The sequence below is a fragment of the Pseudarthrobacter sp. AG30 genome, assembly GCF_003116525.1.
GTDB lineage: Bacteria > Actinomycetota > Actinomycetes > Actinomycetales > Micrococcaceae > Arthrobacter.
This window is the reverse complement of record NZ_QEHL01000012.1, coordinates 287431-401508: the sequence shown is the minus strand read 5'-3', so window position 1 is coordinate 401508 and position 114078 is coordinate 287431. Positions and strand designations below refer to the sequence as shown.

Sequence of the window (114078 nt, the reverse complement as noted above, 5' to 3'; positions counted from 1 at the left end):
TCGCCCGTCATGTTCACCGTCCTGGTGGGGGCCGCGCTCTGCACGGGTATCTCCGTGTTCCGGCCGTCCGTCTTCGGCATCACCGTCACCGCCTGGCTCTGGCTCACGGTCCTGTTCGGAACCCTCTCCGAAGCCATCGCCGAGGGCCGCGGCAAGGCGCAGGCTGACAGCCTCCGCGCCGGCCGCAAGGGAGTCCAGGCCCGGCTGAGGCTGCCGGACGGAACCACCAAGGAAGTACCGGGCACGGAACTGCGCCTGAACGACGTGGTGGTGTGCGAGGCCGGTGATGTGATCCCCTCCGACGGCGAGATCATCGAAGGCCTGGCCAGCGTGGACGAGTCCACCATCACCGGTGAATCCGCGCCGGTGATCAGGGAATCAGGCGGGGACCGTTCCTCGGTCACCGGCGGAACCCGCGTGCTCTCCGACCGGATCGTGGTCCGGATCACGGCCGAACCGGGCCAGACCTTCATCGACAGGATGATCCAGCTCGTCGAGGGCGCTGTCCGGCAGAAGACACCCAATGAGATCGCGCTGCACGTGCTGCTGGTGTCGCTGACCATCGTCTTCCTGGTCGTCACCATGACGCTGGCCCCGTTTGCCGCCCTCGCCGGCGCAGCGCCGTCGCCCATTGTCCTGGTGGCACTGCTGGTGTGCCTGATCCCCACCACCATCGGCGCGCTGGTCCCGGCCATCGGCATCGCGGGCATGGACCGGCTGGTCCAGCACAACGTCCTGGCCACGTCCGGGCGTGCCGTGGAGACGGCAGGTGACATCACGTCCTTGCTGCTGGACAAGACAGGAACCATCACGTTCGGCAACCGCCGTGCCGTCCACTTCCACCCGGCAGCGGGCGTGGACCGGGCCGAACTGATTGAAGCCGCGCGGCTCTCCAGCCTGGCGGACGAAACCCCGGAAGGCCGGTCCATTGTGGACCTCGCGGCCGAACACGGCGTGCTGGGCCCGGACCTGGCCGCCCTGGAATCGGGCGCAGAGCCGTTGGCGGTGGTCCCTTTTTCGGCCACGACGCGCATGAGCGGGCTGGACCTTGGGGGCCGGATGATCAGGAAGGGCGCGGCCTCCACCGTTGGCAGCTTCGCCGCCGATCTGGGCGCCCGCATGCCCGGGGAGGTGGAACGCCAGGTGCAGGATATTTCGTCGCAGGGTGGCACTCCCCTGCTGGTTGCCACGGCCGATGCCGCCGGCGCACGGGTCCTGGGGACCATCCATTTGGCGGACGTGGTGAAACCGGGCATGCAGGCCAGGTTCGCGGAGCTGCGCAAAATGGGGATCCGGACCGTGATGGTCACCGGCGACAATCCGGTCACCGCCAAGGCGATCGCCGCCGAGGCCGGGGTGGACGACTACCTGGCCGAGGCCACCCCGGAGGACAAGCTGGCGGTGATCAAGAAGGAACAGGCCGCGGGCCGCCTGGTGGCGATGACCGGGGATGGCACCAACGATGCCCCTGCGCTGGCGGCGGCGGACGTGGGCGTGGCCATGAACTCCGGCACGCCGGCAGCCAAGGAAGCCGCGAATATGGTGGACCTCGATTCGGACCCCACCAAGCTGATCAACATCGTGGGAATCGGCAAGCAACTGCTGATCACCCGCGGCGCGCTCACCACCTTCTCGGTGGCCAACGACGTCGCCAAGTACTTCGCGATCGTCCCGGCGCTGTTCACGGCGACGTTCCCCGGGCTTGGGCTGCTGAACATCATGGGCCTGGCCACGCCGTCCTCCGCCATCCTGTCGGCCGTGATCTTCAACGCGTTGATCATCATCGCCTTGGTGCCGCTCGCGCTGCGCGGGGTCAAGTACCGCGCCATCTCGGCCAGCCAGGCCCTGGGCCGGAACCTGCTGGTGTACGGACTCGGCGGCCTTATTGCCCCGTTTATCGGCATCAAAATCATCGACCTCCTCATCTCCCTCATCCCCGGCATCGGCTAGGAATCCCCATGAATGCGCTCACCGGTTATCTCCGACAGTCGGGAACGGCCATCCGTTTCCTGTTCCTCGCCACCGTGGTGCTTGGCCTCGCCTACCCGGCCGCCGTCTTTGGCGTCGGGCAGCTGGTTGCCCCGTACCAGGCGAATGGCTCCATCCTCCGCGACGGTGCCGGCGCGCCCGCGGCATCGGCGCTGATCGCCCAGGTGAAGGACGACGACGGCACGCAGGACCCCGCCTGGTTCCACGCCCGTCCCTCCGCCGTCGGCTGGGACCCGGCGTCGTCGTCGGCCTCCAACCTGGGCCCCAACGACGCCAAGCTGACCGATGCCGTCAACGCCAACCGTGCCGCCGTGGCGGAGGCCGAGGGCGTGCAGCCGTCCGACGTCCCCGCGGACGCCGTCACCGCCAGCGGGTCGGGGCTGGATCCCGGCATCTCCCCCGAGTACGCCCGGCTCCAGGTACCGCGGGTTGCCGCCGCCCACCAGTTGGGCACCGAGGCGGTCCAGGCCTTGGTGGACAAGAACACCAGCAGTGGCCTTGCAGCGTTCCTGGGCCAGCCCACCGTCAACGTCACGGCGCTCAACCTCGACGTGGCGGCGGCCGGATCGCCGCGGTCCTGAGCGGCGTTGCCGGAGTGGAAGAATAACTGCATGGCACGTGGAACGCTGCGGATCTTCCTCGGGGCGGCGCCCGGGGTCGGCAAGACCTACGAGATGCTCGAGGAGGCCCACCGGCTGGCCAACCGGGGCGAGGACGTGGTTATCGCGTTCGCCCTTGACCACGGCCGGGCCGAAACCCGCGCCCTCATGGCAGGCCTGGAAACCATCCCGCCCCGGCGGCTGCCCTACCGCGGCACCGAGTTCGAGGAAATGGACCTGGACGGGGTCCTGCACCGCGCCCCGGCCACTGCGGTGGTGGACGAATATGCCCACTCAAATGTTCCGGGAAGCCGGCACGGTAAACGCTGGGAGGACGTTGACGAGCTCCTCAACGCGGGCATCAACGTCCTCTCCACCGTCAACATCCAGCACCTGGCCTCGCTGGGCGACGTGGTGGGCACCATCACGGAGGTCCGGCAGGCCGAGACGGTGCCCGACGAGGTGGTGCGCCGCGCAGACCAGATCCACCTGGTGGACATCTCCCCCGAACTGCTGCGCCAGCGCCTGGGTGAGGGAAAGATCTACGCCCCGGACAAGGTAGACGCCGCCCTGGCCAACTATTTCCGGCTGGGAAACCTGACCGCGTTGCGGGAACTGGCCCTGTTGTGGCTGGCGGACAGGGTTGATGAGGGCCTGGCCCGGTACCGGGCGGACAACGACATCCAGGCGACCTGGCCGGCGCGGGAGCGGGTGGTGATTGGCCTGACCGGCGGACCGGAGGGCGAGATCCTGATCCGGCGCGGGGCCAGGATCCTTAACCGGGTCAACGGCGGGGATCTGCTGGCGGTCCATGTCCGTGCGGCGGACGGGGTGGTCCATGAGTCCCCGCAGTCCCTGGAAGCCCAGCGCCGCTTAATCCAGGACCTGGGCGGCAGTTACCACATTGTGGCCGGTGAGGATCCGGCCGCTGCCCTGCTCGATTTTGCGCGCAGCGTCAACGCCACACAGATCGTGGTGGGCATTTCGCGGCGGGGCAAGTTCGCGGGCACGGTGGGCGGCCTGTTGGGCGGGGGCATCGGCACGCGGGTGGTCCGCGATTCCGGGGACATCGACGTGCACATGGTGTCCCATCCCCTGGGCGGCCGGGGAGCCGGTCCACGGCGAGAACGGGACCTGGGCCGAGTCCGCGTCACGGTGGGCTTCATCCTCGCCGCGGTGCTGCCGGTGGTCCTGCAGCTCCTGCTGGCATTGGACCCGGACCCCGGTGTGTCCACCGCCATCCTGGTGCAGCTGACCGGATCGGTCACGGTGGCCCTGGTGGGCGGTCTGTGGCCGGCGGTGCTCGCCGCCCTGTGGAGCAGCCTGCTGGTCAACTACTTCTCGACGCCTCCCGTGGGCACCCTGACCATCAGCGATCCCCACAACTTCTTCTCCCTGCTGGTCTTCGTCGGGGTTTCCGCCGCCGTCGCCGTGGTGGTGGACCTCTCCGCGCGGCGCTCCAAGGAGGCCTCACGCGCCCGCGCCGAGGCCACCACGCTCTCCGACCTCACCCGCGGCGCCGTCCGGTCCGAGGATGGCGTGAAGGACCTGCTCCAGCAGGCCCTCGACGTCTTCAGCGTCCGCGGGGCAGCTTTGTACGGCAGCGGCCCGGACGGCAATGAGCGGACGACGGCGGGCTGGCGGCTGGTTGCCGGCGCCGGCGAGGTGCCAGGACCGGGCGAGACCGGAATCCCGGATTTTGGCAGCGGGAATGCTGGCACCCGAGGTTCCGGCGCAGGGAATTCCGGGGCCGCGGATTTTGGCACCGAAACGACGGAGAACATCGATCCCGCCACACGGCTGGTGTTGTTCGGCCGTGCGCTTCCCGCGGGAGACCGGCGCCTGCTGGCGGCGTTCGGCGTCCACCTTGCCGCCCAACTGGAGCGGCAGCAACTGGCGGACAGCCGCCGTGAAGTGTTGCGCCTGGCCGAGGGCAACACCATGCGCACGTCCATCCTCCGCGCGGTTTCCCACGACCTCCGCACTCCCCTGGCCGGCATCAAGCTTTCGGTGGGCATGTTGTTGCAGAAGGACCGGCACTACGCCCCGGAGCAGGAGCACGAGCTGTTGCAGACCATTGATGAATGTTCGGACCGGCTGGACCTGCTGGTGGGGAACCTGCTGGATATGTCCCGGCTCAGCTCCCCCGGGGCCGAGCCACTCCTGCGGCCCGTGCGCTGGTCCGAGGTCATCCCCAGCGCCCTCCGGTCCGTCCCCGCGGGCAGGGTTCGGGTGGAACTGCCGCCGAATATGCCTGAGATCGAGGCGGACCCCGGGATGCTGGAGCGGGTGATCGCCAATGTGGTGGAGAACGCGGTCAAGTATGCGCCGGGTTCCGATATTGCCGTGGTGGGCGGCGCCGGCGGCCTGAGCAACACAACGCTGAAGGGGCAGCCGGCCGGAGAGATCAGTATCATCGACCACGGCCAAGGCGTTCCGGCAGAGAGAGTGGTGGAGATGTTCCGTCCGTTCCAGCGGCTGGATGACATTCCGCAGACCACCGGCGTGGGCCTGGGCCTGGCCGTAGCCAAGGGATTTACCGAGGCGATGGGCGGCACGCTGACCGCGGAGGAGACCCCGGGTGGAGGACTGACCATGGTGATCAGGCTGCCGCTTTCCACCGGTTTTCCCGACGACGGACCCCGCGGACAGGCGCCCGTGGTGCCCCAGTCGTTCCTGGCCCGGCGGATCCACCAGGCCCCCTTCCAGGCATCAACGGCGGATCAGCAGTGACGGGCGTCCTGGTAGTGGATGATGACCCGCACCTGCTGCGGATCCTGAAGCTTGCCCTCGAAACCAGCGGCTATGCGGTCACCACTGCCGTTGACGGGAGGTCAGCGCTGCTGGCCGCCACCCAGAATCCGTTGGCCCTGGTGATCCTGGACCTTGGGCTGCCGGACATCGACGGCGTCACCGTGATCAAGGAACTGCGGGAATGGAGCCGTGTCCCGGTCCTGGTGCTCTCGGCCCGGCATACCTCGGAGGACAAGGTTGAAGCCCTGGATGCCGGCGCCGACGACTACCTGACCAAGCCGTTCGGACCGGACGAACTGCTGGCCCGGCTGCGGGCGCTGCTGCGCCGGTCCGCGGACCTGCAGGCACCGGAGCCGGTGGTGGTCACGGAGAACTTCACGGTGGACCTGGCCAAGCACCGGGTGAGCCGGGAGGGAGCGGATGTCCGGCTGACGCCCATCGAGTGGAAGATCCTGGAGATCCTGGTGCGGAACCCGGAAAAGTTGATCACCCACCGGCAGCTCCTGACCGATGTGTGGGGCCCGGCCTATGCCAAGGACTCAAACTACCTGCGCGTCTTTATGGCCCAGCTGCGCCGCAAACTCGAGCCGGACACCGGAAACCCCCGCCACCTGCTGACCGAGGCGGGCATCGGCTACCGGTTCCAGCCCTGAAACGCCGCTGGGGGGTGCCACCCGACCTGCGTGGTGCCACCCGACCTGCGTGGAGTCACCCCAGCAACGTACTGTCACCCCAGGAACGTCCGGTGGACCTCACTGCCGTAGCGGCCGATGATGCTGCGCTTGGCTTTCCGGAAGGCGTCAAGGTCGCCGGCGTGGCCGCTCTGCTCCACCCGGCGCCGCGCCAGTTCCTCCGCGATCACGTCGAGGAACAACTCGGCCAGCAACAGCCGGGCGGAGTCACGGAACCGGCCGCGGCCATCGACGTACAGCTGCACGGTGGGCGCGGCGGTGTTGATGATGACTTTGCGCTCCGCCTCGCTGTAAACGGCCCGGTCGGTGGTGTTGTGGAGGTTGCGGAAGTCGTAGCCGGTGAAGAGGTCAACGCCATGGTCCCGGCCGGGACGGTGGGCCTGCTGGCGCGCGCCCGGCGGGGTACCGGAACCGGGGACTGCAGGGTGCGGCGGCTGGTCCGCGCTTCGACGTGAGGCGTGTTCGGCGATGACGATTTCGCTGAGCGCCCAGTAGTCCCCGGCACGCACGGTGATTTCCCCTTGGTCTCCGGGCCGGTCCCCGGTAGCCGTCCATTCAAGCCGGGTTGTGTCCTGCACACCGGAAACGGGAAGGGACACCGGAACCGGGACCAGGCGGATCGATGGCGGCAGGTCCACATCGAATTCCAGGGTCCCGCCGGCGGGGAGCTGGCCGGGATCCAGCAGCAGGGCCACGTGGAACGGATGCCCCGGCGGGCGGTAGTAGAACGGCGTGGTGAACCGCAGCGCCGCGGACGCCGGTTCCCCGGTCCCGGCGTCGCGGACTGGTCCGGTGTCCAGGCCCAGGTCCAGGACGGCGGCAGCGCTCATGTGCTGCAGCAGGCGTTCGATCATTTCGGCAGTGCGTCCGGAGGTGGTGGCGCGTTCCAGGTGGGTGAGTTTTTCCTTCTCTGCCTGCACGGCCCCGGCGATCATCCGGCTCACGGCGGCGGAGAAGGCGGCAACGAACGGATCTTTGGGGTTCAGCCCCTCGCGTTCGTCGCTGATGATTGCTTTGCCCCGGCCCAGCATTTCAGTCAGCGCCGGGCACCTGACTGTGCCGAAAAGGTACTCCGTGCCTACCTGGTTTTCGTAGTCGAACATCTGGCAGTCCAGGACGGCCATACCGGATTCCACCACCAGGCCGGCGGTGCGCTCGTCGCCCTTCATGGCCAGTTCAACGCCGTTGGCCCGCTTGAGCGTGACGGTGAAGGCATATTCGACGCCGTCAACGGTGAAGGTTCCGGGACGGTCCGGGCCGATGAGCGTGGCAGCCGGGGGTTCTTCGAAGCGGATGGCGTCCCTGCTGTAGCCGTCGGTGCCCGCAGTCCCGCGCACCAGTTCCACGTTGCGGCGGCCCAGCACGTCGCGCAGGTAGATGTTGTCCGCGAGCAACTGCAGCAGGGTCGCCTGCTGAGTGATCGTGGCACGGGGGTTGTCGACGACGATGGTCACCTTGGTGCCGTTCCGTACGTCGGCAGGGATCCCGCCGTCGTCTATTCCCAGCCGGGCGTAATCCGCAGGGAAGGCCTCGCGGTCGGCGCCGTCGTCGTCGTAGAGGTAGCCGCCGTTTTCGCCACGGAAGACGTCGATGCGGGTGAACCTGCCGCCCTGGATGGTTTCGATCCAGCCGTGGCCCAGTCCGAAGATGGCCTGTTTCAGTCCGCGCCCGAAGTACCCGCGACCGGCGCCCTCGCCGCGGGCCAGGGGGCTGTGTGCGCCGCCGTAGCTAAGGATCCGGCCGGCCTGCTCGAAGGACATTCCTTCCGCCTGGTCGCTGACCGTCAGGACCGCGCCGGCGTGGTGGCGCTCATAGCCCACCACGATCCTGCCGGCGACCTGGCCGCCGGCCTTTTCCAGGCGCGCGTAGCTGTCGTCGCTGTTGGTGATCAGCTCCACCAGCGCCTTCTCCACCGAGGCGAACCGCCGGGAGTCGATTCCGATCACGCGCTGGTCCACCTGGATTTCCGCGACGGCCATGCTGGATACCCCGCTTACACGTGAATCTGCTGGTGGCTGGTGGCCGCCTGAAGGCTCATCGACGGGCCAACTACGTGGAGCGTAGCAGGTATGCGCCGATCTCAGGAGACCTCGGCGAGCAGCCCGTCAATCCTTGCCAGCAGGCCCGGCCAGCCATTGCCCATGCCTTCGATCGCATGGCGGCCCATGGGGGTATCGAGGCGGAAGCCGGCGTGCTCGAAATGGAGGATCGTGCCGCCGTCAATGGGCTCCAGGCGCCAGGTGATGGTGGTGTCCAGCTGGCCTTCGGCGAAAAGGAAGCTGATGGACGTGCCCGGGTCCACGGCGAGTACCTCGCACTGCTGCCGGCCCCAGGAGTCCATGTCCATGGTGAAGCGGTGGCCCACGGCGGGTGCGATGTTGCCCGGCGCCCACCACCGTGCCAGCAATTCGGGGGTAGTCAGTGCGGCCCAGACCGCCGCTGCGGGATGCGGGAAGCGGCGTTCGAGCCGGATGGCGTTATCTGTCATGACGGTTTCTCCTCGTCCAGAAGGTCGGCCAGCGCATCCAGCCGCTGGTTCCAGTAGTGCTCAAAGCGCTTCACCCAGCCGCCGATCTCGGCGAGGGCGGCAGGCTGCAGGTGGTACACCCTGTTCCTGCCCTGGCGTTCTTCCCGGACAAGGCCTGCCTCGCGCAGGACTGCCAGGTGCTCGGAGGCGGCGGGGCGGCTGAGGTCCAGCAGCCCCGTGAGTTCACCCGCCGTTCGGGGTCCTTGCCGGAGCTCGTCGAGGATGACGCGCCGCGCCGGGTTGGAGACGGCGGCAAAAACATCAGGAAGCACAACGGCAGTATATGTCGGACTTATCCGACATATCACCGGATGCTGGCTGAACAGGGGGAACAATTATCCCGCGCACCTGCCCGGCCGTGTCCTACTCTTGAGTAACCATTCGAGAGGACCCCAACTTTGGCATGCGACGGCTGCACCACATCTTCACGGCTTGATTTCGACTTCAGCATGGCTTTCCAACCGATCTATGACGCTGTTGCCGGCAGGGTGTGGGGCTATGAGGCGCTGGTCCGGGGCGTGGCGGGCGAAGGCGCGTACGAGGTCCTGCGGAGGGTTTCCCCGGAGCAGAAGTACCGCTTCGACCAGGACTGCCGCGTCAAGGCCATCGAACTGGCGGCGCGCCTCTTCCCGGCCGGCGAGGACCTGATGCTCTCCATCAATTTCATGCCCAACGCGGTCTACGAACCGGCGGCCTGCCTCCGCGCGACACTGCTTGCGGCTGCGAAAGCCGACTTCCCGTTGTCCTCGATCATGTTCGAGTTCACGGAGAACGAAGAAGTCACTGACACCGCCCACCTGACCAATATCATCACCGAATACCGCAAGCACGGCTTCATCACGGCGATCGACGACTTCGGGGCCGGCCATGCAGGCCTGGGACTCTTGGTCGACTTCCAGCCGGACCTGATCAAGATCGACATGAAGCTCATCCGCGGCATCGACGGCAGTCCCGCACGGCAGGCAGTGGTCGCCGGCATCGTGGCCATCGCCGGGGACCTCAACATCACCGTGCTCGCCGAGGGCATCGAAACGGAGGCGGAATACCGGGTTTTGCAGGCAGCCGGTGTCCGCCTGCTCCAGGGCTATTGGTTCGCCAAACCGGCGTTCGAGCAACTTCCCGAGATCCATGTCCCCGTTGCCGCCGCTGGCGGCGTGCAGGGCCTGGCGGTCTTCCCCCGCTAGCGGCGGACGGAGCCAGCCCGACGGCCCGCAACCATGCCTGCCCAGAAAGAGAGCACCAGCAGTCCCACGCCGGCAACAGCCAGGCCCGCCTGCGTGCCTTGCGTGATGAACGCAGCCCCGTTGGCGCTGAAAGGCTGGTTGCTCAAGGGAGCGTAGGCAACCCAGCCCGTGAAGTCGCGATTAAGGTACGCGACGAGGCAGCCGACCAGCACTGCCGCCAGACCGAGGCAGGGCACGACGACGGCGGGCAGTTTGGCGCGTTTGGATGGTCGTTCTTCCCCGGATGTGTTGTTTTCCCCCATGCAGGCGAGTCTAGCCGGACCTGCCCCGGCCGGTTTAGGCTGGGCGGATGTTGACCATCGGCACCATCGTCCTCGGCGTCAACGACGTCGCCGCCGCTACCACCTTCTGGCATGAAGCCCTCGGCTATGTCCCCCGGGAACCTGGTGACGACACCTGGGTGACCCTCGAACCGCCGTCGGGCCCCGGCGCCCACCTGTCCCTCATGCTCAGCGAAACATCTGTCCAGGCTTACCCGCGGATCCATCTGGACCTGTACGCGGACGATCAGGCCGCGGAGGTGGAGCGGCTGCTCTCCCTCGGCGCCAAGCGCGTGGACTGGGATATGTACCCGGAGGACCCGGACTTCGTGGTGCTTGAGGATCCGGACGGAAACCGGTTCTGCGTCATCGACAAGGGTCCGGAGTAGCGTCCCTGGCGGCCTACAGGCAGCCAGCCGGGCTAGGAGTCCTGGCCGGCAGCCCGGTCAACGGTGGTTCTTGCGCTGCTTTATAACGTGAAGCTCACTGCTTTCGGTTTTCGCCTTTTTTTCGGCACGTTTCTCAAGGATCGACTTGCCGACCTTTTTGGCCGCTCCGCCTTTTGATTTTCCAGACACCGGAACCACGCCCTTCTCTCGCGTTAACGGCCACCATACGCTCTTTTGCTTTTTTAGCCAGTCCCGCCGTCCTGCCCGGCCTGGGGCTTGGATTGGCGGCAGAATCGGGACCAATGACGTGACCTCGCCAGTTATGGCGACTTCATAATTTTGACCGCCTCCGACATTCTTTGCTCCTTTTGTCATCCCCGCGGAGAAGTGCCAAAGGCTCATGCGCCAAAAACTTCCGGGACGTTGGGCCCTACGCCACGGACCGGGAATTCGGCAAGGTAATACAGGACCCGATCCGGACACCGCCAGGAGGCCAACGATGGGCAGCATCTACATCCCGTACGGGACCACCGAGGGCCAGACGGCCAGGATCGCCGAGTTCATTGGGGACGTCATCCAGGCGCATGGGCACCAGGCCCGCGTTGCGGACATCAAGCAGGCAGGCGACTCGATCCCGCCCGGGTGTGACGCGGTCCTGGTGGGGGCATCGGTGCACATGGGCACGCACGAGGAGTACGTCCAGGACTTTGTCCGGAAGAACCGGGAAACCCTGGAGCGGCTCCCATCCGCCCTGTTCTCCGTCAGCCTGGCCGCGCACGGGGATGCCGAAAACGCCGAGAGCTACGTCCGGGAGTTCGAGGAGCAAACCGGTTGGCGGCCGGCCCATGTGGCGCTGTTCGGGGGCGCCCTGCTGTACACGCACTACGGGTTCATCAAGCGCCTCATCATGAAGAAGATCGCCGGCGACAAGGGCTCCCTGGACACCGATACGTCCCGGGACTACGTCTACACCGAATGGGACGGCGTGAAGAGGTTCGCGGAGGATTTCCTGGCCACGCTGTAGCGGGGAACGTTCGACGGCGGGCGCCCACCCGCCGTCGAACGCGCACCCGCCGTCGAACGCGTCCCCGGAGGCGTCAGCTCCAGAAGGCGGCAAGCCGCCCGGCAAGGGCCGTTCCTTGGGTGTAGCCAGCCTGGGCGGCTGCGGGGCGCAGCCGCAGGTCCATGGCGTTGGCACCGAACATGTGTTCCGAGCCGACGTCCGGGAAGACCGTTTCCACCACGCTGCCGGTGGCCTGCAGCTCATCGGCCTGCGCTGCGAGCTGCATGTTCCACCCCAGCGGCATCCGTGTCCTGCCCCCGAAGGGCGAGAGGACCAGCACCCGCCCGCACCCGGCCGCCAGGTCGGCGTTCTCGTTGCGCCGGTAGCCGCCGTCGATATAGCTGCTGTTCCCGATCCCGAACGCGAAGCCGCTGGCGCAGCTGGCGGCCACGGCGTCCACCAGGTCCACGCCGCTGTGCCGGTGGAACACCACCGGTTCGCCACTGTGGGCATCAACCGCGGTCATCAGCAGCTCGTGCTGCGGCCATTCGAGCGTGGGGAGCCGCGTTGCAACCGTTGCGCGCCACTGCTCCCGGAGGGAACCGCCCTGGGCTGAACTCTCTTGGGCAGAACTGTCCTGCACCGGAGCGGTCGCCGTGGAAGGGTTCCGGGCAGCCGCCATTTCCAGGGCAACCGCACCCATCCGGCGGCGCATGTCGGCCGCATCCTCGGCGGCGGCAATGATCCTGCCGGTCCGCTCCAGGTGGTCGGACACCGGCCTGGCAGGGGCGTGGCCGGCTGGAGGGCGGCGTTGTGGCGGCAAAGGCGCGCCCAGGATGGCGGCATATAGTTCGGCCGGGGGTGCCCCGGCGATTTGGGCTGCGGCCGTGGATCCGGCGGAGGTACCGATGACCCGGTCGGCCCGGGTCACGTCCAATCCGGCATCGGCGAGGCCCGCCAGGACGCCGATCAGCCAGGCATTGCCCGTTGATCCGCCCCCGCCAAGGACCAGTGCGCGGCCGGGAAGTGAACCCTGGGAGGGGCGTGGTTGGGAGGAAGGTGTTGTATTCATGGGAGTCGCCTTTCGCGAATAGCCTGTGCGGCGCTCCCGGTGGCGGCTAGTTCAGCCGCGCGATCGTGGACTGCGAGGGAGCACCCATTGCGGATACTGCATTCATGGGTCTCACCTCCTGCGTTCGGATCACGATCCCCCGAATAGTCGCACACCGCGGCGCCGCAGGCAACCGGTACCTTTGAAGTGATGATTTCCATAGAGCGGGACAGCCCCGAGCGCGACGACGTCCACCGGCTCCTGAGCGAGCACCTGGCGGACATGTTCGCCACCTCGCCTCCAGAAAGCGTGCATGCGCTGGACCATTCCGCGCTCTCCGCCCCATCCATCACGTTCTGGACCGCCCGCGAGCAGGGTGCACTGCTGGGCTGCGGGGCACTCAAGCTCCTGGGCTCCACACCGGGCGCAGCCGGGAAGGGCGAGATCAAGTCCATGCGCACCACCACATCGGCTCGGGGACGAGGCGTCGCCAGCCTCATGCTTCGGCACATCCTCGCCGACGCGCGGTCCCGGAACCTGGAGCGCGTCTACCTGGAAACCGGGACCGAGGACTACTTCGCCCCGGCCCGACGCCTCTATGCCCGCCACGGATTCACCGAGTGCGCACCATTCGCCGGCTATGTGCTGGATCCCCACAGCGTGTTCATGGCGCTCCGGCTCTAGGACGGCCGGTTTCCGGCACACAGGAAAGCGGACGACGGCGGGTGGGCGCCCGCCGTCGTCCGCTTCAGTGTGGTGCTACCCGCTGTACGGGACCTTTTCCCAGCTCAGGACGTCTGCACCCTTGGCGTTGTTGCCTGACACGGTGACGCGGAGGTAGTCGACGGCGTTGTTGGCGCCGTCCACGGTGATGCGCTGCAGGTTGTCCGCGGCCGGCGCACCATAGATATCCAGCCAGGGCGAGCCGGCGGCGAGGGGCTTGTTCTGGGCGAAGACGTGGCTGTCGCCGTTGACGAGGTAGACAGGGGCGTCGAAGCGGTTCGTTTCGTCCACGATTGCCTGCACGACCTCCCGAAAGCCGGACACGGTCTCGGGGTCGGCGGCGGCGTCGGCGAGCAGCGCGGGATCGAACATGTCCGCCTGCTGCATGAGTACCACGGCCCGGTCGTTGCTGCGCTTGGCATCGGCGAAGGTCTGGTGGATCTGGGCCAGGACGGCGTCCGTGCGGTGTTCCACCTCGGCGAGCTGTTCCGGCGTGGGAGCGGTCTTGCCCAACCCCGTCCACGGCAGGAGCGAGTTGTTGCTGCCTTGGACGTTCAGAACGGAGAAAGCCACCCGGTTCTTGGTGAAGCGGACGTCCTCGGGCAGCCCCAGGTTCGCCTGGCTCTTGACGGGCATGGTGGCGCCAAGCGTCTTGCCAGGTTCGTTGAAGAACACCTCCCTGATCTTGTCCAAGCGCTCCAGCGGGTTGTAGGCGCCGTTGTTGGTTCGGTGGCAGTCCACCCATTCGTTGTCGCCCGGCGTGTAGACCAGCGGGTGGGTGAAGGTGTCGAACTGGGAGCGGATGTAGGAGAAGTACTCGTTGGAGCAGATGGAGGAGCCGTTCTTGATGTCGCCCACGTGTGCTACAAACTTCAGGTCCTCATCGGCGTTGAGGTCCCGGATGTGCGACGGGAACTTTGCGATCTCGGCCGCACCATAGGGAATGTCGCCGATAACGCCGAAGGTGAAGGCCTGGCTGCTGTCGCTTGTGTTGTCGGCTGCTTGGGCGGGAGCTGCGGCTGCTCCGGCGAGGGTGGCGAGGACGGCAAGCGTGGCCAGGGTGGATCTTACGAACACGGGGTACTCCTTGGACGGTGGGCCTTCCGCCCTTTGTATCGCGAGCCGCCGGGCAGTGGGTGCCTGCCAAGGCTTGTCCGCCCGAAAGAACGGAGGTGGACGTGGTGGTTGCGTAGGGATGAACTGGCCGGGACATCGCTGGGGCACGGTCATGGGCCGGGCACGGAACGGACGACGACCCGACGACGGCGGGGCACCCGGACAGACCCCGGCCAGGCACCGACCCGAGCAACCCCACGACGACGGCACGCATCCGCCGTCGCCCCCCTTCGCTGCATCGGCCGCTGCGTCGGCGCGGCAGTTTCGCCGCAGCAGTGTTCTAACTCTGTGCCGTGGCGTCACGAGGCGAGGTACGCCACGATGATTTCCTCGAAGGGGCTGGCCCCACCCGGTGGGCAGCCCGGCGGAACGATCCATTCCGCTGCCGGGAATCCGGGCGGCCATTGCGGTTTCTGCCAGTCGGGTTGTTCGGCCGGATAGTGACGGCCGGCAGGGGAAGTCCATCCGGGTGGCTCGTTCATGGTTGCCGGGGTGGGCGTCCACGTGGAGCCGTGTTTCAGGCGGTGGTGCTTGGGGCACAGCTGCCCCAGGTTGCTGATTCCAGTGGTTCCACCGTGTTGCCAGGCGGTGAGGTGGTCTGTTTCGTTGTCCTGGGTGTGGTTGCTGCAGCCGGGGAAGGTGCACCTGCCGTCACGCATCCGGATCCACCGCTTCATGCTTTCCGGCAGTCGGTAGCTGGTGCGTCCGATTTCCAGCGGCGCCCCGTCCCGCGGGTCCACCAGCACCCGGTAGAACGAACCAGCCCCGTCCGTAACGAGCCTGCGCGCCATGGACGCCGGAATGGGACCGAACCCGTCAAGGTCGGCCGGTTCATCCGTGAGCCCCAGCAGGGAAAAGACGGGCACGGTGACCAGGACGTCTGCTTTTGGTGTGGGAATCCTGCTCAGGTCAACGGCGTAAGGGTTGCCGTCCTCGGTATGGGGGCCGTTGCCGGCATCGAACGAGCGGGCATCGTGGCCGTCGTCGCCAGCCCCGGGGTTCGAGGCGGCATTACGCTTCGAGGCAGCCCCGGGGTTCGAGGCGGCCCCGGGAATCGAGGCGGCACCAACCGCGCCACCAGCCCTGGCACCCATCAGGAGTGCGGCTGCGATATCGGCGCGCAACTGGGTCAGGGTGCGGTCCTCCCCGGGGCCCTGCAACCCGCGGGCCACGGCGGACGCCTTGTTCCACACCGCACAGGCCGTGTCGCCGGGAAGGTACAGGGAAAGCCACGCCATGCCATCCACGTCCGGCCGGTATTCCATCCGCCGGTCCGCCACGCCAATAGCGTGCCGCTGTTCCAACGAGTCCGGATAGGTGCGCTCCCGCCAGGCCCGGGCCTTCCGCCGGAAGCGCGACGGCACGAGGTCGCCGGGCGCTGCGCCGCGGGCAGGGTTCGGGTCCCCTGGGTCGAAGAAATGGGCCACCAAAGCCGCAGCACGGGCGGGTTCGAGCCCGGTGGTTTCGTCGACCACGGCACGGGCGTGCTGCCACGAAATGGTGCCTGCCTGCAACGCATCCAGAGCCGCCGGCAACGTGGTGGTCAGCGCGTGGGCCTGCCCCAGCAAGGCCGATGCGGCGCGTTCGCCGATGGTGAGTACGCAGGCGATCTCCGCCACCATTGTCATTTCCTGGGCTGATTCCCTGTATGCGCCGACCGGGGGTGCCTCCAACAGGGTTGCCGCCTCAGCGTGGACGGCGATCATCCTGACCTTGGCCGCGGCTGTTGCCGCCTCAATCCGGGCCAGCACTTCCAGTCCCTCAAGGGCGGCGTCGGACAGCTCCCGCAACGGATCGGGCCCTGCGCCAGCCGGGCTGCCTCCGGCCACGACCCGCTCCAATTCATGGACCAGCCCGGCCACAGAGGCGACCGCAGAGGCGATTGCCGCCCTGCCTCCCGCACCTGCCACCACACCGGCTTCCATAACCAAAATCTTCGCAGCAGGGTCTGACATTTTGGGGTGACGCCAACAACCTGCACCCCGGCTGGAACAGACAGCCCGCGAGGTACCAAAGCAGCCGCGCAGCACGGAGGCGTACGACGGCGGGTGCCCACCCGCCGTCGTACGCCTCGCCAGGGTGCTGAAGGGAGCCTGCCCCATCCGGGTTCTGGGCCGTAGGCTGGGATTTCAGCTTTCTGTAGGGGGAACAGAAATGAAGCACATCATTACCGTCGGCACGGCCGTTGCAGCCCTTTTCGCGCTGGCGGCCTGTTCAGCGCAGGATCCCGCGCAACCGGCTGCCGCGAGTCCCGCTCCGGCGGTCCAGCAGGAGCTCACCACCAAGCTGCTCGTCTCGGATGGGGGCACCAAGGCACTCACGGTCGAGAGTGCACCGTCAGGGCCGCGGGTGGAAGCCACGGTGGCGGGGCAGGTGTCCAGGGATGGCGCCGGCTGCCTCATCCTGCTCGGGAAGGACGGCACCGACTGGACCTTGATCTTTCCGGCGGGCACCAGCCTGGACGGGGAGGCTGCGGTTTTGCCGGACGGCTCCGTCTTGACCCACGGGGACCACGTAAGCGTGGACGGGAACAGGGTTCCGGCCAACGAGGGCGCGAGCATGTGCTTGAACTACGCGAGGCTCTTGTCGGTTGAAAGGGCCGCAACAGGCTAGGTTTTACATTCCCGAAACGCAAAACACTGTTCGCAAACGAAATTGCAGAGTACATTAGATGCAATTGAACTTGCAGAGTGATCTGCGTTACAGGACGGGCACCAGCGTGAACCCCAGCGCTTCCACAGAGCAGGCAGAAGAGCAGGCACCAGGGCAGGCAACCCAGCCGGCAGCAGTGTCAGCAGCAGAGCCGGCACCCGGGCGCGCCGCCGACATTGACGGCAACGGCTCCGGCATCAGCTCCCACGCGTGGCTTGGTGATGCCCTGCCGGACGTTGCGCTGACCAAGGCCCAGAGCCGCGTGGTGGAGGTCATCGGCCGCAACCCGCAGCTGTCCTCCTACGCGGACATCGCCGAGATTGCCCAGCGCGCGGACGTGAACAGCTCCTCCGTGGTCCGCACGGCACAACACCTGGGCTACCGCGGCTGGCCTGACCTGCAGCGGGAACTCCGGTCCCGCTACCTGGTGATGATCTCCACCGAGGACACCCTTACCGAGCACGGCGAAACCCGCAGCCCGCTGTACGAAGCCATCACCCACGACATCGAAAACCTCCGCCTGACGCTGGACTCGAACACCCCCGAGGAAGCCGAGGCGGCCATCGCCGCGCTGGCGTCAGCGAAGTCCATCACCGTCGTCGGCATCGGCTCCTTTGCCGGCCCCGCCAGCGTCATGGCCCACCTGGGTTCCACCATGGGTTACCCGATCAGCCTGGAAAACCGTGCCGGCCCCCACTTGGCGTCCAGCACCAACAGCCTTGGGCCCGGTGATGTCCTGGTGGTGATCAACATGTGGCGCTCCGTCAAGCAGATCATCATCGCCGCCGAAGCCGCGAAAGAGGCAGGCGCAACGGTTGTTGCCATCAGCGACCTGCGCCGCGGCCGCCTGGCCACCGCCGCGGACCACCTCCTGGTGGTCGCTTCCGAAGGCATCTCCTTCTTCCAGTCCGTCACCGCCGCAAACTCACTGGTCTACGGTCTGCTCGCGGGCATGGAGGCAGCACATCCGGAGCGCAGCCGGGCCACCATCCGCCGCACCCAGCAGCTCTGGAAAGACCTGGACATCTACCTCGACTAGCTGCGCCGCAAATACAAAACCGCGGCACGCAGAACCACCAACAGCCACCAGGAGTACCTCTATGAACGAGCCACAAAACAACCGCGTCGCCGTCATCGGCCTCGGCGCCATGGGCGGAGCCATGGCCGCCACCCTGCACAAGGCGGGCTGGGACGTCACCGGCTTCGACCCCTCGGAAGCCGCCCGCCAAGCAGCCGCAGAAACCGGCATCGGCACCACGGACACCCTGTCCAGCCTGGCCGGAACACCTTACGCAGTCCTTTCACTGCCCGCTGCCGGCATCGTCGAAACCACCGTGCCGCAGCTTCTGGCCAGCCCGGGAACGGTCGCCATCATTGACACCACCACCTCCGAGCCCGCCACCAGCAAGCACATGGCCCAGCTCGCGGAGGCCGCCGGTGCGGCATTCATCGACGCCCCCGTTTCCGGTGGCCGCGACGGCGCCGCAACGGGAACGCTCAGCGCCTTCGTGGGGGCCACGGACGCCGCGCTGAAAGCCGCCGAACCAGTTCTGCTGGCGCTCACCGGCGGCAACTACAGCCACATCGGCGGCCCCGGCAGCGGCAACGTGGTCAAGCTCCTCAACAACGTCCTGGCCGCTGCGAACCTCGCCTCCGTGGGCGAGGCGCTGGGCGTGGCCAAGGCCTACGGCATCGACCCCGCCACGGCAGCGGCCAGCATCAGCGGAGCCTCCGGCGGCAGCAAAGTCTCGGCCGCCATGTACCCCAACTGGGTCCTCACCGGCACGCACGATTCCGGCTTCTCCATGGGCCTGATGGCCCGGGACGCCGCCCTTGCCGTGGACGTTGCCGCCCAGATCGGCGAGAAGCCCGCGCTCCTGGCCGCCGTCGCCAACCAGTGGCAGGACGCCCTGGCAGTCCTTGGCCCGCGGGCTGACTTCACCGAGATCGCCCGAACGGTGGCCCCCGCCATCACCCCGGCCGGCGCCCCGGCCTCCACCTCCGCCGCCTAGAGCCAGCAGCGACAACAGCCCCCAAAGGAAACAAGAACTTGAGTATCACCACAGCACCCACCTCCTCCTCCACGGCCACCGCCAGGTCGGTCCTGGACGCCGCCTTCCCGGGCGGCCTCGGCGCGTTCGTTGACGGCCGCGTCGCCACCGGAAGCGGAGACAGCATCACGCTCACCGCAGCGGCCACCGGCGAGCCGTTCGCCACCTACGCGGACCCCGGCGCCGAGGGTGCCAACGCCATCCTGGAAAGTTCGACGGCGGGCGCCCGGATTTGGGGCGCGCTGAACGGTTTCGAGCGGGCCGCCATCCTCCGGAACGTCAGCCGCGCCGTGGAGCAGCACGCCGAGGAACTGGCCATCCTCGAGTCCGCCACCACCGGCAAGCCCATCCGGGACGCCCGGGCAGAGGCGGCCAAGGTGGCCGAAATGTTCGGGTACTACGCCGGGTGGGCGGACAAGCTCACCGGGCAGACCATCCCCGTTCCGGGCAACTGGCACACGTACACCGAGCGCGTGCCGTGGGGCGTCGTCGTCGCCATCACGCCCTGGAACGCACCGCTGTTCACCGCCGGCTGGAACTCTGCCGCCCCATTGGCCGCTGGCAACGCGGTGATCATCAAGCCCAGCGAATTCACCCCGGCTTCCTCGGTCAGGCTGGCCCAGATCGCCCGTGAAGCGGGCTTGCCGGCGGGCGTCTTCAACGTTGCCGCGGGCCTGGGCCAGACCGTGGGCGCGGCACTCACCACCGACCCGCGGGTGGGCAAAGTCAGCTTCATCGGTTCCGTCCCCACCGGCCGACGGGTCGCCGTGGCCGCCGCCGAGGCCGGCATCCCGGCCCTGCTGGAGCTCGGCGGCAAGAGCGCCAATATCGTCTTCGCCGACGCCGACCTGGACCGCGCCGCGGACGGCGCCATCTCCGCCATCTTCTCGGGTGCGGGCCAGTCCTGCGTGGCCGGGTCCCGGCTCCTGGTGGAGCGCAGAGTGCACGCCCAGTTCGTGGAGATGGTTGCCGCCAAGGCCGCCCTGCTGCGGGTGGGTGATCCGCTCAGCGCAGACACCGAGGTGGGCCCCATCATCACCGCGCAGCAATTTGCCACCGTTACCGGCCTGATCGAGGCGGGAATGGACGACGGCGGCCGTCGCCTCACCGGGTCAGCGTTGCCGGAGGCGTTGAGCGGCTCGGCGCTGAAAGGCGGCCACTGGGTCATGCCCACGCTGCTGGACGGCGTCACCCCGGCGAACCGGCTGGAAACCACCGAAGTGTTCGGCCCCGTGGTGGGCGCGGACGCATTCGATACCGAGGCAGAGGCCATCGCCCGCGCCAACAACACCAGCTTTGGCCTGGCCGGAGCGGTGTGGACCTCGGATGTGTCCCGCGCCCACCACGTGGCCCGCGAGGTCAAGGCCGGCACGTTCTGGATCAACTCCTACAAGACCATCCACGTGGCGGTGCCGTTCGGCGGGTTCGGGGATTCCGGCCACGGCCGTTCTTCCGGCCCGGGCGTGCTGGACGAGTACACCCAGACCAAGGCCGTGTGGGTGCCAACGCGCGCCGCCGGATCCCCCTTCCCATCCATGTCCTACTAGGAGACCCGTGCACACGACTGACACCACCCCCGCCGCAGGTGCGCTGCGCACTGCCCTGGCGGACGGCGTCGAACGCTGGAAACCCCGCGTGGAGGCGCTGGCCAAGGACATCCACGGCTTCAAGGAACTCTCCTTCGAGGAAGTGAAGTCTGCCGAGGCCATCACCACGCTGCTGGCTGAGGGCGGCTTCGAGGTGGAGCACGGCAGCGCCGGGCTGCCCACCGCCTTCACGGCGACCGCCGGCAGCGGCGACCTGACCGTGGCGCTCTGCGTGGAATACGACGCGCTGCCGGGAATCGGGCACGCCTGCGGGCACAACCTGATCGCCGGCGCGTCGGTGGCCGCGGCCCTTGCGCTGCAGCCGTACGTGGATGAGCTGGGCATCACGCTCAAGGCCATCGGCACCCCCGCGGAGGAGCACGGCGGCGGCAAGGCGCTGATGCTGGAGCAGGGAGCGTTGGACGGCGTGGGGCTGGCTTTGATGGTCCACCCGGTCCAGGACGGGGTCACCTACAACCCGGCCGGGACCAGCGCCCAAGCCGTGGGCCGTTACAAGGCGACGTTCACCGGCAAGGCCGCTCACGCGGCTGCGGCCCCGCACCTGGGCGTGAACGCCGCCGATGCGGCGGTGCTGAGCCAAGTGGCGATCGGGCTGCTGCGCCAACAGATCCCGTCCGACCACCGGATCGCCTGTTTTGTGGCGGAGGCCGGCCACGTCACCAACATCATTCCGGAGAAAGCCGTGGTGGAGTTCGAGTGCCGGGCCTTCACCCTGCCCGAGTTCGAGGCGCTGCTGGTGCGGGTGCGGCGCTGCTTCGAAGGGGCGGCGCTGGCCACCGGCACCACGCTGGCGTTCGAGGACACCGAACCGCTGTACGAACCGCTGATCCAGGATGACGACCTCGCCGCGCACTGGACGGCGGCGATGGACGCGTTCGGCAAGGACACCTCCCCTGCGGCAGGCCTGAGCGGCGGTTCCACGGACATGGGCAACATCTCCCAGGTCATCCCGTCCCTGCACCCGTGGCTGAGCATTCCCGGTGCGGACGTTCCCATCCATTCGCACGCGTTCGCCGCCCTGGCGGACACTCCGCAGGCGTACGGGGTGATGTTCGAGGCCGGCACCGCGCTGGCCTGGACCGTTGCCGCGGCTGCCTCAACCCCCTCCCAACGTCAACGCTTCACCCAAGCGGCGTACCGCCGTCGTACTTTCACCCAGGAAGGCGCATCATGAGCACTGTCACAACAGCCCGGACCGATAAGGCCGGCACCAGGCTGACCATCCCCATTGCCGCTTTGGCGTTCGTGATTGCCCTCGCCGTCCAGTTCATCGGGCAGGCGAAGATCGACCTGGGCATCGGCGCCATCATCATTTTCCCCATGGTGTGGGGCCTGATCCTGGGCCTGCTGGTGTCCATCCAGAAGTTCAAGCCGCTGGGCATCGACCTGCAGCGGGTGGCGGCGGCGCTGGTGGGCGTGGCCGTGCTGCTGCTGGTGGCGCGGCTGGCGTTCAACATCGGCCCCAGCCTGCCCACCCTGTTGAAGGCGGGCCCGGCGCTGCTGCTGCAGGAGGTGGGCCACCTGCTGGGCACCATCGTGCTGGCGCTGCCGCTGGCTGTGCTGCTGCGGATGGGCAAGGCGACGGTGGGTGCCACGTTCTCGCTGGACCGTGAGCCGTCCTTCGCCATGGTGTCCGAGAAGTACGGGCCGGACTCTGACCAGTACCGCGGCGTGCTGGCCATGTATGTGTTCGGGACGCTGTTCGGTGCCGTTTTCATCACGCTGCTGACTTCGCTGGTGGCCAACTGGAAGATCTTCGATCCGCTGGCGCTGGCCATGGGTGCCGGCGTGGGGTCCGGTTCCATGATGGCTGCGTCCGTTGCGAGCATCACCGCGGCGTACCCGGGCGACCAGGACGCTGTCCTTGGCATGGCCGCCGTGTCCAACCTGATCACCACGGTGCTGGGTGTGTATGTGGGCATCTACATTGCACTGCCGCTGGCGGACAAGTTCTACCGGGTGCTGACGCGGAAGCAGGCGAGCCGTGAGGTGGTTGCTGCCGGTGCTGGTGCTCCCGCTGTATCTGCTGCCGACGCCGAGCGCGAGGCCGCCCAGGCTGAGGAGAACCGGCTGTTCCGTGAGCGGGTGGCGGAGTCCTCGGCCGAGATGAAGCTGCCGCTGTGGCTCTCCCTGTCCGTGCTGACGGTGCTGGGTGTTGGAACTGCTTCCGTTGCGGCGAAGGGGTTGTCGCTCTCGATCGTGCTGGGGTACGTGATCCTGCTGGCGCTGGTCCTGGTGAGCATTGGGCTGGCCAAGGTCACCCGTAAGATCTCGGCGATCGTGTTCATCACGACCATCGGCGCGTACATCTCCAGCCCGTGGTTCTTCGGGGCCGAGGCGCTGAACGCGGCGGTCAAGACCGTGGACTTCCTCTCCATCGCCACCGTGATGCTGACCCTGGCCGGCCTGTCCCTCGGCAAGGACATCCCGCTGCTGAAGAACATCGGCTGGAAGATCATTCCGGTGGGACTGGTGGCCATCACGGCGTCGTTCCTGCTGTCCACGGTGATCGCAGAGTTCGCGCTGGGGTTGTGGCACTGAGGTAGTTTCATGGGCCGCCTTTTGGGGGCTTGGGCGGAGCGGACGACGGCGGGTGGGCACCCGTCGTCGTCCGCTTTTGTTTTGGCCAATGGAAAGGATAGTGGCGCTGCGCATTTGGTCCAGATTGATTCCCGAACACGAAAGTCGCACGGTCTGCTACGTCATACCCCAACCCTATTTAGCTTCTCCTCCATAAGACTCCGAGCCCTCGCAAACTCCGCTCGAAGAAGCTCGATGATGCCGGCGGTATCAAGCACCGATACAGTGGTTTCCTGGACTGCCGTACTCAGAGTCCTTTCCATGTTGGGCAAGCCGAGAAGAACTTCAGCGAACGCGGTAACGCTCGCATGTGCTCCGGCAAATTGCGCCTCGGCGTTAGTCAGCGAATCAATCTCATCGCGAAGTCGCTTCACTTCCTCTTCCGATGTCGCATTTCGGAGCCGCGCTAAAGAGTTAGTGAGATGACCAATTTTAGTCCCCGACTCCCTCAATAACTCGTTTTGCGGCACAAGCCGCTCATTAAAATCTTGGAAGTCCTTGGCCGTCTCCTTCATCAACTGGCGTAGGACTGGCGCGGCTTTAGCGCCAAGGTTCTTATTAGTCTTTTCGATTTGCGCGGATCTCGCGGCAACGGTCTCACCTATTTTGACAGTGGCTTCAGATATCGCTTGGGTACTACCCTGCAGCAGATCGCCCTCTTCAGACAGTTCAACGATGATATCCAACAAACCTGCGGGCGGAGGTTCGGCTACAGCCTCTGAGCTTCCCCGCCCCGCCTTGAGGGGTAGCGATACAGGGGCAACCGAAACCTGTTCGGATTTGCCGAGAACTTCCGGAGCAAAGTCTTGTACTGGGTTGCTAAATTCAGCAGAGCCGTCCAATACACCTCGAGCCACAGACTCTATAAGTTCCATCAGCTTCGGAGCTTCATCAAACTCGGTTGAGTATTGAGTTGCACGGTAAGCACGTAGATCAAAGGGCAACGACTCTATATCGCGGGTAATCATAACCGTACGGCGTCCCATAGCATGCGCCAGTCCAAGCTCGTACATCACGTTTCCGTTCAAGTCGGTCACGTCGGCAATCACTATATCTGCTTTAGCAATGCCGACCACGATGTCTTTAAGTATCTGGTGCTGGTTGATAGTAAGGTCGGCTCGGCTGACTTCAAAACCCGCGTTAACAAGAGGGGGCGAAATAAGCTTCATGAAGACAGGATCGAAACGAGCACCAAAGGGCATTATGACAAAAGCAGTAGGCACAGTCTTCCCCCGTAATGTAAGTTCTGCAGTCAGTCTAAAGCACAGCTTTGGTTCATGACGTGCTGATATCAGCTAAACCCAGCATTTATTTCTGCCGCTGGTACTGAGCCGCAACTCCCGTCCTGAAGGCTAAGACTTGGCTGTCGCCGCCATCCTTCGTTGACGAGGCCGACTCAGGAAGGTTCAAGTAATTGTTAAGCCGTTCCCATAACCAAGGACCGACCGCCATAGTCCTTGGGCCTTAAACCTCCGCCACCGGCGCCGCGAACTGGGCCTCGTACAGCCGCGCGTAAGCCCCGCCGGCGGCGAGCAGTGACGCATGGTTCCCCTGCTCCACGATCTGCCCGGCCTCCATCACCAGGATGAGGTCGGCGTCGCGGATGGTGGACAGGCGGTGCGCGATCACGAAGGACGTACGGTCGGACCGCAGGGCACTCATGGCCTTCTGCACCAGCACCTCGGTCCGGGTATCCACCGAGGACGTCGCCTCATCCAGGATCAGCACCGACGGCCGGGCCAGGAACGCCCGGGCAATGGTCAACAGCTGCTTCTCGCCCGCGGACACGTTCGCGCCCTCGTCGTCCAGCACGGTGTCGTACCCCTCGGGCAGCGACCTCACGAACCGGTCCACGTATGTGGCCCGGGCCGCCTCCAGGATCTCGTCCGAGGAAGCGGTGGGCCGGCCGTACGCGATGTTGTCCCGGATGGTCCCGCCGAACAGCCACGTATCCTGCAAAACCATTCCCATCCGCGAGCGCAGATCGTCCCGGGTCATGGTGGTGATGTCCACGCCATCCAGCGTGATCCGCCCGGCGTCCAGCTCGTAGAAGCGCATCATCAGGTTCACCAGCGTGGTCTTGCCCGCCCCGGTCGGCCCCACAATCGCCACCGTCTGCCCCGGCTCCGCCACCAAGGACAACCCCGAAATCAGTGGCTTGTCCGGCGAGTAGGAGAAGGACACGTCCTCGAACACCAGCCGCCCGCGCCCGGCACCATCCGGACTCTGCAGCGAAGAACCAGAAGGATCAGCAGACTGCTCGTCCGTATCCAGCAGCTCGAACACCCGCTCGGCAGAGGCCACACCGGACTGGAGAAGGTTGGCCATGGACCCCAGCTGCGCCAGCGGCTGCGTGAACTGCCGCGAGTACTGGATGAAGGCCTGCACATCGCCCAGCTGCATGGCACCGGACGCCACCTGCAGGCCGCCCACCACGGCGATTCCCACGTACACCAGGTTCCCAATGAACGTCATGGCCGGCATGATCAGCCCGGAAATGAACTGCGCACCGAAGCTCGCCTCATACAGCTCCGCGTTCTTCTGCCGGAACCGCTCCCCCACCTCGCGCTGCCGGCCGAACACCTTCACCAGCGCATGCCCGGTGTAGGTCTCCTCGATCTGGCCGTTCAGCTCGCCCGTATTCTTCCACTGCTGTACGAACAGCTTCTGCGAGCGCTTGGCAATCAGCGCTGTGATCCCCAACGTCAAAGGAATGGTCACCAGCGCAATCAGCGCCAGCGTGGGCGAGAGGATGAACATCATCACCAGTACGCCCACCACGGACAGCACGGAGGTCACCGCCTGGCTGATGGACTGCTGCAGGCTCTGCGAGATGTTGTCCACATCGTTGGTGACCCGGCTCAGCAGCTCACCGCGCTGGATCGAGTCGAAATAACGCAGCGGCAGCCGGTTGATCTTCGCCTCGATCTTCTCGCGCAGCCCGAACACCGTCCGCTGCACCACGCCGTTGAGCACATACGCCTGCCCCCACATGAACGCCGACGCCAGCACATACAGCACCAGCGCCCAGGTCAGCACGCTGCCCAGCGCCGCAAAATCGATCCCGGCACCCGGCGTCAGCGTCATGGCGCTGAGCATGTCCGCCTTCTGGTTCTCCCCCGCCGCCCTCAGTTGCGCAATCAGCTGCGCCTGCGTCACGCCCGGCGGCAGCTGCTTGGACACCACGCCGGAAAAGATCAGGTTGGTGCCCTCACCCAGCAGCCGCGGACCAATCACCTGCAGCACCACGCCCGCCACGGCCATGACCAGCACCAGCATCAGCCACAGCCGCTCGGGCCGCAGGGTGGCCAGCAGCCGCTTGGCCGAGCCGCTGAAGTTCATCGCCTTCTCCGCCGGCACATTCATCCCGGCGAACGGTCCGCCACGTCCGGGTCCGCCGGCCGGTCGCGGGATGCGTACGACGGCGTCCTGGCCGCCTTTCCCGCCACCTGCGGTTCCAGCAGGCGTACCTCCGCCCGGGCCGGCTCCGGCGGGGCGGGTTCCTGCACGGTGCGTGCTCATACCGTCTCCTCCGCTGCCAGCTGGGACGAGACAATCTCGCGGTACGTCTCCGACGTCTCCAGCAACTCGTGGTGCGTGCCGTGCGCAACGATCCTGCCGTCGTCGAGCACCAGGATCTGGTCCGCCTCCACGATGCTGGACACGCGCTGGGCGATGATCACCATGGTGGCCCCCGCGGTGTTGCGCTTGAGCGCCTGGCGCAGCCGGGCGTCCGTGCCGGTGTCCAGGGACGAGAACGAATCGTCAAAGATGTAAAGCTCGGGCCGTTTCACCAGGGCCCGGGCGATGGCCAGCCGCTGCCGCTGCCCGCCGGACACGTTGGTGCCGCCCTGCGAGATGGCCGCGTCCAGGCCCTCCTCCATCTGCTCCACGAAGTCGCGCGCCTGGGCGATCTCCAGCGCGGTCCAGAGCTCGTCCTCGGTGGCGTCCGGGTTGCCGTACAGCAGGTTGCTGCGCACAGTCCCGGAGAACAGGTACGGCCGCTGCGGCACCAGGCCGATGTGCCCCCAGAGCAGGTCCGGATCCAGGTCCCTGACGTTGACGCCGTCCATCAGGACCGCCCCGGAAGTAACGTCGAACAGCCGCGGCATCAGGTTCACCAGGGTGGTCTTGCCCGAGCCCGTGCTGCCAATAATTGCCGTGGTCTCCCCCGCGCGGGCGGTGAAGCTGATCCCGGACAGGACCGGCTGGTCGGCACCCGGGTAGGCGAACCCGACGTCGCGCATTTCCAGCTCGCCGCGCCGCGGCTTGCCGGCGAACGCCGCGCTGGTGACCGGGTTCTCCGGCGGCAGGACGCTGGAACTGGTGCCCAGCACCTCGCCAATCCGGTCTGCTGACACCGACGCACGCGGGATCATCACGGCCATAAAGGTGGCCATCATGACTGACATCAGGATCTGCATCAGGTAGCTCAGGAACGCGATCAAGGTGCCCACCTGCATGGACCCGTCCTCGATCCGGAACGAACCGAACCAGATCACCGCCACGCTGGAAATATTCAGGACCAGCATTACCACAGGGAACATCAGCGCCATCAGCCGGCCGGCACGCAACGCGACCTCCGTGACGTCCCTGTTGGCACCGGCAAACCGTTCCGTCTCCATGTCCTCGCGCACGAACGCCCGCACCACCCGGATACCGGTGAGCTGCTCGCGCAGCACCCGGTTCACGGTGTCGATCCGGGCCTGCATCTTGCGGAACAGCGGCACCATCCGCGTGACAATGAGCCCGACGGCGATCAGCAGCACCGGGACGCACACCGCAATGAGCCACGACAGTTGGGCATCCTGCCGGATGGCCATGATCACCCCGCCGATGCTGAGCATAGGCGCGGCAACCATCAGCGTGGCGGACATCAGCACTAGCTGCTGGACCTGCTGGACGTCGTTGGTGGAGCGGGTGATGAGGCTGGGAGCCCCGAACTTGGTGACTTCCTGCTCGGAGAACTCACCCACCCGTTCGAAGATGGCGCCGCGCAGGTCCCGGCCCAGGCCCATGGCCGCCTTGGCGCCAAAGTACACGGCGATGACGGCACACACGATCTGCGCGAGCGTGATCAGCAGCATGAAGCTGCCGGTGGACAGGATGTAGCCGGTATCGCCCCGGGCCACGCCCTGGTCAATGATGTCCGCGTTCAGCGTGGGCAGGTACAGGGATGCGATGGACTGCGCCAGCTGGAAAACCACGACGGCGGCCAGCAGCGGCCGGTGCGGCCGGAGGTATTCAACGAGTAGCTTCCAGAGCATGGGCGGCTCCAACCTGACGGTGTGTCCACAAACGTGGTGCGACAGTCAGTGTACGTCCGGAAACTGGGACTTGGCCGGGGGTTTCCGCCAGAACTTTCAGGGTTCACTGACGGCGTACGGCAGGCCGTTTTGTGAGGCCTTTCGTCCCCCTCAGGGAATCAGGTTGTCGGCGCGGTAACGGTCAAACAATGCCGTGAAGGAATCCAGCGTCCGACGGTATCCCGTGAAGCCGGCGTCCCTGCTCTTGCCCATATCCGTGACCACTTCGATGCCGCGCCCCAGGTCGCCGTCCGTGTGCCACCAGGACGCCACCCGGTCCAGTTCCGGTTCGCTGAGGTTGTGGTCCGCGGCAATTTTCCGCCATTGGTCCGCCCGCCCCGCCATGGACTGTTCGAGGGGACGGGGCGCATCCTGGTAGCCCTCCCACTCCACGCCAAAGTAGGCCGAAAGTTTCGGCCACATCCAGCGCCAGCGGAACACATCGCCGTTCACGATGTTGAAGGCCTCGTTGGCCGCCGCCGGCGTGGTGGAAGCCCACAGCATGTGCTCGGCAAGCAGCCCTGAGTCCGTCATGTCGGTCAGGCCGTTCCACTGCGTCTCGGAGCCCGGGAAGACAAACGGCTCCCCGCTGTCCCGGCATAAGGTGGCCTGCGCCGCCAGGGTGAGGCCCATGTTCATGGCGTTGCCCACCGCGTGCCCGATCACCGTATGCGCGCGGTGCACGGACCAGGTGAATCCCTGCCGGGCCGCTGCCGCCCAGAGCTCATCCTCCTGGGCGTAGTAGAAGTTCCGTACCGGAAGGCGCGGTTCCTCCTCGTGGAAGGGCGTGTCCGGCATTTCCCCTGCGGCATACGCTTCGAACGGTCCCAGGTAGTGCTTGAGTCCGGTCATCAGGGCGACGTGGGCCACGTCCTTTCCCCGGAGTGCGGCGAGGAGGTCACGCACCATGCCCGCGTTGACGGCGATGTTCTCTTCCTCGGTGGCCCGCCGCGACCAGGCGGTGAAGTAGACGTGGGACGGATTCTCCGGACCAAGCACAGCGGCCAGCGACGAAGCCGAGGTCAGGTCTGCGGAGAGCCACCGGACGCCGGGGCGCTCGGCTCCGGGCCTGCGGGACAAGGCAAGGACTGCCCAGCCTCCGCCCACCAAGGTATCCACCAGGGCGGATCCTGCGATGCCGGTGGCACCCACCACCAAAGCGGTCCGTCCGTTGCCTGCTGTTGTTCCTGATCCGATGGTCATGGTGCTCCTTCTCTAGGTGCCGGGGGTCTCCGCGCGCCGACGCGGCCTTCCGCTGTGGCGGAAGGCCCGCGCGCTGCTTCGCGCCGGGAGGTTGGGCCGCCTGCTGGTGCCGATGACGGCCCTCTTGCGACAAGCCGCAGCCTCCGGCAGATATTCCGTCCCTAGCCGGCAGCCGTTCCAGGCGCATCGGGCCGGACCCGTTCGGCGAGCGCGATGACCGGCGCCAGGGCCGGGTTGCCGGGGCCTCGGGCCAGGCAGAGGTGCAGGGCTTAGAAGGTGCCCGTGGTGTCAGGCTCGATCGCCCAGGCAAGCCGGTGGAGCGCACTCGCCAGCCGGCCGCGCAGGACGGACCAACGGCTCCGAAATGCGGGCTTACGCCGGTTGACCAACTGTTACAGATACTCCGGGACGGGACCATGGGCCATCAAATTGGGGGCCTCCCCCCGTGCCTCTATGTTCCAATGGGAGGGTTGCACCGGCTGCCCGAGTCCAACCGCGGCCTCGGCCCAACGGAAGGAAGAAGCACATGACCGAACGCCCAGACCATCCCCCGGTACCCGCTCCCGGAAGCGCACAAAGCCCGGAGCAGAATGCCGGGGACGGGTGCCCGGTGGCCCATGGAAGCGCCACGGCCCAGGGCAGCGAGAGTGAAAACCCGGCCATCGATACACCCCAGCCCAAGGGAAACCGGCCGCGGACCAACCAGGACTGGTGGCCCAACCAGCTGGACCTTTCCGTTCTCCACGCCCACGGGCGGTCCAGCAACCCGCTGGGACCTTCGTTCAGCTACCGCAAGGAATTCGAAAAGCTCGACGTCGAGGCCCTCAAGCGGGACATCACGGAGGTCCTGACCACCTCGCAGGATTGGTGGCCGGCGGACTTCGGCCATTACGGCGGCCTGATGATCCGGATGAGCTGGCACGCCGCCGGCACCTACCGCGTCCACGACGGCCGCGGCGGAGCAGGCGACGGCGGCCAGCGGTTCGCGCCGCTGAACAGCTGGCCGGACAACGCCAACCTGGACAAGGCCCGGCGGTTGCTGTGGCCGGTCAAGCAGAAGTACGGCCAGAAGGTGTCCTGGGCGGACCTGCTGGTTCTGGCAGGGAACGTTGCCCTCGAGTCCATGGGTTTCACGACGTTCGGCTTCGCCTTCGGCCGGGAGGACGTGTGGGAACCCGAGCAGATCTTCTGGGGGCCCGAGGACGCCTGGCTGGGCGATGAGCGGTACACCGGTGACGCGACGATGGCCGAGGACGTGGGCTCCACCGAGATGGGATTGATCTACGTCAACCCCGAAGGTCCCAGGGGCAACCCGGACCCCGTGGCCGCCGCAGCGTTCATCCGCGAAACATTCAAGCGGATGGCGATGAACGATGAGGAGACGTTCGCGCTGATCGCCGGGGGCCACACGTTCGGAAAGACGCACGGCGCCGGTCCCGCCGACGCCCATGTGGGCCCCGAGCCGGAAGCTGCCGACCTGGAGTCACAGGGCCTGGGCTGGCTCAGCACCTACGGCAGCGGCAAGGGTGGCGACACCATTACCTCAGGACTGGAGGTCACCTGGACGGACCAGCCCACGCAGTGGAGCAACCGCTTCCTCGAGATCCTGTTCGAATACGAGTGGGAGCTGGTCAAGAGCCCGGGCGGCGCCCACCAGTGGGTTGCCAAGGACGCGCCGGAGATCATCCCGGATGCGCACGATCCGCACAGGAAGCACCGCCCCACCATGCTGACCACGGACCTGTCGCTTCGTTTCGACCCCGCTTATGAGCAGATCGGCCGGCGCTTCCTGGCGAACCCGGACGAGTTCGCCCTGGCGTTCGCCAAGGCCTGGTACAAGCTGCTGCACCGCGACATGGGACCGGTGGGTCCGCACATGCTCGGGCCGTGGGTTCCGGAGGCGCAGCTGTGGCAGGATCCTGTTCCCGCCGTCGACCATGAACTGGTCACCGAACAGGACATCGCCCAGCTCAAGGCCAAGCTCCTGGATTCGGGCCTGACCATTCCGCAGCTGGCCGGGACGGCATGGTCCTCAGCCGCGACGTTCCGGAAGACTGACAAGCGCGGCGGCGCCAACGGCGCCCGCATCCGGCTGGAACCGCAGCGCAGTTGGGAAGCCGGCGCGCCGGAGCAGCTGGCCACCGTCCTGCCCGTGCTGGAGCGCGTCCAGGAGGAGTTCAACGCGGCACAAACCGGCGGCAAGAAGGTATCGCTCGCCGACCTGATCGTCCTCGGCGGGGCCGCCGCCGTGGAAAAAGCAGCCGCCGACGCCGGGTTCCCCGTCACGGTGCCGTTCCGGCCCGGCCGCACCGACGCCGCCCAGGAGCAAACCGACGTCGAATCCTTCCAATACCTGCAGCCCAGGGCAGACGGCTTCCGCAACTACCTGCGTGCCGGCGTCAAGCTCCAGCCGGAGACGCTCCTGCTGGACAAGGCGTACATGCTGGACCTCTCCGCGCCGGAGATGACGGTCCTGGTGGGCGGCATGCGTGCCTTGGGGACCAACGTGGGCGGCTCCAGCCACGGCGTGCTGACCGACAGGCCTCAGGTTCTCACCAATGACTTCTTCGTCAACCTGCTCTCGCCCGGCACCAAGTGGAAGGCCTCTGAATCGGAGGAAAATGCCTACGAGATCACGGATGCCGCAACCGGTGAGCTGAAATGGACCGCCACCGCGGTGGACCTGGTTTTCGGTTCCAACTCGCAATTGCGCGCCCTGGCCGAGGTTTATGCGAGCGAGGACGCCGGGGAGAAGTTCGTCAATGATTTCGTTGCCGCCTGGGCGAAGGTCATGGAGCTGGACCGCTTCGACCTGAACTGATTGGCCCGTGTTCCGGGCCGGCCGCCTGTGCGGCCGGCCCGGTAGACGGCATCAGGGGTGAACAGCCCCTTGAGGGTTTCCACGTCGCCCGTATTGATGGCTTCGTAACCGCGCCGCACTACTGCCGCGTCTTCTTCAATTCCCATCTCGAACCCTTTCCGTCATCTTTCCCGGGGGTCCCGGCGATCGATTTCAAGTTCGGCCGTGTTCCGTTGTCCACGGTGAATGCAAGCGGGCCCGGCCCGTTGCTCCGGGCCCACCGCTCCCGCCCCTGCGGCTCGGCTACGATCGTTGAATGGCCCATCTCACCAGCCCTGACACCGCCCTGCACGCTTCCTGGCTGGAGGCCGCCACGGAATTCGACGGAGCCCGCATGGATGGCGCCGGCCTTGACGGCTGGGAGCTGGAGGACTTCAAGGACCCCACCGTTTTTGCGCAGCTGGTCCAAGCACTGGCAAACGACGCCAAACCGGAAACAGTGCGTAGACCCGGGTACGTCCCGTGCACCTACCTGTGGATCGTGGAGGGCACCACCGTCCTCGGCTCACTGGCCATCCGGCACCACCTCAACGAGTTCCTCCTCAACGAGGGCGGCCACATTGGCTACAGCGTCCGGCCGTCGGCAAGGCGCCGCGGGCACGCTGCGAAGGCGTTGGCTGATGCGCTCCCGGTGGCCCGGGCGCTCGGAATCGAACGGGTTCTCCTGACCTGCGACGAGGACAACTCCGGGTCACGGGCAACGATCGAAAAGAATGGCGGCCGCTACGAGGACACCCGCAACGGCAAGCGGCGGTACTGGATCGGCGTCGGGAAAACTGCAGGGCCTGCCAGGTGATTACCGAACACGCCCTGCTCCCGGTGCTGCCGGGCCGGGAAACGGATTTCGAGGCGGCCTTCAACCAGGCCCGGACGATCATCGCTTCAATGCCGGGTTTCCGAGCGTTGTCGCTTTCCAGATCGGTGGAGTCGCCGGGCACCTACCTGCTCCTCGTCGAGTGGGAGACCCTGGAGGACCATACCATCGGCTTCCGCGGATCCCCCGAGTACCAGCAGTGGCGCCAGCTGCTGCACCACTTCTACGAGCCGTTTCCGGTGGTGGAACACTTCGAGGCGGTGTCCTCCGCAGGACACTGAGTTAAGCAATATTGGGACAGCCCCCGCGCGAGTCTCGCTCCAGCGCGGGGGCTTCCAGTACTTCCTGCCGGGGAACTGGCCTGGAAGCACTTAAGAATTACCGGCCGGCGTGCGGCACCAACCCGTGTCCCGGACTTCTTTGGCCAATCTTGATCCAACCTTGAGCGCTAGCTGCCGGAGGAAGCGGCCCGCTGCTGCCGCAGGATGTAGCGCTGCAGCTTTCCGGACGGCGTCTTTGGCAGGTCCTCGACGAAGTGGATACGGCGCGGATATGCGTGTGCGGCGAATTGCGTCTTGACCAGGGCCTGGAGTTCAGCGACCAGGGCGTCGCTTCCGGTGGTCCCGCCGGCCAGGACAACGTAGGCTTCCAGGACTTCTCCGCGCAGTTCGTCGGGGGCGCCCACCACGGCGCTTTCCGCCACCGCCGGATGCGTGGACAGGACGCTCTCCACCTCGAACGGACCAATCCGGTATCCGGCCATGATGATCACGTCGTCATCCCGGGAGGAGAAAAAATAGAAGCCGTCCTCGTCCACCATGCCCGCATCACCGGTCAGGTACCACTTGCCGTCCGCGCTGAACCTCCCGGCCGTCTTCTCCGGCGCATCCTGATACCCCCGGAACCACATCATGGGGCTCCCCGCCACGTCTACGGCAACGCGGCCCAGCTCACCCGGCGCGGCCGGTTCGTCAGCATTGTCCTTGAGGACCGCGCAGCTCCACCCCGGCAGGGGCCGGCCCATGGAACCGGGCCGCAGCTCCGTCCTGACGTCGTCGTGCCAGGCGTTGATGATCATCATCCCGTGTTCGGTCTGTCCATAGTGGTCCCGCACCGGAACCCCAAGCATTTCCCGGGCCCAGCTGATCACCTCCGGGGTCAACGGTTCGCCGGCGGACGAGGCGCGCCGAAGGTGGAAAGGACCTGTTCCGGCGCCGGCTTTCGCGCGCATGGTGCGGTACACCGTGGGAGCAGCGGCGAAGTTGGTGACGGAAAAAGCCTCCAGCACCTTGAAGCTGAGTTCCGGGGAGAAACCCGGTCGCAGCAGCAGGTTCCGCCGCCCCGCCGCCATCGGGCCGAGGATCCCGTAGTACAGGCCGTAGGCCCAGCCGGGGTCTGCGGCATTCCAGAACACATCCTCCTCGCTGACGTCCAGGCCCAGTTCGACGTACTGGCGGAAAGCGGCCAACGCCCGGAGCGGCACCGGCACACCCTTGGGAGCGCCGGTGGTTCCGGACGAGAAGATCAGCACCAGGGCACCGTCACCGCCCACGGCTTCGGCCGCGATGCCCGGTTGTTGCCTGGCCAGGAGCGGGCCGAGCGCCACGTCGGGAAGGGAGGCCTCCGCACCGGCCACCACCACGGCGGCCCCGGTTTCCTGGATCTTCGTCCGCTGGTCGGCGTCGGTGATCACTGCCTTGGCGCCGGAAGCCCGGAGGCGAAGTTCGATGGCGGGCCACGCGAAGGCCGTGAACAGCGGGACATGGACTGCCCCGCGCCGCCAGATGGCCAGGAGCATGACCACCAGGTCTGCCGACTTTCCCATCAGGGTGGCCACGGCATCCCCGGGCCCGATCCCCAGTTCCGCCAATGCTGCCGCACCCCGCTCCGAGCGCTCCCGGAGCTCCCCGTAGGTGATGTCCTCCGCGGAGAGGTCCGCTGCAACCACCGTAAAGGCAACGGCGCCCGGATCGTGGCTGTCGCACAGGAGCTCCGCTGCGCAGGCATCGGCCGCGCCGTAAGTGGCAAGAAGGGCATCAACGGCGGGAACCGGACGGGACATTCGTTCTCCTTTGAACAGCGTGGCACGGGGGCAGTGGAATAAACCTACTGCACAGTAGGGCCACCGGGCGTCCCCCGGCACTGTGTGGCAGGCACGCGGCAAGGTCCCGTGGCCCGACACGTCGCTGCATCAAAACTCAGCCCCTGGCGCCCGGCGGCCGGATGATGCGCCGCTGGGTGGCTGCGGCGATGGCGGCCGTGCGGTTGTCCACGCCGAGCTTGCCGTAGATGTGCACCAGGTGGGTCTTGACCGTGGCCTCCGAGATGAAGACCTGCCTGGCGATGCCCCGGTTGGACAGGCCGGTGGCCAACAGTTCCAGCAGCTGGACTTCCCGCGGTGTCAGCGAGGTTCCGGGGTTGCTGATCCGGTCCATCAGCAGTGCTGCCGCCCGCGGCGCCAGGGCCGTGCCGCCGGCCGCGGCCTGCAGCACCGCCTGCCGCAGCTGTTCCGGGGGTGCGTCCTTCAGCATGTACCCGCTGGCACCGGCCTCGACAGCGGCAAGGATGTCCGCGTCGGTGTCGTAGGTGGTGAGGATGAGCACCGGCGGAGCCGGGTGGAGCTTCCGGATCTCGGCAGTGGCGGTGACGCCGTCCATCCCCTCCCCCATCTGCAGGTCCATGAGCACCACATCCGGCATCCTGTCCAGCGCTGCCAGCCGCGCCAGTTCGTGCAGCGCAGCCCTGCCGTCGGAGGCTTCAGCGGCAATGGAAATGCCGTCGAACCCCGTCAGCATGGCCCGCAGGCCGGCACGCACCACGGGATGGTCGTCCACCAGCAGGACCCGGACCTCACCCATCGCTTCGTCCTTCCAGCGGGGCAGCACCGTCCGAAACGGGACTCTCCACCGGCAGCCGGATGGCCACCACCGTTCCCTCCCCGGGTGCGGACTCCACCGCCAGCGAGCCGTTAAGGCCGGCAACGCGCTCCCGCAGCGAACGCAGCCCGAACCCGCTGCCGTCCGCAGCGTCCGGGGCACCGGCCGCTCGGGACGGCTCAAAGCCCGTGCCGTCGTCGTATATGTCCATGGTCACCTCCGTGCCAAGGAAGGCAAGGGTGACGACGGCGTTCGCGGCCCGGGCGTGGTCGCGGACATTGGCGAGGCTCGCCTGCGCCGCCCGCAGCAGGGCCACGCGCACGGGCTGGGGCAGATCCTGCGGCTCACCGTCCACCTCCAGCCGGCACCGCAGCGCAAGCCCGGCGGCTGCGGCGCCGGTCTCCGTGGTCCCGCACAGCCGGCGCAGGGCCTCCACCAGCGTGGTCCCCTCAAGGTGCGGCGACGACAGCCCGCGCACAAAGCTCCGCGCCTCGGCAAGGTTGTCCGCTGCGGCCTGCTGCACCAGCGCCAGCCGGGCGGCCGCCGTCGGTTCGTCACCGTCGGCCAGCGACTGTTCGGCGGCCCTCCCCAGGAGCACGATGCTGGACAGCCCCTGCGCCAAGGTGTCGTGGATCTCCCGGGCCAGGCGCTCCCGCTCCGCCAGCACCCCGGACTGGTGCTGGGACCGGGACAGTTCCTCGCGCGTGCGCCGCAGTTCGTCCGCCGCACGCCGCTGGTTCTCTGCCTCCCGGTAGAGGGCCGCGTAGGCGAGGCCGGTGATCACGGAGAACACCGCGCCCAGCACGGGCCCCACCACGGCGGCCGCAGGCGGGACCGGCGCGCCGCTCGCTGCCCACTGGGAGACGATCACCGCCGCGGTCATCAGGGCGATCGTCAGCAGCGCCGCGCGCCGCGGCAGCAGGTGCAGATGCAGGAAGAAGATGGGGAAGGCCAGCCAGGCGAAGTCCGCACTCCCGGCAAGCAGCACCGCCCACAGGGCCGTGACCAGGCCCAGCCACAGGAGGCCGTAGCGGCGGGGGTTGAAGCCGATCCTGGCTTCGGCGTGCCGCTTTTCCAGGACGGTCCCAGCCAGGTAGATGACGGCCAGGACGACGGCGGCTGCCTCCCACAGCCAGCGCAGCGGACCGCCGTCAAGGAACAACCGGACCAGGGCGACGGCCAACAGGACGGCGAACCCAGCGTGCAAGGTGACGCGCAGGACCCGGAGGATCGCGGCCGATGACGCATTTTCCAGGGCGGCCAGCGGCCCCTTGGCCGGGGCGCCGCCGGTTTTTTGCGGTGACGGCGGCAGGGGCGTGGCAGGCATTTCATCAGCTTATGCCGGGCCCGCCGGGACGGGATCAACCAAAAGGTTGACTGCGGGCTCAACCTTTCCATTCCCGCGGATCAACCGTCCCCGCGATGCCGCCGCAGGCTTCCGCCGGGAGAGTGGAAGGACAAGAGAATCCACCCTGCTGAGAGAAGAAACAACGTGTTCCTGGCAATCCGCGATATCCGCTTCGCCAAAGGCCGGTTCGCCATGATGGGCGGCGTCGTAGCCCTGATTACCCTCCTGCTGGTCATGCTGTCCGGCCTGACGGCGGGACTCGCCGAGCAGTCGACGTCGGCAATCGGCAAGCTCGGTGCGTCCGCCGCCCGGCCGGTGGACGTCATCGCGTTCGGCGCTCCCGGGGCCGGCACGCCCAAGGCGTCCTACACGGAAAGCTCCGTGACGGCCGGGCAGGTGGCCCGGTGGAGGAACCAGCCCGGCGTCCAGTCCGCCGAACCGCTGGGCATCACCCAGACCCGGGCGCAGGCGGCCGGGGGCGCGGGGACCGCCAACGTCGCCGTGTTCGGGGTCTCGCCGGGCAGCCCGCTGGCACCGGTGGAGGTATCCGCCGGGACCGCGGTGCTGGGCGCCTCGACGGCGGAAGCGCTGTCCGCAGGCCAGGGCGACAAGATCTCTGTTGGCGGCATCGAGTTGGGCGTAGCCGCCGTGGTGCCGGACCAGTGGTACGCGCACACCAGCGTGGTGTGGACTGCGTTGCCCGCATGGGCAAAGGTGGCGCACGTGTCCGACGGCGACCAGCTGGCCACGGTCATCGCCGTCACTTCCGTGCCCGGGGCCGCGGTGGACGGGGCCGAGGCCAATGCGGCCGCAGGCACGGTCAGCGAATCCCGGACCGGATCATTCCAGGCCCTGGGCTCCTTCAAGAGCGAGAACGGGTCCCTGACCCTGATGCAGGCCTTCCTGTACGGGATCTCGTCATTGGTGATCGTTGCCTTCCTGACGGTCTGGACCATCCAGCGCACCCGCGACATCGCCGTCCTGAAGGCCATGGGCGCCTCCGGCTCCTACATCCTTAAGGACGCCATGACCCAGGCCGCGATCGTCCTCGTGGCCGGGGCCGCCATCGGTGGAGCAGTGGGCGTCGCCGCCGGTGCGCTGGCGGCCCAGGCTGCCCCGTTCCTGCTGAACGCCGGCACCACGGTGCTTCCCGTCGTCGGGATTGTTGCCCTGGGCCTGGCCGGCGCCGCACTGGCGGTCCGCCGCGTCACCAAGGTCGATGCGCTGCTGGCGCTCGGCGGCAACTGATCCACCCTTACGAAAGGAACGCCATCATGTCCTCCCCCACCCCTGCTCCCCTGAGCCTGGTCGACGTCACCCTCGAATACCCCGATGGCGGCGGGACCACCACGGCCCTGGACCGGGTCAGCCTCACGGCCCGGGCCGGTCAGCTGGTCTCGCTGGTGGGCCCGTCCGGCTCGGGCAAGTCCAGCCTCCTGGCCACCGCCGCCACCCTGGTCCGCCCCACCCGCGGGCAGGTCCTCATTGACGGCACGGGCACAGCCGGCCTCAAGGACAAGGAACTCACCGCCCTGCGCCGGGACAAGGTGGGCATCATCTTCCAACAGCCCAACCTGCTGGCATCGCTCACGGCCGCCGAGCAACTCATCATCAGCGACCACCTGCGGGGCAGGTCCGCCAAGGCGGCCCGGGCGAAGGCTGCGGAACTGCTGGACGTCGTCGGGCTCGGTGGCAGCGCCCGAAAACTGCCGCACCAGCTCTCCGGTGGCCAGCGCCAGCGGGTGAACATTGCCCGGGCACTCATGGGCAATCCCAAACTGCTGCTGGTGGACGAGCCAACCGCCGCCCTGGACCACGAACGCAGCGCCTCGATCATCGGGCTGCTGCGCCAGGTGACCACCGAGTTCGGGGTTGCCACTGTGATGGTCACCCACGACACCGAGTTCGTGCCGCTGACGGACCTGGTGGCCACCATGCGCGACGGCAGGCTCACCGCGCCTGTGCTGGCGGGAGCCTGAACACGGGCCTCACCCCGGATGGCCCCGGCGGGATCACCGCCGGGGCCATCCTCATCGATGCTGTCCGCTGGGCAGCCGGGCTAACCTTTCGGGGTCACCTGGAGCCGGTCGAACGAGACCTGCTTGCCGTCCTTGTCCAGCACCACCACGTCATCGCGGCCGTTTTGCACGCCGGCGGGCAGGATGAATTCCACCGTGTTGTCCGTGGTGGGGAAGATCCAGCCGATCCGGTAGCTGCGCTTGTTCAGGTACACGTAATACCACTGGCCGTAGTCGAGCCCCGCGAGGACCACTTTTTGGCCGTTGCGGTATTTGTCCGCGGTGCCGAGGTCGAACGGTGCCACCTGTCCGTCCAGGTCCTGCACCGCAAGCGCGGGAACCAGGTCCGGCTGGGCAGGCTGCACATTCAACTGGATGGCACCGCCGGTCACCGTGGCGGACACGCCTTTGGCACCGTTGTTTGCCGTGGCAGCGAACGTGACCGGTCCAAGCTTCCCGGCCGCGACGTCCGCGGCGGTCAGGCTGTACGACCGGGTGGCCGCCAGGGTGCCGCCCGCCGCCAGGTGCGGTGCCTCGATGCCGGCATCCGGGGCGACCACATTGTCCAGGGATACGTTTCCGGCGTTGCCCAAGGTGTAGGTGTACGTGATGGCGTCGCCTGCGGAGGCATAGCGGTCGCCGTCCCGGTCCGTCCACTCGGCCGCAACGGTGCCGTCAAGCCTGGCGTCCCGGACTTTCACGTCGGTTTCGCCGCCGTTCACCGCGTAGGTCCGGGTAGTCTGGCCGGCCGCACTGAACTCCCAGGTGGAGTCCGGGACAAAGAATCCCTGGTCCGCTTCCGCGGCCGTCACGGTGTGGCGGGGCGTGGCACATGTGTACCCCTGTCCGGCGGGGAGGACGCTGTAACGGCAGTTGCCCGGCCCCTCGGGAAGGAACGGGCTGAAGTTGCCGGCGGTGGGGACCACCTTTTCCACCAGCGGGCTGCTGTTGGTCACATCAAATTTGTACGGGAACGCTTCGCCCGCCGTGTACGGCTGGGTGGCGAGGTCGCGGCCGGCGTCGTTGCGGCTGCCTGCGATGCCGGCGGACACCAGCCCGTCCCGCAGCGGCACCGCGGCCCCGCTGAAGGCAACGGTCTTGGTGAGCGTCGGCGTCGCGCTGGCCGTGATGCTGAAGGTTGCCTCGGGGACGAAGTAGCCGCGGTCGATGTCCTGCGCGGTGAGCGTGTGCTTGGCAGTGGTGCAGTTGTAGGAGGCGCCGGCGGCCAGGTTGTTGTACCGGCAGTTTGGCGCCGACGGCGGCAGGAAACCTGCATCGAAGTTCCCCGAGACCGGCACCGAGTTGGCCGTCACGTTCGCCGTGCTTTTGACGGCGAAGGTGTACCCCAGCACGTCGCCGGCTTTGTAGGGGTTGGCCGCCACGTCCCGGGCGGGTGCAGCTCCCGTGATGCTGAGGCCCACCTGCGGCGCCACCGGCACGGTGGCGGTGAACGTGGACTGCGAGACCCGGCCGTCCGCCGTCGTTAGCGCTGCGTTGAGGTTCTGCGGCCCGCTGGCCGTGGCCGCCGCAGTCAGGGCGACGTTGACGGCAACCGAGGCGCCGGGGGCGACGTCGGGCACGGGCACCGTGGTGGCGGACCAGCCCGTGGGGGTAAAGACGGTGGCGGTGGCCCCTGACAGGGTGGCGGCTTCCTGGTTGGTCACGGTGACCGCCACCTGCTGGGTGGCACCGGGCGCCGTGGTGACGGCGGGGACGGACAGCGGTGCGCAGGCGTAGTTGAGCCAGGCGTCGTCGAAGGTGGAGAACTGCATGTTGTCCGTGTAGTTCCCCTCGTAGAGGACGCCGAACCTGCCATCCTCCAGCCGGGTCACGGTGGAGTAGGCGGAGAACCCGGGACGGATGGTGCGCACCCCGGGCCAGGTGGCGCCGTCGTCGCACGAGACCCGGGCGGAGACGTTCTCGCGCGCGGTCTTGGAATTGGCGTTGGTGAAGACCAGTTTCCTGGCGTCCGCCGTGCCCGGGGCAGCGTTGGGGAACATGCGGGCGATGGAACCGTTGTTGGCCGGATCCGGCAGCTCCGTGTCCTGCGTGACGGGACCGTAGGTGGCCCCGCCGTCGCTGGAAACAGCAACCTTCCGGTAGCCCTGGTTGGCGTTGTCCCGGGAGTTCAGCAGGACCCTGCCGTCGGAGAGCTCAACGGTCTTGTTCTCATCCATCCGGTCACCCACGTTGGCGCCCTTGTGCCAGGTGGCACCGTGGTCGTCCGAATAGACGCTGTACGCCTGGATTTTGTTCGTTCCATCGGCCTGGCGGACGTCACCGGCATACTGCTGGATCAGCCGGCCCTTGTAGGGGCCGTACTTGAGCTGGATGCCTTCGCCGGAGGATGCGAAGTTGGACCGGACATCGCCCGCAACCGGGCTGGTGCTGCTGGCGCCCGGCTTGGTGACGTTGGTGATGAGCCGCGGCCCGGTCCACGTGAGGCCGCCGTCGGAGGATTCGATCACGGCGGAGGAAATGACGTTGCGGTCCGCGTCATCATTGCCGAACTGGCTGCCGCCGAATCCTTGGTCCTTTGAGTAGACGAAGAACGCAAAGACCTTGCCTGCCTCCGCGTCGTAGACGTAGGAGGGATCGCTGTAGCCGTATTTCGGCGCCACGGCATCGGCCACGTGGCCTGCGGCAATCACCTGCACCGGCCCCCACGTGCGCCCGCCGTCCGTGCTGCGCCGCTGGACGATCGAGTTGGGGTTGGGCGCGTCCGCGGAGCTGCCCGGCCGCCCGTCCCAGGCCGCCAGGACCACACCGTTGCCAAGGTAGGTCAGCGCGGGGATGCGGTAGAAGAAGTTGTCCGCGGTGCGGTCGGACCCCAGGTTGGTTTCCTGGAAGGTTCCGGGCGGGTTGGTGGGGCTGTTGCCAGGAATGGGCGCCGCCTGCGCCGCAACACCTCCGGCAAGCAGTGCCAGGGCCAGGGCGGCTGATCCGGCGGTTCTGCACAGTGTCAGGGGTGTGCGGTGTCTTTGGGAATGTGGCAAAGGGACTGACCTTTCTGGATGCCGCGGCGATGCGGCTCTCGGCAGGGCGTCGTCGTTCAGGACCTTCAAATGTTGTTCCTACTACGTACGACGTCCTACCAATGTAATGTGCCGACAGTCACAAAGCCAGAGGTGGCTATGCTGTAGATGTGACATCCCATCTCCTTCCCGCCACCCGCGCCGCACGCCCCGCCATCCCCGCCGCGCGGCCCGCCGTCGAGCATGTCCTGGCGGCCCGCGGCCGCGGCGGCTACCGTCAGTACCGGATCCCCGCCCTCGCCGTCACCGTCAGGGGGACACTGCTCGCGGCCTATGACGGCCGGCCCAACCTGGACGATCTCCCAAGTCCCATCGACCTGCTGATCCGGCGCAGTACGGACAGCGGGCGCACCTGGAGTGGCCAGGAAGTGGTGCGGACCGGAACCGGGCTGGAAGGATTCGGGGACCCCAGCCTGCTGGTTGACGCCGACTCCGGACGGATCTTCCTCTTCCACGCCGCCGGGACGCATGCCGGCTTCTTCGAGGCCACAGCGGGGATGGACCACCACGACCACCAAGTCCAGCATTGCGATCTCAGCATGTCCGACGACGACGGCCTGACCTGGCAGCACCGGCGCATTACGGCGGACCTCAAGGCAAGCAGCGGACGGGAGATCACGGGCATCTTCGCCGCGGCCGGCCAAGGGATCCAGGTCCACTGCGGCCCGCACCAGGGGCGGCTGGTGCAGCAGTATGTGGTGTTGAGCGGGGGCAGGATCATGGCAGCCTCGGCCTACAGCGACGACCATGGCGATACCTGGCGGCTTGGCCGGCTGATTGAGGGGACAGCCGACGGCGGCGCCCCCAACGAGAACAAGGTGGCCGCGCTCAGCGATGGCAGGCTGCTCCTGCACAGCCGGGCCACGCCGCAGCGCCTTGCGGCCGTCTCCGACGACGGCGGCCACAGCTGGAGCACGCCGGTTCCGGTCGCGGACCTTCCCGATCCCAGCGACAACGGTTCACTGGCCCGCTTCGACGGATTGCCGTCCGTCACCGGCCTCGCCGCGCCGGCCACGGATTCCTGGCTATTGGCCACCAACAACCAGGACCCCAATCTGCGCCGCAACACCGTGCTGAGCCTGTCGCCCGACGACGGCGCCACCTGGCCTGCCAAGCTGGTGCTGTGCCCGGGCAGCTCGGCGTACTCCACCGCCACCCGCCTGCCGGACGGCAACATTGGTGTGCTGTACGAACGCCAGGGCTACCGCGAGATCGTTTTTGCCTCGGTGCCGTCGGGCCAGCTCACCGGCCAGCTTTCGTCACCGGATACAGCAGGGCCCGACGCCGGCCTGCCGCCGTCCGAGCCGGGCCTGGCCTTCGACATGGAGTTGCGGTCCATCACCCCGGGACTTCCCGCCGTGTGGCAGAACGCCGGCGAGTTCCACGTGATGGCGCCAGGCAAAGACGGCTGGGGCGCCGAGTCGTGGAAGGAGATCGGCCAGGCCTACTCCCCCGACCAGGCCCAGGTCCTGGGCACCAGGGAGTCGCAGGACCTGAACTACGGCCCGGTCATTCCCGGGTACAAGGCCGGGGACATTCTGGCATTCACCGGAAGGGCCCGGAATGACGGCAGCCACACCGCCCGGGACGTGCGCCTGCACGGTCCGGGGGCAGGGGAGTTTCCGGCAACCGACCTCCCGCCGGGCCAGGAGGTTCTCTACTTCACGCCCACCTACACCGTGACGGCGGAGGACGTGGAACAGGATGCGTTTGAGGTTGCCTTTGCAGTGGAAGCAGCGGTGGGGGCCGGCAGGCGACAACTGTCCCGGACCTTCCGCTGCGACGTCGCGTCGGGAGCCATCACCGTGGCCGGGAGTACCGGGCGCTGAGCCGCTACTCCCCCACCAGGACCGACATGTGCCGGAGCCGCTCCACGCGTTCTTCCGGCGACAGCTGGTCCGGACCAAGGCCGATCTTGAACCCAAGGATGGGGAGCGGACCCGCTGCGGCAAGGCACCGGTCAATTTCGTGGCGGTTCAGCATGGAGCTGGGCGGGGCGCCCTGGATCTCCACTGCGGGGAGGTGCGCGTCGATCCACGCATAGCCGAAGCCGGTTTCCTCCGGCGAGCAGCCGGAAAAGACCAGGCCCTCGAGGACGCCTGCTTCACGGCCGAGCGACAGGTGTTCAACTGCCGTTTCAGGACTGCCTGATTCGATGACTGAGCGCGCCCAGTTAACGGTCACACCCACGCGCTCCAAACCTTGGTTCCGGAGCGAAACGGCGATGTCCACCTCTTCGGCAAAGGACAAGAACCCCTTCTCCGGACTTGCCCCTGGGCGTGGGGCGTCGCAGTGTTCGATCAGCACTCGCGCCGATCCCCAGTCCCACTCCAGGACTTCCTTGAGCGATTCCTCGAACCAGCGGGCGGAGGCGCCCCCGGTAGGCGCGGAATGGAGTTCAACAGCCTCCACCTCATGCCCGGCATCCTGCAGCCCGCGGGCATACTCCCGGACACCCGCCGCGAAGTCGAGGGCTTCCCGCCGGCCCGCCGTGTCAGCGGAGGCCAGGCCGAACGCCGCGTTGGCGGCCAGCCGCTGCATGGTCCCGGGGATGGCGGTGACCACCGCGGACCAGGCCTCCGGCGCCCCGGCGGGCCAGCCGGTCCCGCCATGCGGACCATAGGGAAGCTCAAGTCCGCGGATCGGGGAAATGGCAGCGAGGCCCCGGTAGAACTGCTCCTGCAGTTCGACGGGCTGGGCGGGGTAGGCGCCGACAATCAAGGACAAGGAAGCTCCATTCGCGAAGGGTATGGCGTCAGGCCAAGCGTAAATGCAAGAAACATTAGTCCACTTGACGCTGGCTGTGATGGGACTTACAGTTTTCCATACGAGCTAGGACATCCTACATCCGATAAACATCTCCTGAACGGTGAGGCCAATGAACAACATCAAGAACCTGCCGCTGGTCAATGACGCCAGCCGCCGGAACTTCCTCAAACTCGGCGGGGCCATGGGCCTGGCCGCAGCCTTTGCCAGCTCCCTGGCCGCCTGCGGTGGACCGGCCGCCACCACCAGCAGCTCAACCACCAACACCTCGCCGATCAACAAGGACCTCACCATCGAGGCCGGCATCTCTTACGCCCTCTCCACCGGCTTCGATCCCATTTCCTCCTCCGGCGCCACCCCCATGGCCGCCAACCTGCACGTCTTCGAGGGCCTGGTTGAGCTCCACCCGGCAACCCGGGAGCCCTACAACGCCCTGGCTGCAACTGATCCCAAGATGGTCAACCCCACCACCTACCAGGTGGCCATCCGCGAAGGCGCCACGTTCCACGACGGCACCCCGGTCACCGCCGAGGACGTGGTCTTCTCCTTTACCCGGGTCATGGATCCCGCCAACAAGTCCCTGTTCTCGCAGTTCATCCCGTTCATCCAGGACGTCAAGGCCCTCGACGCCAAGACCGTGGAATTCACGCTGAAGTACGCCTTCCCCGGCTTCGGACCCCGGATCTCGGTGGTAAAGGTGGTGCCCAAGGCGCTCACCAACTTCCCGGCCGGCTCGGACCAGCTGAAATCCTTCGATGCCAAGCCCGTTGGAACCGGCCCGTACAAGCTGGTTTCCGCCGTCAAGGACGACAAGATCATCTTCGAGGCGAACCAGGCCTACAACGGCCCCATGCCGGCACTGGCCAAGGGCATGACCTGGCTGCTGCTCTCCGATGCCGCCGCCCGCGTGACCGCAATGCAGTCCGGCCGGGTCCAGGCCATCGAGGACGTCCCCTACCTGGACATGCAGGGGCTCAAGTCCGCAGCCACCGTTGAATCCGTACAGTCGTTCGGCCTGCTGTTCCTGATGTTCAACTGCTCCGCCGCGCCGTTCGACAACAAGCTGGTCCGCCAGGCCCTGCACTACGGCCTGGACAAGGACTCCATCATCAAGAAAGCCCTGTTCGGCAACGCCAAGCCGGCCAGCTCCTACTTCCAGGAGGGCCACCCGGACTACGTCAAGGCCAAGAACGTCTACAGCTACGATCCCAACAAGGCTGCAGACCTCCTCAAGCAGGCCGGCGTCTCCAGCCTGGAGTTCGAGCTCCTCACCACGGACACCGCGTGGGTCAAGGACGTTGCTCCCCTGATGCTGGAATCCTGGAACAAGATCCCCGGTGTCAAGGTGACCCTCAAGAACCTGCAGTCCGGCGCCTTGTATACGGACCGCGTCGGCAAAGGCGACTACAAGGTGGTTGCGGCGCCAGGCGATCCGTCCGTCTTCGGCAACGACGCAGACCTCTTGCTGAGCTGGTTCTACGCCGGTGACACCTGGATGAAGAACCGCGCCTACTGGGGCTCGACGCCGGAGCGTGCCCAGCTCGTGGACCTCATGACCAAGGCCGGCCAGTCGTCCAAGGATGACGCCAAGAAGCTCACCGGGCAGATCGTGGACCTGGTCTCCGAAGAGGTGCCCCTCTACCCGCTGTTCCACCGCCAGCTTCCCAGCGCCTGGGATGCAAAGAAGCTCAGCGGCTTCCAGCCCCTTCCCACCACCGGAGTTTCCTTCGTTGGTGTGGGCCGCACCGCCTAGCCACACCAACCGGAGACTACATTGACCACGATATTGCGCCTCCTGGGCCGGAGGCTGGCAGCCCTGCCGCTGATGGTCCTGGGCATCACCTTGCTCGTGTTCCTCGTCCTGCAGGCCGCCCCCGGCGACCAGGCGAGCAGCGCCCTGGGCGAAGGGGCCAGCGAGGAAGCGAAAGAGCAGTACCGGCAGGCCAACGGCCTGAACGATCCGCTGCTGCTGCAGTACTTCCGCTTCCTTGGAAAACTCCTCCAGCTCGACCTCGGAGTCACCACTCCGCCGGCGAAATCCGTGGCAAGCATGATCGGCTCAGCCTTCCCCCTGACGCTGCAGCTGACGTTCCTGGGCGTCATCATCGCGGTCGTGGTCTCGCTGGTCTTCGGCATCATCGGCGCCTTGTACCGGGACAAATGGCAGGACCAGCTGGTGCGGGTCTTCTCCATCGCCGCGGTGGCAACGCCGTCGTTCTGGCTGGGCATCCTGCTGATCCAGTGGTTCGCCCTTGGTCCGGCACCGCTGTTCCCGTCCGGCGGCATTGCCACCCCGGAATCCGGGTTCGGCGGCTGGCTCAACTCGATGGCGCTGCCCGCCCTGGCACTGGGCATCCCGGTCTCGGCTTCCCTCATCAGGGTGGTCCGCACCTCCATGGTGGAGGAGCTGGACCGGGACTATGTCCGCACCGCCATCGGCAACGGCGTCCCGTACCGGGAAGTGGTCTCCAGGAACGTGCTCCGCAACGCCCTGGTCACTCCGGTCACCGTGCTGGGACTGCGGATCGGCTACCTGCTGGGCGGCGCCGTCGTCATTGAAATGATCTTTGCGCTGCCCGGCATGGGCCAGCTGATCCTCAACGGCATCACCAACCTTGACGTGAACCTGGTGCAGGGCGTGGTCCTGACCATTTCCGTGACTTTCGTCCTGGTGAACATTGCCGTGGACCTCCTCTACCTGCTCATCAACCCCCGAATCAGGACCGTGTGACCCATGCGCAGCAAACTCGCTGAACGTCTGAGCGCCCCCCGGACTTCGCTTCAAGGCCCTGCCCTGGGGCTCCCGCCTGGCCCTCTCCTTCCTGGTGGTGATCGCCCTCGCGGCCGTCTTCGCCCCGGTCCTGGCACCGCACGACCCGCTGGAGACCTTCCTGCCGGCCACGCCTCCCGGCGCCGAGCACTTCTTCGGCACCGACCGGCTGGGCCGCGACATCTTCTCCCGCCTGCTCTACGGTTCCCAGTCCTCGCTGATGATCGGCCTGGGCGCCGTGGCGCTGGCGGTCCTCGCCGGCGCGTTCCTCGGCTCGCTCGCCGCGACATCCAGCAAGGCCGTGAACGAACTGCTCATGCGCCTCATGGACATCCTCATGGCGTTCCCGGGCATTGCCCTGGCGGCGGTCCTGCTGGCGGCATTCGGTAACTCGGTGCCCACCATCATCGTGGCCATCGCCATCATCTACACCCCGCAGCTGGCCCGGGTGGTCCGCGCCAACGTGCTCGCCCAGTACGGCGAGGACTACGTCCGGGCGGAACGGGTCATCGGCGCCGGCCGCTTCTACATCCTGGCCAAGCACATCGTGCGCAACACCGCGGCCCCCGTCCTGGTGTTCGCCACGGTGATGGTGGCCGACGCGATCATCCTCGAAGCCTCGCTGTCCTTCCTGGGCGCCGGCGTGCAGGATCCGGCCCCGTCGTGGGGCAATGTGATCTCCTACGGCCGCAACTTGGTCCTCTCCGGCGGGTGGTGGGCCACCACTTTCGCCGGCCTCACCATCCTGCTGACCGTGCTGGCGCTGAACATCCTGGCCGAAGGACTCACCGATGCCATGGTGAACCCGCGGCTCCGCAAGGCACCTGCGGTGAAGGACGACGACGGCGCCGCGGCATCGGTGGCCGGCGCGGCTGTCGCCGCGGTGGACACCGAGGTAGCCACCTCGGTTGCGCAACCCTCAGTCGTGGAGGAACACGAGCTCGACGGCGTCCGCGAGGCAACAACTGCGAATGCCGGCGAGCGCGAGCTGGCCCATTCCGCCCTGCTGACCGACCGCCGCGCGGCGGCCGCCACCCCGCACGCCCTGCTGGACCGCGAGCTGGAACTCCTCGCCGCCGTCGAGGCCACCCGCACCGACCGGCTGCCCCAGGTCCCCGCCAACACCCGCACCGTCCTGGAAGTCAGGAACCTGTCCATCCGGTTCCCCGGCCGCTTCGGTGACACAGCCATCGTGGACAACGTCTCCTTCACCGTCCGCGAAGGCGAAACCATGGGCCTGGTGGGTGAATCCGGCTGCGGCAAGTCCATCACGTCACTGGCCATCATGGGCCTGCTGCCCAAGACAGCGAAGATCACCGGTTCCATCACCTTCGACGGCAAGGAACTGCTGGATCCAAAAACCGGGCACAGCAACGTCAAGGCCTACCAGGGGCTTCGCGGCGAACAGATCGCCATGGTCTACCAGGACGCGCTCAGCTCGCTGAACCCGTCCATGAAGATCAAGGACCAGATGACGCAGCTGACCCGCCGCGGCGGCCGGAAGACACCGGCCGAACTGCTGGAGATGGTCAAACTGGACCCCGTCCGCACCCTGGCCAGCTACCCCCACGAGCTCTCGGGCGGCCAGCGCCAGCGCGTCCTGATCGCCATGGCGCTCTCCCGCTCGCCCAAGATCGTGGTGGCAGACGAACCAACCACCGCGCTGGACGTCACCGTCCAGAAGCAGGTGGTGGACCTGCTCAACGAACTGCGGGAGCAGCTGGGCTTCGCCATGGTGTTCGTCAGCCACGACCTGGCGCTGGTGGCCTCGCTGGCCCACCGGATCACGGTGATGTACGCCGGCCAGGTGGTTGAATCCGCCCGTGCATCCGAACTGCTGCGGAACCCGAAACACGAATACACCCGCGGCCTGCTGGGTGCCGTGCTCTCCATCGAAGCGGACGCTGCCCGCCTCCACCAGATCCCCGGCACCGTGCCTTCGCCCCAGGATTTCGCCAGCGGTGACCGCTTCGCACCCCGGTCCCTGCGCAGCGATGCCGACCCCAACCAGGCACTGGTCCTCACCGCCGTGGGCGGGGACTCGGACCATTACTGGGCCAGCCACCTTAAGGAGGACGCCAAGTGAGCGTATCCACCGGCAAACCGGTCATCGAACTCAAGGACGTAAAGGTCCATCACCGCGCACGCACCGGCGGGCTCTTCCGGCCCAACATCGTCAAGGCCGTCAATGGGGTTGACTTCACCATCAGCCGCGGCGAAACGGTGGGCATCGTGGGCGAATCCGGGTGCGGCAAGTCCACCCTGGCCTCGGTCCTGGTGGGGCTGCAGGCGCCCACGTCCGGCGAGGTGCTGTTCCACGGCAAACCGGCCATCAAACGCAACGCCGCCATGCGAAAGGAGTTTGGCCGCGCTGTCTCCGTCGTCTTCCAGGACCCCGCCACGGCACTGAACCCGCGCATGACCATCCAGGACATCCTGACCGACCCGCTCCAGGTCCACGGCATCGGCAACGCCGCGTCCCGGGCCGCCAAAGTCAAGGAACTCCTGGCGCTGGTAGGCCTGCCAGCCTCCGCGGCGGAAGTAACGCCGTCGCAGGTTTCCGGCGGGCAACGCCAGCGTGTTGCCATCGCCAGGGCCTTGGCCCTGGACCCGGACATCATCGTTGCCGACGAACCCACCTCGGCGCTGGACGTGTCCGTCCGCGCCCAGGTGCTGAACCTGCTCTCGGACCTGAAGACCCAACTGAACCTGGGCATGGTGTTCATCTCCCACGACATCCAGACCGTCCGCTACGTTTCCGACCGCATCTGCGTCATGTACTTCGGCGAAATCGTGGAGGAAGGACCGGCGGCCCAGGTGTTCGACGCCCCCCGGAACGACTACACCCGCAAACTCCTCGGTGCCGCGCCCAGTTTGCTGCACACCTGAAATTTTCAACCCCACCTCTTACAACCACGCATTGGAGTTTTCCGTGTCTTCCCAGTTCTCGGGCGTCATTCCCCCTGTCGTCACCCCCCGCCACGCAGACGGCAGCATCGACACCGCCTCGCTGCAGAACCTCACCAAACACCTGCTCGACGGCGGCGTGTCCGGGCTCTTCGTCCTGGGCTCCTCAGCGGAGGTGCCTTACATGACCAACGCCGAACGCGCACAGGTGGTCAGCACCATCGCCGAGGCGAATTCTGCTGCTGGCGCAGCCCGCGTGCCGCTGATCGTGGGCGCCAACGAACAGACCACCAACCGCGTCATCGAGGAAGCCAAGCGGGTGGTGGACCTTGGCGCGGATGCCATCGTGGTCACCTCCATGTACTACGCGATCGGCAACGCCGAGGAAACCGAAACGCATTTCCGGAGCATCCATGCAGCCGTTGACGCCCCGGTCTTCGCCTACGACGTCCCCGTGCGCACCCATTTCAAGCTCCCCACCGACCTGCTGGTCCGGCTGGGCCGCGACGGCGTCATCGCCGGCGTCAAGGACTCCTCCGGGGACGACGTCGCCTTCCGCCAGCTCCTGCTCGCCGCCCGTGGCATCGACAACTTCGACATCTTCACCGGACACGAAGTGGTGGTGGACGGTGCCCTGCTCGGCGGCGCACAAGGCGTGGTTCCGGGCCTGGGCAACGTGGATCCCCGCGGCTACCGCAACCTGGTGGACGCTGCAGCTTCCGGCGACTGGGCGAAAGCCGCCGCCGAACAAGACCGCCTGGCCGACCTCTTCGAGATCGTCTACACCCCCAACGGACGAGTCTCCGGAGGGGCGGCCGGGTTGGGTGCCTTCAAGACGGCGCTGCAGCTCATGGGCGTCATCGAATCCAACACCATGAGCGCACCCATGCAGGCGTTGAACGAAGAAGAGACCACCGCGATCAAGGTCATCCTCGAACGCAACGGCCTGGTGTAAAACGCTGGTGATGTACGCCGTTGGTGTTGATCTTGGCGGTACCAAGACTGCAGCGGGAGTGGTCTCTGCCGCGGGGGAGGTTCTGTTTTCGGAGACCATCCCTACGCTGAACCGTGACGGCGGGTCCGCCATCCTCGATGCCACTGCTGCGCTGGTTACCGCGTTGATTGGCCGGGCCCGCAAAGAGGGCCTGGCCGTGTCGGGGGTTGGAATCGGCTCCGCCGGTGTGATCGATTCCGCCCGCGGCGTGGTGGTCTCGGCCACGGATGCCATCCGGGGCTGGGCCGGGACGGCACTGACCGCAGGCCTGGCCGCCCGGCTGGACCTGCCGGCGTCGTCCGTCCGGGCAGTGAACGATGTCCACGCCCACGCCCTGGGTGAGGCCTGCACCGGAGCGGCCGCAGGGACTGCAAGTTCATTGCTGGTGGCGTTCGGCACGGGCGTTGGCGGCAGTTTCGTGGTGGACGGCCGGCCCGTCCTGGGACACCGGCATGCCGGCGGACATGTGGGCCATTTCGCCTCACCGCACGCCTTTCACGGGGGCGTTGCGCTGGCGTGCGTCTGCGGCGGGTCAGGGCACGTCGAAGCGATCGCCTCGGGCCCGGCCCTCCTGGAGGCCTACCTCCGGCTGGGTGGCACCGCCCCTGCCCGCGACGCCCGCGGCGTCTTCGCCCTGGCCGGCGCCGGCGACACCACTGCCGCCAAGGCCATCCACACCTCCGCTGCGGCCGCCGGCCAGGCGGTGGGCGGCCTGGCCAACATCCTCGATCCCGAAATCGTTGTGGTCTCCGGCGGCCTGGCCGATGCCGGGGAGCGGTGGTGGGAGCCCATGCGGGTGGCGCTCCGGGCTGAACTGCTGCCGGCGCTGGGAGACCTGCCGGTGGTACCCGCGGCCCTGGGCAATGCCGCTGCCCTTGTGGGCGCTGCCCGCCTGGTTCTTCTGCCCCTCCACACCAGCCAAGGAAGCACTCCATGATCCTGTCCCCCGAAGCCCTGGAATCCCTGCGGGGCCGGCTCATCGTGTCCTGCCAGGCCTACCCCGGCGAACCCATGCGGGATCCCCGCACCACCGCCCAGGTGGCTGCCTCCGCCGTGATCGGCGGCGCCGCGGCGGTCCGCGTGCAAGGCCTGGCCGATATCCAGTACACGCGCGCCGCCGTCGAGGTTCCGGTCATTGGGCTCTGGAAAGACGGGCATGACGGGGTCTTCATCACACCCACGTTCAGGCACGCCCTGGCCGTGGCCAACGCCGGCGCCCACGTGGTGGCGGTGGACGGGACCCGCCGCGACCGGCCGGACGGGCTGACCCTGGCGCAGACTGTCGCCGGGATCCACCAGGAATCCCACGCCCTGGTCATGGCGGACTGTGGTTCGCTCCAGGATGCCGCCGCCGCCGTCGAGGCCGGTGCGGACCTCATCGGCACCACCTTGGCCGGTTACACCGGCGAGCGCCCCAAGACCGCCGGCCCGGACCTGGAGTTGCTGGCGGATATCGCAGCGGCTGGTTTCGGTGTCCCGCTGATCGCCGAGGGCCGTGTCCATTCGCCGGCGCAAGCCCGGCAGGCCCTCGACGCCGGCGCCTTCGCGGTGGTGGTGGGCACGGCCATAACGCACCCCGCCACCCTCACCGGCTGGTTCGTGGACGCCTTGGCCTAACCGCGCCTAACCGGTCTTTTGCAACGTTGCGTTGCGGGTCAGCAGTTCGGGAGCTTGGGGCTGCCGCGGTTCAGTGAAGGGCATGACCAGCAGGTTGCGGTGCAGGGTGACCCAGCCGTCCCGTTCCATCGGGCCGTGATCAAACTGGTCGGGGACGAAGAGAATGTCCCTGCCGTCTGGGTCCTGCACTTCCGCCAGGATGTCCCGGCCGTCGGGGATGTAGTCGCAGGCCTCCCAGTAGGACACCTGGTCCAGGTCATACTTCCCCACCAGGCATGCGACGCCTGACGTCCTGGCCGGCGCGGCGTAGTAGGTCATGGATTCATAGGAGGCGAGCTTCCGGGATTCACGGATGACCGCTTCGCCGCCTTCGTCCTGGATGGCCGGGATGGCGTCGCTCTTGGTCAGCTGCCGTTCCAGCACTGCCATGGTCCCGGGCGTTGCCATCAGGAAGTGCGTGTAAATAAGCCAAAGACCCGCGCAGGTACCCACGCCCACCACGGCGGAGAGGGTGATGATGAGTTTCCAGAACAACGTCAACGGTTGCGCCTGCCGTTTGGCGTTCATGGATGCCCGCTGCCGAGGTCTCCGTGCGCCGGACGCACGGCTGTGACGGACTCGGTGATATTCAAGCGCTGCCCCCTCAGGCTGTTGATCTTCCTGCACGCTACACCGTGCAGGCGGGCGCCCTTTTGCTTTGCCTTCGTGTCGCAGCCTTTGCCGTCGTGCCGCAGCAACGGGCCGACGGGCAGGATCCTGTGGTGGCGGCCGGGCGGCCGGGACACGGAGGGACGGTCCTAGACGCCAACAGCCTCCCGGGGAACGCGCACGGGAACCTGGCCGCTGCCGGGAGCCAGCAGTGCCGCCGCGGCTTCGTCTGCCACCACCGTCACGTGCTGGTGGATTTGCAGCGCGGATGCGGGGCAGTCCTCCGAGATCTCGCCGTGCAGGGCGCGGGCGAGGATGCCGGCTTTGTCAGTTCCGGCCACCACCAGGAGCAAGTGCCGGGCCTCGAGGATGGTTCCGAGTCCCTGCGTGATGCACTGGCGCGGCACGTCGGATTCGGACGTGAAGTACCGGGCGTTGGCGGCGCGCGTGCGTTCGGCCAGGACTTCCACCCGGGTGCGGGAGGAGAAAGCGGATCCTGGTTCGTTGAAGGCAAGATGCCCATTGTGCCCGATGCCCAGGAGTTGCACGTCCACCCCGCCGGCAGCACGAATGGCAGCGTCGTAGTCCTCGGCTGCCTGCCGGGGGTCCGCCGCGTTGCCGGCGGGTACCCGAACGAGCGCCGGGTCCATTCCCAGCCGTTCGGTCACTTCCCGCCGCACCACCTCGCCATAGCTCTGCGGGTGTCCGGCAGGCAGCCCGACGTACTCGTCCAGGGCGAATGCGCGGACCCCGGACATGTCCAGCCGGTGCCCCGCGAGGGCTGCGTAGGCAGGAAGCGGAGAGCCTCCGGTCGCCACGCCCAGCACGGCGTCTGGCTTGGAGCGGACGACGGCGGCAAGAATCCCGGCGGCGACCACACCGGTGGCGGCGGCATCGGGAACGACAAAGATTTCCAAGGCTGGGCTTTCTCGTAAGGAAGGACTTAAGCAGGGCATGCGGCAGCCGGGCCGGCCGGCGTAGGGCCGCCTGCCGCGGAAGCGTGGTGGATCCGGGTTTGCGCCGCTAGGCGGACGCGACGTCCTTGAGTTTTTGGCGGATGCCGTCGAAGTGGCGCTGCAGGCGTTCGGCCGCGAGCGCCTTGTCCCGGTTGGCCACGGCCTCGTAGATGTCCCAGTGGATCCGGGCCTGTTCCTCCAGGTTGACCGGCCCCGATCCCAGGGCCTCATGGATCTGCCGGTAGACCTGCCAAAACACATCCATGAGATTGATCAGGAGTTCGTTGTTCAGGGGGGCATAGAGCTTCCGGTGGAATTCCGCGTCGTGCTCGGCCAGCGGCTCACCTTGGGCTGCGGCGGCCTGCATGGCCTCCATCGAGGACTTCAGGTCCGCGAGGTGTTCCTCCGTCAGCAGGTCGATGGCTGAACCAATCAGCCCTGACTCGAGGGCCTGGCGCACGTCGATGAGCTCCATGGCTTCTTCGCCCTTGTGCCGAAGGGACAGCCGGCCGCGGAACGTCAGTCCGGAAACCAGGGCGCTGAAGTTGTTGGGTGCCACGAACATGCCAAAGCCATGGCGGATTTCGATGACGCCGAGGGCCTGGAGGACCTTGAGGGATTCCCGGACGGTGTTCCGCCCGACGCCGAGCTCTGCGGACAGCTCGCTCTCGGTGGGCAGCGCATCGCCAACGTCCAGGCCACGTTCCAGGATGAGCTCCATGATTCGGGTCTGGAGGGCATGGGACCGGATTTGTGCACTGAACCTTGCGGGCGGTACCGCTGCGGATGCTACTGTCACGTCATCTCCTTTGACCGCACCGGGCGGCGGCCTCTCGTCTTCCATTAGTGTACAGGAGATGGGACGTCCTTCGTCTTATTTCGTTCATGCTTCCGGGAGCACGCACCACAGACCACCTTCGCCTCATGGTGCCCTGCGCAGAATTGATCCGATCTTGAGGCAAATCTTGCACCCCCTAGACATTTGAGGTCCACGCTGGAGGTATCAGACAAAACCAGCTTGGGGAGCAGGAAGTCATGGGAACCAAGACAGCATTGGACAACGAAGTCACCACGGTCGGAGGCGTGCTGACCGACCTCCAGCCGCTGGATTTCCACACTTTGGGGCTGGCCGGGTGCATCGACCGGCTCACGGCACCGCTTCGCCAGCACGGAATTACGGTCCACTGGGATACTCCGCACTGGGGCATCGAGATCCCGGCGGACTGTGCCTCCCTGCTGTACCAGTCGGCCCGGGAAGCCCTCAGCAACGCCTTTAAGTTCTCCGGCGCATCCACAGTGACCGTCCAGCTGCTGGCCGTTGACCACGGGATCCGCCTGGTGGTGGCCGACGACGGTGCGGGCTTTGACCGGGACGCCGCCACGTGCGGGCGGCACCACGGGTACGGGCTGCGGCTGATGGCGGTGGCCGTCCAGGAAGCCGGCGGAACAGTGGAGATCACATCCGCACCGGGCAGCGGCACCAGCGTGACGGTAACCCTGCCGCTGGACTAACAGGCTCGGATGGCCGCCGTCGCTGGGACGGCGGCCATCCGTATTCACGCCCGCGGCAGGACGCCAGCGTGAAAGCTTGGCATTGTCCGGTTCAAGCGTCGATGCGTCCGGGCGCATGGGCCGCCAGGACCCTGGCCACGAAGACCGAACACTCATCAGATGTGACCGTCACCAGCCGGGCAGGTAGTCCGGAAGGCAGAAACCCCTTGCGCCCGGCATTGCCATCTACTACGTTGTAGTCGTAATCGAGAAAGCGCTTTCCTGCATTCTGGCGGGACCCTTACGCGCGGCAATCACCAGTGGAATCGGAAGACATGACGGACAGCACCCTCATCAGGTGGATCGATGGACAGGCCCCGGCAGAAATCAGCGGCGGGACAACGTGGGGCATGCCGTTCGCCCGCGGCTCAGTGCCCGGCGCTGATGCACTTTCGGTGGCGGACGCCGCCGGCACTCCCCTCCCCAGCCAGGCGTGGCCGCTGGCCACGTGGCCGGACGGCTCCCTGAAATGGGCGGGAATCGCCCTCCCGGCGACGGACACCCCGTCGGAAACCTACCGGGTGCGGACCGGCGCCGGTACGCCCGCAGCAGCAGGCCGGCAGGCGCCGGAAGGTACGGCCGTCACGGTCACCGAGGATGCCGGCGCGCTGACAGTTGATACCGGCGTCTTGCAGATGGTGATCAACCGCAGCGGATCCACCCTGTTCAGCAGCCTGTCCAGGGACGGCAGGCCCGTTGCCCGCGACGCACGGCTGGTCAGCCTGCTGCAGGACGGCGTTCCCGAAGGGGCCGGAACCGCGGGCCGGAAGGCCTTCACCGGCGAGGTGACCGCCGTCGTCCTGGAACAAGCCGGGCCCGTGCGCGCGGTGGTGCGGCTGGAAGGGCGCCACCACCCCGACCTGGCGGACATCGCGCATCGCGACTGGCTGCCGTTTGTGGTGCGCTTCTACTTCCACGCCAACGCCCGCAGCGTGCGCATGGTGCACTCCTTCATCTGGGACGGGGACCCGGAGCAGGACTTCCTGGCCGGCCTCGGCGTCCGGTTCAGCGTGCCGCTGGAGGCTGAACTGCATGACCGGCACGTCCGGATCGCCGGGGCCGACGGCGGGTTCCTCACCGAGGCCGTGCGCGGCCTGACCGGGCTGCGCCGGGACCCCGGCGCGGACGTACGGGAGGCGCAAATCGCCGGCCGCGCCACTCCCCCCGCGGAGGCATGGAACCCCGAGGTCTCAGGCCGGCTGCACCTCATCCCCAGCTGGGGAGACTACACCCTTACCCAGCTCAACGCGGACGGATTCGAACTGCGCAAGCGGACCACCGGCGGCCATGGCTGGGTGGGAATCTCCGGCGGCACCCGCTCGGCAGGCTTCTGCTCCCTGAGCGACACCCGCGGCGGCCTGGGCGTGGGAATCAAGGATTTCTGGCAGTCCCACCCGGGCCAGCTGGACATCCGCGGCGCTGCTACCGGCGAGGCAACCCTGACGGCATGGCTGTTCTCCCCGGAAGCCCAGCCCATGGACCTGCGGTTCTACCACGACGGCCTGGGCCAGGACACGTTCGAGGAGCAGCTCGAGGGGCTCGAGATCACCTACGAGGACTACGAACCCGGATTCGGCAATCCCACCGGCATTGCCCGCACCCACGAGGTGACCCTGTTCGCCTATGACGCCACCCCGTCCACCGTGGGCCTCGCCGCCGACGCCGCCGCCGCGTCCGCCCCGGCGCTGCTGCAGGCCACGCCGGAACACCTGCACTCCGTGGGCGTCTTCGGTGACTGGGACCCGGTGGACCGCAGCACTCCCGCACGCGCCCGGCTGGAAGACCAGCTGGACTTCCTCTTCGACTTCTACGCCGGCCAGGTGGAGCAGCGCCGCTGGTACGGCTTCTGGAACTTCGGCGACGTGATGCACACGTATGACTTCGACCGGCACGTGTGGCGCTACGACGTGGGCGGATACGCCTGGGACAACTCCGAGCTCTCCCCCGACCTGTGGTTGTGGTACTCCTACCTCCGCTCGGGCCGGGCAGACATCTTCCGCTTCGCCGAGGCAATGACCCGGCATACCGGCGAGGTGGACGTGTACCACCTGGGGCCATGGAAGGGCCTGGGTTCCCGGCACAACGTCCAGCACTGGGGCTGCAGCGCCAAGCAGTTGCGGATCAGCACCCCCGCCTACCGCCGCTTCTACTACTACCTCACGGCCGACGAGCGCACCGGAGACCTGCTGAGCGAACTGGTGGACAGCGACCGGAACTTCCTGGGCCTGGATCCGGTCCGCAAGGTGCGCCCGGATGCTGCCACCTACCGGCCCAACCGGGGCGCCCTGGGCGTCGGGCTGGGGACAGACTGGGGATCCCTGGCCGCTACCTGGCTCACCGACTGGGAACGCACCGGTAACCCATGGTCCCGGGACCGGCTGCTGGGCACCATGGCGGACATCGGTGCGCTGAAGTACGGCTTCCTCACCGGCGAAGCCTTGTACGACCTGGACAAAGGCCGGTTCGACACTGGCCGCGAACAGATCCAGGTCTCACACCTCAGCGCCGTCTTCGGGCTGGTGGAGATCTGCAGCGAACTGGTGGACCTGGTGCCGGATGCGGACTTCGAACGGGCCTGGCTGCAGTACTGCCGCCTGTTCCTGGCCACCAAGGAGGAGCAAGTGGAAGCGGTCGGCCAGCCCTTGGAGGGCGTCTACCTGACGCAGGCGCACAGCCGGCTGACGGCGTACGCGGCGGCAAGGTTGCAGGATCGTGACCTCGCAGCCCGGGCCTGGGACAAGTTCACCGAGGGTGGCGAGCACCTGAACCACGGATCCGCCTTCACGCTGCGCCGGATCGAGCCACCCCACGTACTGCTGCCCGTGGACGAGGCACCCACCGTCTCCACCAATGACACGGCGCAGTTCGGGCTGGCGGTGATCCAGAACCTGGCACTGGTGGGCAAGTACCTGGACTGACAAGTCCACCGCCGCGGACAAACGGGCGACGACGGCACCTGGCCAGGTGCCGTCGTCGCCCGTTTCCGTTCGCAGGAGCGTCAGGCGCGTCCGCCGACGACGGTGCCATCCTGGACTACGTATTCCAGGTGGTCGGCGATGTCCGCCAGCACGGCAATGTCCTCCACCGGGTCCGCCGAGAGCACCAGCACATCAGCGTCCGCTCCGGGGGCGATGACTCCCAGTTCACCCGGGCGGCCCAGCAGTTCGGCGGCGGTGGTGGTCGCGGACCGGATGGCGTCGATGGCCGGCTGGACCTTGCCCAGCAGCCGGAACTGCTCGTTCTGGTGCCGGTGCATCCCGCCCAGCAGGTCCGAGCCATACACCATCTTCACGCCAGCCTCGTGCGCCCGGGCGATCGCTTCCAGGCCGCTGCTGAGGACTGAATCCACCTTGGCCCACATCTCCTCGGTCAAGCCAAACTCCTTGCCTTCTTCCTTCAGCGCCCAGTAAGTCACCAGGGTGGGCACCAGGAAGGCATCCTTCTCCAGGAAGAGCCGCAGGCTCTCGTCGTCAAGGAGGTTGCCGTGTTCAATGGACCTGACCCCAGATTCGAGGGCGCGGTTGATGGCCCGGGCCGTGTAGGCGTGGGCTGCCACGTAGCGGTTGGCCGCTTCCGCTTCTTCGACGGCGGCCCGCATCTCCTCGCGCGAGTACTGGGTGGAGTCGATGCGGTCCGTCGGGGAAGACACCCCTCCGGACGCCATGATCTTGATGTGGTGGGCCCCCTTGCGGAGCTCGTCGCGGGCAGCGGCGCGCACGGCGTCCACGCCGTCCGCCACCCGCCCGATGCCACAGCATCCCCGGCCGTTGGGTTCGTGGTCCTCGCCGGGAAGGCGCATGTCGCCGTGGCCACCGGTCTGGCTGAGGGCGCGGCCGCAAAAGTGCAGCTTCGGCCCCTCCAGGAGCCCCTCGGCCTGGGCTTTCGCCAGGCCAAAGTCGGCGCCTGAGAGGTCGCGCACGGTGGTGAAGCCCCGGCTCAGCATGCCCTGCATGATCCTCGCAGTCTGGGCGTACACGTACGAGGCGGGCGTCCAGGTCAAGGACCGGAAGTCCGCGCTGGAAGCCACCACGTGGACGTGGGCGTCAATGAGGCCGGGAATGACGTATTTGCCCGTGCCATCGATGACCCGCGCATTATCCGGCGCTTCCGCACCAGGCCCAACGCTGCGGATTTTTCCGTCGGAGGTCACGACGTCGGCCAAGGAGAAGGTGCCGGCATGGATATCCAGGACGTGGGCGTTCCTGATGACGAGTGGTTCGGTGGAGGAGGTCACGGGAGGACTGCATCCTTTCCTGTCGTAATGGTTTGGTCTGAATCGATGAAGGCTGCGGCAAGCCTTTCGGAGGCAGCGGACACTGCTGCGGACGCCGCGTCCAGGCTGTGGCCGGTGTACTGCCCCTCGGCGTCGAGCAATGCCAAGACGCCCACCACCTCGCCGTGGCTTGTCACCGGGATGTTGATCACTGCGCCGCAGCCCAGGGACTGGATCAAGGCGACGTCCGTGAACACCTCCGCGAGGGCGGCGGCATCGGGAGCGAGGAACGGCCGCTGGTTGGCTATGACGGTGTCAAGCCAGCCTTCGGAGATTTCCACCGACTTTTCGGCACCCAGCGGGTAGTCCACCGGGTGGCTGGTGGAGACCCTTCGGAGCACGGAGGGACCCGGCAGCCAGCGCAGCGCGGTGAACAGGATGACGCCCGGTTCGCGGCGGAGGTGCTCGTAGATTTCCTGGAAGGCGGGGTTGGGATCCTGCGTCATTTGCCGCCTCCCAACACGGCTGCCTGCTCGGGTTCGGTGCGGGCATTGATGTCTTCCAGCGATTTGCCCGCCGTGGACGTTCCGAAGATGACGACTCCGAGAACGCCCACGGCCAGGACCACTGTGGTCATGGTGAACACGCCGCCGAAGCCGAGCGTTGCGGCGAACACACCGATGATGGACGGCGCCAGGATGCTGCCCACGCGCCCTACCGCGCTGGCCAGTCCGACGCCGGTGGCGCGCATCCAAGTGGGGAAGAGTTCCGGGGTGTAGGCGTAAACCCCGGCGTAGGTGCCGTTGAGGAAGAAGGACAGCGTTGCCGCGGCCACCAGGATCATCCCGGAATCGTTGGACTGGCTCAGCCAGAACGCACTGAGGGCCGAGCCCGCCAGGTACAGGGCGATGGTGTTCTTGCGGTCGATCCGGTCGCACAGCCAGGCCGCGGAGAAGTAGCCGGGGATCTGCGCAAGGTAAATGATGATGGAGTATTCGAAACTCTTGGTGACGGTAATTCCGCGCCCCACCAACAAGGTGGGGATCCAGGAAAAGAATCCGTAGTAGGAGAAGGTGATCACGAACCAGATCAGCCAGATCACGGCGGTCCTCCGACGCAGGGCGGGAGACCACATGACCTTCAGGGCGTTCCAGATGCTGATCTTCTGCCCGTGTTTGGTGATGTCTTCCCCACCGGCTTCCACCACCGGAAGCTCCTTGCCGGTGGCGAGGAGCACCTTCTGCTCGAACCCTTCCACCACCCGTTCAGCCTCCGCCGCACGGCCCTGGCTCATGAGGAAGCGGGGTGATTCGGGAAGGCTGCGGCGCCACCAAAGAAGCAGGAGGATGGGGACGGCGGTAATGACCTGGGCCCACCGCCAGCCGTCGTCACCCAGGGGAACCACAAACCGCCCGATGAGCGCCGCGGCCACGAAGCCGAACGAAAAGAACCCGGCCAGGGTCCCGATGAACCAGCCGCGCCGCTTGGGCGGAATGAACTCCGAAAGGAACGGGGCGATGATGACGCTCTCCGCGCCGGCGCCGAGTCCCGCCAGGACCCGGGCAACAAGGAAGACTTCGAAGTTCGGGGCGACGGCGGCCACCACGGACATGGCGCAGTAGAAGGCAAGCGCCCACAGCATGACCTTCTTCCGGCCGAACCGGTCACCCAGCCAGCCGGACAGGATGGCACCGAAGAAGAAGCCCAGCGGCGCTGCCGAGCCCACCAGGCCCAGGCTTGCGGTGCTCAGGCCCCAGATCTCCTGGATGCGCGGCAGCAGGAAGGCCACCACGGCGCCGTCCATGCCGTCAAAGGAGTAACCGAGCCCTCCGATGAGGAGGAGCTTGTAGTGTGGACGACTGAGTGGGAGCCGGTCCAGGCGTGCTGTGAGAGACATTGGGAATCCTGCCGAAGTGGGCCAAGTTGTACAGTTTTTAGGATTTGCACAGATCTGTGCATGTAGATTGAAGTTACGTGCATCACTTGCGGAGGTCAATAGGTGAAACAAGAAGTTAACAGCGCCACCTTGACCGAATGGCTCGATGGCCAGGCCCAGGGGCGGAAGCTCGCGGCCCGCCAGCTGCAGGTCTTGGGCGTCCTCCGTTCCCAGCCGCGGCTGGCTTCCTACGGCTCCGTCAGCGACATAGCCGCCGCGGCGTCGTCGAACGCCTCAACCGTGACCCGGACCGCCCAGACGCTAGGCTTCAAGGGCTGGGCGGAGTTCCAGTTCGAACTCCGCTCCCGCTTCCTGGCGTCCTTGAGCGCCGTGGAGATCGCCGCACAACACAACGGCCACGTGAGCAGCCCGGCGCAGGCATCCCTGACCACGGACCGGTCCAACCTGGCCCACTTGGAGCGGACCGTGGACCCTGCCGTGATCCATGCCGTTGCGGAGGCCATGGCAGGTGCGCGGCAGACCCTCATCATCGCCGCCGGCAGCTACGCCATTCCGGGCAAGGCGCTGGAGCACAACGGCATCATCGCCGGCTATGACGTCCGGCTGCTGGATGCCGATGTGGCAGCGTTGACCAATGCGGTCGCGCGCCTGACCCCGGACGACCTGGTCATTGCCATCAGCCTCTGGCGGGTCTATGACAGCACAGTCCGCGCCGTGGACATCGCCCATCAGCTCGGGGCCCGGATCGTCAGCATCACCGACACCGCAAGTTCGCCGGTGGCAGCGCACGCCGTTCATAAGATCGTGGTCCCCGCCGAAAGCGCGGGCTTCTTCCCCTCCCTCACGGGAGCCGTTGCCGCAGTGCAGGCGGTGGCCGTCGAGCTGGCTTCCCTGGACCGTGAACGGTCCACCCGGAGCATTGCGGCCTCGGAGCGGACCTGGGACCAGATGCGGATCATGCATCCGCGGCCGAGCACATAAAAAGACGGCCGCCCCGCCCCCGGATGGGGCGGAGCGGCCGCGCTTTCTTCTCCGTGCTACTTGGCCTTGCCGGCGTAGTAGACCGCCGGCAAGGCCGGGGCCTGCATGCCCTCACCGAGGAAGAAGCTCGGGTGCGGGGGCTGGTTGTAGCCCACGGTCTCGCGCGCTACGCCGGTCCGGTACATGGGATCGTGCATCAGGGTGCGGAGCCGGACGTCGGTGGGTGAGGTGCTGGTATAGATCCGCAACTCGGTGCTGTCAGCCGACGGGAACACCAGCTCTTCGCGCCAATCGCCCAGGAGGTCCGCCTGCAGCGACGGGTTGCCCTTGGTGTAGTTGTTGGTGCGGGCGCCGGTGGCGGTCAGCAGTCGGTCGCTGGACTCGGTTTCCCAATTCCACTTGGAAATGGTGGGCACGCCATAGCCGGCCTCGGCGTCGAAATCGTGGTCCACGATCTCCCGCAGCAGGTCGCCGTCCCACCAGGCCATGAAGTTGGCGGCGGGAATCTTGTCGGAAATCCGCTCACCCTTGGCGGACATCAGGTAGCCGACGGTGGAGTTCCACGCGGCGTCGCCACCCACCGCCCAGCTCTCCGAACCCGGGAAACGGGGGTCGATGTCGCCGGTGGCGCCGCGGCCGGTGTCCTTGAAGGCCGGGATGCTCCACAGGACCTCACCGGTGGCGGCGTCACGGAAGGTGGCACCGCGGTTTCCACTCGACCGCATGTCCTCGTGCACCGCGAACGTTTCCAGGCCGGGCCGGGAGGGATCGAGGTCGCCGGTATGGATGGCGTCGCCGTGGCCAAGCTTGGTGTTGTACAGCGGCTGGCCGTCGTCGTCGATGGTCATGGAGCCAAAGACGAACTCGTCCTTGCCATCCTGGTCCACGTCCGCCACGGAGAGGTTGTGGTTGCCCTGGCCCTTGTATTCAGCCCCGGCAGCGTCGGAATCGAACTTCCACCGCTTGGCCAGCTTGCCGTTCACCAGGTCATAGCTGACCAGGACGGTACGGGTGTAATAGCCGCGGCTGAACATCATGGACGGATGCTCGCCGTCGAGGTATGCCACAGCACTGAGGAACCGGTCCACGCGGTTGCCGTAGCCGTCCCCCCAGGCGGTGACGGTGCCGCGGGGCGGATCATAGGGAACGGTGTCCATGGCGGTGCCGGCAGCCCCATTGAACACCGTGAGGAATTCCGGCCCGGACAGGACATAGCCCGCGCTGTTGCGGTAGTCAGCCGCCGGGTCGCCAATGACGGTGCCCGCGGCATCCGTGGTGCCGTCCGCGGTCTTGAAGGCAACTTCGGCCTTGCCGTCGCCGTCGAAGTCGTAGGCGAGCATCTGGGTGTAGTGGGCGCCGGCGCGGATGTTGCGGCCCAGGTCGATGCGCCAGAGTTTGGTGCCGTCCATCTTGTAGGCGTCCACGTAGACGTTTCCGGTGTACCCGGACTGGGAGTTGTCCTTCGCGTTGGAGGGATTCCACAGCTGGATGATTTCGTAGGCGCCGTCGCCGTCCAGGTCCGCCACGCTCGAGTCGTTGGCGCTGTAGGTGTAGGCCTGCCCCGCCGGGGTGGCGCCGTCGGCCGGCTTATCGAGCTTGATGGGCAGGTAGTTTTGGGCCAGCGGACTGAACCCGGCGCTCAGTTTGTCCTGCCCCTCGCCGTTGCCCACGGTCTTGATGACGTAAGTGGAGTCCGCCTTGCCTGCGCGGTCCACGTAGGTGGTGGTGCCACGGACGGGTTGATCGGTGATCTGGACGCCGTCGCGGATGACGTGGAAGCCCACGCTGTCCTTGTCCAGGCCCAGCATCCGCCAGCCCAGCGAGACGCCCTGGTCCGTCAGGACGGCGACCGGGGCCCGGTCAAGGCTTTCCACCTGCCGCTTCAGCTGCTGCCCTGCCGGCGCTGCCGGGACAGCCGGGGAGCCGGAATTTGCCGGCGTTGCGGGAAGTGCCGGCGCCGCGGGGTCCGCGGCCGCTGATGGAAGGCCGGTGAAGGCAATCGCTGCCGCCGCCAGGGCGGCAGCAGCAGCCTTCGGCGCCCTGCCCGTCCGGGGCGTCGGGGAATACATTGAGGGGTTTGCCAAAAGAACATCTCCTTTGATGCGGCGGCAGCACAGGGCACCGCCCAGCCATTTTGGAACGTTTCATTCACAGTGGACAGTCCCCCTTACGAGTGATTTTGAGGAGGATTGCTGCGAGGAAACGCTTTCTGCCCTTAACGTCTATCAGCGCCTGACAATTTCAGTCAAGGCTTTGACGGGATCCTAATGGGAGAAATTGTTCTGTTACGTTTCTTTCCGTTCGCCGGCGTTTCGCTGGTGGGTGGCCTGTCGCTGGACCGGCGCGACAAGGAGGACCTGGTGACCGTCACCCTGGAGCACCCGGTGCTGCGGCAACGCCAAGGCCAGATCCAGACCATGACCGGCCGCACCCAGCCGGCCATCCTGACCGCATTCGTGGACGCGCTCATCGACGCCCTGGACCAGCTTGCCTGACGGCGGTCCCGCTACTTCCGCGCGGCTGCCCGCAGCAGGGGCAGGGTCCGTGTGGGCATCACTTCCACCAGAGACATCGCGGTGCTGGTGCGGACGACGCCGTCGATGGCCAGCATCGCGTTGGTGATCCGGTGGAGATCGGCGGGGTCCTTCGCAGCCACTTTGGCGAGCAGGTCCGCGTCCCCGGTCGTGGCGTGCATTTCGATAATTTCCGGGATGGTCTGCAGTGCCGCTACAGCCTGGTCGCTGGATGACTGGCTGATGGAAATCGAGATGAAGGCAACCAGCGGCAGCCCCAGCGCCGCTGTGCGCACCCGCTGGCTGAAGGGGGCCAGGCTGCCGTCGTTCACCAGCCGCCTCAGCCTGGCGTGCACGGTGTTACGGGCCACGCCCAACGTCCGGGACAGTGAGAGGACGGTGGCTTGGGGGTCCTGGTCGAGTGTGAGGAGGATCTCGGCGTCCAGGGCATCAATGTGGTGCATAGTGAGCATTTTGCCACTGTCCCGGCAAGCAGGTGCCTGATCTGTCCTGCGCGGGACGTCTGTGTTGCGCAGACGTCCTGCCTTACCCCACCATGCTGTCCATGACCGCTACCCTTCCCGATGCCGCCATGCCGGAACTCCGTGCCGCCGTCGCCCAGCTGCCCGCCTACGTGGCAGGCAAGGGCGCGCAGACTGATTTGACGGCCGCCCTGGCCGCCAACGAGAGCCACTTCGCTCCCCTGCCGTCGGTTGTGGAGGCGATTTCGGCGGAAGCGGGCCGGATCCACCGGTACCCCGGCATGGGAGCGCCGGAGGCCCGGGAAGCCATTGCCCGGCATTTCGGTGTCGCAGCCGAGGAAGTCGCTGCCGGCCCGGGCAGTTCCGGGGTGCTCCAGCAGATGATTTCGGCCGTGTGCGGCCACGGCGACGAAGTGGTGTTCGCATGGCGCTCCTTCGAGGCCTACCCCATCCTGGTGGCGGTGGCCGGCGCCGTTTCGGTGCCCGTGCCGCTCCTGGCCAATGAGCAGCACGACCTTCCCGCCATGGCGGCTGCCATCACGGACCGCACCCGGCTGGTGATCCTATGTTCGCCCAACAACCCCACGGGGGTCTCCATCAGCGCCGGCCAGCTGGAGGAGTTCCTCCAGTCCGTCCCGCCGCGGGTGCTGGTGGTGCTGGACGAGGCCTACATCGAGTTCCAGCGCGGACCCGGCGTTGATGCCCTGGATTTCTACCGCCGGTACCCCAACCTTTGTATCCTGCGCACTTTCTCCAAGGCCTACGGACTCGCCGGCCTGCGGATCGGCTACGCGATCGCCCGGCCGCAGATCGCGGAGGGCCTCCGGCGCACCGCCGTGCCGTTCGGCGTGAACAGGATGGCGCAGGCCGCCGCGGTTGCCTCCCTTGCGGCCGGGGACGAAATCCTCCGGCGGACGGAGGCGGTGGCGGCGGAACGCAGCCGGGTCATCGACGCCCTCCGCGGCCATGGCTGGGACGTACCGGACAGCCAGGCGAACTTCTACTGGCTCCGCGCATCCGACGAGCTCCGCGAACAGGTCCTCGCCGCCCTGGGTGAGGCCGACATCCTGGCCCGCGGCTACGCCAAGGACGGCGTCCGGATTACGCTTGCGGACCCGGACACGAACGACAGGGTGCTTGCCGTCCTTGCCAATCGCGGACGGTTCCTGCCCCAGGCGGGCGCGGCCCAGTGAGCGCCCCCGGGGAAACCACCGCCGCCGCACCCAGCATGGACGGCCGCGTGCACCAGGAAGGGCCGACGGCGGCGCGTCCAGGGCCGTCGTCGGCCGTCCGCCATTCGGCAGTCGAGGACGTCCTGGGCATCCTCACCGGCACCTTCGCAGCGTCCTTGGGCTTGTTCCTGCTCAAGTCGAGCGGGGCGGTGACGGGCGGAACCGCCGGCCTGGCGCTGCTGGTCAGCTACACCGTACCTTTGCCGTTCGGCATCATCTTCTTTGCGGTCAACCTGCCGTTCTTCGCCTTGGCAGTCTGGAAGAAGGGCTGGGATTTCGCCCTTCGGACCGGGGCGGCCATCGCACTGGTCTCGGTCCTGGCCGGCGTGCACCCTGCCGCATTCGGCTCCGTGCACCTGGACCCGCTGTACGGCGTGCTGGGCGGAAACCTGCTCGCCGGCGTCGGGCTGCTGATCCTGTTCCGGCACAAATCCAGCCTGGGCGGTTTCAACATTCTGGCCCTGCTCCTGCAGGAGAAGTTCGCGTGGCGCGCAGGCTACGTCCAGATGGTGCTTGACGTGGCCATCGTCCTGGCATCCCTCGTCCTCGTTGCGCCGCTGATGGTGGTCCTGTCCGCGGTGGGCGCCACCCTGTTGAACCTGGTCCTGGCCCTGAACCACCGGCCCGGCCGCTACCTGGGAATGTAAGCGGACAAGGGCCCATCCCGGCGACGGGAACTGCTATATTCTGTTCACTTGAATTTCCGGGCCAGGGGAGCCCGGATACAGCACGTCGAACGGCCCCACTGTGACTTCCAACAGCATCTCTTCACTTCCGGAATCAGCGGAGGATCTTAGCCCCGCGTACCTCAACTGCCCCACCGGGCTGGTGGAATATTTCTTCTCCGACGGTATCTTCCGCTGGTCTGATGACCTGTACCGCATTTACGGCTACGAGCGTGGCGACGTCATCCCCTCAATGGACATGGCCCTCGCCCACATCGAACCGGACGACAGGCCCACCGTGCAGGCGTTCTGGGACCGCGTGGCGGCATCGGGCGGCCCGTCATCGATCTACGTGTCCATCCGGGACCGAAAGGACCGGCAGCACAAGCTGCTCTTCTCGGCGGACTTCATCATCGAAAACGGTACCCCGGTGGGCGTCTGGGGTGTGGTGGTGGATCTGACCCAATCGATCCATACGGACCGGCACCAGCTGGCAACGGAAGCAGTCGCCGCCTCGGCCCGCAACCGCGCGGTCATCGAACAGGCAAAAGGCATCCTGATGGGCCGCACCGGCGTCACCGCGGACGAAGCCTATGAGCTGATCAACCAACAAAGCCAGTCGCTGAACAAGAAGGTCCATGCGATTGCGCACGAAATCGTGGACCGGGCCGCACAGCATTCCCGCAGCCCACAGAACTGACGCACTGGCAGGGCCCTGAAATATCCTGGCGCGGCCCGGTGTTGCCGCCCGTATGACAACAATCGGAATCATCGGTGCAGGACATATTGGCAGCCAGGTTGCACGGAAGGCCGTGGAGCTGGGCTACGACGTGGTCATCAGCAACTCCCGAGGGCCGGAAACCCTCCAGGAACTGGTGGCTGAGCTTGGCCCCAAGGCCCGCGCCGCCACCGCAGCCGAGGCTGCAGCCGCCGGGGACTTTGCCGTGGTCACCGTGCCGCTGAAGAACTACAAGGACATTCCGGCCGAGCCGCTGGCCGGCAAGATTGTCATCGACACGAACAACTACTACTGGGAGCGGGACGGCAGGATTCCCGCCCTGGACAACGGCGAGGCCACCACCTCCGGCCTGCTCCAGGAGCACCTGCCCGAGTCCAAGGTGGCCAAGGGATTCAACCACATCATGGCCAAGGACATCACCTCAGACGGAACTCCGGCGGGAACCGAAAACCGGCGTGCGCTGGCCACCGCCAGCGACTACCCGGAGGCCGCCGAACTGGTCACGCGCCTGTACGACGAGTTCGGTTTCGACACGGTCAACGTCGGCCCGCTCTCGGAAAGCTGGCGGGTGGAGCGTGACCGCCCGGCCTACGTGAAGCGGCAGACGGCCGCTGAGCTGACCGCCAACCTGGCCAAGGCCCCGCGGACCATCTGACCCTGCAGCAGCGGGTTCAACCACTGGCCGGCAGGTCCTCCTGCCGGCCAGTGGTGCGCTCGGTGGCGCGTGGCGGGTCCTCGATGAGCCGACTGCAGGGCAGAAAGGGACCAAGGGAAGAAGCAATGAAAGCCGCCCCGAAGGCGAGGAGGTACCCGATCTGCTTACAATCGAAACCTCTGACCACTACTGAGGGACCCATGAAGAAACTCGCCACAGCCCTGTTTGCCGCCGGCCTCGTTGCCTCCGCCACGGCCTGCTCCGCCTCGCACCAACTGACCACCGCTGAAACCTGTGAGCGGATCCAGGCTGTTGTGTCGAACCCCGCCAACAACGCCGGCAAGACGGGCATGAACAACCTCGCCAACCAGATCCGCCCCATCCACGCCGTTGCGTCGGACGATCTCAAGCCCGCCCTCGCTTCGATCCTTGCGTACACGGATGAGCAGGCCAAGGAGAACCCGGACAAGGACAAGCTCGCCGATCTCCAGTCCGGCTACCAGGAGGCCGGCAGCACCTACAGCAAGTTCTGCGGCCAGGCCGCCGGCTAGGCTGCCGGGTGAAGGAACCGGCCGCCCCTCCGGGCGGCCGGTGACCTTTCAGAGCGTCGCCGGGTCTGTATTCGCGCCGCACAGGATCACGGCAACACGTTCATCCTTCCCGGGCACGTAAGCCCCGGAGGCCAGCGCGGCGTAGGCGGCTGCGGCACCATGCTCCACCACAATCCGGTAGTCGTTCCACAGCGCGGAGCGGGCGGCGACGATCTGTTCATCGGAGACCAGGACGCTTTTGACGCCGCAGCGGACCGCGACGGAGAAGCCGATGTCGCCTATGCGGCGGGCACCCAGGGAGTCCGCGGCGACGCCCGATACCGCGACGTCCACCGGTTCCCCTGCCGCCAGGGCGGCGTGGAGGGTGGGCGCAGTTTCCGGTTCCACAGCCACCACTTTGGCGCGGCCTTCCACTGCGGCAGCCACGCCGGCCATCAGTCCCCCGCCGCCCACGGCCACCAGGACGGTGTCCACCTCCGGCACCTGTTCCAGCAACTCGGAGCCCACGGTCCCGGCGCCGGCGGCAATTTCCGGCTGGTCGTAGGCATGGCAATAGACGGCGCTGGTCTTCTCGGCGTGCGCAATGGCGGCCTGATAGGCGGCCGCGTACTCTGAACCGCCCTGGACCACGGTGGCACCGATGGCCCTGAGCTTGCCGACTTTGACGGCCGGTGCCGCTTCAGGAACGAAGACCGTTGCAGGCACCCCGAGCTGGGCCGCCGCATAGGCGTTTGCCAGGCCCGCGTTCCCGCCGGATGCCACAACCACCCCCACGTCCGCCTGCAGTTCACCCCGTTCCTTGCTGGCCAGGATCCGGTTCAGCGCGCCACGGGCCTTGAACGTGCCCGTGTGCTGCATGAATTCGCATTTGAACCAGACCGGGCCGGCCGCGGTGCCGGCATCCGCCTGCAGGACGGGTGTCCTGCGGACAAGGCCCGCTGTCCGCTGCGCGGCCTGGTCGATGTCAGCGCGGGTGATCATTATCAGACTTCGTCATCCCAGGTGCCCGGCTCCGCCAGCGCCTCTTCGGGCTTCTGTTCCGGGTCAGCCTCTTCGCCCCCCACATACGATGCCGGGACCGTTCCGGCAGCATGGCCCTGCTGTTCCTCGCGGATGTTGGATGCTCCCGGCTGTTCCAGGTGCTGGCCGGACTGCGGGGCCTTGGTGACGTCGTCCTTGGATTCGTCCTTGGCCCCGTCCGGGTCGCCCGGCCCGCGGAGGTCTGCGGCGTTCTGGGGATCGTCGCTGGAAACGGTCATGGTCCTGCCTTTCACCTGGGAACTGCTGTACCGGCCGGGGAACCCCCGACCGGCTTCCAGCCTACGGCCTGGGATTTCGCATTCGATGAAACCTTGACGTCATCCCGGTCCGGCTCCGCCCGGCGTCGTATCCTGCTGTGGACGATGGCCGGCATGGCCAGCCGGCCACCCAGAACCCGGAGCCGAGCATGACTGCAGTCCAGATCATCCCGCTGGTGATACTCGTGGTGATGTTCGTTGCCGCCACCAAGTGGCCGCTGAACATCGGTGTGATGGGACTCGTGGCGTCCTTCGGCGTCGGGTACTTCATGCTGGGCATGTCGGACAGGCAGATCCTTGAGGCCTTCCCGGCCACGATCGTCCTGACCATCATTGGCGTCACGTATTTCTTCAGCATGGCCCAGCGGAACGGCACGATCGACCTCATCGTCAAGGGCTGCCTGCGCATGGTCCGCGGCAAGATGCTGCTGCTCCCATGGGTGTTCTTCCTGATCGCGGCCGCCCTCACCTCCCTGGGCACGTTCTCCCCCGCCGCGATTGCGCTGCTGGCACCGGCCGCCATCGGATTCGCCTATGAATCCCGCATCCACCCTGTGGTCATGGGCGCCTTCATCGTTAACGGCGCCCACGCAGGCGGGTTCTCACCGCTGTCCGTGGCCGGCGTCCTGGTCCACGACATTGCCCTCCAGAACGGCTTCCCGATCTCCCAGGCGGGCCTGTTCCTGGCCAGCTTCGCGCTGAACCTGCTCCTCTCGGTGCTGACCATCGCCTTGTTCGCCCTGCTGGGCAGGCTGCGCGACGGCGCGGGCGTCCGGGGCCAGGACATCGACACCGCTACCGGCCGCCCGCATGGCCAGCAGGTGCTGACGCTGGCACTGATTGCCGGCATGCTCGTCTGTTCCCTCGGCTTCCACATGCCCATCGGCTTCGTTGCGCTCTCCGCGGGCCTCCTGCTGGCCTTCATTAACGTCAGGGAACACCGGTCGTTCATCGGCGGGATCTCCTGGTCCACCGTCCTGATGGTGGCCGGCATGATCACCTATGTGTCCCTGCTGCAGCATGTAGGCGTGATCGACACTCTCGCCGGGGAGGCCCTGGCACTCGGTGCGCCGCTGCTGATCGCCCTCATCCTGTGCTACGTGATTGGCGTCGGCTCCGCTTTCGCCTCCTCCACCGCCCTGTTGACCGCCTTCATCCCGCTGGCCGGCCCGCTGCTGGCCACGAGCTCGCTCAGCTCTTCCGGGACCATTGCCGCGCTGGCCGTCGCCGCCACCGTCGTCGATGTCTCCCCCTTCTCCACCGACGGCGCCCTGGTGGTGGCCAACGCCCGCGACAACGACCGCCCGCGGGTCTACAAGCAGCTGATGTTCTATGCGGGCGGCGTGGTCCTGGTGGCTCCGGCGCTGGCGTGGGCACTGCTGGTACCTACCGGGGTCATGTAGGCGGCTGACTCCGGGCGGCCTGCCCGGGCCCCGGCCGCTGCCCACCCTGTGAATTGCGCCTCACCCGGGACGTTGCGCCCCGGCGCGGCGTTAAACGGGGCATCGGAGGAGGCCGGATGATCATTGTGCTGACAGGCATCGACGGATCGGGGAAGTCGACGGCGGCCCGTGCCCTGGTCGCCGGTGTCCGGGCCCGGGGAGGCCGGGCCCGGTTGGTCAACAACCATGCGGGCCGGCGTGTCATGTCCCTGCTGGCCGCCAGGTTGGGAGTTGGCTTGCCCGCCAGGTTGTCCGACGCCGTCGAAACCGTCCTCAGGGTGGGCAACGTGCTGGTTTCACACCTGCGCGCCAGCCGCTACGACGGCTTGGTTGTCATGGACCGGCACCTCTACTGCCAGCTGGCGCTGCGAACCGCCAATGGACTTCCACGGGGCCGGTTGCTTCCATGGTTGCTCGCCCGCCTCCCGGAACCGGACGCCATCTTCCACCTGGACATCGAACCCGCCGAAGCATACCGCCGCATCGTTGCACGTGGCACGGATTCCGAGACCCTTGATGACCTCGCCGCATTCCAGTCGGGATACCGGGAACTGCCGGAGTACGCGGGGTTCGTGAAGCTGGACGCCTCGGTCCCTGCCCATGAGCTGGCAGCCGACCTGGCCTCGCGCCTGGCGCTGCCTTCGGTCACAAAGCCGGATTAGCCTTCCGTATTGTGGAATTTGGTTTTCCTCTTGCGGAATAGTGTGACCGGGATTACGTTGGAAACGAGCCCCGAAAACGGGCTGTTCCCAATTGATAGGCAAAGGTCAATGAAGATCCCTAACCCTGAGGCACTGAAGGCGAGTTCGGTGCCCGCGAAGAGGAAGCCGCTGTATAAGTCGCTCTTCTTCCAGATTCTGATCGCCGTCGTGGCAGGTGTGCTCATCGGGCATTTCTGGCCGGACCTCGGATCCCAACTGAGGCCGCTTGGAGATGGCTTCATCAAACTCATCAAGATGATCATCGCGCCGCTGATCTTCCTGGTGATCGTCACCGGAATATCGGCCGTTGGCGACGTCAAAGCGGTCGGCCGGGTTGGCGTCAAGGCCCTGCTCTACTTCACCGGGGCCACGCTGTTCGCCCTTGTCTTCGGCCTGATCGTGGGCAACATCGTCCAGCCGGGCGCCGGGCTGAACATCGACCCGTCCACCCTCTCCCAGGCGGACCTGGACGCGAAGACCGGTTCCGCGGCACCCAAGGATGCGGCGTCGTTCATCCTGGACATCATTCCCGCCAGCGTCATCGGCGCCTTCGCCAGCAACAGCCTCCTCCAGGTCCTCTTCTTCTCCGTCTTCTTCGGTGCAGCGATCGTCGTGATCGGCCGCGAGCGGTGCATGCCGGTGGTCAATGTCATGGAAACGGTCCTGGAACTGATCTTCAAGATCATGGCCTGGATCATGAAAGTGGCTCCCCTGGGCGCATTTGGTGCCATGGCCTTCATCATCGGCCAGTACGGGCTGGACACGCTGAGTACCTATGCGGTCCTGATTGCCGCCTGCTACGGCGCTGCGCTGGTGTTCATTGGCCTGCTGTTCGTCGTGGCCTGGGGCTTTGCCCGGGTGCCGCTCTGGCATTTCCTCAAATACACCCGGGAAGAATTCCTGCTGGCCCTGGGCACAGCGTCCACCGAAGCGGTGATGCCCCGGATCATGACCAAACTGACCAACGCGGGCTGCTCCCGCGCCACCACGGGCCTGGTGGTTCCCACCGGCTACTCCTTCAACCTGGACGGCGCGGCGATCTACCTGTCGATCTCCCTGCTGTTCCTTGCCCAGGCCTTCGGCCACCACCTTGACCTGGGCCAGCAGCTGGCGGCCCTGGGCGTGCTGCTGATGACATCCAAGGGCATGGCAGGGGTTCCGGGATCGTCATTCCTGGCCCTGTCGGCCACGGCCGCCGCACTGGGCATCTTCCCGGTGGCCGGCGTCGCGCTCCTCCTCGGCGCCGACCGGCTCATGGACTCGATGCGCGTGGTGGTGAACCTGCTGGGCAACTGCGTGGCAACGTTCGTGGTGTCCAAGTGGGAGGGCCAGTTCGACCACAGCGTCATGGTGCGGGCCTTCAAAGGTGAAATCACCAACCACGACTCCGCGATCCTGCTCGGCAAGGAAGAGGATTTCGAAGGCCAGGAGCTGCAGCGCCTGACCGAAGGCCAGGAGCCTTCGCCGAAGTTCCGCGGCGCGCCAACCCGCGACGTCATCCCCGAACTCCCGGCGGACGGGAGTGCCCGCGTAGGGTTAGGCAGCAAGGCACAGTAGGCATCCTGCCCGGCAGGTAAAGGCAAAAAAGGGGAAGGCCAGGACAGCGACGTCCTGGCCTTCCCCTCTTTCCTGGCACTGCCGGCCAGGCGTCCGGCAGCCCGCCGCCAACACGCCTCTCCTTGGACGGCTCCGTGTGGAATAATCCGAGGAAGTGGTCCTAACCGGACCGCTCCAGACGAAGGAGGGGCTGGATGTCCGCCACACCCGGCAACACGGCGCAGGCGGCCACCGCGCCCATCAATAACACCCAGGTCCCCAAGCATGAGCAGCTCCGGCTCATCATCCTCAAACTTGCCAAGGAGGAGCTGGAGCCCGGCGCCCGGCTTCCCAGCGAGCGGACCCTCATGGATTCCTACGGCGTCAGCCGCATCACCGTGCGCGCCGCGATCGGCCGCCTGGTCAACGAAGGGCACTTGGTGCGGGTTCCGGCGAAGGGGACGTTCGTGGCGGACTCCCCGGTCCAGTCCACGCTGCACCTGGCTTCGTTCACGCAGGAGATGGAGGCGATGGGCCACGTCCCCAGCACGGTGGTCCTGGTGGCCGAACAGGTCCCGGCCCCCGAGGACACGGCCGCCGCACTCAGCCTCGCCCCGGGCGCGGAGGCGTTCCACCTGAAGCGGCTCCGCCTTGCGGACGGCCGGCCCGTGAGCGTGGACGACGCCTGGTACAACCCCCAGCATGCGCCGGGACTGCTGGGCATCGACCTCACCGGCTCCGTCTACAAGGCCCTGGCCGCGCAGTTCGGCCACCAGATCGACCGGGCGCGCCAAAGCGTCCGGTCCGAGGGCGCCCCGGCCGACATCGGGGCACTCCTGGGGACTGGCACCGGAGCGCCGGTGCTGGCGTTTGACCGCGTGTCCTATTCGGGCGCGCTGGCCATCGAGCATTCGCGCTCCTGGTACCGCTCGGACCGCTATTCCCTCAGCATGGAGGTCCGCTTGTGAGTCGGTTCAGCCGAGCGTAAACAGCAGCTCGCCGGCACTGACGGTCCCGGCCTCCACCAAGGTGGCAGTGTCCGGCTTGGTATCCAGGACGACGACGGGGCTCACCATTGAGTAGCCCGCAGCCAGGGCTGCCGTGGGATCGACGTGCATGACCGGCTCGCCGGCCTCGACCACGTCTCCTTGCGCCACCAGCACCTTGAAGCCTTCGCCCTTGAGCTTGACGGTGTCGATGCCTACGTGTGTCAGGACGCCGCGGCCTGACGGCTCGACCACCACGAAGGCGTGCGGCAGCATCTTGACCACTTTCCCCGCCACGGGGGACACGACGTCGAACGCCTCTCCGGCGGGCGGCTCCACGGCCGCGCCGGAACCCACCATCTGGCCTGCGAAGACGGGGTCCGGCACGTCGGCCAGCGGAATGACCGACCCGCCGATGGGGGCATAGACCGGCAAGGACTGCGCCACTAGAGGAGGTCCTCGATGTCTTCGGCCAGTGTGTCCGCCTCCGGGCCCACAATGACCTGCACGGCGGTGCCGGCGGCCAGGACGCCATGGGCTCCCGCAGCCTTGAGCGAGGCCTCATTGACCAGTGAGGAGTCCTTCACCTCGGTGCGCAGCCGCGTGATGCACGCTTCCACTTCCACGATGTTGCCGGCTCCGCCCAGGCCTTCGATGATTTTTTCTGCTTTGGACATGGCTGCCCTTTCTGACGGTGCCCGCACGGAGCACATCTTCCTCCACCTGGGCCGGCGGCCCCGGTACGACCAATGCTGGCTTCTTTCGCCACGGGCGGCCCGTCCTGGAGGGATTTTCCTTCCTTGACACCGGACCGTGGGATGAATCACACTGAACTGGTCATAACCAGACAGTACCGGCTGGAACCCATTCTTCACAAGCCCCCCCCGAACCCCGCAGAGGTGCAACCATGCCAACATCCGAGACCACCGCCCTGGCCCCAGAGAAGAAGCCAAATCGGGCCTTCGCCACCCTTCAGCGGCTGGGCCGCTGCCTGATGCTCCCCATCGCCGTCCTTCCCGCCGCCGGCATCCTGCTGCGCATCGGCCAGGCCGACCTGCTCGGCGCCATCCCCGGCTTCGAAGGCGGGGCGTCCGTCATCTCCGCCGCAGGCAACGCCATCTTCACCTGGCTGCCCCTCATCTTTGCGGTGGGCATCGCCGTCGGCTGGGCCAAGAAGGCAGACGGCTCCACCGCACTTGCGGCGGTGGTGGGCTACATGGTGATCGACGGCGTCTTCAAGGCGATGTCTCCCCTGGTCCTGGACGGCCAACTGGACCCCGCGGGGAAGCCGGCCATGATCAATTACGGCGTCCTCGCCGGAATCGTGGTGGGCCTGTTGTCCGCCGGCCTGTGGCAGCGGTTCTACCGCACCAAGCTGCCCGACTTCCTTGGCTTCTTCAGCGGCCGGCGCCTGGTCCCCATCCTGACATCCGTCACCAGCCTGGTGGCCGGCGTCGTCCTGGCCCTGCTGTACCCGCTCTTCAACGCAGGCCTCTCCGCAGTGGGACAGGCTGTGGCGGGCAACGCGGTACTCGGCGGCGGAATCTACGGCTTCGCCAACCGCATGCTCATCCCCGCCGGTCTCCACCACATCCTGAACTCGGGCGTGTGGTTCCTCATCGGCGATTACACGGACGCCTCCGGCCACCTGGTCCGCGGCGACCTCAACCGCTTCTTCGCCGGCGACCCCACCGCCGGCACCTTCATGACCGGCTTCTTCCCCATCATGATGTTCGGCCTGCCCGCCGCAGCCCTTGCCATCTGGCGCCACGCCAAGCCGTCGCAGAAGAAGATCGTGGGCGGCATCATGCTCTCCACCGCACTCACGGCGTTCTTCACCGGCATCACCGAGCCCCTTGAGTACTCGTTCATGTTCGTCGCGTTCCCGCTCTACGTCGTCCACGCCGCCCTGACCGGAACCTCCATGGCCCTGGTCAACGCACTGGGCATCCACGACGGCTTCACGTTCTCAGCCGGCCTGATCGACTTCGTCCTCAACTTCGGCAAAGCACAGAACGCGTGGATGCTGATCCCGATCGGCCTGGGCTACGCGGCCATCTACTACTTCCTCTTCTCGTTCGTCATCAAGCGCTGGAACCTTCGCACGCCGGGCCGTGAGGACGACGAAGTGACGGTGGAAACCGAAGCCGCAAAGTAGACCGCCCACCAACTGCACCCTCCAGCCGAAAGCAACCCAACGCATGGAAATCATCATTCTGCCCACCCCTGACGACGTCGCCCGCATGGCCGCGGATGCCATCGAGGAACAGGTCCGCCGCTGCCCGTCCGTCCTGGGACTGGCCACGGGCTCCACACCCCTGGGTACCTACCGCGAACTGATCGACCGGCACCGGAATGGCGGGCTGAGCTTCGCCTCGGCCCAGGCCTTCCTGCTGGACGAGTACGTGGGCCTGCCTGCCGGGCATCCCCAGTCCTACCACTCGGTCATCCGGGACGAATTCACGGCAAGCGTGGACTTCGGCGCCGGCGCGGTCCACGGGTTGGACGGCATGGCCCGGGATCCGCAGGCGGAGGCCGCCGCGTACGAAGCCCGGATCGCCGCCGCCGGCGGGGTGGACATCCAGATCCTGGGCATCGGGACGGACGGCCATGTGGGCTTCAATGAGCCCATGTCCTCGCTCGCCTCCCGCACTCGAATCAAGACGCTCACCCGGCAGACCCGCCAGGACAACGCGCGCTTCTTTGCTGCACCGGAGGAGGTCCCGGACCATGTGCTGACCCAGGGCCTGGGCACCATCCGGGAGGCCCGGCACCTGCTGCTGCTGGCCATGGGCGAGGCCAAGGCAGAGGCCGTGGCGGCCGCCGTTGAAGGTCCCGTCGCGGCGGTCTGCCCGGCGTCGGCCCTCCAGCTGCACCCGCACGTGTCGGTGCTCGTGGACGAGGCGGCTGCCTCACGGCTCGCCCACCGCGAGTATTACCAGGACACCTTCGGCCGGAAGCCGGCATGGCAGGGACTCTGAGCTCCAGGCGGGTGCCCAGGGCCGGGACCGTGCAGTTGGAGTTGGCGGTGGAGAATGCCGGCGGCGTCCGGCTGGCCGCTGCCGTGGGCGCTGCCCGCGTTGAACTGTGCGCCGCCCTGGCGGAAACAGAGGGCATCACGCCGAGCATCGGCACCATCGGGCAGGCCTGCGGCCTGGGACTTCCCGTCCATGTCCTGGTGCGTCCGCGGCCCGGCGACTTCAGCTATTCGCCGGAAGAGCTCGATGTCATCGAGCACGATGCCACCGCGGCTTTGGCCGCCGGAGCCGCGGGTGTGGTGGTTGGTGTCCTGTCCCCGGACGGCAGCCCGGACATCCCGGCGATCCGCCGCATCGTTGCTGCTGCGCGGGCCGTGAAACCGGAAGCCGAAATCACGTTCCACCGCGCGTTCGACGCAGCCCTGGCAGCTGGTGCCGACCCGGCCGAGGTGCTCTCCTTACTGGAGCACGCCGGAGTGGACCGCGTCCTCACCAGTGGGGGCGGTCCCGACTGCGCCGCGGGGTTGGAGATGCTGGGCCGGCTTGTGCAGCAGGGGCGCCACAGTGCGCCATCGGTCCAGGTCATGGCGGGCGGGGGCGTCACCCTGGCGCTGGTACCGTCGCTCCTTGAAGCGGGGGTCCATGCCGTGCACACCTCGGCGCGGCCCCGGCACGGCGACGCTGCGGGCGGCGGACACCGGTCCGGCGCCGCGGACCCCGCACTGGCAGCACGCATTGCCGCTGCTGTTTCCATCGATGATTTCACCGAACAAAGGACCTTGAACCATGGGCGATGACGTTGTTCTTCGCGGCCGCATAGTCACCGCCTCGCTGGATGTTGCGGATGGAGTGGTGGCGGCCGACGGCGGCCTGGTCACCTTCGCCGGGCCGGCGCGGGGCTTCCCCGGGGTTCTTCCGCCCGAGGCACCCGCCGGCCGGGTCTTGATGCCGGGCCTCGTGGACGTGCACTGCCACGGCGCCTATGGTTCGGATTTCTCGGAGGGCGATCCCGATGGCGCGGCGCGGGCGGCGCGCTACCTGCACAGCCGTGGAACCACCACGCTGGTGGCAAGCCTGGTCACCGGAAAGCCCGGGGACCTGGTGCGGAACCTTGGAATGCTAAGGGAGCTGGCAGGCCAGGAGCTGGTTGCCGGCTCGCACCTGGAAGGTCCGTTCCTCTCGGGCCACCAGTGCGGTGCGCACGATCCCGGCCTGCTCCTGGAACCCGATCCGGATTTGGTGGCCCGCATGCTGGCCACGGCGGGGAAATCCCTGGTATCGATGACCCTCGCGGCAGAGCTGCCGGGTGCCTCCGAACTTGCGGTCCGGCTCGCGGCCCAAGGGATCATTCCGTCCCTGGGCCACACCGCCGCGGACCATGCGACGGCGGCAGCCTTCCTGGCACGCGCGGCGGAGGCCTTGGATTCGGCCGGCAACGCGACCGGGAGGAACCGCCCAACGGTGACCCACCTGTTCAATGCCATGCCGCCACTGCACCACCGCTCGCCCGGGCCGGTATCGGCGAGCCTCAGTGCGGCCAAGGCCGGGCAGGCCGTGGTGGAGCTGATTGCCGATGGCGTTCACCTTGCCCCGGAAACCGTGAAGTTGGTGTTTGACCTCGTGGGCCCGGAGAACATCACGCTGGTGACCGACTCGATGGCCGCCACCGGCCTGGAGGATGGACAGTACATGCTGGGCTCCCTCGCCGTGACGGTTGCCGGCGGCGTAGCCCGGGTTGACGCCACGGGTGCAATTGCCGGGGGTACCAGCACGTTGCTGGATGTCATCCGCTCCTGCGTGGCTGCCGGAGTTCCCTTGCGGGATGCCGTCACCTCCGCCTCCGCCGTCCCCGCATCATTGTTGGGTCTCTCGGCGCAGGCCGGTGACCTGCGCGCCGGGATGCAGGCCGACGTCGTGGTCCTTGACCACGACCTGAGCCTGGCGGCAGTGCTGCGCAGGGGCCAATGGGCCAGCGCACCCAGCTGAGCAATCGGGGCAGGCTCCGCGGGTGTTTGGGCCCGGTCCAGCATGGTCCCGGGCTCATCACCTGCGTTCATGGCAGATCTGGCCGGGCCGACTAGTCCTTGTCGAGTTCCTCAAGCAGCGACTTTGCCGCCTTGGCGATGTCGTCGTAGTTGTTTTGGGCGGCCCGGCTTTCGATGGCCAGCACGGCGCACCTGTGCAGCCGGCGGAAATCCCCGAAGGGAAAGCTGTACCGGCCCTTCGTTTCGGGGGTTTTGTCGCTGTCTTCGCCCAGGTGCCAGGTGCCGTATTCGGTGTAGCCGTGCTTGTCTATGTACGCATTTTCCTGCTCCGTGTCCGGGGCATGTTCGCTCCAGTCGTCGCGGGCATCGCGCGCGATTCTGGAGTCCTTGATCAGCTTCCGGGCCTGACGAAGTCCGGCGTCGTTCAGCTTGATGGTCATGAGGGGACCTCCGCCCTGTCGCAGTTCCGTTGGTGCGGTCAAATTCAGGCTATGCAGCCGCCGCCGGATCGTCCAGCACCTACGCCAGGTACCCCGCTATCCGCCGTCTTCGGCTGCTTCCTCGATCCGTCGGCGCTGCCGCTCAATTTCTTTTTCGCCTTCCTCTTCGGCCTCGTACAGCTTCGCGTTGCTGATCTTGAGTTCGAGCATCAGCGCATCGAGCTTCACATGCAGGGCGGCGGTGTCCCTGTTTTGGGTGTTCTGGATGATGAAGACCATCAGGAACGTCACAATGGTCGTACTGGTATTGATGACCAGCTGCCAGGTGTCTGAAAACCCCAGCAGCGGACCGGTCAAGGCCCACACAATGAGTACAGCCACGGCGAGGACGAATACCCAGGCGTGTCCGAGTATCTTGGCCGTCCTGGTGGTAAAACGCGTAAAGACGTCAGGCCGGTTCTTATCGCTCGTCATGATGGCCTCCGTTTGAGTATTTTGTTGTGGTTCCCGTGCTGACTGAGAATTTTAGGCCTGACCAGCCCCGGAGGAACCGCGGCCGCAAAGCGGCGACGCTTCGATCGCCGCACATTAGACAGCCCCGGGTGCTCCCGCGGCGCGCCGCCGAAATGCGGTCCGCTGCCTTGGCTCCTTCGCGGCCAGTGCACGCAACCGGGGAGCGATCCCGAAAGTCAGCGGCTGCCCGTGCCCGGGCGCCAGCAGGCGGGGCCCCAGTCCGGCAAGCCGCGTGACCGAGGCCTTGGCCACGTCCATGTTCCACGTGGTGTACCAGGGCGGCCCGGACAGGTCGGGCAATCCCAGCAGAATCCCGCCGAGGGAGTTCAGGTTCACCGTGACGATTGCGTCGCCGGTGATGAGGACGCCGTCGCCTGCGCGCCAGTAGGCAACGTGCCCGGCGGTATGGCCCGGCGTGGGCACCGCCACCCATCCGGGCATGCCCGGCACCTCGCCGCTGCGGGGAAGGGGCCGCACGAGGTCCGAAATGTCACCCGCGGCCTCAATCCTGCGACGCGCACGGGCCGGCAGCGACCACATCAGCGGGGCTGTAATCCACCGGTCCAGCGGCATGGACCGCGCGGGGACATATCTTCCGGCAGCCATGGGCAACTCGGCCTGGTGGGCGTACACCGGCACCTTCCACGCGCGGGCCAACGCGCCCGCGGCGCCGGAATGGTCCGGGTGGATGTGGGTCAGGAAGATCGCGTCAGGTTTCGCCCCCGGCCCGAGGACGCGCTCAACGGCGATGCGTGCTGGTTCCGCGCCGCTTCCCCAACCGCAGTCCACCAGCACCCAGGCCGGCCCGGTCCGGACAAGGTAGAAGTTCGAAGCCAGTGGCCCGCTGCCGGAGGTCAGGAGCAGGAGGCCGGAAGCGATCTCCCGTGGTTCAGAAACACGCATCGTCCAGTCGCACCCCCGCGTGGCGTATCACCGAACGCAGCTCCATGTTGACGCTGCGGCGTTGACTCATGGTTCCACTCCGCCGGCACCCGCCATGGGCCAATTCTTTCGTCGTTCCGTACCGCGCAGTAGGGCCGAACGGCCTTCGCGCGCAGGCCGGGGCTCCCCGCTCAGTCAGCCCCGGGCAGGCACACCTCCACGAGGCCGCCATTGGTGCGCGTTTCGAAGACCGGCTGGCGGGCGGTGGCAGGCCCGGCCTTGACCTCGCCGGTCCGCAGCGAAAAGGTACTCCGGTGCCAAGGGCAGACGACGCACGGGTCCCCGCCGTCGTCCTTGACCTTGCCTTCATGAAGCGGTCCGGAAAGGTGGCTGCAAACGTCGGACAGGACGTTGACGGTGTCACCCTCGCGGTGGACCAGCAGCGGGATCCCGGCCACGTCGCGCTTGTGGAGGCCGCCTTCGGGCAGGTCAACCAACGGCGCCAAGGGATGCCAGCCGGACGGGAACCGGTGCGGGATTTCCTCGCTGTGGTTCACCCCGGCGGCTTGCCGGTACGTGAGGTGGCCGCCCAGGAAGCCGCCGGCGCTCACCGTGGCCAGCCCCAGGTACGCCAGCACCTTGCCGCTTCCTTGGCTGCCCCTTGCCCTCTGCACCAGCGAGGCAAGGTAAAGCCCGGTGGCCGTGACGTTGGCCGCTGCGTGCACCAGCCCCACCCGTTGCTGCTGCGGGTGCAGCTGCGACCAGTCGGTGAACCCGGCCAGGGCGGACGGAACCACGCTGGCCGCGCCGACTCCAATCAGGAGCCTGGCGGCCTTCTCGCCTCCAGGAACTGCATCAAGCACGCCGGCCGAAAGCCAAGCACCAATGGGCACCTGGACGGCGAGGGGATGGACCGGGTGGCCGACAGGGACGCCGTGCAGGACATCGCGGGCCCAACGGGCCGGGATGACCTTCTTTACGGCTTTCCGGACACTCTTGGCCAGGGGATCAAGCCAGTCGGCGTCCTCGAGGCGGGTGACAAGTTCAAGCGCGGGCAGCGGTTTCATGTGTCCTCCTTACCCCGATTACCGTAGTCCACTCAGGCTGGAACGGTACCCGGATCCCGGAACAAAATTCCCGCTCCGGAATCCGGGCGTTTCAACGAGTGGCGCGCACCGGCCTACTCCAGCGGCGAGCCCAACACCGTGAACCGGTGGCCGGCCATTTCCCCGGACAGCAACGGCATGGCCTCAGCGATGGCTGCGCGCGTGCTGTCCAACTGCAGTGATGCCTGGTGCGCCTCGGCGGATTCCCAGAGTTCGGAGACGAAAACCGTGTCCGGAACCTCGTCATTCACCCCCACCTCGTACAGCAGGCAGCCGGCCTCCCTCATCCCGGGCTTGGGCCGGAGCAGGATGGCCACCAGGGCATCGCGCTGGCCGGGCTTGGTTCCGAGCATTCCCACATTGGCAAAAGTCATAGGGACAGTGTGCAACACGGGCCGGACAACAGTCTCAGGGGGACGGACCGCCGGGCCGGGGCAACATGGTGGGCGCGGAAGGCAGGACAGGCGGCCGGGAGGCGCGTACCTACCGGACTGCCGCCGGCGCAGCGCTTGCCGGCTGTGCAGTCACTGCGCCCGGGTGCGTGAACTCGGCGCCGGGTCCCGCCGCCTCCCCCTGCGGCACCGCGGCAACGTCCGGCTGTCCCTCGGCTGCCGTCGTCGTGCCTCCACCGACGGATTCCGTCGCAGCGTCCCCGCCGGCGAACGCCCGGAGCATGGCCTCGCGATCGAACTGTCCTTCCCATTTGGCCACCACAAACGTAGCCACGCAGTTGCCCAGCAGGTTCACCACAACACGCATGGAATCCATGAGTCGGTCGGCGCCGAGGAGGAGCGCGACGCCGGCTACCGGGAAGATGCCCAGCGCACCAGCGGTTGCGGACAAGGCAAGGAAGGCAGATCCGGGAACTCCGGCCATGCCCTTGGACGTCAGCATCAGGATGCCCAGGGCCGCGAGCTGCTGGCCCAGGTCAAGGTTGTAGCCAAAGGCCTGGGCCAGGAAGAGCAGGGAGATGGAGAGGTAGATGGCTGCTCCGTCCAGGTTGAACGAGTAGCCGGTGGGAACCACCAGGCCCGTAGTGGCGCGGGAGCAGCCCGCGTTGGTCAGTTTGGTCATGATCCGCGGCAGGACGGACTCGGTGGATGCCGTGCCCAGGGCCAGCAGGAATTCCTCCCGGGTGTACTTGAGGAACTGCCACAGCGGCACCCTGGGGTAGGCCCATGCCACCACGAAGAGGAGCCCGATGAACACTGCTGCGGCGCCGTAGCAGGCGGCGATCAGCACCGCGTAGGTCCCGAGGGAATCGAGGCCGTACTGGCCGATGATGAAGGCCATGGCGCCAAACGCTCCCACGGGCGCGGCACGCATCACCCAGCCCATGATCTTGAAGAACAGTTCCAGCACGGTTTCCATCAGGGTGATCACTGGCAGGCAGCGTTCACGGCCGACGACGACGATCGCCGCGCCGAAGAAGACGGAGAAACAGAGGACCTGGAGGAGGTTGTTGCCGGCAAAGGCGCCAACGACGCTGGTGGGGATGATGCCGAGCAGGAAGGCGCCGGCATCCTTGGGCGGGGCGGTGGAGGTTTTGGCGTTGAGTGCGTCCTGGGACAGCGTGCCGGGATCGATGTTGAGGCCGGCGCCCGGCTGCACCAGGTTGGCGACGACGAGCCCGAAGACCAAGGCGAACAGCGTGGCGCCGGTGAAGTACGCCAAGGCTTTGACACCCACCCGGCCCACGGCCTTGACGTCGCTGACCGCAGCGATGCCGGTGACGATCACCAGGAAGATCAGCGGCGCAATGATCATCTTGATCAGCTGGATGAAGCCGTCGCCGAGCGGGCGGAGTCCTGCGCCGAGGTCCGGCCAGAAGTGGCCGATGAGGATGCCCGCCACCACCGCCACGAGGATCTGGATGAAAAGGGACCTGTACAACGGCTTCCTGCGTGCATCCTGGGCCGGCGGCAGCGGCGTGGTGGAGGCGGTGATCTTCATGCTGTGTGCCTGTTCGTTGGGAAGGACGCCATACGGGAGCGGCGCCTGCTTTGGATGGCGGCGCCAGAACGCCGCAGGGTCATCCCAAACGTAGGTAACCCATGTTTCCGGAAAGATAAATCCGTAATGCGGAAATATTAACGTATTTATTCCACACGCTGTATTATTGCTGCGGCTATAGTCCAACCAGCCAAGGCCGCACCGGCGGACCAGCAACGTCGGCGAACAAAGGGACCCCATGGAAGACCCCGCGCAGGACACGACCCGCCCGCTGCAGGACACCGGAACATCCGTCACGGACCCAGCCTCCCGGCGCCGCGGCCGGACCGACCGCACGCCCGCAGGCCGGACTCCGGCCGCGGAAACCGGCATCGCCGTCCTGCTCGGCATCGCTGCCGCACTCGTGGGACTCGCTCCGTGGCTGGTTACGGGAGCCCGGCTCCCGCTGCAGAATCTGTGGGCCAGCGACGCCCTTCCGGCGGACATGCCCCTCACGTTCCTGCCGCTGAGCCAATACCGGGGTACAACCATTGTGGCGCTCTTGACCGTTGGCGCCGCGGCCGCGGGCTTGGCCCTCCGCGTCTGGAAACCGGGCCGCCGCGGCCTCACTACGGCCGGCGCCCTGTCCGGCGTGCTGCTGGTCCATACAAGTGCCACCATTCAGTCATTCAGCGCACTCAACGGTGGATTGGCGCCCGAATCCAGCTCAGCCCTGTACTTCGCCGGCCTGCTGGGCGGCACCATCGCAGCCATAGCTGCCGGCGTCTTGGCGCTGCTGATGCTCGCCGCAAGATCCCGCGCCGTGGCCGCGCTGGGCGTCGGCTTCATGGCCGTGCCCTTCGCCTCCTGGCTGGCCGCCGCCACCACCTTCATGGCGGGCGCGGACGCCGTCCCCGCCCCGATCAGCATGGCGTGGCGCTGGCTTCCGGCGGTCCTGGTTGGCGTGGCCTTGGCGTGGTGTGGATTCAGGCCGCTCGTCCGGCTCCTGGTGTGGGCAGCCGACGCAGCCCTGCTCTGGCTTGTCCCAGCGCTCTTCACCAGCGTGAACTACGTCCTCGGGACCCGCGTCTACCTTGGCGACTTCCAGGAGATGGCCATGCTGTCGCGCCAGATCCTGGCGGCTACCCTCGGGCCGGCGGGCGGAGCCGGGCCCAGTATCCTCGTGGCCCTGGGCATCGGGACTGCCGGAGCAGTGCTCCTCAGCATCCGGGACAGGAAGAACGTGCGGCAGGCAAGCAGCGAGGCCGGCGGCGGCCGCACGGCGTAGCGCACCGCGCCCTCACTCTGCAGCGCCCAGGCTCGCTTCATGCACCACGGCACCGGTCGCCGTCGTATCTTCCCGCAGCATCCAACCAACCCGCTTGACCGTCCGCAGCATCACCGCGCTTTCGACGATCTCGATGCCGGGCACCTTCTGCTGCAGCGCCAGCTCGGCCGACATGATGTCGGCGAGCGAGTGCAGCCACATGATGATCACGAAGTTGGTGGGTCCCGTGGTTGAGGCACTCAGCCTGACGTTGCTGATGGTCCGGATTTCCGCCGCCGCCGCATCGTGGCCGCCGGCCGGTACGTTGACAAACCATTGGCACGTCACCGGGAACGACGAATAGCGCTGGGCGATTTCGCAGCGGAAGGACAGGATGCCGCTGGCCAGCACCCGGTTCAGCTGGCGCTGCGTCGTGGCCGGGTGGCGGCCCAGCGCGCGGGCAATGTCCGCGGCGGTGGCGCGGCCGTCCCTGGCCAAAAACGGCAGGAGGTCGAGGTGGCTCTCCGGCAGCCGGCCCGCGGCCGGACCCGGTTCGGACATGGGCTGGGTACCGAGCGCCCGGAGTGCAGCCAGCTGAGACCGGCTCAGGACGTTCAGCCTCCAGTCGTCCCCGCTGCTGTGCAGCCGCGTGCAAAGGGCCACCTGGTACTTGGTCAGGCCCTCGATGGCCTTGAGCCTGGAGATGATCTTGGCGCTGAATTCCTCCAGCGAGCGGGTGATGACGGTCAGCATCAGGTCCCGGTTGCTGGCCGCCTCTTCCACGGTGACGATCTCCGGGACGGCTGCCAGCTGGGCTGTGACGCTTTCGCGCCGGGTCATCTCGCAGTCCACCGCAACGTAGGCCAGGAGCATCTGCTTCGGATCCCCGGCAAGGTGGGCAGTAACCCACGATGCGCCGCTCGACGTCAGCCGCTCCCAGCGGGCGGCCAACGTGGTGGGGTGTACGCCGAGGACCTTGGCAGCATCCGCCCAGCCCAGCCGCGGGGAGGCCTGCAGGACCTGAATCAGGGCAAGATCGTCTTCGCTCAGCTCTTCCGACACAGCTCTTCCTTTGCGTGAATCCTGTTCCAAAGCGCGGCTTCGAGCATAATTCCAGCGGTTTCGCTGAGTGTGAACCACGCCACTCCAGAATAGTCCACAAGCCCGAATGCCAATTGCCAAGGAGTGCCACGTGCCCACGACCGCCGACGCCACGGACCTGCAGGAAGAGCTCATCCGCCTGCGCCACGACCTTCACCGCCAACCGGAAATCGGGCTCCAACTCCCCCGCACCCAGGAGAAGGTGCTCCAGGCATTGGACGGACTCCCCCTTGAGATCACGCTGGGCAAGGACACGACGTCGGTCACCGCAGTCCTGCGCGGCGGGCACCCCGGAGGGGAGTCCGTTGGCCCCCGCCCCGCAGTCCTGCTGCGCGCCGACATGGACGGACTGCCGGTGCAGGAGAAGACCGGCGTCGACTTTGCGTCGCAGGCGGACGGGGCCATGCACGCCTGCGGCCACGACCTGCACACTTCCATGCTCGTGGGAGCCGCAACGCTCCTGGCCGACAAGAAGCACCTGCTCGGCGGCGACGTCGTCCTCATGTTCCAGCCGGGCGAGGAAGGGTTCGACGGCGCAAGCTACATGATCCGGGAAGGCGTCCTGGACGCCGCCGGAACCCGCGTCCAGGCAGCCTACGGAATGCACGTGTTCTCCGCACTGGAGCCGCATGGCACCTTTTGCACCAAGCCCGGCGTCATGCTCAGCGCCTCGGACGGGCTGGAAGTCACGGTCCTCGGAGCCGGCGGCCACGGTTCTGCGCCGCATTCGGCCAAGGACCCTGTCACCGTTGCCGCCGAGATGGTGACCGCCCTGCAGGTGATGGTCACCCGGCAGTTCAACATGTTCGATCCCGTGGTCCTGTCAGTGGGCGTGCTGCATGCCGGCACCAAACGGAACGTCATCCCCGAATCGGCCCGCATCGAGGCCACCATCCGGACCTTTTCCGACGCGTCACGCCACAAGATGATGGACGCGGTCCCGCGCCTGCTGAAGGGGATCGCGGCAGCGCACGGGGTGGAGGTGGCCGTCGACTACCTGCAGGAATACCCCCTCACCATCACCAGCGAGGACGAAACACGCACGGCCGAGAAGGTGATCACCGAACTGTTCGGCGAGCGCCGGCTCTCACGCTGGGCAACCCCGCTCAGCGGCTCCGAGGACTTCTCCAGGGTGCTGGCCGAGGTGCCCGGCACCTTCGTGGGCCTCAGCGCCGTGGCCCCCGGCGGCAATCCGGCCACCTCACCGTTCAACCACTCACCGTACGCAACGTTCGACGACGGCGTGCTGGCTGACGGGGCCGCGCTGTACGCGGAACTCGCCATGTCGCGGCTGGGTGCCCTCGCCCCGGCCTCCTAGGCTCCGACACCAGCGCAACCTGCCTCCCCCAAACCCAACCGACCAGGAAGAACACCATGTCCGTCGCAGTAAGCAAGCCCCAGACTGGACGCATGTCCACCGCGAAAACCATCGTTGGCACCGGCATCGGAAACGCCGTTGAGTGGTACGACTGGGCAATCTATGCCACGTTCACCCCCTTCATCGCCAGCCAGCTCTTCAGCAAGGAAGACCCGGCATCGGCCGTGTTGTCCACCCTGGCGATCTTCGCCGTCGGCTTCGTGGCCCGGCCGTTCGGCGGGTTCCTGTTCGGCTGGATCGGCGACCGGGTGGGCCGGAAGACTTCCATGACGCTCGCCGTGGGCCTTGCCTCGCTGGGCAGCCTGATGATCGGTGTTGCGCCAACCTTCGCCAGCGTCGGCGCGTTCGCGTCACTCATGCTCCTGGTGGCACGGCTGGTCCAGGGCTTGGCCCACGGCGGGGAGTTGCCGTCCTCGCAAACGTACCTGTCCGAAATGGCACCCAAGGAGCACCGCGGATTCTGGGCCACGCTGATCTACACGTCCGGAACCGTGGGAATCCTGTTCGGCACCCTCCTGGGGGCTGTCCTGAACATGGCGCTGACCACGGAGGCGATGAACGCCTGGGGCTGGCGGATCCCGTTCCTGATCGGCGCGGCCATGGGCCTGTACGCATTGATCATGCGGTCACGGCTGCATGAAACCGAAGCGTTTGAGGGGGCAGCCACGGCCAAGCGGGCCGCGATCTGGCCGCAGATTGTCCGCTACCGCAAGCAGGCGCTGCAGGTGGTCGGCCTGACCGTTGGCCTTACGGTGATCTACTACATCTGGGGTGTGGTGGCGCCAAGCTACGCCACCACGGCGCTGAAGATCGACCGCGGCGAGGCACTCTGGGCAGGCGTGGCCGCCAACATCGTCTTCATCGCGGCGTTGCCGGTCTGGGGCAAGCTCTCAGACCGGATCGGCCGCAAGAAAGTCCTCTGGGCCGGGGCCATCGGCGCAGGGATCATGCACTTCCCGATGACGGCCCTGCTCAAGGACTCCGCCTGGCAGCTGGCGGTGAGCATGTCCGTCATGCTGGTCTTCATCGCCGCCAGCGCAGCGATCGTTCCGGCTGTCTACGCCGAGCTGTTCCCGACGTCGATCCGTACCGTGGGGGTGGGCGTCCCCTACTCCATCTGCGTGGCGGTCTTCGGCGGCACCGCCCCCTACCTGCAGCAGTGGCTGGGGTCCTCGCTGGGCGCACCGCAGGTGTTCAACGTCTATGCGGTGCTCCTGCTGGTGATCAGTGCGGCCTTCGTGTTCACCATCCCCGAAACCAAGGGCAAGGACCTGACGCACTAGAACCCCGGCGGAAGGTCCCCGGTGGCCGGTACCGGCACCGGGGACCTTGTGCTGCACCGGAGGTTTCCCTACTGGCCCGCCGGCCCCGTAACAGCCCGGACACCTACTGACGGGGTTGCCCTGACAGCGTTGGCTGCCCTGTCGGCGGCCACCTGGGCTTCGGTTCCGGAGTCAAGGATCGTATTGCGGGTGGATCCGGCATCGACCTGTACGGCCGTGACGGCGAGCCCGTCGGCAGCGTCCGTGGCGAGGAGGGCGTCCACCTGCGCCTCAAAGCAGGAGTCGCTCGAGGTGGCATTGACGTCGAGGGCAACCACATGGTTGTTGGAGACGAAGTTGGCTGACCCTTCCACCAGCCGAATGATCACCGGGGTGGCGCCCTCCGGCCGGATGGTCTGCGAATCGATGACTTCGGAGAAATGGTTGCCGATAATCGAATTGTTGTTGCCACTGACGGACAGCAGCCCGTGGAGGTCATCCAGCCCGTTGCCGATCCCCAGGAAAGGCGTCCAGGGCTCGTGGTCGCGCAGGAAATGGTTGGTGGCCACAAGGTTCTCGGAACTGCCTTCCGCAAGGACCACCATCCCGGGGTAGAAGGAATGCAGCCGGTTGTTGCTCACGCTTGACCGCGTGACCGCCCTGAGGTGGACGCTGCTCGCACCCCGGGGAAAGACGTTGTTGGCAGTGACCAACAGTCCGCCGTGGTTCTCGGCATAGATTGAATAGCCCTTGAAACCGGCTCCCACCAGGTTGTCCGTGATCTTCGATGCCTGTCCCCAGCCGCGCAGTTCGATGCAGCTTCCGCATTCAGCGATGAAGTTGTCGTGGATGGACAGTGCGTCCGCGTTGTGAATGGTCAGTGCGTTCTCGAGATAGACGAACCCCATGCCGTTGATGCGGAACGAATCGTTGGCGCTCGCCACGTAGATGCCGGTTTTGCCGTTGACGTAGGTGTTCTCCGGGTGAAGGCCCGAACCGTCCTGAACGAAGTGCAGGCCGTCGATGCAGAAATTGGAGAACTCCACGGAGCTGATCCGCGGGCTGCCGTCCCGCTTTATGAGGAAGGCGGCTCCCGCTGCGTCCCCTGCCTCACCACCGGAAACGAGGTCCACGAGGATCCGGCTGCCTCCCGGCCACAGTTCGTGCAGGTCGGGCCATTCGCCTTCGGGAACATTGAATCGGATGCTCGATGACGTGAAGCCGTGTCCCGAACCTTGGATCTTGAGGAAGCTGACGTCGATCACCACTTGGGTACGGAGCCGGTAGTCTCCGGGCGGCAGGTAGATCACCGCGCCCGGCTTTCCGCCGTGGTCCACATCGGTGGCGGTCTGCCGTTCCTTGACGTCCGCGATGATGCTGTTGATGACTTCCCCGACGTCCTGGGCCGGGTTTCCGATGGGCCACGCCGTCACGTCGTAGTAGTTGCTGCTGGACATAGCTTCTTTCCTTGGTGTTCTCACTGGTTCGCCGGCTGGTGTTGAGGCGCGTCTGACTGCAGTTCATCCAATGTTGGCGGTTGGGCACCGGGGCGGCCAACCGTGATGGCGGCGGCCTTTGACGCCATCCGTCCCAGCGCTTCGAGGACTGACGGCGCCAGTCCGTCTGCGCCGCGCATCAGGAGCCCGTAGATCAGGGCGGACATATAGGAGTCGCCGGCCCCGATGGTGTCAGCCACCGCGGCGGTGACCGGGGGAACCAGCACTTGGGCGTCCCGTGTTGCCAGCATGGAGCCGTCCGATCCCTTGGTGATGGCGACAAGCCCGGCGCCCAAGGCCAGGAGATGGCGTGACACTTCCTCCAGTGGCCGCCGCGGATAGAGCCAGTGTGCGTCCTCGTCGCTGAGCTTGACCACTTCGGTGAACGGGATGAGTTCCTCGAAGGTGGTCTTCGCCTGGACGTGGCTGCCGAGCAGCGCGGGGCGGATGTTGGGGTCGTAGGTCACAACGCAGCGCCGGTGTGATTGCTCAAGGAGGTCCCGGACTGCTGCCGCCCCCGGCGCCAGGAAGGAGGCGATGGAACCGGTGTGCAGGATTTTGGGCAGCGTGGCAGGCGCCGTTCGTGGCAGGTCCCAGTGGATGTCGAAGTTATACCGGGCTGATCCATCCGCAGCCAGGACGGCGGTGGCGGTAGCGCTCGTGCCCGGCCGCCTGGAACCGGGCAGTAGGCCTACGCCGGCGCTTCGAAGGTGTTCTTCGATGGCCGTTGCATGGCGGTCCACGCCGATCGAGGTGAGGAGTGCGGTATCGACGCCCAGGCGGCCGAGTCCGTAGGCGACGTTTGCCGGTGATCCGCCCGGATGTTCAGCCGTGCCGTGGGCTGAGGCGACAATGTCCACCAAGGCTTCACCGACCACGATCACGTCCGGACCGGAACCACCGTGGAGGTGCGGGGCTGTTGACATTCTGGACCCTTCCTTAGGTAAGTGATGAAACCGCGAGGTGCAGCACGGTTGCCTGGCCCCCGTCGGCCGAGAGCCAGGTCTGCAGGTGCCCGGCGCCAGGGAAGACGAGGTCGGTCATCACCACCTTGCCCCCCTGTGCAAAGACCTCCACGGAGCAGTGGTCGACGACGATCTGCAGCTTGAGGACACCGTCTTCCAGGACCAGCGGGGCTGATTCGACCGAGGCGAACTTGGCATGGAAGCCGGTGTCGCCTGAGTGCCGGCGGTCAAGGCTGAGCCGGGCGCTGGCTGTGTCGTAGCTCAGGACGGCGCCCGTCGTCCGGTCGCTGCTGCAGAAGATCCGAACCTCGATCCGGTCAGCACCGCCAGGGGCAAGCTCGGCCTCGATGATTTGGGCGGCGCCGGGGATTGCGTCCGGCAGCCGCAGGCCTGCGGCGTTCAGCTCACGCAATCCCGCGTCCGTCAGCTCTGTGGCACGCGGGAGCCTTCCCTCCTGGCCTCGCCCTGCCAGGACTGGTTGCTGGACCAGGCGGGCGGAGCCGTTGACCGTGGCGAGCCGCAATTCGCGGGCCAGGGTCATGGACGACCGCCAGGGTGCGGTGGGCAGTTCGTTGGCGTAATCCCAGTTGTTCATCCAGCCGATGACGATGCGGCGGCCGTCCGGGGCGTTGCTGAAGGAGACAGAGGCGTAGCAGTCGCGTCCCCAGTCAAGCCAGAGGCATTCCCGCAGCGCCGCCGCAGCCTCCGAAGGGTCCGGGACGGTACGCAGCCCGGCCGGAGCCACGAGGGAACCTGCGTCCGGAACGAACCGGGCGCCGTCGAACTGGCCCACGAAGTACTGGCCGCCGGACCCCCCTGCCACTGCGCCGGGGTTGACGTTGACGATCAGGACCCATTTGGTGTTGCCCGGATCCCCGTCCACAGCGAGGGGAAAGAGATCGGGGCACTCCCAGTCACCGGCGTCGGCGTTGGCCGGGCCGAAATCGCTCAGGAAATCCCACGACTTGAGGTCGTCCGAACGGTAGAAGACCACCTGCTGGTGATGCGCTTCGACCGCGACCATGACCCAGTACGAGCCCTGGTCCCCTTGGTAGCGGAACACCTTGGGATCCCTGAAGTTCGCCGAATTCCTGGTGAGGACAGGGTTTCCGTCGTATTTCTGCCACGTCATGCCGCCGTCGGTGCTGTACGCAAGGGACTGGGCCTGCGTGCCGTTCAATTCTGAGGCGGCTTTGAAGGCACTGGTGTAGATGGCCACGAGTGCGGGCTGCTCCGCAGAGCCAAAGCCGGCCGTGTTGCCGTCGTCCACCACGACGCTGCCGGAGAAAATGTCCTCCTCGTCGTCGCAGGCGATGGCAACCGGGTGTTCAGTCCAGTGCAGCAGGTCGGTAGAGGTGGCGTGGCCCCAGGACATGTTGCCCCAGACGTTGCCGAACGGATTGTTCTGGAAGAAGAGGTGGTACTTGCCGTCGTGGAACACCAGGCCGTTGGGATCGTTCAGCCAAGTGTCCCTCGCCGTGAAATGGATGGCTGGACGAAACCTGGCGGTTCCGGCCGGTGTTTCCGGGCGTGCGGCATCAAGGAAGGTGGACATGTTGGTGCGGTCCTCCGGGAAGTGGAAGGGTTGGCTGCTCAGTGGCGTGGGGCCGCGATGGAATCGCGGCGTACCAGCGGGCAGCCCAGGATGGTCGGATGCAGTGCCATGAGGGAAAGGTCCGTCTTCCCCTCGACGGCGTCAATCAGGTGTTCGGTTGCCCAGGCGCCCATCTCGTAATGGGGCAGTGCGACGGTGCTGAGGCCCGGGTGCAGGTTCGCGGCGATGAGTTCCTGGTCATCAAAGCCCACCACGGAGAGGTCGGACGGGATGGAAAGTCCCAGCTCCGCGGCGGCCCGGTAGGCGCCCATCGCCATGCGGTCGTTGTAGCAGAAGAGCCCGGTGGGGCGGTCGTCGCGGGCCAGGATGCGCAGGGCCGCTTCGTAACCGCCCTGGACCTCCGAGGCCGCCGCCTCCACGGGCGCCGTGCCGCCATCGAGCCCTGCCTCATCGAGTGCGGCCCGGAAGGCGTGGAGCCGTTGCCGTGTCGCCGGGACATCGTCGGTGTTGTTGAGGAAGCCCACACGCGTGTGGCCGGCCTCGAGGAGCGCACCCACAGCCGCGCGTGCGCCACCTTCTTCGTCCGGAATCACGGCTGTGATGTTGCCGTCCGTGGCCACCGAGTCAACCAGGATGGAGGGCACGCTGCCCAGGTTCGCCGGCAGCTTCACGGTGCGGTGGTACATGGTGGCGTAGAGGATCCCGTCCACCCGGCGCTCCAGGAGGGCCTCAACATCGGCCTGCCTCGATTCGAGGCTGGCGGAACCGGAGGTGTTGATGATCATGAGGTTGTACCCCCGGGCCTTCGCGGCCTCATCGGCACCCAGGATGATCCGGCCGGCGTGGGGCGTGGTGGCGATATCCTCGCTCACCAGCCCCAGCATCCCGGTCCGCTGGGTCCGGAGGGCCTGCGCAAGCCGGTTGGGGCCATAACCCAGCTGCTCGGCGGCGGACCGGACCTTGTCCCTGGTTTCGGGGCTGATCCGGGCATAGGACACCTCGTTGAGGACGTGGGAAACAGTCGTCACGGACACGCCGGCGGCTACGGCCACGTCCTTGATCCCGATGTTCCTGTTACTCATCTGCGTCCCACGTCCTTATGGTTGGTGATGCCCCTGGGGGTTACCAGTAGGCTACTCGTTGCTGGTGGTCTAACCCTTGACGGCGCCGAGCGTCATGCCCGCCACGATCTTGCGCTGCAGCAGCAGGGTCAAAAGGATGACCGGGATGGAGTAGACGGCGGCCAAAGCCGTCATGGAACCCCAGTCCAGGCCAAATTGGGTCTGGAAGTTCGCGATGACCACGGGCGTTGTCTGGGAACGGATGGCCGTCATCAACAGGGCGAAAAGGAACTCGTTCCAGGACGCCAGGAAGGCGAAGATCGCGGTGACGGCGACACCGCCGGACACCACGGGGATCACCACCCGCCACAACGCGCCCAGCCTGCTGCAGCCATCCACGGTGGCAGCTTCTTCCAGGTCTTTGGGCACCGCCTCGAAGAAGCTGGACATGAGCCAGATCGAGAGCGGCAGCGAGATGGTGGTGTGCGCGATGGACAGGGCGATGGGGGTATCGGCAAGGCCCATTGACGCCATCATGGACGCCAGCGGGATGCCGATGGCCACCGGGGGCACCATCCGGGTCACCAGCGCGGCCATGATGAAGATCCGGCCGCTAAGGGTCTTGTACCGGGTGATGCCATAGGCCGCCGGTACCGCCAGCACAAGGGAAAGCAGCGTGCTGATCACCGCGGTCTGGATGCTGTTGATGAACGAGGCCGGGACTCCGTTCCGGCCCAGGGCATTGGCGTAGTTCTCCAGGGTCCACTCCCTGGGGAGGATCGTGGGTGGAACCGCAATGGTGTCGATGGGGGTCTTGAACGACGTGAACAGCAGATACAGGAAGGGGAAGCCGTACAGCACCATGGCCGCCGCGAGCAGGATCCAGAGCAGGGTGCGGGTCCCTCGCCTGCCGGCTTCCAGTCCTTCCCGGTTGACGCCGCGCCGTTTGCGGGGCTGGACAGTGCCGGTCTGCGCCGAAGGTGCCGGCGCCGCCTTGTGCCGCGTTCCGCCGTCGTACGTGATTCGTTCTGCGGTGCTCATCAGGTGTCCTTTCCGGGCCGCCAGATGGTGGCCACCGCGAAGAATGCGACGGCGAGCATCGCCAGCAGGTAGATGGTGCCCATGGCACTGGCCAGGCCCGGATCGCCAAAGCGGATCATGGTGCGGTAGATCAACAGGCTCATGGTCTCGGAGGCCGACTGCGGGCCGCCGTTGGTCTGGATGAGGATGGTGTCGAAGGCCCGGGCAGCGTCAATGCCCCGGACCACGAGAGCCACGGCGATGACCGGCCGGAGGAGGGGAAGAATGATCCGGAACAGGAGCGCGGGGGCGCGGGCACCGTCCAGCCGGGCCGCCTCGATGAGGTCCCCGGGAATGTTTTGCAGTCCGGCGAAGAGCACCAGGCACATGAACGACGTGGTGAGCCAGATGTCCGGGATCGCCACCGAAAAGAGCACGATGTTTGGGTCCGACAGCCAGCCGATCTGGTTGGGGTCGGAGAGGATGCCGGCTTGGTGCAGGAGGGTGCCAATGAGCCCGAAGTTGTCGATCATCAGGAACTTCCACAGCAGGCCGGCCACGATCGGGGCGATCATGAGCGGATACATGAATACGGTCCGCCAAATCTGGGAGCTCCTGCCCAGCATGGTGAAGAGCAGTGCCATGCCAAGGCCAAGTGCGAATTCGAGCGTGACCACAACCAGTGTGTAGGCCAGCGTCCGCCATCCGGCGCCGGTAAAGGCCTCGGAGGCGAAGGCCCGGACGTAGTTGTCCAGGCCCACAAATTCGCGGGGGCCGCCGGCGATCGGGGAGATCTTGAAAAAGCTGTCCGCGACAAGGCGGAACAGCGGGAAGGCGACAAAAACTGCCAGGAACAGCGCCGCTGGTGTCATCAGGAACAATGCGAAGCGGCGATCGGAGATACGCACGGTTTTCTCTTCCGCTGGTTGGGGCCGCGGCCGGCGCCGGTAGTTCAGGCGCCGGCCGCGGGGGTCTTACTTAAGGAGATCCTCGATCTGCTTCTTGGCATCGGCGAGGAGGGTTGCGGAGTCACCACCGGCAACAGCCTTCTGAAGCATGGGAACCAGAACGGTGTCCACGATCTGCTGCCACTTCTCGGTAGCAGGTCGCGTGGCAGTGGCCTTGCCGTTGAGGGTTTCAATCAGTGGCTTGAAGCTCTCGTAGCCGGGCATGTCCTGGTACTTCTCGAAGGCAGAGATGCGCGCGGCCAGGCCCAGGTTGGATTCGATGCCTTTGTCGTTGTAGTCGTAGGCGCACTTCACGAATTTCTTGGCGGCGTCCGCGTTCTTGGTGGCCTTCGGGACGGTCAGGTACCAGGGTCCGGGGACGCCGCCGATGCCGGCCGAGCCGGCGATCATCGGGGCAGCGCCAACCTTGCCTGCAACCGGGGAGTCCTTGGGGATCTGGCGGTAGGCGTGGGCCCAGAACCGGGTCATGGCGGTCTTGCCCTGGTTGAACAGGTTTTGCGCGGCAGCCCAGTCCACCTGGGCGGCCCCGGACGGGGCGTCCTTGACCAGGCTGGTGTAGAAGTCCAGGGCTTCCTTGTGGGCGGCGTTGTCGATGACCACCTTGTTGTTAGCGTCCAGCACCATGGGCGAGCCGGCCTGCAGCACGTGGGCGAGCCATTCGGTTTCCACGCCGCCCTTCACGTCCGTACCGAACATGCCGTCCTTGGTGAAGAACGCGGAAATGTCCTGGTACTGCTTCCAGGTGGTGGGAGCCGCCAGGTCGTAACCGTACCTCGCTTTGAAATCGGCCTTGTTCTTGGCATCTTCGAAAAGATCCTTGCGGTAAAGGATGATCTCGGCGTTCGTCCAGGCGGGCATGCCGATGAAGTGGCCGTCAACGTTGGCTTCCTTCACCAAGGCCGGGAAGATATCCTTTTTGGCTTCATCGGTAAAGAGTTCGTCGATGGGCTGGACCGCGTCCTTGAAGCTGGGGAGCCAGACTGAGTCCAGGGCGGCGACGTCGAAGGAAACGTTGCCGGAGGAAAATTCGCTGGAGAGCCGGTTGAACATGCCGTCATAGGGCAGTTCGACGAAGTTGACGTCGACGCCGGCTTCCTTCTTGCACTGTTCGGCGACGCCGGTCAGCTCGGCGTGGCCGCCGGCTTCGACCAGGACGTTGACCGTGTTGGTGCCGGCACTTCCCGACGTGGCGGCCGGGCCCCCTGCGCCGCACCCGGAGGCGACCAGGGCGACAGCGGTGCAGATGCCGCCGATGGCGAGCCTGTTGATGAATTTACGAGTGGACATCGCTGTCGACTCACTTTCTCTCGAACGGAATGGTGAGAATGAGCTTGGGGTGAAAAATCGTTTTGCCAAAACGACTTGGCAACACTGTAGGACCCCATTCCGTGGAGTGTCAAGTGTCACACCAGCTGGAAATTCGGCCATTGACGCAGCTCGGGATCCGGACCTAGTTTGGTTCTCACTGCCGAGAAGAATCGTTTTGGCGCGCGTTGGCAGGACGGCTGCAGCGCGCGTCAACTACCAGAGACGCGCCACATGGAAGCTCCGTCAGGCAGCGACCGGCAACACGAGGAGGTATCCGGCCGGCAGCCCGCTGCTCCAGCGCCGCGGCTCGCGGATCACGAATTGCGTCGCCAGCTGCTCGGGACTGAGCAGGCTGTTGGGCGCCGGCGATGGCCCCCACTGCGTACTGCCGTAGGGATAGAGGGGATCAAGGACGTGTATGCCCGTGACGGAGAAGTCGGCGAACTGCCGGGGGTCGCCCAGCGACTCAAAGCCGCTCATCACCCAAGCATGGCGGCCACTCCACATGACCAGCCCCACCGGCCTTCCCGTCTCGGCCATGGCGCGCGCGGCAGTGCGGAGCGCCTCGCCATAGTCCGGGATGCTGACCACCCGATAGGGACCCATTCCCGATTCGGTCAGCACTTGCGCCCAGCCATAGGGGTTGGCGCCATTGAACGAGTCGAACGAGCGGGCGCGGGCCATCTCCCACAAATCGCTTTGCTGCGCCCTGTCAGCCCAGCCGCTTCCCCCGGTGTCGTCGATGAGGTTATGGGCCATCTGGATGCTCGCGGCAACACACCAGTCGAAGGTGTACTGGGGAACGAAGTCACCTTCCCGGTACAGGTTCAGGGCGAAGGGCTGCGGAGCCGGGGTCGGCTCGGCAGCCGGTGAAGAACCAGGCGTCGATGCCGTCGCGGGCGCAGGCGGCGGAGTCGGGGCGTCGCCGGCCTCCGCCACCGCCAGGCCGGCAGACGCCGTTCCGGATGGTGCAGCCGTTGACACAGGCTCCGTAGCCGCCTCCGGAAGGCCCGTCGTCGGCGTGCAGGCCGTAAGGAATCCGGCCAGGGCGACCACCCAAGCCAAAACGCGCAGGCGGGCACCGGCCATGATCGATTGACTCCATCCCTGAGGAGCGGGCTTACCTCCTTCCAGTGTCCTGCCCACGGCGCCCCTTGACTACCCCACCCCAGGATCCCTACACTTTTCATAAAGCAGAATCTAAATTCCACAAAGCGGAAACGGTGAAGACCGGGAAGCAAGGGAAGATAGATCAAAGCCCCTCCTCGGAAGGACCTACGATGACGTACACAGTGAACTGCTCCATCCTCCTTACGGAGCTGCCCCTGCTCGAGCGCCCGGCGGCCGCCAAGGCAGCCGGCTTCGACGCCGTCGAATTCTGGTGGCCCTTCGAAACCTCCGTCCCGGCCGACAGCGAGATCACGAAGTTCGAGAACGCCATCACGGATGCCGGCGTCCAGCTCACCGGCCTGAACTTCAACGCCGGCAACATGCCCGCCGGTGACCGCGGCCTGGTTTCCTGGAAGGGACGCTGCTCCGAGTTCAAGGACAACATCGACGTCGTCACCGGCATCGGCGAACGCCTGGGCTGCAAGGCCTTCAACGCCCTCTATGGCAACCGGCAGGACGAATTCACCCCTGAGGAGCAGGACGAGCTCGCCGTCAAGAACCTGGCGGCGGCAGCCCAAGGGGTCGCCCGGATCGGCGGCACCGTCCTCCTCGAACCGGTCAGCGGCGCACCCAAATACCCGCTCCTCACCGCCAACGACGCACTCAACGTCATCTCCCGCGTCAAGGAAGAGACCGGCGCCGGGAACATCAAGCTCCTCGCCGACTTCTACCACCTGGCCGTCAACGGCGACGACGTCGAATCCGTCATCGAAAAGCACGCCAAGGACTTCGGCCACATCCAAATCGCTGACAACCCCGGCCGTGGCGCCCCGGGCACCGGCACCCTCCCCTTGGGGGAATGGATCGCCCGCAGCCGCGAACTCGGATACCAGGGGTACATCGGCCTCGAGTACAAGGAACCACAGGAAACCGCCTTCAGCTGGGCCATCCGCGAACACGTCGCCCGATAACCACCGCCGCACACACGCAAGACCCCCAAGACTTCAGAAAGAGAACCATCATGAGCAACGTCGCAGTCATCGGACTCGGAATCATGGGCCTGCCCATGGCCATCAACCTGGTCAAGGCCGGCCACTCCGTCACCGGTTTCAACCGCAGCCAGGACAAGATTGACAAACTGGTCTCCGAGGGCGGCACGGGCGCCTCGAGCATCGCGGACGCCGTCAAGGATGCCGACGTCGTCATCACCATGGTGCCGGACTCCCCCGACGTTGAAGGTGTGGTCAGCGGCAAGGACGGCGTCTTCGCCAATGCCAAGCAGGGCGCCCTGTGGATCGACGCCTCCAGCATCCGTCCCGACGTCGCCGTCCGCCTCGCCGCAGACGCCAAGGAAGCCGGCATCCGCCCCCTCGACGCCCCGGTCTCCGGCGGCGAACAGGGCGCCATCGACGCCGTCCTCTCCATCATGGTGGGCGGCGACAAGGCAGACTTCGACGACGCCCAGGACGTCCTGAACGCCGTTGGCAAGACCATCGTGCACGTGGGACCCTCCGGCTCCGGCCAGACCGTCAAAGCTGCAAACCAGCTGATCGTCGCGGTCAACATCGAGGTCCTCGGCGAAGCCATCGCCTTCCTCGAGGCCTACGGCGTGGACACCGACGCCGCCCTCAAGGTCCTCGGCGGCGGCCTGGCCGGCTCCAAGGTCCTGGAGCAGAAGGGCCAGAAGATGCTGGACCGCAACTTCGACCCCGGCTTCCGCCTGGCCCTGCACCACAAGGACCTGGGCATCGTCACCTCCGCCGCCCGCGAAGCCAACGTGGCCATCCCGCTCGGCGCCATCGCCGCCCAGCTCGTCGCCGCCACCGTCAACCAGGGCGACGGCGCACTGGACCACTCCGGACTCTTCAAGCAGGTCCTCCAGCTCAGCGGCCGGAAGTAGCCACTCCCCGCGCAGCCGGGACAAAAAGCGCGGAAACAAGCACTTAAGCAGGGAGCCCGCCGTCGTGGATTACGACGGCGGTCCCCCCCACCACACCCAAAAACAGGTTTCGACAGGCTCAACCACCGGGCCCGACCACAAGCTTTCAAGGAGCACCCCATGAGCAAGATGCGTACCGTTGATGCAGCGGTGGCCATCCTGGAAAAGGAAGGCGCCATCGAGGCGTTCGGCCTGCCAGGCGCTGCCATCAACCCCTTCTACTCGGCCATGCGCGCCCACGGCGGCATCCGCCACACCCTGGCCCGCCACGTCGAAGGTGCCAGCCACATGGCCGACGGCTTCAGCCGCGCCAAGGACGGCAACATCGGCATCTGCATCGGCACCTCCGGCCCCGCCGGCACCGACATGGTCACCGGCCTCTACGCCGCCTGGGCCGACTCCATCCCCATGCTCTGCATCACCGGCCAGGCACCCGTGGCCAAGCTGCACAAGGAAGACTTCCAGGCCGTGGACATCGAGTCCATCGCCAAGCCCGTCACCAAGATGGCCATGACCATCCTGGAGCCCGGCCAGGTTCCGGGCGCCTTTCAGAAGGCCTTCCAGCTGATGCGCTCCGGCCGCCCCGGCCCGGTTCTCCTGGACTTGCCCATCGACGTGCAAATGGCCGAGATCGAGTTCGACATCGATACCTACGAGCCGCTGCCTGTCGAGAAGCCGAAGGCCTCCCGCAAGCAGCTGGAAAAGGCCCTGGACATGCTCCTCGCCGCCAAGCACCCGCTGATCGTGGCCGGCGGCGGCATCATCAACGCCGGCGCCTCCGCGCAGCTGGTGGAACTGGCCGAAACCCTCAACATTCCGGTCATCCCCACCCTGATGGGCTGGGGCACCATTCCGGATGACCACCAGCTGATGGCCGGCATGGTGGGCCTGCAGACCAGCCACCGCTACGGCAACGAGAACTACCTGCAGAGCGACTTCGTGATCGGCATCGGCAACCGCTGGGCCAACCGCCACACCGGCGGCCTGGAAACCTACACCGCCGGCCGCACGTTCGTGCACATCGACATCGAACCCACCCAGATCGGCCGCGTATTCTCCCCTGACCTGGGCATCGCGTCCGACGCCGGTGCGGCGCTGGCCGGGCTGGTTGAGCTCGCCAAGGAGCGCAAGGCCGCCGGGTCCCTGCCGGACTACAGCGCCTGGGTTGCCGAGTGCCAGGACCGCAAGGCCTCCCTGCACCGCAAGACGCACTTCGAGAACATCCCCATCAAGCCGCAGCGCGTGTACGAGGAGATGAACAAGTCTTTCGGCCGCGACACCGTCTACGTATCCACCATCGGGCTTTCGCAGATCGCCGGCGCGCAGATGCTGCACGTGTTTGGCCCGCGCAAGTGGATCAACGCCGGCCAGGCAGGGCCCCTGGGCTGGACCGCCCCGGCAGCCCTCGGCGTCGCCCGTTCCAACCCGGAGCAGACCGTGGTGGCCCTGTCCGGCGACTACGACTTCCAGTTCATGATCGAGGAACTGGCCGTGGGCGCGCAGTTCAACCTCCCGTACATCCACGTGGTGGTGAACAACTCCTACCTGGGCCTGATCCGGCAGTCGCAGCGCGGCTTCAACATGGAGCAGAACGTCTCCCTGGCGTTCGAGAACATCAACAGCGCGCACCTTTCCGAGGACACCCGCGGCTACGGCGTGGACCACCTCAAGGTGGCCGAAGGACTGGGCTGCAAGGCTGTCCGTGTGGAGGATCCCAGCGACCTCGCCGCCGCATTCGACAAGGCCAAGGCTTTGATGGGCGAGTTCCAGGTTCCCGTGGTGGTGGAAGTGATCCTCGAGAAGGTCACCAACATCTCCATGGGCATGGAAATCAACGCCGTGAACGAGTTCGAGGAACTGGCAGAGTCCGCCGCTGACGCCCCCACCGCCATCCTGGCACTGCAGGCGTAACCATGCGGATCGTGATTGCCCCGGACAAGTTCAAGGGATCCCTGTCCGCCCCGGAGGTGTGCAGGTTCCTCGAAAAGGGCCTGCAGCGAGGCACAGGCGGCAACCTTGACGTCGTCCGGATTCCGGTGGCCGACGGCGGCGAGGGCACCCTCGACGCCGCCGTCGGCTCCGGCTTCACCCGCCGGACGGCAACGGTCACCGGTCCCACCGGCCAGCCGGTGGAAGCGGACTTCGCCGTCCGCGGGCACGAAGCGGTCATTGAGATGGCCACCGCATCCGGGCTCGCCCTGGTACCGCGGACCAGCAAGGGCGCTCGGCCGGACGCGGCAGCAGCCACCACGGCGACGTCCCTGGGGACCGGCCAGCTGATCCGGGCAGCATTGGACGCAGGCTGCCGCCGGATTGTGCTGGGCGTGGGGGGCAGCGCGAATAACGACGGCGGCGCGGGACTCCTGCAGGGACTCGGCGCCCGTCTCCTGGACAGCAGGAACAACGAACTCCCACCCGGCGGCGCAGCCCTCGCCAACCTGCACAGCATCGACTTCACCGATTTTGAACCGCGCTTGGTGGACACCCGCTTCGTGCTGGCATCCGACGTGGACAACCCGCTGCTGGGCGCCCAGGGCGCCGCGGCGGTCTTCGGCCCGCAAAAAGGTGCCACCCCACAAGACGTCGGCATGCTCGACGCCGCCCTGGCCAGGTTTGTCGAAGTCCTGGCCAGGGAAATCGGATTCCGCGCCGTCAAGGCCGCCGAGGCTCCCGGAGCCGGGGCGGCCGGCGGCGTGGGCTACGCCGCCATCGCCGTCCTGGCCGCAACGCGGAGGCCGGGCATCGACGTCGTCCTCGAATTCACGGGACTGGCGGACCGCTTGACCGGCGCCGACCTGGTCATTACCGGCGAGGGCAGCCTGGACGAACAAAGCCTGCTCGGCAAGACCCCCATGGGTGTTGCCCGGGCCGCGGCGGCGCAAGGCGTTCCGGTCGTCGCCGTCTGCGGCCGGACCACCCTGGACCACGGGCAGGCGTCGGCCGCAGGATTCGACGATGTTTACGCTTTGACGGCGCTCGAATCAGATGTAAACAGGTGCATAGCAGAGGCAGGGCCGCTGCTGGAGCAGCTGGGCACCCAAATCAGTGCGGGGCTGGCGGCCAACAGGCCTGCCACCGCAAGTACCAAGGAGGACCTCCGTGTCTGAAGAACGTTTTGACCTCGTCATCCGGGGCCGGCGCATCCTGACCACCGCCGGGATTGCCCCACGCGAGGTGGGCGTCCGCAACGGCAGGATCGTGGCCCTCGAACCGCTCGGCAACGGCCTTGCCGGCGCCGAAGTCATCGAACTGGCTGATGACGAAACGCTGCTCCCGGGCCTGGTGGACACGCACGTCCACGTCAACGAGCCCGGCCGCACCGAATGGGAGGGCTTCGCGTCCGCCACCCGGGCCGCGGCAGCCGGCGGGGTGACCACCATCATCGACATGCCGCTGAACTCCGTCCCGCCCACCACCACGGTGGAAAACCTCAAGCTCAAGCGCGAGGTGGCCGAGGACCAGGCGTTCATCGACGTCGGATTCTGGGGTGGCGCCATCCCCGGCAACAAGGCCGACCTGCGCCCCCTGCACGATGAGGGCGTCTTCGGCTTCAAGTGCTTCCTCCTGCACTCCGGCGTGGACGAGTTCCCGCACCTGGACGCGGACGAGATGGAAGAGGACATGGCCGAGCTGAAGTCCTTCGACTCGCTCATGATCGTCCATGCCGAGGACTCGCACGCCATCGACCGTGCCCCGCACCCCGGCGGCGACCACTACTCCACCTTCCTGGCCTCCCGCCCGCGCGGCGCCGAGAACAAGGCCATCGCGGAAGTCATCGAACGGGCCCGCTGGACGGGCGCCCGGGCACACATCCTGCACCTGTCGTCGTCGGACGCACTGCCCATGATCGCCAGCGCCAAGCGCGACGGCGTCAAGCTCACCGTGGAGACGTGCCCGCACTACCTGACCCTGATGGCGGAGGAAATCCCGGACGGCGCCACCGCCTATAAGTGCTGCCCGCCCATCCGGGAGGCCTCCAACCGGGAGCTCCTCTGGGAGGGGCTGCAGGACGGCACCATCGACTGCATCGTCTCTGACCACTCCCCCTCCACCCTGGACCTGAAGGACCTGGAGAACGGCGACTTCGCCGTCGCCTGGGGCGGCGTCTCCTCGCTGCAGCTGGGCCTGTCCCTGATCTGGACCGAGGCGCGGCAGCGCGGCATCCCGCTGGAGCAGGTAGTGTCCTGGATGGCTGAAAAGCCCGCCAACCTGGCCCGCCTCGGCAACAAGGGCCAGCTGGCCCTTGGCTACGACGCCGACTTCGCCGTCTTCGCCCCGGACGAGGCTTTCGTGGTGGACGTCTCCAAGCTCAAGCACAAGAACCCCATCACTCCCTATGACGGCAAGGCCCTGTCCGGCGTGGTCCGCAAGACCTTCCTCCGCGGCGCCGTGGTGGACGGCCAGACCCCCACGGGCAAGCTGATCCGCCGCGGCGGCGTATAAGGACCGGCCATGGCAGTGGAAGCCCATCATCCGCGGCCGGCTGCCGCGCACCAGGTTCCAGCCAGGCGGGCCACCGCTTACGGGCTGGCCCTGTGGGTGGTTCCAGCTGAGGGCGCGAGCCCGGAACTCCTGCGCCACGCCGCCCGCATGGTCCTCGCCAAAGCCCTGCAAACTGCTCCGGAGGCGGAAGTCCATTGGCCTGCCGCCGGAGCCCCCACGTCCGCCGCGGAGGGAGCCGCAAACCACTCCTCCCGCACTCCCTCCGCGGCGGAGGACCCGTGCCCGGCACAGCCGGGGGACGACGACGGCACCCTGCTCCCGCCGTCGGCCGGGCCCGTCAGCCGGGTGGCCGTTGACCTCGCGGCCGATGCCGTCCTGCTGGACGGGGCGCCGGTGGCCCTCACCGGCGTCGAATACAAAGTGCTGCACTACCTGGTGACCCACCTGTCCCGCACGGTAGGCCGGGAGGAACTGCAACAGTTCCTGGAGTCCCTGGCGTTTCCCGGAGCCACTGCACGGTCCATTGACGTGTACGTGGGGAGGATCCGCAGGAAACTGGGCAATGCCCGCCATGCCGTGGCCACCGTTCGCGGCGGCGGCTACCAGTTTGTTCCCGGTCCGCACGCAACCGTTCGGGGTCCGGCGGAATACTGCATATGACGCAGGAGTTGTATCACCAAGCGGCAAACCGCTTCACTGGATGTTTGGCCATCACTGACCAGTCTTACAAAGGAACGCCATGAGCCCCACCCTGACCACCAAGCTTCAGCCCGGTACGCCGGCTCCTGAGTTCACCCTCCGGGACGCCCAAGGCCGGGAGACCTCGTTGGCCGATTACCGTGGCAAGAACGTCATCGTGTACTTCTACCCCAAAGCCGCCACTCCCGGCTGCACCACCGAGGCCTGCGACTTCCGCGACAGCCTGTCCTCCCTGCAAGGCAAGGGCTACGAGGTTGTCGGCGTCTCCCCCGACGCCCAGGAGGCCCTGGCCGGCTTCACCGGTGATTTCTCCCTGACCTTCCCCCTGCTCTCAGACCCCGACCACACTGTCGCCCTGGCCTACGGAGCCTGGGGCGAGAAGCTGGTCAACGGCGAAATCCACGAAGGAATCGTCCGCTCCACCGTAGTGGTGGACCCCGAAGGCAAGGTCACCCTGGCCCAATACCAGGTGCAGGCCGACGGGCACGTCGCCCGCCTGAAGGAAGCCCTCGGCATCTAGACCTGCCTCCGCTTCCCGCTGCTGTTTCCCGAACGCCCCTGCACGTGGTGCAAGGGCGTTCGGCGTTCCCGGGACGGCACTTCCCCGGGTGCGTTGCCTGCGGCCGGCAGCCGGTGGAAGGATGGCGGGATGGCCATCGAGGTACGCCCGGCAACGGTTTTCGAGGACGTCAGGACCATGGTGGGGCCCAAGCGCCCTGACGCGACGGTCTGCTGGTGCCTGAGCTACCGGATCCCGTCCCAGCAGAACGTCGCGCTGCGCGCTGAGGAACGTGGCGCGCTGGTTAAGGAATTGGTGGCCCAGGACCCGCCGCCGGGGGTCCTGGCGTACGACGGCGGCGAGGTGGTTGGATGGGCCGCGGTCCACCCCCGTGCGGACACCAGCTTCGCCCGGAACCGGAAAATTCCACACGTGGACGGACTGGACGCCTGGTCCGTGTGGTGCCTGCGAGTCCGTCCCGGACATCGCGGCAAGGGCATCTCGCACGTCCTCCTGGCCGGGGCGGTGGAAATGGCCCGCTCCTACGGGGCGCAGGCCATTGAGGGGTATCCGGTGGACAACGGCGGCAGCAAAGTGGACCTCACCATGGCCTACGTGGGCACCCGCAAACTCTTCGAAGACGCCGGGTTCGCCAAGGCCGCGGAAACGGACTCGGTGCTCAATGGCTTCCCTCGTGTCCTGATGAGGCTGGCGCTGCCCTGAACCTTTCCCGGCCCGGGACCCGGAAGTGGCAAGTGCTACTTGCGGCGCCAGTACTTCCCCCAGTCAACCTCAATGGCCCACAACGCCAACAACAGCGCGTCCATGGTCATGAGTCCCGCCAAAAGGTACGCCCAGCCTGCCAACACGCCCACTGCAATCTCCTGACTATCCCCAGCCAATCGATTGCTGCTAAGTCTGGCACCTACAGCGCCGCTAAGGAATGCCCGCTTCCCGCAGTCTTTAAAAGATTCGCGAACCTGCTGTGGGCCTCGGTCTCCACCTTGAGCCGCCGGGTCAGCTTCTCCACGTGCCGGGACATCTCCTCCCCCACGGGGAGGCGGTCGCCGGGCCAGCTCGAAACTTCCCGCGATTCGGCGAGCGCCTGCTCCAGGTCCTTGGCCGCGGCCCGCACTTTCCGTGCGTGGAAGTACAGCCGGATCAGGGCCCTGGCCTTGTCCGCCCCTCTGTTCCTGACGTCTTCCATGGGCTTCCCCGCCTTCCGCAAGCTGTACAGTCTCCGCGCGGTCGTCGTCGTATCCTGATGCCCGGAAGCTGCTGCGTTCCTTCGAGTGTGCGCGGGCTTCCTCAACGTCTCGGCAAGCAGGTGCCAAGATTTCCGCAAGATCTGCTGGGTGCCCCGCGGCTGGGGCGGAAGGACCGGAAACCGCCCTGTCAGCCAAGTCACCGGAAACTGTGAAGCATAAGACATGCCCTGTGCGGCTTAATACGGTTAAGTAGAGCTATGGTCTCTCCCTCCGAATCCCGCCGTGCGGTGGTCATCGAAGATGACCCGGACATTCGCGGCCTGTTGGTCCGTGTCCTGGCGAAGCATGGCTTCGATGTCACCCACGCCGGAGCCGGCCTGCCGGGGGTGGAAGAAGTCCGCCTCCGCAAGCCCGATCTGGTGACCCTGGACCTGAACCTCCCCGACCTCGACGGTCTGGAAGTGTGCAAACTCCTGCGCGAATTCTCCGACGCATTCATCGTGATGCTCACGGCACGGGCCGACGAACTGGACAAGCTGACAGGCCTGGACAACGGCGCCGATGAATACATCAGCAAGCCGTTCAGCCCGCGGGAGCTGCAGTCCCGCATCAACGCACTGTTCCGGCGCCGGCCCTCCGCTGCCGCCGAATCCGCGGCCCGGGGCGAGCTGGAACGCGCCACCGAGGTACAGCAGAGCCTGCTGCCCAAGGAGGACATCCGGATGGACGGCTATGACGTGGCCGGCATCTTCCGCCCCTCGCGCAACGTGGGCGGCGACTTTTACGACTGGTACCAGACGCCCGAAGGTCTCCACCTGACGTTCGCGGACGCCATGGGCAAGGGGATGGGCGCCGCCCTGATCGCGGCCACCGTCCGGGCCGTCATGCGCTCCACCGGCCAGCGGCAGGACCTCGACGCCGGTTTCGCCTCCGCCAGCAAGGCGATCGCCACGGACCTGGATTCCTCCAACTCATTCGTGACCCTGTTCCATGCCCGGCTCGACGCATCCTCCGGAAAGGTCAGCTACGTCGACGCCGGACACGGCCTGGCGCTGCACGTCCAGCCCGTCGGGCCTGCGGCACGCCTTCCTTCCGGCGGACCACCAGTGGGCGCATGGCCCGGGACACAGTGGCCGCATGCGGAACTGGAGCTGGCCCCCGGGGACACCCTGGTGGTGGTCAGTGACGGCGTCCTGGACGTCTTCGCGTCGGTGGAGGACTTCACCGACGCCGTCCGGGCGGCCACGCAGTCCGCCGGCTCCGCGCATGAGGCCAGCAACGCCATCCTGGCCCTGGCGCCGGCCGACACCGCGGAGGATGACGTCACTGTGGTCGTGGTCCGCCGGCTGCCCGCAGAGGACGCGGCCGCATGACCCGTTTCTGGACCCGCCTGGTGGTGGTCCTCACCGTCCTGACAGGCCTGAACTACATCGCCTGGCGCTGGATGTCCTCCCTGAACTGGGACGCGTGGTGGATCGCGCTGCCGCTGGTGGCCGCAGAAACCTACAGCCTCATCGACGTCATGCTCTTCGGGATGACCGTGTGGAACCTGAAGATCCGCAAGGGCGCCCCCGAACCGCCCCATGACGCCACCGTGGACGTCTTCATCACCACGTACAACGAGGACCTGGACATGGTCCTGACCACGGCGCTGGCGGCCCAGAAGATCCGCCACCCGCACAGCACCTGGATCCTGGACGACGGCGCCCGGCCCGAGCTCAAGGCCCTGTGCGAACAGCACGGCCTGGGCTACGTCACCCGCAGCGAGGACTGGACCAAGGACCTCCCCCGCCATGCCAAGGCAGGAAACCTCAACAACGCGCTGATGGTCACCGACGGCGAATTCCTGCTGATCCTGGACGCGGACCAGATCCCCGAACCGGACATCCTGGAAAAGACCCTGGGCTACTTCAACAACCGGCGCGTGGCCCTGGTCCAGACTCCCCAGTACTTCAGCAACGTCCCGGCCAGCGACCCCCTGGGCAGCCAGGCGCCCCTGTTCTACGGCCCCATCCAGCAAGGCAAGGACGGCTGGAACGCCGCGTTCTTCTGCGGCTCCAACGCGATCCTCCGCCGCGAAGCCCTGATGCAGCTGGGCTTGGTGGGCTACGTCAAGGAAACCGAAAAGAGCATCCGCCGCGCCCTGGCCGCATCGCGCGCAGCCATCCGGCAGGCCCGCAAGTCCACTGATATCGACTCGCCGTTGGTGGCCGAGGTGCTGGACGAGGTGGAGGCCGCCACCCGGGAAGCCCAGCAGGAAGTGGACGCCGGCCAGCCCTTGGCCGAAGTCACCTACCGGGTACGCCGCCGGGTGGACGCCGCGGTGCAAACCCTGGTCCAGGCCGACGTCGCAGCGCTGCAGGCAGACCTCGAAGAGATCGCCGCCATGGAGCTGGCGCACGTGGGTGAGTCCGGCGTGCCCGTGGTGGCGGACGACGCTGTCCAGCGCATGTCCGCCCGCGACTGGTCGCCGCTGGGCGCGCTGGAATCTGTCCAGGCCGTGCTGGACGCCCTGACCGTGGAGCGGACCGGCGAGGCCCAGCCGGTCATGCCGCTGGCCACCATTTCCGTGACCGAGGACATGGCCACCGCCATGCGCATGCACGCGATGGGCTGGGAGAGCGTCTACCACCACGAAATCCTGGCCTATGGCCTGGCTCCGGAGGACCTGAAAACCATGCTCACCCAGCGGCTGCGCTGGGCGCAGGGAACCATCCAGGTGCTGCTCCGTGAAAACCCGCTGGTGCAGAAGGGCCTGAAGCTGGGCCAGCGCCTGATGTACTTCGCCACCATGTGGACGTACCTGAGCGGGTTCGCAGCCGTCATCTACTTCGCCGCCCCCATCATCTACCTGCTGCTGGGCATCCTGCCGGTGAGCAGCCTGAGCTGGGACTTCTTCATCCGGTTCATCCCGTTCATGGTGGTCAACCAGCTGCTGTTCGCGGTGGCCGGCCGTGGCATCCCCACCTGGCGCGGCCAGCAGTACAGCCTTGCCTTGTTCCCCACGTGGATCAAGGCATGCACGACGGCGGCGCGCAACGTATGGTTCGGCCGTCCCCTCGGGTTTGCGGTCACCCCCAAGGCGCGCCAAAGCGGCGGACCCAGCTGGAGCCTGATCCGGCCCCAGATCGTGGTGTCCGTCCTGCTGGCCGTCGCCGCCGTCGTCGGCATCATCCGCCTGGCCACCGGGCTGGCGGAACCGCTGGGCACCCTGGTCAATGTCATCTGGGTGGTCTTTGACCTGGTGGTCATGAGCATCCTGGTCCGCGCCGTGCTCTACAAGGGGTACGAACCGGCCGCAGAACCTGCAACAAGAGAGGAATCCTGATGGAGTTCAGTTATGAGGTCAAGGACTCATACGCGGAGGTCAAAGCGGACGGACGGCTGAACATGGTCTCCGCCCCGAAGCTCCGCGAGTTCGTCACCGACGTGATCGCCGGTGGGTCGAACCGGATCGTGGTCAACCTGGAGAACACCGCGTTCATGGACTCCTCGGGCCTTGGCGCGCTGATCGGGTGCCTGAAGGCGGCACGGCAGGCAGGCGGCGACCTCCGGATCGCCGCGGTGCAGCCGCAGGTGAACATGGTCCTGAAGCTGACCAGCATGGACAAGGTCCTTACGGCGTACACCACGGCCGAAGAGGCGTTCGGCAATGACTGAGGTCCTGGCCTCGCGCAGCTTCCGGGGGGCGGCCGCCGAGGATGCCATCGAAGCGGTCCACAACGACCTCGACAGCCTGTGGCTGGATGTTCCATTCGTCAACGACATGGACCAGATGACGTTCACCACCGCGGTGATCGAATCTGCGTCCAACATCGTCCAGCACGCCCAGCCCGCCGGTGAACGGGACGTGGAGCTGGGCGTGGAAACCACCGTGCAGCCCGCACTGCTGCAGGCCCGCGTCAGTGCCTATTACGCCAAGCCGCCGTTCGGTCCGATGGAGGCTTCCACCCCGGACGAGGACGCCGAATCAGGGCGGGGCCTGGCGCTGATCGAAGCGTTGGTGACCACCGTGACGTTTGAACGCCAGGACGGCACCAACACGTGGGTGCTGTCCCGGACGTCCTCCCAGGACTAGGTTCGGAGCCGGCTAAGGCCGGGCGGGGAACAGCACCGATACCGTCGCGCCACCGCCTGGTGTGTTACCAATGGCGAGTTCGCCGCCG

Annotated in this window: 104 protein-coding genes and 1 pseudogene (2 of these 105 cut by a window edge); 59 read left to right on the top strand and 46 right to left on the bottom strand. The window is 66.8% G+C overall.

Going from position 1 to position 114078, the window contains the following annotated elements:
- The 4 genes in view from kdpB to DC347_RS12525 are tightly spaced (at most 30 nt apart) and all read left to right on the top strand, a layout consistent with a single transcriptional unit that may run on beyond the window.
- Window positions 1-1950, top strand: partial view of a potassium-transporting ATPase subunit KdpB gene (kdpB, locus tag DC347_RS12540; RefSeq protein WP_109045681.1) — the 3' portion only. 186 nt of this gene lie to the left of the window's left edge; 1950 of the gene's 2136 nt are visible here — the last part of the coding sequence; its start codon lies beyond the left edge, outside the window; its stop codon occupies window positions 1948-1950.
- An 8-nt stretch (window positions 1951-1958) separates the two neighbouring features.
- Window positions 1959-2570 (top strand): K(+)-transporting ATPase subunit C, encoded by a 612-nt coding sequence (kdpC, locus tag DC347_RS12535; RefSeq protein WP_109045680.1) that lies wholly within the window; start codon window positions 1959-1961, stop codon window positions 2568-2570.
- A gap of 30 nt (window positions 2571-2600) precedes the next feature.
- Window positions 2601-5321 (top strand): ATP-binding protein, encoded by a 2721-nt coding sequence (locus tag DC347_RS12530; RefSeq protein ID WP_109045679.1) that lies wholly within the window; start codon window positions 2601-2603, stop codon window positions 5319-5321.
- Window positions 5318-5995 (top strand): response regulator, encoded by a 678-nt coding sequence (locus DC347_RS12525; RefSeq protein WP_109045678.1) that lies wholly within the window; start codon window positions 5318-5320, stop codon window positions 5993-5995. The genes DC347_RS12530 and DC347_RS12525 overlap by 4 nt, the downstream gene beginning before the upstream one ends.
- Window positions 5996-6069: 74 nt before the next feature.
- Here DC347_RS12525 and DC347_RS12520 read toward each other — a convergent pair whose 3' ends face one another.
- From DC347_RS12520 to DC347_RS12510, 3 genes are all read right to left on the bottom strand, one after another.
- Complete coding sequence (locus tag DC347_RS12520) at window positions 6070-8013, bottom strand: ATP-binding protein (protein WP_109045677.1); 1944 nt, start codon at window positions 8011-8013, stop codon at window positions 6070-6072.
- A 101-nt stretch (window positions 8014-8114) separates the two neighbouring features.
- The gene (locus tag DC347_RS12515) at window positions 8115-8522 is read right to left on the bottom strand and encodes an SRPBCC domain-containing protein (RefSeq protein ID WP_018760952.1); all 408 of its coding nucleotides are present in this window, start codon (window positions 8520-8522) and stop codon (window positions 8115-8117) included.
- The gene (locus DC347_RS12510; RefSeq protein WP_109045676.1) at window positions 8519-8833 is read right to left on the bottom strand and encodes a helix-turn-helix transcriptional regulator; all 315 of its coding nucleotides are present in this window, start codon (window positions 8831-8833) and stop codon (window positions 8519-8521) included. Before DC347_RS12510 ends, DC347_RS12515 begins: the two co-directional genes overlap by 4 nt.
- A 177-nt stretch (window positions 8834-9010) precedes the next feature.
- Between DC347_RS12510 and DC347_RS12505 the strand changes: the two genes are divergently transcribed.
- A complete protein-coding gene (locus DC347_RS12505; protein WP_240617776.1) occupies window positions 9011-9745 on the top strand; it encodes an EAL domain-containing protein in 735 nt (244 codons plus the stop codon).
- Here the strand turns inward: DC347_RS12505 and DC347_RS12500 are convergent.
- Window positions 9742-10047 (bottom strand): hypothetical protein, encoded by a 306-nt coding sequence (locus tag DC347_RS12500; RefSeq protein WP_109045674.1) that lies wholly within the window; start codon window positions 10045-10047, stop codon window positions 9742-9744. The genes DC347_RS12505 and DC347_RS12500 overlap by 4 nt on opposite strands.
- 47 nt (window positions 10048-10094) lie before the next feature.
- Between DC347_RS12500 and DC347_RS12495 the strand changes: the two genes are divergently transcribed.
- On the top strand, window positions 10095-10454 hold the full coding sequence (locus tag DC347_RS12495; RefSeq protein ID WP_109045673.1) for a VOC family protein: 360 nt from the start codon (window positions 10095-10097) through the stop codon (window positions 10452-10454).
- 57 nt (window positions 10455-10511) lie between these two features.
- On the opposite strand, the gene DC347_RS21510 is transcribed toward DC347_RS12495, so the two are convergent.
- Window positions 10512-10856, bottom strand: coding sequence for a hypothetical protein (locus DC347_RS21510; RefSeq protein ID WP_133247089.1), 345 nt, complete (start codon window positions 10854-10856; stop codon window positions 10512-10514).
- Window positions 10857-10953: 97 nt separating this feature from the next.
- Between DC347_RS21510 and DC347_RS12490 the strand changes: the two genes are divergently transcribed.
- Window positions 10954-11478: a flavodoxin domain-containing protein gene (locus tag DC347_RS12490; RefSeq protein ID WP_109045672.1), complete on the top strand. Its 525-nt coding sequence runs from the start codon at window positions 10954-10956 to the stop codon at window positions 11476-11478.
- A gap of 73 nt (window positions 11479-11551) precedes the next feature.
- Here DC347_RS12490 and DC347_RS12485 read toward each other — a convergent pair whose 3' ends face one another.
- A complete protein-coding gene (locus DC347_RS12485) occupies window positions 11552-12529 on the bottom strand; it encodes a patatin-like phospholipase family protein (RefSeq protein ID WP_109045671.1) in 978 nt (325 codons plus the stop codon).
- Between the two features lie 189 nt (window positions 12530-12718).
- On the opposite strand from DC347_RS12485, the gene DC347_RS12480 reads away from it, so the two are divergent.
- The gene (locus DC347_RS12480; RefSeq protein WP_109045670.1) at window positions 12719-13192 is read left to right on the top strand and encodes a GNAT family N-acetyltransferase; all 474 of its coding nucleotides are present in this window, start codon (window positions 12719-12721) and stop codon (window positions 13190-13192) included.
- A gap of 75 nt (window positions 13193-13267) precedes the next feature.
- Here DC347_RS12480 and DC347_RS12475 read toward each other — a convergent pair whose 3' ends face one another.
- Window positions 13268-14308 (bottom strand): metallophosphoesterase, encoded by a 1041-nt coding sequence (locus DC347_RS12475; protein ID WP_109045669.1) that lies wholly within the window; start codon window positions 14306-14308, stop codon window positions 13268-13270.
- A 338-nt stretch (window positions 14309-14646) separates the two neighbouring features.
- Window positions 14647-16272 (bottom strand): HNH endonuclease signature motif containing protein, encoded by a 1626-nt coding sequence (locus tag DC347_RS12470; RefSeq protein ID WP_240617775.1) that lies wholly within the window; start codon window positions 16270-16272, stop codon window positions 14647-14649.
- A gap of 229 nt (window positions 16273-16501) precedes the next feature.
- Here DC347_RS12470 and DC347_RS12465 point away from each other — a divergent pair, with 229 nt between their 5' ends.
- From DC347_RS12465 to DC347_RS12440, 6 genes are all read left to right on the top strand, one after another.
- Window positions 16502-16960, top strand: a complete 459-nt coding sequence (locus tag DC347_RS12465) for a hypothetical protein (protein ID WP_109045667.1) — start codon at window positions 16502-16504, stop codon at window positions 16958-16960.
- 214 nt (window positions 16961-17174) lie between these two features.
- The gene (locus DC347_RS12460; RefSeq protein WP_109045755.1) at window positions 17175-18038 is read left to right on the top strand and encodes a MurR/RpiR family transcriptional regulator; all 864 of its coding nucleotides are present in this window, start codon (window positions 17175-17177) and stop codon (window positions 18036-18038) included.
- Between the two features lie 61 nt (window positions 18039-18099).
- Window positions 18100-19011, top strand: a complete 912-nt coding sequence (locus tag DC347_RS12455) for an NAD(P)-dependent oxidoreductase (RefSeq protein WP_109045666.1) — start codon at window positions 18100-18102, stop codon at window positions 19009-19011.
- 38 nt (window positions 19012-19049) lie between these two features.
- Window positions 19050-20597: an aldehyde dehydrogenase gene (locus DC347_RS12450; protein WP_109045665.1), complete on the top strand. Its 1548-nt coding sequence runs from the start codon at window positions 19050-19052 to the stop codon at window positions 20595-20597.
- A gap of 7 nt (window positions 20598-20604) precedes the next feature.
- Window positions 20605-21831 (top strand): amidohydrolase, encoded by a 1227-nt coding sequence (locus DC347_RS12445; protein WP_109045664.1) that lies wholly within the window; start codon window positions 20605-20607, stop codon window positions 21829-21831.
- Window positions 21828-23198, top strand: coding sequence for a DUF3100 domain-containing protein (locus tag DC347_RS12440; protein WP_109045663.1), 1371 nt, complete (start codon window positions 21828-21830; stop codon window positions 23196-23198). Before DC347_RS12445 ends, DC347_RS12440 begins: the two co-directional genes overlap by 4 nt.
- A 161-nt stretch (window positions 23199-23359) precedes the next feature.
- Here DC347_RS12440 and DC347_RS12435 read toward each other — a convergent pair whose 3' ends face one another.
- From DC347_RS12435 to DC347_RS12420, 4 genes are all read right to left on the bottom strand, one after another.
- On the bottom strand, window positions 23360-24406 hold the full coding sequence (locus DC347_RS12435; RefSeq protein WP_133247088.1) for a hypothetical protein: 1047 nt from the start codon (window positions 24404-24406) through the stop codon (window positions 23360-23362).
- Between the two features lie 295 nt (window positions 24407-24701).
- Window positions 24702-26759: an ABC transporter ATP-binding protein gene (locus DC347_RS12430; protein ID WP_109045661.1), complete on the bottom strand. Its 2058-nt coding sequence runs from the start codon at window positions 26757-26759 to the stop codon at window positions 24702-24704.
- Window positions 26756-28504: an ABC transporter ATP-binding protein gene (locus tag DC347_RS12425; RefSeq protein ID WP_109045660.1), complete on the bottom strand. Its 1749-nt coding sequence runs from the start codon at window positions 28502-28504 to the stop codon at window positions 26756-26758. The genes DC347_RS12430 and DC347_RS12425 overlap by 4 nt, the downstream gene beginning before the upstream one ends.
- Window positions 28505-28654: 150 nt before the next feature.
- The gene (locus DC347_RS12420) at window positions 28655-29746 is read right to left on the bottom strand and encodes an SDR family oxidoreductase (protein ID WP_109045659.1); all 1092 of its coding nucleotides are present in this window, start codon (window positions 29744-29746) and stop codon (window positions 28655-28657) included.
- A gap of 526 nt (window positions 29747-30272) precedes the next feature.
- On the opposite strand from DC347_RS12420, the gene katG reads away from it, so the two are divergent.
- The 3 genes from katG to DC347_RS12400 all read left to right on the top strand — a co-directional run bounded on the left by katG (window position 30273) and on the right by DC347_RS12400 (window position 33701).
- Window positions 30273-32567 (top strand): catalase/peroxidase HPI, encoded by a 2295-nt coding sequence (gene katG, locus DC347_RS12415; protein WP_109045658.1) that lies wholly within the window; start codon window positions 30273-30275, stop codon window positions 32565-32567.
- Window positions 32568-32862: 295 nt separating this feature from the next.
- On the top strand, window positions 32863-33402 hold the full coding sequence (locus DC347_RS12405) for a GNAT family N-acetyltransferase (RefSeq protein ID WP_109045656.1): 540 nt from the start codon (window positions 32863-32865) through the stop codon (window positions 33400-33402).
- Complete coding sequence (locus tag DC347_RS12400) at window positions 33399-33701, top strand: antibiotic biosynthesis monooxygenase (protein ID WP_109045655.1); 303 nt, start codon at window positions 33399-33401, stop codon at window positions 33699-33701. The genes DC347_RS12405 and DC347_RS12400 overlap by 4 nt, the downstream gene beginning before the upstream one ends.
- A gap of 167 nt (window positions 33702-33868) precedes the next feature.
- Here DC347_RS12400 and DC347_RS12395 read toward each other — a convergent pair whose 3' ends face one another.
- The 3 genes from DC347_RS12395 to DC347_RS12385 all read right to left on the bottom strand — a co-directional run bounded on the left by DC347_RS12395 (window position 33869) and on the right by DC347_RS12385 (window position 37623).
- Window positions 33869-35482, bottom strand: coding sequence for an AMP-binding protein (locus DC347_RS12395; RefSeq protein WP_109045654.1), 1614 nt, complete (start codon window positions 35480-35482; stop codon window positions 33869-33871).
- Between the two features lie 136 nt (window positions 35483-35618).
- Window positions 35619-36278 (bottom strand): response regulator transcription factor, encoded by a 660-nt coding sequence (locus DC347_RS12390; RefSeq protein WP_109045653.1) that lies wholly within the window; start codon window positions 36276-36278, stop codon window positions 35619-35621.
- Entirely contained in the window at window positions 36271-37623 is a 1353-nt protein-coding gene (locus DC347_RS12385) for a sensor histidine kinase (protein ID WP_206073931.1), read from the bottom strand. The genes DC347_RS12390 and DC347_RS12385 overlap by 8 nt, the downstream gene beginning before the upstream one ends.
- A 165-nt stretch (window positions 37624-37788) precedes the next feature.
- Between DC347_RS12385 and DC347_RS12380 the strand changes: the two genes are divergently transcribed.
- Both DC347_RS12380 and DC347_RS12375 read left to right on the top strand, forming a co-directional pair.
- Window positions 37789-38892, top strand: a complete 1104-nt coding sequence (locus tag DC347_RS12380; RefSeq protein WP_109045652.1) for an ABC transporter permease — start codon at window positions 37789-37791, stop codon at window positions 38890-38892.
- A 26-nt stretch (window positions 38893-38918) separates the two neighbouring features.
- A complete protein-coding gene (locus DC347_RS12375) occupies window positions 38919-39623 on the top strand; it encodes an ABC transporter ATP-binding protein (RefSeq protein WP_018760922.1) in 705 nt (234 codons plus the stop codon).
- A gap of 80 nt (window positions 39624-39703) precedes the next feature.
- Here DC347_RS12375 and DC347_RS12370 read toward each other — a convergent pair whose 3' ends face one another.
- Window positions 39704-42658: an exo-alpha-sialidase gene (locus DC347_RS12370; RefSeq protein WP_109045651.1), complete on the bottom strand. Its 2955-nt coding sequence runs from the start codon at window positions 42656-42658 to the stop codon at window positions 39704-39706.
- 149 nt (window positions 42659-42807) lie between these two features.
- On the opposite strand from DC347_RS12370, the gene DC347_RS12365 reads away from it, so the two are divergent.
- Window positions 42808-44526, top strand: coding sequence for an exo-alpha-sialidase (locus DC347_RS12365; RefSeq protein WP_109045650.1), 1719 nt, complete (start codon window positions 42808-42810; stop codon window positions 44524-44526).
- A gap of 4 nt (window positions 44527-44530) precedes the next feature.
- Here the strand turns inward: DC347_RS12365 and DC347_RS12360 are convergent, their stop codons facing one another.
- Complete coding sequence (locus DC347_RS12360) at window positions 44531-45424, bottom strand: DUF4862 family protein (protein ID WP_109045649.1); 894 nt, start codon at window positions 45422-45424, stop codon at window positions 44531-44533.
- Between the two features lie 151 nt (window positions 45425-45575).
- Between DC347_RS12360 and DC347_RS12355 the strand changes: the two genes are divergently transcribed.
- The 7 genes and pseudogenes from DC347_RS12355 to DC347_RS12325 all read left to right on the top strand — a co-directional run bounded on the left by DC347_RS12355 (window position 45576) and on the right by DC347_RS12325 (window position 53751).
- On the top strand, window positions 45576-47216 hold the full coding sequence (locus tag DC347_RS12355) for an ABC transporter substrate-binding protein (RefSeq protein WP_109045648.1): 1641 nt from the start codon (window positions 45576-45578) through the stop codon (window positions 47214-47216).
- Between the two features lie 21 nt (window positions 47217-47237).
- On the top strand, window positions 47238-48194 hold the full coding sequence (locus DC347_RS12350) for an ABC transporter permease (RefSeq protein ID WP_043423759.1): 957 nt from the start codon (window positions 47238-47240) through the stop codon (window positions 48192-48194).
- A gap of 3 nt (window positions 48195-48197) precedes the next feature.
- A pseudogene (locus DC347_RS12345) lies at window positions 48198-50319 on the top strand (dipeptide/oligopeptide/nickel ABC transporter permease/ATP-binding protein).
- Window positions 50316-51122 carry an ABC transporter ATP-binding protein gene (locus DC347_RS12340; RefSeq protein WP_109045647.1) on the top strand — a complete coding sequence of 269 codons (807 nt, stop codon included), beginning with the start codon at window positions 50316-50318 and terminating at the stop codon, window positions 51120-51122. The pseudogene DC347_RS12345 and the gene DC347_RS12340 overlap by 4 nt, the downstream one beginning before the upstream one ends.
- Before the next feature lie 43 nt (window positions 51123-51165).
- Window positions 51166-52095 carry a dihydrodipicolinate synthase family protein gene (locus DC347_RS12335; protein WP_018760914.1) on the top strand — a complete coding sequence of 310 codons (930 nt, stop codon included), beginning with the start codon at window positions 51166-51168 and terminating at the stop codon, window positions 52093-52095.
- A gap of 10 nt (window positions 52096-52105) precedes the next feature.
- Window positions 52106-53071, top strand: a complete 966-nt coding sequence (locus DC347_RS12330) for an ROK family protein (protein WP_206073930.1) — start codon at window positions 52106-52108, stop codon at window positions 53069-53071.
- Window positions 53068-53751: an N-acetylmannosamine-6-phosphate 2-epimerase gene (locus tag DC347_RS12325; RefSeq protein ID WP_109045645.1), complete on the top strand. Its 684-nt coding sequence runs from the start codon at window positions 53068-53070 to the stop codon at window positions 53749-53751. Before DC347_RS12330 ends, DC347_RS12325 begins: the two co-directional genes overlap by 4 nt.
- A gap of 6 nt (window positions 53752-53757) precedes the next feature.
- On the opposite strand, the gene DC347_RS12320 is transcribed toward DC347_RS12325, so the two are convergent.
- From DC347_RS12320 to DC347_RS12305, 3 genes are all read right to left on the bottom strand, one after another.
- Window positions 53758-54318 (bottom strand): hypothetical protein, encoded by a 561-nt coding sequence (locus DC347_RS12320; RefSeq protein ID WP_109045644.1) that lies wholly within the window; start codon window positions 54316-54318, stop codon window positions 53758-53760.
- A gap of 230 nt (window positions 54319-54548) precedes the next feature.
- Window positions 54549-55316 (bottom strand): glucosamine-6-phosphate deaminase, encoded by a 768-nt coding sequence (locus tag DC347_RS12310; protein WP_206073929.1) that lies wholly within the window; start codon window positions 55314-55316, stop codon window positions 54549-54551.
- A gap of 106 nt (window positions 55317-55422) precedes the next feature.
- A complete protein-coding gene (locus DC347_RS12305; RefSeq protein ID WP_018760909.1) occupies window positions 55423-56154 on the bottom strand; it encodes a FadR/GntR family transcriptional regulator in 732 nt (243 codons plus the stop codon).
- A gap of 236 nt (window positions 56155-56390) precedes the next feature.
- Between DC347_RS12305 and DC347_RS12300 the strand changes: the two genes are divergently transcribed.
- A complete protein-coding gene (locus DC347_RS12300; protein WP_109045641.1) occupies window positions 56391-56867 on the top strand; it encodes a sensor histidine kinase in 477 nt (158 codons plus the stop codon).
- A gap of 314 nt (window positions 56868-57181) precedes the next feature.
- Entirely contained in the window at window positions 57182-59824 is a 2643-nt protein-coding gene (locus tag DC347_RS12295; RefSeq protein WP_109045640.1) for a Tat pathway signal sequence domain protein, read from the top strand.
- Between the two features lie 80 nt (window positions 59825-59904).
- Here DC347_RS12295 and DC347_RS12290 read toward each other — a convergent pair whose 3' ends face one another.
- The 3 genes from DC347_RS12290 to DC347_RS12280 are packed head-to-tail and all read right to left on the bottom strand — an operon-like array spanning window position 59905 to window position 63016.
- Window positions 59905-61140, bottom strand: coding sequence for an amidohydrolase family protein (locus tag DC347_RS12290; RefSeq protein ID WP_109045639.1), 1236 nt, complete (start codon window positions 61138-61140; stop codon window positions 59905-59907).
- A complete protein-coding gene (locus tag DC347_RS12285) occupies window positions 61137-61625 on the bottom strand; it encodes a GAF domain-containing protein (protein ID WP_109045638.1) in 489 nt (162 codons plus the stop codon). The genes DC347_RS12290 and DC347_RS12285 overlap by 4 nt, the downstream gene beginning before the upstream one ends.
- The gene (locus DC347_RS12280; protein ID WP_018760904.1) at window positions 61622-63016 is read right to left on the bottom strand and encodes an MFS transporter; all 1395 of its coding nucleotides are present in this window, start codon (window positions 63014-63016) and stop codon (window positions 61622-61624) included. Before DC347_RS12280 ends, DC347_RS12285 begins: the two co-directional genes overlap by 4 nt.
- A 102-nt stretch (window positions 63017-63118) precedes the next feature.
- Between DC347_RS12280 and DC347_RS12275 the strand changes: the two genes are divergently transcribed.
- Window positions 63119-63997 (top strand): MurR/RpiR family transcriptional regulator, encoded by an 879-nt coding sequence (locus DC347_RS12275; RefSeq protein ID WP_109045637.1) that lies wholly within the window; start codon window positions 63119-63121, stop codon window positions 63995-63997.
- Between the two features lie 56 nt (window positions 63998-64053).
- On the opposite strand, the gene DC347_RS12265 is transcribed toward DC347_RS12275, so the two are convergent.
- On the bottom strand, window positions 64054-66066 hold the full coding sequence (locus DC347_RS12265; RefSeq protein ID WP_109045636.1) for a rhamnogalacturonan lyase: 2013 nt from the start codon (window positions 66064-66066) through the stop codon (window positions 64054-64056).
- Window positions 66067-66264: 198 nt separating this feature from the next.
- On the opposite strand from DC347_RS12265, the gene DC347_RS12260 reads away from it, so the two are divergent.
- A complete protein-coding gene (locus DC347_RS12260) occupies window positions 66265-66492 on the top strand; it encodes a hypothetical protein (RefSeq protein WP_018760901.1) in 228 nt (75 codons plus the stop codon).
- Window positions 66493-66503: 11 nt separating this feature from the next.
- On the opposite strand, the gene DC347_RS12255 is transcribed toward DC347_RS12260, so the two are convergent.
- A complete protein-coding gene (locus tag DC347_RS12255; RefSeq protein ID WP_165838029.1) occupies window positions 66504-66983 on the bottom strand; it encodes an Lrp/AsnC family transcriptional regulator in 480 nt (159 codons plus the stop codon).
- Window positions 66984-67066: 83 nt separating this feature from the next.
- Here DC347_RS12255 and hisC point away from each other — a divergent pair, with 83 nt between their 5' ends.
- The 5 genes from hisC (at window position 67067) to DC347_RS12230 (ending at window position 70834) form a co-directional block, all read left to right on the top strand.
- Window positions 67067-68185: a histidinol-phosphate transaminase gene (gene hisC, locus DC347_RS12250; protein WP_109045634.1), complete on the top strand. Its 1119-nt coding sequence runs from the start codon at window positions 67067-67069 to the stop codon at window positions 68183-68185.
- Window positions 68186-68220: 35 nt separating this feature from the next.
- Window positions 68221-68871 (top strand): YitT family protein, encoded by a 651-nt coding sequence (locus DC347_RS12245; protein ID WP_165838033.1) that lies wholly within the window; start codon window positions 68221-68223, stop codon window positions 68869-68871.
- A gap of 100 nt (window positions 68872-68971) precedes the next feature.
- A complete protein-coding gene (locus DC347_RS12240; protein WP_109045632.1) occupies window positions 68972-69589 on the top strand; it encodes a PAS and ANTAR domain-containing protein in 618 nt (205 codons plus the stop codon).
- 25 nt (window positions 69590-69614) lie between these two features.
- Window positions 69615-70283: an NAD(P)-binding domain-containing protein gene (locus DC347_RS12235; protein WP_331271247.1), complete on the top strand. Its 669-nt coding sequence runs from the start codon at window positions 69615-69617 to the stop codon at window positions 70281-70283.
- Between the two features lie 200 nt (window positions 70284-70483).
- On the top strand, window positions 70484-70834 hold the full coding sequence (locus DC347_RS12230) for a hypothetical protein (RefSeq protein ID WP_018760895.1): 351 nt from the start codon (window positions 70484-70486) through the stop codon (window positions 70832-70834).
- A gap of 48 nt (window positions 70835-70882) precedes the next feature.
- Here the strand turns inward: DC347_RS12230 and DC347_RS12225 are convergent, their stop codons facing one another.
- Both DC347_RS12225 and DC347_RS12220 read right to left on the bottom strand, forming a co-directional pair.
- Window positions 70883-71815, bottom strand: coding sequence for a threonine/serine dehydratase (locus DC347_RS12225; RefSeq protein ID WP_109045631.1), 933 nt, complete (start codon window positions 71813-71815; stop codon window positions 70883-70885).
- A 2-nt stretch (window positions 71816-71817) separates the two neighbouring features.
- Window positions 71818-72093, bottom strand: coding sequence for a hypothetical protein (locus DC347_RS12220; protein WP_109045630.1), 276 nt, complete (start codon window positions 72091-72093; stop codon window positions 71818-71820).
- 188 nt (window positions 72094-72281) lie between these two features.
- Here DC347_RS12220 and DC347_RS12215 point away from each other — a divergent pair, with 188 nt between their 5' ends.
- The 4 genes from DC347_RS12215 (at window position 72282) to DC347_RS12200 (ending at window position 76779) form a co-directional block, all read left to right on the top strand.
- Window positions 72282-73535, top strand: a complete 1254-nt coding sequence (locus DC347_RS12215) for an SLC13 family permease (RefSeq protein ID WP_109045629.1) — start codon at window positions 72282-72284, stop codon at window positions 73533-73535.
- Between the two features lie 116 nt (window positions 73536-73651).
- Window positions 73652-74236, top strand: a complete 585-nt coding sequence (locus tag DC347_RS12210; RefSeq protein WP_109045628.1) for an AAA family ATPase — start codon at window positions 73652-73654, stop codon at window positions 74234-74236.
- Window positions 74237-74344: 108 nt separating this feature from the next.
- Window positions 74345-75832 (top strand): cation:dicarboxylase symporter family transporter, encoded by a 1488-nt coding sequence (locus DC347_RS12205; RefSeq protein WP_109045627.1) that lies wholly within the window; start codon window positions 74345-74347, stop codon window positions 75830-75832.
- A 194-nt stretch (window positions 75833-76026) separates the two neighbouring features.
- Window positions 76027-76779, top strand: coding sequence for a GntR family transcriptional regulator (locus DC347_RS12200; RefSeq protein WP_018760889.1), 753 nt, complete (start codon window positions 76027-76029; stop codon window positions 76777-76779).
- A gap of 6 nt (window positions 76780-76785) precedes the next feature.
- Here DC347_RS12200 and DC347_RS12195 read toward each other — a convergent pair whose 3' ends face one another.
- Window positions 76786-77244 carry a PTS glucose transporter subunit IIA gene (locus tag DC347_RS12195; protein ID WP_109045626.1) on the bottom strand — a complete coding sequence of 153 codons (459 nt, stop codon included), beginning with the start codon at window positions 77242-77244 and terminating at the stop codon, window positions 76786-76788.
- Window positions 77244-77474: a glucose PTS transporter subunit EIIB gene (locus DC347_RS12190; RefSeq protein WP_018760887.1), complete on the bottom strand. Its 231-nt coding sequence runs from the start codon at window positions 77472-77474 to the stop codon at window positions 77244-77246. The genes DC347_RS12195 and DC347_RS12190 overlap by 1 nt, the downstream gene beginning before the upstream one ends.
- Window positions 77475-77704: 230 nt before the next feature.
- On the opposite strand from DC347_RS12190, the gene DC347_RS12185 reads away from it, so the two are divergent.
- The 4 genes from DC347_RS12185 to DC347_RS12170 are packed head-to-tail and all read left to right on the top strand — an operon-like array spanning window position 77705 to window position 81761.
- Window positions 77705-78955 (top strand): PTS transporter subunit EIIC, encoded by a 1251-nt coding sequence (locus tag DC347_RS12185; RefSeq protein WP_109045625.1) that lies wholly within the window; start codon window positions 77705-77707, stop codon window positions 78953-78955.
- Window positions 78956-78998: 43 nt separating this feature from the next.
- Entirely contained in the window at window positions 78999-79778 is a 780-nt protein-coding gene (nagB, locus tag DC347_RS12180) for a glucosamine-6-phosphate deaminase (protein WP_109045624.1), read from the top strand.
- Window positions 79763-80572: a copper homeostasis protein CutC gene (locus DC347_RS12175; protein WP_109045623.1), complete on the top strand. Its 810-nt coding sequence runs from the start codon at window positions 79763-79765 to the stop codon at window positions 80570-80572. Before nagB ends, DC347_RS12175 begins: the two co-directional genes overlap by 16 nt.
- Window positions 80562-81761, top strand: coding sequence for an N-acetylglucosamine-6-phosphate deacetylase (locus DC347_RS12170; RefSeq protein ID WP_109045622.1), 1200 nt, complete (start codon window positions 80562-80564; stop codon window positions 81759-81761). Before DC347_RS12175 ends, DC347_RS12170 begins: the two co-directional genes overlap by 11 nt.
- A 91-nt stretch (window positions 81762-81852) precedes the next feature.
- Here DC347_RS12170 and DC347_RS12165 read toward each other — a convergent pair whose 3' ends face one another.
- The 6 genes from DC347_RS12165 to DC347_RS12140 all read right to left on the bottom strand — a co-directional run bounded on the left by DC347_RS12165 (window position 81853) and on the right by DC347_RS12140 (window position 86654).
- Window positions 81853-82200 carry a hypothetical protein gene (locus DC347_RS12165; protein WP_109045621.1) on the bottom strand — a complete coding sequence of 116 codons (348 nt, stop codon included), beginning with the start codon at window positions 82198-82200 and terminating at the stop codon, window positions 81853-81855.
- Window positions 82201-82296: 96 nt separating this feature from the next.
- Window positions 82297-82674, bottom strand: a complete 378-nt coding sequence (locus tag DC347_RS12160) for a low affinity iron permease family protein (protein ID WP_018760881.1) — start codon at window positions 82672-82674, stop codon at window positions 82297-82299.
- Between the two features lie 114 nt (window positions 82675-82788).
- Window positions 82789-83616 (bottom strand): MBL fold metallo-hydrolase, encoded by an 828-nt coding sequence (locus DC347_RS12155; RefSeq protein ID WP_018760880.1) that lies wholly within the window; start codon window positions 83614-83616, stop codon window positions 82789-82791.
- 170 nt (window positions 83617-83786) lie between these two features.
- Window positions 83787-84662, bottom strand: a complete 876-nt coding sequence (locus tag DC347_RS12150; protein ID WP_109045620.1) for a Rieske 2Fe-2S domain-containing protein — start codon at window positions 84660-84662, stop codon at window positions 83787-83789.
- A gap of 113 nt (window positions 84663-84775) precedes the next feature.
- Complete coding sequence (locus tag DC347_RS12145) at window positions 84776-85075, bottom strand: putative quinol monooxygenase (RefSeq protein ID WP_018760878.1); 300 nt, start codon at window positions 85073-85075, stop codon at window positions 84776-84778.
- Between the two features lie 109 nt (window positions 85076-85184).
- Window positions 85185-86654, bottom strand: coding sequence for a cation:dicarboxylase symporter family transporter (locus DC347_RS12140; protein ID WP_109045619.1), 1470 nt, complete (start codon window positions 86652-86654; stop codon window positions 85185-85187).
- A 238-nt stretch (window positions 86655-86892) separates the two neighbouring features.
- Here DC347_RS12140 and DC347_RS12135 point away from each other — a divergent pair, with 238 nt between their 5' ends.
- Window positions 86893-87921 (top strand): hypothetical protein, encoded by a 1029-nt coding sequence (locus DC347_RS12135; protein ID WP_109045618.1) that lies wholly within the window; start codon window positions 86893-86895, stop codon window positions 87919-87921.
- A gap of 12 nt (window positions 87922-87933) precedes the next feature.
- Here DC347_RS12135 and DC347_RS12130 read toward each other — a convergent pair whose 3' ends face one another.
- Window positions 87934-88962: an Lrp/AsnC family transcriptional regulator gene (locus DC347_RS12130; RefSeq protein ID WP_109045617.1), complete on the bottom strand. Its 1029-nt coding sequence runs from the start codon at window positions 88960-88962 to the stop codon at window positions 87934-87936.
- A 130-nt stretch (window positions 88963-89092) separates the two neighbouring features.
- Between DC347_RS12130 and DC347_RS12125 the strand changes: the two genes are divergently transcribed.
- A complete protein-coding gene (locus DC347_RS12125; RefSeq protein WP_109045616.1) occupies window positions 89093-90319 on the top strand; it encodes a M20 family metallopeptidase in 1227 nt (408 codons plus the stop codon).
- Window positions 90320-90375: 56 nt separating this feature from the next.
- Window positions 90376-91662 (top strand): MFS transporter, encoded by a 1287-nt coding sequence (locus DC347_RS12120; protein ID WP_018760873.1) that lies wholly within the window; start codon window positions 90376-90378, stop codon window positions 91660-91662.
- Window positions 91663-91730: 68 nt separating this feature from the next.
- Here DC347_RS12120 and DC347_RS12115 read toward each other — a convergent pair whose 3' ends face one another.
- The 8 genes from DC347_RS12115 to DC347_RS12080 all read right to left on the bottom strand — a co-directional run bounded on the left by DC347_RS12115 (window position 91731) and on the right by DC347_RS12080 (window position 101103).
- Window positions 91731-93098: a NosD domain-containing protein gene (locus DC347_RS12115; RefSeq protein ID WP_109045615.1), complete on the bottom strand. Its 1368-nt coding sequence runs from the start codon at window positions 93096-93098 to the stop codon at window positions 91731-91733.
- A 20-nt stretch (window positions 93099-93118) separates the two neighbouring features.
- Window positions 93119-94063 carry a carbohydrate kinase gene (locus DC347_RS12110; RefSeq protein ID WP_109045614.1) on the bottom strand — a complete coding sequence of 315 codons (945 nt, stop codon included), beginning with the start codon at window positions 94061-94063 and terminating at the stop codon, window positions 93119-93121.
- Between the two features lie 13 nt (window positions 94064-94076).
- Window positions 94077-95657 (bottom strand): glycoside hydrolase family 32 protein, encoded by a 1581-nt coding sequence (locus tag DC347_RS12105; protein ID WP_109045613.1) that lies wholly within the window; start codon window positions 95655-95657, stop codon window positions 94077-94079.
- Window positions 95658-95695: 38 nt separating this feature from the next.
- Window positions 95696-96739 (bottom strand): LacI family DNA-binding transcriptional regulator, encoded by a 1044-nt coding sequence (locus tag DC347_RS12100; protein ID WP_018760869.1) that lies wholly within the window; start codon window positions 96737-96739, stop codon window positions 95696-95698.
- Between the two features lie 69 nt (window positions 96740-96808).
- Window positions 96809-97759, bottom strand: a complete 951-nt coding sequence (locus DC347_RS12095) for a carbohydrate ABC transporter permease (RefSeq protein ID WP_109045612.1) — start codon at window positions 97757-97759, stop codon at window positions 96809-96811.
- On the bottom strand, window positions 97759-98646 hold the full coding sequence (locus DC347_RS12090; RefSeq protein WP_109045611.1) for a carbohydrate ABC transporter permease: 888 nt from the start codon (window positions 98644-98646) through the stop codon (window positions 97759-97761). Before DC347_RS12090 ends, DC347_RS12095 begins: the two co-directional genes overlap by 1 nt.
- 66 nt (window positions 98647-98712) lie before the next feature.
- Window positions 98713-99993 (bottom strand): ABC transporter substrate-binding protein, encoded by a 1281-nt coding sequence (locus tag DC347_RS12085; RefSeq protein WP_018760866.1) that lies wholly within the window; start codon window positions 99991-99993, stop codon window positions 98713-98715.
- 264 nt (window positions 99994-100257) lie between these two features.
- Window positions 100258-101103: a hypothetical protein gene (locus DC347_RS12080; RefSeq protein WP_109045610.1), complete on the bottom strand. Its 846-nt coding sequence runs from the start codon at window positions 101101-101103 to the stop codon at window positions 100258-100260.
- Between the two features lie 191 nt (window positions 101104-101294).
- Here DC347_RS12080 and DC347_RS12075 point away from each other — a divergent pair, with 191 nt between their 5' ends.
- The 8 genes from DC347_RS12075 to DC347_RS12040 all read left to right on the top strand — a co-directional run bounded on the left by DC347_RS12075 (window position 101295) and on the right by DC347_RS12040 (window position 109427).
- Complete coding sequence (locus tag DC347_RS12075; protein WP_109045609.1) at window positions 101295-102095, top strand: hydroxypyruvate isomerase family protein; 801 nt, start codon at window positions 101295-101297, stop codon at window positions 102093-102095.
- A gap of 50 nt (window positions 102096-102145) precedes the next feature.
- The gene (locus DC347_RS12070) at window positions 102146-103024 is read left to right on the top strand and encodes a 2-hydroxy-3-oxopropionate reductase (RefSeq protein ID WP_018760864.1); all 879 of its coding nucleotides are present in this window, start codon (window positions 102146-102148) and stop codon (window positions 103022-103024) included.
- Between the two features lie 159 nt (window positions 103025-103183).
- A complete protein-coding gene (gene gcl, locus DC347_RS12065; RefSeq protein WP_109045608.1) occupies window positions 103184-104974 on the top strand; it encodes a glyoxylate carboligase in 1791 nt (596 codons plus the stop codon).
- Between the two features lie 2 nt (window positions 104975-104976).
- A complete protein-coding gene (locus DC347_RS12060) occupies window positions 104977-106170 on the top strand; it encodes a glycerate kinase (protein ID WP_109045607.1) in 1194 nt (397 codons plus the stop codon).
- A complete protein-coding gene (allB, locus tag DC347_RS12055; RefSeq protein WP_109045606.1) occupies window positions 106163-107506 on the top strand; it encodes an allantoinase AllB in 1344 nt (447 codons plus the stop codon). Before DC347_RS12060 ends, allB begins: the two co-directional genes overlap by 8 nt.
- 9 nt (window positions 107507-107515) lie before the next feature.
- Window positions 107516-108166, top strand: a complete 651-nt coding sequence (locus DC347_RS12050) for a winged helix-turn-helix domain-containing protein (RefSeq protein ID WP_109045605.1) — start codon at window positions 107516-107518, stop codon at window positions 108164-108166.
- A gap of 79 nt (window positions 108167-108245) precedes the next feature.
- A complete protein-coding gene (bcp, locus tag DC347_RS12045) occupies window positions 108246-108725 on the top strand; it encodes a thioredoxin-dependent thiol peroxidase (RefSeq protein ID WP_018760859.1) in 480 nt (159 codons plus the stop codon).
- Between the two features lie 129 nt (window positions 108726-108854).
- Window positions 108855-109427, top strand: a complete 573-nt coding sequence (locus DC347_RS12040; protein WP_109045604.1) for a GNAT family N-acetyltransferase — start codon at window positions 108855-108857, stop codon at window positions 109425-109427.
- Window positions 109428-109629: 202 nt separating this feature from the next.
- Here DC347_RS12040 and DC347_RS12035 read toward each other — a convergent pair whose 3' ends face one another.
- The gene (locus tag DC347_RS12035) at window positions 109630-109911 is read right to left on the bottom strand and encodes a hypothetical protein (RefSeq protein WP_240617774.1); all 282 of its coding nucleotides are present in this window, start codon (window positions 109909-109911) and stop codon (window positions 109630-109632) included.
- A 258-nt stretch (window positions 109912-110169) separates the two neighbouring features.
- Here DC347_RS12035 and DC347_RS12030 point away from each other — a divergent pair, with 258 nt between their 5' ends.
- From DC347_RS12030 to DC347_RS12015, 4 genes are read left to right on the top strand one after another with little or no spacing between them, the layout of a single operon-like run.
- Entirely contained in the window at window positions 110170-111285 is a 1116-nt protein-coding gene (locus DC347_RS12030; protein ID WP_109045602.1) for a PP2C family protein-serine/threonine phosphatase, read from the top strand.
- A complete protein-coding gene (locus tag DC347_RS12025) occupies window positions 111282-113240 on the top strand; it encodes a glycosyltransferase (protein ID WP_109045601.1) in 1959 nt (652 codons plus the stop codon). Before DC347_RS12030 ends, DC347_RS12025 begins: the two co-directional genes overlap by 4 nt.
- Complete coding sequence (locus DC347_RS12020) at window positions 113240-113572, top strand: STAS domain-containing protein (RefSeq protein ID WP_018760853.1); 333 nt, start codon at window positions 113240-113242, stop codon at window positions 113570-113572. Before DC347_RS12025 ends, DC347_RS12020 begins: the two co-directional genes overlap by 1 nt.
- Entirely contained in the window at window positions 113565-113990 is a 426-nt protein-coding gene (locus DC347_RS12015) for an ATP-binding protein (protein WP_018760852.1), read from the top strand. The genes DC347_RS12020 and DC347_RS12015 overlap by 8 nt, the downstream gene beginning before the upstream one ends.
- 12 nt (window positions 113991-114002) lie before the next feature.
- On the opposite strand, the gene DC347_RS12010 is transcribed toward DC347_RS12015, so the two are convergent.
- Window positions 114003-114078: the 3' portion of an ATP-binding protein gene (locus DC347_RS12010; RefSeq protein ID WP_109045600.1), read on the bottom strand. Its footprint extends 1151 nt past the window's final position; only the last 76 of its 1227 coding nucleotides appear in the window; its start codon lies beyond the right edge, outside the window — the gene reads right to left on this strand; the stop codon is at window positions 114003-114005.

Bases quoted from the DNA above. Each gene is read 5' to 3' on its own strand.
- DC347_RS12115 (WP_109045615.1), bottom strand. From the start codon at position 93,098: ATGTCCAGCAGCAACTACTACGACGTGACGGCGTGGCCCATCGGAAAC.
- DC347_RS12330 (WP_206073930.1), top strand. From the start codon at position 52,106: ATGTACGCCGTTGGTGTTGATCTTGGCGGTACCAAGACTGCAGCGGGA.
- DC347_RS12440 (WP_109045663.1), top strand. From the start codon at position 21,828: ATGAGCACTGTCACAACAGCCCGGACCGATAAGGCCGGCACCAGGCTG.
- DC347_RS12385 (WP_206073931.1), bottom strand. From the start codon at position 37,623: ATGCCTGCCACGCCCCTGCCGCCGTCACCGCAAAAAACCGGCGGCGCC.
- DC347_RS12185 (WP_109045625.1), top strand. From the start codon at position 77,705: ATGCCAACATCCGAGACCACCGCCCTGGCCCCAGAGAAGAAGCCAAAT.
- DC347_RS12435 (WP_133247088.1), bottom strand. From the start codon at position 24,406: ATGAAGCTTATTTCGCCCCCTCTTGTTAACGCGGGTTTTGAAGTCAGC.
- DC347_RS12430 (WP_109045661.1), bottom strand. From the start codon at position 26,759: ATGAGCACGCACCGTGCAGGAACCCGCCCCGCCGGAGCCGGCCCGGGC.
- DC347_RS12300 (WP_109045641.1), top strand. From the start codon at position 56,391: ATGGGAACCAAGACAGCATTGGACAACGAAGTCACCACGGTCGGAGGC.
- DC347_RS12120 (WP_018760873.1), top strand. From the start codon at position 90,376: ATGTCCGTCGCAGTAAGCAAGCCCCAGACTGGACGCATGTCCACCGCG.
- DC347_RS21510 (WP_133247089.1), bottom strand. From the start codon at position 10,856: ATGAGCCTTTGGCACTTCTCCGCGGGGATGACAAAAGGAGCAAAGAAT.
- DC347_RS12285 (WP_109045638.1), bottom strand. From the start codon at position 61,625: ATGACGCAGGATCCCAACCCCGCCTTCCAGGAAATCTACGAGCACCTC.
- DC347_RS12485 (WP_109045671.1), bottom strand. From the start codon at position 12,529: ATGAATACAACACCTTCCTCCCAACCACGCCCCTCCCAGGGTTCACTT.
- DC347_RS12080 (WP_109045610.1), bottom strand. From the start codon at position 101,103: ATGGCCGGTGCCCGCCTGCGCGTTTTGGCTTGGGTGGTCGCCCTGGCC.
- DC347_RS12095 (WP_109045612.1), bottom strand. From the start codon at position 97,759: ATGAGCACCGCAGAACGAATCACGTACGACGGCGGAACGCGGCACAAG.
- DC347_RS12395 (WP_109045654.1), bottom strand. From the start codon at position 35,482: ATGTCCCGTCCGGTTCCCGCCGTTGATGCCCTTCTTGCCACTTACGGC.
- DC347_RS12230 (WP_018760895.1), top strand. From the start codon at position 70,484: ATGAAGAAACTCGCCACAGCCCTGTTTGCCGCCGGCCTCGTTGCCTCC.
- DC347_RS12215 (WP_109045629.1), top strand. From the start codon at position 72,282: ATGACTGCAGTCCAGATCATCCCGCTGGTGATACTCGTGGTGATGTTC.
- DC347_RS12425 (WP_109045660.1), bottom strand. From the start codon at position 28,504: ATGCTCTGGAAGCTACTCGTTGAATACCTCCGGCCGCACCGGCCGCTG.
- DC347_RS12070 (WP_018760864.1), top strand. From the start codon at position 102,146: ATGAGCAACGTCGCAGTCATCGGACTCGGAATCATGGGCCTGCCCATG.
- DC347_RS12405 (WP_109045656.1), top strand. From the start codon at position 32,863: ATGGCCCATCTCACCAGCCCTGACACCGCCCTGCACGCTTCCTGGCTG.
- DC347_RS12100 (WP_018760869.1), bottom strand. From the start codon at position 96,739: ATGAGTAACAGGAACATCGGGATCAAGGACGTGGCCGTAGCCGCCGGC.
- DC347_RS12050 (WP_109045605.1), top strand. From the start codon at position 107,516: ATGGCAGTGGAAGCCCATCATCCGCGGCCGGCTGCCGCGCACCAGGTT.
- DC347_RS12455 (WP_109045666.1), top strand. From the start codon at position 18,100: ATGAACGAGCCACAAAACAACCGCGTCGCCGTCATCGGCCTCGGCGCC.
- DC347_RS12505 (WP_240617776.1), top strand. From the start codon at position 9,011: ATGGCTTTCCAACCGATCTATGACGCTGTTGCCGGCAGGGTGTGGGGC.
- DC347_RS12165 (WP_109045621.1), bottom strand. From the start codon at position 82,200: ATGACCATCAAGCTGAACGACGCCGGACTTCGTCAGGCCCGGAAGCTG.
- DC347_RS12200 (WP_018760889.1), top strand. From the start codon at position 76,027: ATGTCCGCCACACCCGGCAACACGGCGCAGGCGGCCACCGCGCCCATC.
- DC347_RS12150 (WP_109045620.1), bottom strand. From the start codon at position 84,662: ATGAAACCGCTGCCCGCGCTTGAACTTGTCACCCGCCTCGAGGACGCC.
- DC347_RS12245 (WP_165838033.1), top strand. From the start codon at position 68,221: ATGGACGGCCGCGTGCACCAGGAAGGGCCGACGGCGGCGCGTCCAGGG.
- DC347_RS12205 (WP_109045627.1), top strand. From the start codon at position 74,345: ATGAAGATCCCTAACCCTGAGGCACTGAAGGCGAGTTCGGTGCCCGCG.
- DC347_RS12140 (WP_109045619.1), bottom strand. From the start codon at position 86,654: ATGAAGATCACCGCCTCCACCACGCCGCTGCCGCCGGCCCAGGATGCA.
- DC347_RS12495 (WP_109045673.1), top strand. From the start codon at position 10,095: ATGTTGACCATCGGCACCATCGTCCTCGGCGTCAACGACGTCGCCGCC.
- DC347_RS12320 (WP_109045644.1), bottom strand. From the start codon at position 54,318: ATGAACGCCAAACGGCAGGCGCAACCGTTGACGTTGTTCTGGAAACTC.
- DC347_RS12040 (WP_109045604.1), top strand. From the start codon at position 108,855: ATGGCCATCGAGGTACGCCCGGCAACGGTTTTCGAGGACGTCAGGACC.
- DC347_RS12260 (WP_018760901.1), top strand. From the start codon at position 66,265: ATGGGAGAAATTGTTCTGTTACGTTTCTTTCCGTTCGCCGGCGTTTCG.
- DC347_RS12030 (WP_109045602.1), top strand. From the start codon at position 110,170: ATGGTCTCTCCCTCCGAATCCCGCCGTGCGGTGGTCATCGAAGATGAC.
- DC347_RS12060 (WP_109045607.1), top strand. From the start codon at position 104,977: ATGCGGATCGTGATTGCCCCGGACAAGTTCAAGGGATCCCTGTCCGCC.
- katG (WP_109045658.1), top strand. From the start codon at position 30,273: ATGACCGAACGCCCAGACCATCCCCCGGTACCCGCTCCCGGAAGCGCA.
- DC347_RS12390 (WP_109045653.1), bottom strand. From the start codon at position 36,278: ATGGGTGAGGTCCGGGTCCTGCTGGTGGACGACCATCCCGTGGTGCGT.
- kdpC (WP_109045680.1), top strand. From the start codon at position 1,959: ATGAATGCGCTCACCGGTTATCTCCGACAGTCGGGAACGGCCATCCGT.
- DC347_RS12175 (WP_109045623.1), top strand. From the start codon at position 79,763: ATGGCAGGGACTCTGAGCTCCAGGCGGGTGCCCAGGGCCGGGACCGTG.
- DC347_RS12355 (WP_109045648.1), top strand. From the start codon at position 45,576: ATGAACAACATCAAGAACCTGCCGCTGGTCAATGACGCCAGCCGCCGG.
- DC347_RS12015 (WP_018760852.1), top strand. From the start codon at position 113,565: ATGACTGAGGTCCTGGCCTCGCGCAGCTTCCGGGGGGCGGCCGCCGAG.
- DC347_RS12035 (WP_240617774.1), bottom strand. From the start codon at position 109,911: ATGGAAGACGTCAGGAACAGAGGGGCGGACAAGGCCAGGGCCCTGATC.
- DC347_RS12020 (WP_018760853.1), top strand. From the start codon at position 113,240: ATGGAGTTCAGTTATGAGGTCAAGGACTCATACGCGGAGGTCAAAGCG.
- DC347_RS12265 (WP_109045636.1), bottom strand. From the start codon at position 66,066: ATGTATTCCCCGACGCCCCGGACGGGCAGGGCGCCGAAGGCTGCTGCT.
- DC347_RS12135 (WP_109045618.1), top strand. From the start codon at position 86,893: ATGGAAGACCCCGCGCAGGACACGACCCGCCCGCTGCAGGACACCGGA.
- DC347_RS12085 (WP_018760866.1), bottom strand. From the start codon at position 99,993: ATGTCCACTCGTAAATTCATCAACAGGCTCGCCATCGGCGGCATCTGC.
- DC347_RS12500 (WP_109045674.1), bottom strand. From the start codon at position 10,047: ATGGGGGAAAACAACACATCCGGGGAAGAACGACCATCCAAACGCGCC.
- DC347_RS12515 (WP_018760952.1), bottom strand. From the start codon at position 8,522: ATGACAGATAACGCCATCCGGCTCGAACGCCGCTTCCCGCATCCCGCA.
- DC347_RS12025 (WP_109045601.1), top strand. From the start codon at position 111,282: ATGACCCGTTTCTGGACCCGCCTGGTGGTGGTCCTCACCGTCCTGACA.
- DC347_RS12255 (WP_165838029.1), bottom strand. From the start codon at position 66,983: ATGCTCACTATGCACCACATTGATGCCCTGGACGCCGAGATCCTCCTC.
- DC347_RS12470 (WP_240617775.1), bottom strand. From the start codon at position 16,272: ATGGAAGCCGGTGTGGTGGCAGGTGCGGGAGGCAGGGCGGCAATCGCC.
- DC347_RS12220 (WP_109045630.1), bottom strand. From the start codon at position 72,093: ATGACCGTTTCCAGCGACGATCCCCAGAACGCCGCAGACCTCCGCGGG.
- DC347_RS12420 (WP_109045659.1), bottom strand. From the start codon at position 29,746: ATGACCATCGGATCAGGAACAACAGCAGGCAACGGACGGACCGCTTTG.
- DC347_RS12160 (WP_018760881.1), bottom strand. From the start codon at position 82,674: ATGACGAGCGATAAGAACCGGCCTGACGTCTTTACGCGTTTTACCACC.
- DC347_RS12225 (WP_109045631.1), bottom strand. From the start codon at position 71,815: ATGATCACCCGCGCTGACATCGACCAGGCCGCGCAGCGGACAGCGGGC.
- DC347_RS12480 (WP_109045670.1), top strand. From the start codon at position 12,719: ATGATTTCCATAGAGCGGGACAGCCCCGAGCGCGACGACGTCCACCGG.
- DC347_RS12530 (WP_109045679.1), top strand. From the start codon at position 2,601: ATGGCACGTGGAACGCTGCGGATCTTCCTCGGGGCGGCGCCCGGGGTC.
- DC347_RS12190 (WP_018760887.1), bottom strand. From the start codon at position 77,474: ATGTCCAAAGCAGAAAAAATCATCGAAGGCCTGGGCGGAGCCGGCAAC.
- DC347_RS12465 (WP_109045667.1), top strand. From the start codon at position 16,502: ATGAAGCACATCATTACCGTCGGCACGGCCGTTGCAGCCCTTTTCGCG.
- DC347_RS12325 (WP_109045645.1), top strand. From the start codon at position 53,068: ATGATCCTGTCCCCCGAAGCCCTGGAATCCCTGCGGGGCCGGCTCATC.
- DC347_RS12170 (WP_109045622.1), top strand. From the start codon at position 80,562: ATGGGCGATGACGTTGTTCTTCGCGGCCGCATAGTCACCGCCTCGCTG.
- DC347_RS12375 (WP_018760922.1), top strand. From the start codon at position 38,919: ATGTCCTCCCCCACCCCTGCTCCCCTGAGCCTGGTCGACGTCACCCTC.
- DC347_RS12295 (WP_109045640.1), top strand. From the start codon at position 57,182: ATGACGGACAGCACCCTCATCAGGTGGATCGATGGACAGGCCCCGGCA.
- DC347_RS12110 (WP_109045614.1), bottom strand. From the start codon at position 94,063: ATGTCAACAGCCCCGCACCTCCACGGTGGTTCCGGTCCGGACGTGATC.
- DC347_RS12145 (WP_018760878.1), bottom strand. From the start codon at position 85,075: ATGACTTTTGCCAATGTGGGAATGCTCGGAACCAAGCCCGGCCAGCGC.
- nagB (WP_109045624.1), top strand. From the start codon at position 78,999: ATGGAAATCATCATTCTGCCCACCCCTGACGACGTCGCCCGCATGGCC.
- DC347_RS12280 (WP_018760904.1), bottom strand. From the start codon at position 63,016: ATGTCTCTCACAGCACGCCTGGACCGGCTCCCACTCAGTCGTCCACAC.
- DC347_RS12520 (WP_109045677.1), bottom strand. From the start codon at position 8,013: ATGGCCGTCGCGGAAATCCAGGTGGACCAGCGCGTGATCGGAATCGAC.
- hisC (WP_109045634.1), top strand. From the start codon at position 67,067: ATGCTGTCCATGACCGCTACCCTTCCCGATGCCGCCATGCCGGAACTC.
- DC347_RS12155 (WP_018760880.1), bottom strand. From the start codon at position 83,616: ATGCGTGTTTCTGAACCACGGGAGATCGCTTCCGGCCTCCTGCTCCTG.
- DC347_RS12490 (WP_109045672.1), top strand. From the start codon at position 10,954: ATGGGCAGCATCTACATCCCGTACGGGACCACCGAGGGCCAGACGGCC.
- gcl (WP_109045608.1), top strand. From the start codon at position 103,184: ATGAGCAAGATGCGTACCGTTGATGCAGCGGTGGCCATCCTGGAAAAG.
- bcp (WP_018760859.1), top strand. From the start codon at position 108,246: ATGAGCCCCACCCTGACCACCAAGCTTCAGCCCGGTACGCCGGCTCCT.
- DC347_RS12105 (WP_109045613.1), bottom strand. From the start codon at position 95,657: ATGTCCACCTTCCTTGATGCCGCACGCCCGGAAACACCGGCCGGAACC.
- DC347_RS12210 (WP_109045628.1), top strand. From the start codon at position 73,652: ATGATCATTGTGCTGACAGGCATCGACGGATCGGGGAAGTCGACGGCG.
- DC347_RS12075 (WP_109045609.1), top strand. From the start codon at position 101,295: ATGACGTACACAGTGAACTGCTCCATCCTCCTTACGGAGCTGCCCCTG.